Here is a 114,039-nt window from a genome sequence, read left to right as displayed (position 1 = left end):
TTGTTCCCCGCTCTCGGAGCACCGACCGCTCGAGGACTGAACTCGCACATGACAACACTGATGCACATACTCCGTCACCCGGTCACCCGGCGCCTGGGCGAGGCGATCCTCACCCTGGTCGGAGTGTCGATTCTGACGTTCATCATCTTGCGTGTCGTGCCCGGCGACCAGATCACCGCCGCCTACGGCACAGAGGCAGGCGCACTCTCCCCCGAGCAGATCGCCAAACTCCGGTCCTATTACGGCATCGACCAGCCACTCGTCGTGCAATATTTCACCTGGCTGGGCGGCGTGCTCACCGGAAACCTCGGCATCAACACCACCTCCCACCAGACAGTCGCGGCGATGACCGCCCAAGCCATGCCGAACACGTTCGAGCTCGCCATCATCTCGATCGTCATCGGCCTCGCGATCGGCATCCCCGGCGGAACGTACGCGGCGAACCGCCCGGGTGGGATCGCTGACAACATCACCCAGGCCGGCAGTCTCCTCGCCCTCTCGATCCCCACGTTCTTGCTCGCCACCGTGCTGGGGAGCTGGGTGGCCGAGGTGTGGGGCTGGTACCCGAACGGCGCCGGTTACGCCACGCTCTTCGAGGATCCACTACTGAACCTGCAGCAGATGCTCCTCCCCTGTCTCGTGCTCGGCGTCAGCATCGCCTCGCCCGTCCTGCAGACCACGCGAACAGCGATCCTGGAGATCCGCTCCGAGGACTACATCCGCACCGCCAGGGCCAAGGGGGTGCCGCCTCGGCGACTGCAGGTGCGGCATGTGCTGCGCAACGCGCTGATCCCCGTCGTGACGATGACCGGTCTGCAGTTCGGCTTCCTGCTGGGCGGCGCGCTCCTGGTCGAGCAGATCTTCGCCATCCCGGGCATCGGACGGCAGACCCTGCTCGGCCTGAACCAGAAGGAGTACGCCGTGGTGCAGAGCACGGTCCTCATCATCGCGACGATGTTCGTGCTGGTGAATCTGCTCACTGATCTGCTCTATCGTGTCGTCGACCCGAAGGTGCGTGTCCAATGAGCGCCGCCGCGGGAATGAACGTCGTACCCGAGGTCGCGATTGACGCGGGTCGTCGCTCGCGCGTGTGGCGCACCGCCTTCCGATCCGTCTCGGGCATCGTCGCGATCGTGCTGATGGTCATCGTCGTCGTGCTCTCCCTGCTCTCGGTGTTCGGCCTGCTCCCGCACGACCCGGCAGCACAGAACGTCTCTCAATCACTGGTGCCACCGAACTCCGAGCACTGGTTCGGGACGGATCAGTTCGGCCGCGACACCTTCTCGCGCATCTGCGCCGGTCTCGCGAGTTCCCTCGTCATCGCGATCGTCTCGGTCACGTTCGCCTTCCTGGCGGGCACCTTCCTCGGGGTGATCGCGGGCTTCTATCTCGGACTCGTCGACCGGGCCGTGGGCATCGTGAACAACGTGCTCTTCGCGTTCCCCTCACTGCTGCTGGCCCTGGCGCTCGCCGCGAGCCTGGAGCGGAGCTGGCTCACGGTCGCCATCGCCATCGCCATCGTGTACATGCCGATCTTCGCCCGCGTCGCACGGGGACCCGTGCTGAGCCTGCGGAGCGCCGAGTACGTCGTCGCGTCGACCGCGATCGGACGCAGTCGGATCTCGACGCTCATGGAGCACGTAATCCCGAACATGCGCGGCGTGCTCGTGGTGCAGGTGACGCTGTCGCTCTCCTGGGCGATCCTCACCGAGGCGTCGCTGAGCTTCCTCGGATTCGGCACGCCGCCGCCTGCTGCCTCGCTGGGCGGCATGGTCTACGAAGCGCAGACACTGTCGAGCATCGCCCCCTGGATGCTGCTCTTCCCCGGTGCCGCGCTCATCTGCGCAGTGATCGGTCTGAATTTGCTGGGTGACAGTCTGCGCACCGCCCTCGACCCGAAGACCGGAGGCCGCTGATGGCCGCACACGGCCCGGACGGGCAGGAAGGGCCCACGTCGATCGGGCTCACCGACGAGCAGACCGCGCTGAACGCCGAACTCGACAGTCTCGCCACCGAGAGGGTGCTCGACGACGAGCTGATGCTCGATGCGCTCAGCACGTCCGAGCTGGTCGCGATGATGAACGACCGGGATTCCGGGATCGCCGCGAGCGTGCGCCAGGCCGCTCCGGTCATCTCGGCCGCGATCCAGGAGGCATCCACGCGGATGCTCGCCGGCGGCCGTCTCATCTACGTCGGAGCGGGGACAAGCGGACGCCTCGGCGTCCTGGACGCCTCGGAGGTGCCGCCGACGTTCGGCACCAGCAGAGATGTGGTGGTCGGACTGATCGCGGGAGGACCGAGCGCGCTCGTCAGCTCGATCGAATCGGCGGAGGACAGCGAGGAGAGTGGCGCTGCGGACCTTGCGCAGCTCTCCCCCGGGCCGCTCGACACGGTCGTCGGCATCGCCTCGAGTGGTCGGACGCCGTACGTGATGGGGGCTCTGCGCCACGCATCAGCACACGGAGCGCTGACGGTGGGACTTGTCTGCAACACGGAGGCGCCGATATCGAACATGGTCGATTTCGGGATCGAGCTCGACGTCGGTCCCGAGATCGTCACGGGTTCTACTCGTCTCGGCGCCGGGACAGCGACCAAGATGGTGCTGAACATGTTCTCCACGATCACCATGATCGGTCTCGGCAAGACGTACAAGACGCTCATGGTCGACGTGAAGGCCTCGAACGCGAAGCTCGTGCACCGCGCCGTCCGCATCGTCATGCTCGCCACCGGAGCGGACAAGACGGTCGCCCGCACCGCGCTCGAGGCCGCCGACTGGAACGCGAAGCTCGCGATCGCCTGTATCGCCACCGGCTTGACCGTCGATGCCGCGCGGCGCGCTCTCGACGCGTCGAACGGCGTGCTGCGCAAGGTCATCAGGGATGCCGCCACACCCGCCCCGCAGGAAAGGACCCCCGCTAGATGCGCGTACTCGGAATGATCTCAGGCACGTCCCACGACGGCATCGACGTCGCAATTGTGAACTTCGCCCCGACGGACGGGGACGTCGCCGGTGGCGTGCATGCGCAGATCGAGCACAGCGCATCCACCCCGTACCCGACGGCGCTGCGCGAGCGACTCATCGCCGCGCTGCCTCCCGCCCGAGTCGGTGTCGACACGATCTGCGAGTTGGACGCCGAGATCGGGCAGGAGTTCGCCCGTGCCGTCGTCGCGGCCATCACCGCACATCGCGACGCGGGGTACGGCCCGGTCGACCTCATCTGCTCGCACGGGCAGACCGTGTTCCACTGGGTGGAGGGCGGGCTCGCCCGGGGCACGCTGCAGCTCGGGCAGCCTGCGTGGATTGCCGAATCGAGCGGGATGCCGGTGCTCTCCGACGTTCGTTCGGCCGACCTCGCCGCCGGCGGACAGGGAGCGCCGCTCGTGCCCATCCTCGATCGCATCCTGCTGCGCCCGTTCGTGGACCTCGGGCTGCGTGCCGCGGCCCTGAACCTCGGAGGCATCTCGAACGTGACGGTGATCGCCGAGGACGAGGATCCGATCGCGTGGGATATCGGACCCGCGAACGCGCTCATCGACGCCGTGGTGACGGACTCGGCGGAGACCCCAGACACCTTCGATGTCGACGGCACTCTGGCGTCGGCCGGCACCGTCGACCCCGCGCTGCTGGCGAGTCTGCTCGCCGAGCCTTACTACGCGCTGCCGGCGCCGAAGAGCTCGGGCAAGGAGCTGTTCCACCTCGCGTACGTGCGTGAGCATCTCTCCCGCCTTCGATCCGGCAACTCGGAACGGGCCGAGCTGAGTTTCGCCGACCTGGTCGCCACGCTCACCGAACTCACGGCGCGCACCGTCGCCGACGCGATCCGCGCCGCCGATGTAGGCGTGCTCGTCTCCTCCGGCGGAGGGGTGCGGAACCCGGTGCTGATGCGTCGGATCGCCGAGCTGCTGCCCGGTGTCCGGATGAGCACCACGGGCGATCTCGGAGTCGATTCGGACACCAAGGAAGCGGTCGCCTTCGCTCTCATCGGCTGGGCGACCGCTCACGGGCTGCCCGGCAACGTGCCGAGCTGCACGGGAGCCGCCGGCGAGCGCGTGCTCGGCCGGATCGAACCCGGCCCCGGCGGGACCATCCCGCGGGGAGAGGAGTTCACGAGCATGCCCGAGCTGAGTTTCGAGACGATCGGCCGGAGATCAGCATGACAGTCCAGAGCGCTGCGGAGCGCCTCCTCGAGCTCGGCGACGCCGGAACACATCCGGCGAGCGCGATCGTCGGCATCCAAACGCACCGGGGCACCGAGGTGGCGACTGCCGGCCGCGCCTCGCTCCAGGGACCCGGCACCGTCGACGTGCCCCTCTCCCGCGAACACCTCATCGATATCGCCTCGATCACCAAGGTCGCTTCGACAACCACGATCATCATGCGTCTCGTCGACGAGGGCGCGCTTCGTCTCTCCGACCGCGTCGGCGCCTTCCTCCCGGGGTTCACCAGTGGGGAGAAGGACCGGGTCACCCTCGCGGAACTCCTCACCCACACCTCAGGACTCCCCCCGTGGTGGCCGCTCTACATGGAGGCCCGCGATCGCGACAGCGCCATCGCGCACGTGCAGCGGCTGCCACTCGTCACATCGCCCGGCACCGCCCGCAGCTACTCCGACCTCGGCCTCATCCTCGCCGGCGCGGTCGTGGAGAGGGTGACGGAGTCGCCGCTGCAGGAGGCCTATCGCACGTTCGTTGCCGATCCGCTCAGACTCCGCAGCCGCTACGGCCCGATCCCGGCCGAGTCGGCGGCAGCCGCGGCCGACAGCGACGCCTATGAGTACGCGATGATCCGCTCCGGCCGCCCGTTCCCCGTGCCGTTCGCGGCGGAGAGCTTCGATGGCTGGCGGGATCACCCTGTCCGCGGTGAGGTCAATGACGGAAACACAGCCCACGCCATGAGCGGAGTGTCCGGGCACGCCGGCTTGTTCTCCACCGTCGACGACCTGCTCACACTCGGGTCCGCACTGCGTGGCGAAGAGTTCGTGTCGGAAGCGGTGCTGCGCGAGTTCAGCGCGCCGAGCCGGATCGAACCGAGCCAGGCGATCGGCTTCCGCCGGTATGCGCTTCCCGTGGGCGGGCAGCAGATCACTCTGCTCGGTCACACCGGCTTCACCGGAACCTGGTTCGCCTTCGGGCTCGATCGCGAGTTCGTCATCGCCGGTGCGGCGATGCGGTTGTACGGCACCGTCGGACGACTCCCGACGGCCGGAGACGACGCCTCCCTCGAGCTTCCCGACCTTGTCGGGAATGATCCGATCTACGAGGTGCTGTTCGATGCCGCCGTCGACACACTCGCCGACGGCCCCGCTCCCGCGACAAGCGAGGCGGCAGAACGATGACCGACGAGATGAACACCGCTGATCTCGACCCGCGATCCGCCCCGGAGCCGGTGCTCAGCATCCGCGGGCTGACCGTCGCGTTCTCCACCTCGCGGGGCGAGATCGAGGCGATCCGCAACGTGGATCTGGACGTCGCCGCCGGAGAGACCGTCGCCGTGGTCGGCGAGTCCGGCTCGGGAAAGTCGACGCTCGCGGCCTGCGTCAACCGCCTTCTCGCCGACAACGGCAGGATCGTCGCGGGCACCATCACCCTGAAAGAGCTCGACATCACCGCGATGAGCGAGAAGGCGATGACCGGCATCCGCGGTAACCGCATCGGTCTCGTGCCGCAGGATCCGATGACCAACCTGAACCCCGCGATGAAGATCGGCAAGCAGATCGTCGAGGCGCTGGAAGTGCATGGTCGCGCCAAGGGCGACGCGGCGAAGCGCGAGACGATCACGCTCCTCGAGCACGCGGGCATCGCCGACGCGACCAGCCGATTCGGCCAGTACCCCCATGAGTTCTCCGGGGGCATGCGCCAGCGCGTCCTCATCGCGACAGCACTCGCCTGCCGTCCCGAGCTGCTGCTAGCGGATGAGCCGACGTCTGCCCTCGACGTCACCGTGCAACGCCTCGTGCTCGACCAGATGGGTGAGCTGGCGACGGAGATGGGTACGGCGGTCCTGTTGATCACGCACGATCTCGCGCTCGCGGCGGAGCGTGCCGATCGGGTCGCGGTCATGTTTCGCGGGGAGATCGTGGAGACGGGGCTCGCCTCCGAACTCGTGGCCGACCCGCAGCACGAGTACACGAAGCGGCTGCTCGCCGCCGCTCCTGGCATAGCGAGTGCGAAGGTCGCGCCGGTGCTCCAGGAGGGCGGCGACCGTGCGCGTGGAGGAGCGGAAGGTGCGCCGCAACCACTGATCCAGGTGATCGACGCGGTCAAGAAATACCGGATCCGCGGCAGGTCGGAACCGTTCCTCGCGCTCGATGGTGTGAGTCTGACGGTCCCGAAGGGCCAGACGGTTGCGATCGTCGGCGAATCCGGCTCCGGCAAGTCGACGACGGCGCGCCTCGCGCTGAAGCTTGAGGATGCGGACGGCGGATCCGTCCGCTTCCGCGGCGAGGACATCTCGACGTTCTCGCGGAGGCGCTTGCTGGAGTTCCGGCGATCCGTGCAGCCGGTGTTCCAGAATCCGTACGCTTCGCTCGATCCGCGATACACGATCGAGCAGGTGATCGATGAGCCGTTGCGCGTCCACCGGATCGGCAATGCGGCGAGCCGGAAGAAGGCCGTCGTCGACCTGCTGGATCAGGTCGCACTCCCCCGGTCGTATGTCGACCGCTTCCCCCACGAGCTCTCCGGCGGGCAGCGCCAGCGGATCGCGATCGCCCGTGCCCTCGCCCTCGATCCCGAGCTCGTCGTCATGGACGAGGCCGTGAGCGCGCTCGATGTGCTGGTCCAGGAGCAGATCCTCGACCTCATGGTGTCGCTGCAGCGCGAGCGCGGGCTTTCCTATCTGTTCATCAGCCACGACCTCGCGGTCGTCCGGCTGGTCTCACACTACGTCTACGTGATGCACGCGGGAAAGGTCGTCGAGAGCGGCGAACCGGACGCGATCTTCGACGCACCACGGGAAACCTACACGCGTCAGCTCATCGCGGCGATACCCGGCTACTCGCTCGCGGGCCACTAGGACGGGATCGGCGTGACAGGAGAGAGGCAGAACAGGTTCCCCCGTGCTGAGGGAGATCGACTCGCCAGATGGGATTCCCGCACATGAATGGTTCCGACATGCTCTGGATCTCGGCGTCCGAGGTCTTCGAACGGGTCACCGTGCTCGACGCGGTCCGCGCCGTCCAACGGCATCTCCAAGGCGGAGCGGATCCTGCTGAGGACTTCGACCGCAGCGTTCTCCCCGTGTCCCACGGCCAGGTGCTCATCATGCCGAGCGACTCCGCGGAGTTCTTCGGCGTCAAGGTGGCGAGTGTCGCGCCGGCGAACCCGGGGAGGGGCAGGGAGCGCATCCAGGGCGTCTATCTGCTGATGGATGCGGAGACCCTCACGCCGAGCGCGCTGATCGACGGCGCCGCGTTGACGACCCTGCGCACCCCCGCGGTCTCCGCCGCCGCGGCGGATCTGCTCGCTCCGGCTGAGGTGGAGCACATGGTCGTGTTCGGTTCCGGTCCACAGGCCGAAGGACATGTCGCCGCGATGAAGGCGGTCCGGCCGATCGGGCGCGTGACGGTCGTGGCGAGGAACGCTGAGCGTGCGTCGGACTTCGCGAGGAAGCTGCGCGCAGAAGGAACCGAGGCCCGCACCGGGACGAGCGGCGATGTGCGCGAGGCGCAGCTCATCGTCTGCGCTACGACGGCACGCGACCCACTCTTCGACGGGGGCCTGGTGCCCTCGGACTCGTGCACTGTCGCCGTCGGCTCGCACGAGCCGGATGCCCGTGAGCTGGATGTCGCTCTCCTCGGTCGCGCTCAGGTCGTCGTCGAGGACGTCGCCACGGCGTTGCGCGAGGCGGGGGACGTGATGATCCCGGTGTCCTCGGGTTCTCTGGATCCGGCATCGCTCGTCCCTCTGCGTGACGTCGTCCTGGGCGCGCGCGAGGTGGACGTCCGCAGACCGCGCGTCTTCAAGAGCACCGGTATGGCATGGGAGGACCTCGTCGTCGCGGCGGCGCTCTTCCGGGCCGTGCGCTCGCAGGACGGTTCCACCTCGGCGTGACCGCTCTTCCGTCTGCCCTTGAGGTGTTGTGGACCGGATGGGCGGAACCTACGCTGTCGGCCTGCTGATCACGCTGGCGAGCGTCAGCGCCGTCACGGTGTCGCGCACGCCGGGAAGCGCGGCGATGTGCTCCCAGATCTCGCGCACCCGATCGATGGATCGCGCCTCGACACGGACGAGGAGGTCGAAGTCGCCGCTCAGCACGTCGCAGCTCACCACCTCGGGGATCAGCTGCAGTTCTCCCAGCACGTCGACCCCTCGCATCCTGTCCTGTCGGTAGACGTGCAGGATCGCCGAGACCGTACTTCCCTGCGCCGTCGAGCGCCCGCGCACGATGGTGTAGCTCCGGATGTGCCCATCCCGTTCGAGCCGTTCGATTCGCTGGCGGACGGCGTTTCTCGAGAGGGAGACGCGCTGCCCGATCTCGGCATGCGACATCCGGCTGTTGCGCGAGAGCTCAGCGAGGATCTTCTCATCGATGCGGTCAGTCGGTTTCGGGTCCACGACTGCTCAGTCCTCTCCGTCTCCTTCGGAGGAACGCCCTGCGGTCATGCGGAGGACACGCCCCTCCTCGGCGATCGCGAAGGCCGTCGCCAGCGACGAACCCGCCGATCGCGCGTGCGCGGCGAACCGCTCCCCCATCAATCGGTAGCCGTCGCCGTCGGGATGCAGGTTGTCGTAGAGAAGGTGCGCGTCGTGCTCCGTGAAGAGGTCACGTCCGTCCATGTAGAACAGCCGAGAGTCCGTCACGGATCTGTCGCCAATCGCCTTTTCGGTGAGTGCCCGGATCCTCCGCAGCGTCAGCACCCCGTCGTTCTCGTCGAGAGCTCTCGGCGTGCCGAAGCACAACTCCGTCGTCCCCTCCTCGATCACGACGGTGGGGCCCGGGATGTCCTCATGGATCGGGCAGGCGATCGGCGAGATGAACACGATCGGCGTGAGCGGGTGTCCCTCACGAATCGTGTCGAGGAAACCGTGGATGGCAGGGATCAATGCCCGCGCCCTCATCACGTCGCCGTTCACGATGTTGATCCCGATTTTGAGCGTGATGACGTCGGCAGCGGTGTCGCGGATGCTCCGGGCTGTGAACGGGTCGAGGAGCGCCTGCCCGTTGAATCCGAGGTTGACAACGTCCACTCCGAGCCCTGCGGCCGCGATGGCGGGCCAGGTCCCCCGGGGGCCGTCCGCGTTCGAGCCGTGACTGATCGAGCTGCCGTGATGCAGCCAGGTGATCTCGCCACGTGGACTGGCGGGCAGCAGGGGAGCCGACGCGCGCACGCCGCGGATCTCGACCCAGCTGTTGTGCGGCAGCCAGATCACGACACGACGCTCGGAGCCGCCCGAGGAACCGAGCTGAAGGGAGAAGCGCGAGGCCGCTCCAGGCTCCTCCGTGTGGCTCTTGTCTTCGCGCACCCACAGCCGATGTCCTTCGTCGAGGGCGACTCGATCGGTCTCGACGCCGCCGACCACGGCGACGAAGGTCGACAATCGCTCGGAGCTGTCGGTCCCCTCCGCGAGATTGCGCGTGATCATGACGTCGAATTCGATCACATCGGCGAATGTCATGAAGTCCAGGTGCACGCCCGTCGTCTGGTTCGCCACCCACTCCATCACCGGGGATCCGTACTGTGCGCGCGTCCAGGCGGGCAGCCTTCGGGGAGCGATTCCCTCCCGCGTATGCTCGATCTCGAGAGCGCCGAGCACTGCTCCCTCCACGGTGCCAAGCGGAACGGCGGACAGAGCGTGCGTTGGCATGGTGAGCCCTACTGAATCGGCGCTGAGCAGTGAGTGGTGGTCGATTCGCCTTCGCGAGCGAGCACACTGACCATGTGGGAACAGAAAGAGGATATCAGCCGCCCACGACGGCTACGATTCCCACGAGACGGAAAGAGGAGATCATGAGCAGAGAAGCCCTAGTGGCACCCGGCGCACCGGCCCCGGCAGGACCCTACAGCCAGGCCGTCCTGAGCAACGGGTTCCTCTTCACCGCCGGTGTGCTCCCGCGGGACGCGGCGACCGGAGAGGTCCCCGAGAGCGTGGGCGAGCAGACGCGACTCGTGCTGCACAACATCCAGGAGATCCTGCGGCACGCGGGTGCCGAGCTGCACGATGTGGTCAAGTGCACGGTGCACCTGCAGGATCCCAAGCGAGATGCCGCCGAGTTCAACGCCGTGTACGCCGAGTCCTTCGCGGCCCCGTACCCGGTGCGAACCACCGTCGGCTCCGAACTCAACAACGTCCTCGTCGAAATCGACGTGGTAGCGGCCCTTCCTGCGCGCTGATACTCATGACGACCCCCGTGCCTCCCTCGGGCAGCCACCAGGAACACATGAGCCTCCGCTCGGCCGGTGAGCGATACCGGGCGAGACTCCAGCAGCGCTCGCTCTCCAGCGTGCTGCAGCAGCGAGTGATCGACAAGGAGAGGGAGACCCTCTCCGTCGCGCTCGACCGGGTGCTCGAGGACAACTCCGCGATCGTCCTCGCGGGCATCGTCGTCGCGGCACGCCGCCGGTTCGTGATGGGCAGCGGCAAGTCCTTCGCGTACGCGACGCTTCTCGCGCGCGACCTCTCCGGCGGCCTGGCAGAGGTCTTCCTCGTCGACAACACCGTCATCCGCTCCGTCGAGGTCCTGCGGGAGACGAAGCCGACGGACGTTCTCGTGGCGTTCTCCCTCCGTCGCTATCGACGCGACACGATCGAGCTGTGCGAGCAGTTCATCGCGGCGGGCGGGACCGTCGTCGCCATCACCGATTCGGAGGACTCACCGGTCACCGCGCTGGCGGCGGCGTCCATCGTCGTCCCCACGGACAGTGTGTCCTATGCCGACTCCCCCACCGCCATCGCCGCCATCATCCACCTCGTCACCACGCTGGCCACCGCGAGCGCGAAGGGCGCCAAGCGCCGGCTGGCGGAGCGCGACCGCATCAGCAACGAGCTGGGCATCTACCTGCAGGACTGAGGACGCGGCCGTCTCGCCTCTCACGAACGCACGTGACAACTCACTCAACATACGTTCGAAATACTCGCGCCTGAGTGACAGGCGCCCCGTATTCACTGGGTAACCTAGGATGATACGCGGCGAATCCTCGCTCCATCCGAGGGCAGCCCGAGTACGGACGAAGGGGTACCCCATGACATCACCGCGGTTCTCCGACGATCCGGCAGCACCGGTGCAAGCGATCTTCGACACCTTCCAGCGGCGGGTCGACGACGGGCACACGCCCGCCAGCGCGTTCGTCCTCTTCAGCGCGGAGGGCATCGAGCTCGAGGGAGGGTTCGGCCAGCTCCAGCTGGGCGGCTCCGCACCCCAGGGGCGCACGGCGTTCCGCATTGCGTCCTGCACCAAGAGCTTCACGTGCGCGACCCTCCTCCTGCTGCGCGACCGGGGACTCCTCGATCTGGACACGCCGATCACGGCGTTCGTGCCCGAGTTCACGCCGAACACGCCGCCATCCGATCCGGTCACACCGACGGTCCGGATGCTCATGACGATGTCCGCCGGGCTCCCCACTGACGACCCGTGGGGTGATCGGCAGGAGGCCATGACGCGGGCGGAGCTCGGGGCGCTCCTCCGGGCCGGTGTCCCCACGGTCTCGATCCCCGGCACCGCCTTCGAGTACTCGAACCTCGGCTACGCGCTGCTCGGCCAGGTGATCGCCTCGGTCACCCAGCGGCCCTACATCGAGGTCGTCACGGAGGAACTGCTCCGGCCCCTCCGGCTCGACTCCACCGGGTTCCGCGCCCAGGACGCCGGCAGCGAACTGGCCCTCGGCTACCGACGGAGCGGTGACCGGTGGGTGGAGCTGCCGTTCTCCGATCCTGGCGTCTTCTCCCCCATGGGCGGCCTGTTCTCGACGCCGCACGATCTCGCCCGCTGGGCGGGCTGGCTCGCTTCCGCGTTCTCGCCCGCCGGCGCACAGGACGGGCCGCTCTCTCCGGCAAGCAGACGCGAGATGCAGCAGATACATCGATCGATCGCCGCAGACCCCGACGCACCCGAGACCTCGCACGGAGAGCAGGGATACGGGTTGGGGCTCTTCGTCGAGCGGGATCCCGTCTGGGGCACTCAGGCATACCACTCCGGGGGCTACCCCGGCTTCAGCACGCATATGCGGTGGAGCCACGAGGCGCAGATCGGCGTAGTGGGCTTCGAGAACGCGACGTACTCCGGTGCGAAGGTGCCGGTCGCCGAGGCGCTCGATCTGGCGGTCCGCCACCTCGGCCGCCGAGTCGTCGGCGCGGCACCCTGGCCGGAGACCGTCGCATTGCGGGAGGCGGCCGAATCCCTCGTGGTGGCCTGGGATGACAGCGTCGCCGACAGGATCTTCGCCGACAACGTGGCGCCGGACATCCCCTACGACGAACGTGTGGCGACGATCGCCTCCGCGATCGAGAGCGTGGGCGGCCTGGAGCCCGAGCACACCCGTGACGCTTCCGAGGCGCGGGGCGACTCCCCGGCTCACCTGGTGTGGCATATCCCCGGGCGCAACGGACGACTTCGGTGCGAGATCCGCCTCACGCCGACCACCCCGGCCGCCATCCAGACCTTCATCGTCACGGCGGTGTGACCCGTTCGGCTCCGGTCGCCGGAGCCGAACGGGCATCAGTGGAACAGCGTGTGCACGACGCTCTCGATGCCGTAGTCGTCGTCGACGATGTAGGCGGTGCGCCACTTGTCGAGGGTGGTGCACGGATGCGAGATGCCGAACGCCATGAGGTCGCCGACCCGCACAGGGACGGCGTCCGGGCTCATGCGGATCAGCGCATGCTGATCGTTGAGCCGGGTGACGCTCAGCCCCGTCAGCTCGCTGACGACGCCCTCCCTGCGGATCGCCAGCGGTACGGGCATCCCCTCGTCGTGGGAGACGTCACGCTTGCCGACACCGGCGATGGCCAGTCCCGGCTCGGGCAGCGACAGCACGACTCCCCAGACCTCCATCGCGGGAGTCAGCCGCGGCTTCCCCACCCGGGAGGGCACGTCCCCGTGGGACGCGGCATAGCTTCCGTGATCGTGAGCCAGATAGCATCCGCTGCGAAGCACGACGGTCGCCTCGGATGGCGACAGCGCGCCCCGCACGCGTTCGACCACTGCCGGGTAGAAGCGTGACCCGCCGAAGGTGGCGATGGCGGGAGCGACGACGAGCCCGCGGTCGATCAGTTCCCTGACCGCCACGACACCGGAGTCGAGGTAGTCGTTGATGGCGTCGTCGCGTTCCGTCCCCGACAGCTTTCCGAAGACGCCCTCGTACCCCTCTACGCCGATCAGGTCGAGAACGCGTGTCGCGGATGCCGCTGTCGCCACTTCGATCACCTCATCCACCGTCCTCGCGCCGGAGCGAAGGCCTCGGGCGCCGAGTTCGACCAGCACGGGCAGCGGCGGAAGGTCAGCGGCGACCTCCTCGAGGATGCGCTCGATGAGCGTGATCGCCTCGACCGAATCCACGAGCATGGTGATCTGGAACCCGGGATCGCTGCGCCGCATCTCGCTCATCGCGCGGAGCCCCGCCCGGTCGACGACCTCGTTCGCGATGAGGATGCGGCGCACACCGTGATCGAAGAACGCCGCGGCCTGCGCGACGGTCGCGACTGTCGCAAGCTCCGCTCCGTACTCCTGCTGCATCTGCCACAGCTCCGGGCTGAGGTGCGTCTTGCAGTGCGGCGCGAGGGTGACATCGTTGTCCGCGCAGAAGTCCCGCATCTCCGCGAGATTGTTGGTCAGGGCATCATGCTTGAGGACGAGCACCGGGAACTGCACGGCGCCGTCGAACACATTCTGTGTGGCATGATTCGGATCACTCATGGGTCTCCCTCGATGAAGCCGTCTCCATCGCGTGGAGCAATTTTACGCTGCCTATATTAGCGCGGCCGAGTCGTTGCATGCGGGAAAGACAGCAAAGAGAGCGGCATACGATAGCATTTTTGCAACCTAAACTGACGCAATCGACCGCAGGGTCGAGGAGAAGAGGACTGGCATGCGCGCGATGATCTCGGCTGACATGGAAGGTGCCACCGGCGTCACCTTCCCCCTCGACGTCGAGCCGCGCGGGGACGAGTGGCATCGGTTCCGCAAGCTGTTCACCGCCGATGCCAACGCGGTCGCGCTCGGCCTTCTCGAGGCGGGCGTCGACGACATCGTGATCAACGAGGCACACGCGTCGATGCGCAACATCCTGCTGGAGGAGCTCGACGAGCGGGTGCGTCTGCTGACGGGTCGTCACAAGCCGCTGGGGATGATGCAGGGCATCGAGGAAGCGGATGCCGTGGTCTTCCTCGGCTACCACGCCGGCGCCGGAGAGAAGGGAGTCCTCTCGCACACCTACCTCGGCAACTCCATCCTCGGCGTCTGGCTCGACGGCGAGCCGGCGAGCGAGGGCTACCTCAACGCGGCGCTGGCGAAGGAACACGGCGTGCCGGTCATCATGGTCACGGGCGACGACAAGGCATGTGAAGATGCGCTCCGCTACGCGCCGGACGCCGAACACGTCGCGGTCAAGGAGTACGTGAGCCGGTACACGGCGATCTGCCTTCCGCCGGCGCGGGCCTTCCAGCTGCAGCGAGACGCGGCCGGGCGGGCCGCGGCGCACGCAGGCCGCACCGATCCTCTGACTCGTGCGCACCGCATCGAGGTCGAGTTCGACGCCGTTCAGCTCGCGGACACCACCGCGAACATCCCCACGGTCGAGCAGACCGGCGATCGCCGGATCGCCTTCGATGCCCCGACGATGACGGATGCGATGAAGGCGTTCAAGATCGTCTCGACCGTCGCTGCAGCCGCCCGCGAGGTCTTCTACGACTGAGCCGGGCCTCGCGGTCGTCATCCTCAGGCCGATCGAAGCCGGCGACCCGCACGCCGTCCGGTGAATCCCTGCGTGGAGACCACCTCCACGCCGTTCACGTAGACGGCGTCGACACCGCGGGGACCACGCTCGGGATCCGCGTAGGTCGCACGGTCCTCGATGCCGGCGGGATCGAAGACCACAAGATCCGCGGCGTATCCTTCGGCGATCCGGCCGACGCCCGGAAGCCGGAAGGTCTCCGCCGGCAGCCCCGTCATGCGGTGCACCGCCTGCTCGAGTCCGAGCACTCCGCGCTCCCGCACGTAGCGGCTGAGCACCCGCGGGAAAGTCCCCCACTGCCGCGGATGCGGCTTGCCGGGAAGCCCCGGCGGCAGTCCATCTGAGCCGATGCTGGTGAACTCGTCGCGCATCGCCGCCTCGACGTCGGCCTCGCTCATCGCGAAGCAGATCATGCTCGCGCGCAGGCGCTCCGAGAGCAGGACGTGCACGAGGGCATCTGCCCCGTCCACCCCGAGCTCCCTCGCGGCCTCCTCCAGCGTCTGTCCCTCGAAGCGTCCGTCGTACGTGCTGGCGATGAGGATTCCCGAGTACCCACCGGCCTGCGCCACGTGGTTGTCCCAGTCGTCCATCGCGAGCTCTCTGCGTAGCGTGGCCACGATCTCTGGCCGTTCGAGCGCCGCAAGCAGCTCGTCGTTGGGGAGACCGGCCAGCCGCGCGGGCAGGCAGGAGGCGAGGCTCGTGCTCGACGCGGTGTAAGGGTAGACGTCGAAGCGCACGTCGACCCCGGACGCCCGTGCGTCGCGGGCGAGGGCGAGGGTCAGCGCCACTTCCCCCCAGTGCGCTTTGCCCATCGCCTTGTGGTGAGAGATCTGCACGCGCACGCCGGCATCGCGCCCCACGGTGATGGCCTCCTCGGCGGCGGCGATGCGATCGCCGCTCTCGCTCCGCACGTGGGACGCGTACAGGGCGGGACGGCCGACGAGCGAATGAGCAAGATCCACCAGCTCCACGGTTCCGGCGAAGCGGCCGGGAGGGTAGACCAAGCCGCTTGTGAATCCGACGGCCCCGGCATCCAGAGCGGACTCGAGCATTCGCCGCATCTCCGCCGCCTCCGCGGCGGTCGGTTCCCGGGCTTCGAAACCCATGGCTGCGATGCGCAGCGTGTTGTGCCCGACGAGGGGCGCATAGTTGGTGATGTATCCGGCTCGATCTGTGAGCGCGAGAAAGTCGACGAACGACTCCCCCTGCCACTCCTGCACGGGGAAGAAGCGCTCGAGGTAAGAACTGAGCGCCTCTCCCCGCTTTCTGGATCGGGGCGCGAGACTGAGTCCGCAGTTGCCCACGATCTCCGTCGTCACACCCTGCAGGATCTTCGAGACGTCCGCCTCGGCTCTGAGCGGCGCGTTGTCTGCGTGCGAGTGCGTGTCGATGAACCCCGGGGCGACGACGCGGCCGCCGAGGTCGCGCACCGGAACGCTCCCGTGCGAATCGCTCGCCGGATCGATCGAGACGATCTCCCCGCCGTCGATGGTCACGTCGGCGACATAGCCCTCCGCCCCGGTCCCGTCGATCACCAGGCCTCCGGCGAGCACCGAGCGCGTCATGACACCCCGCCCAGCCAGGCGTCGTGAACGAGTCTGGCCATCCGCGCGATGCACTCCTGCCCCTCGTTCGCAAGACCGTCCCCCGCCTCGTCGGCGTCGGTCATGAACGCCATTGTCACCGTGTCCTTGCCGGCGGTCAGCACCGCGACATCCGTGCAGATGCCGGGAAGCGAACCCGTCTTGTTGGCGATTCTGAGTCGGTCGGGAGCGTAGGCGTCCCATGGGAGGTATCGGGGAATCGTGCCTCGATAGATCTGCTCGGCGGCCACAGCCCGTGTCGCCGCAGCGCCGGGCAGCCGGTCCTCCGCCAGATCGCGGAGGTAGCGTCCGAACGCCGCCGGGGTCGCCCGGCCCATCGACCGCACCGGCGCACCCGACACGTATCCCGCGAACTTGTCCAGGTGGATCCCGTCTCCGATGACCCGGTCGATCACCTGATTGGCACCCTCGACGGTCAACGCGCGCAACAGGATGTTGGTGGCGGTGTTGTCCGACAGGCAGATCATCAGCCAGGCAGCATCCCGCAGAGAGATGTCACGCGGAAGATCAAGATGCTGCAGAATGCCGGAACCGTCCGCGAGGTCGCCCTCATCGATGTGGGCGATGTCGTCCCAGCTCGCCCCGCCCTCGTCAGCGAAGGCGTGGAACGCGGTGAGGAGCGGGAGCTTGCACGCGCTCGCCGTGGGAAAGTACTCGTCCTCGCGCCGGGCGACCGTGGCCCCCGTGCTCAGGTGCGACACGGAGTACCCAACCCGTCCGGCGAAGCCGCTCGCCTCGCGCTCCAGCTCGTCGGCCAGCGCGCCCATCGTCACACCTCCGTCAGGAACTTCTCGAGAATGGTCGCCCCGATCTCGAGCGCGGCGATGGGCATCCGCTCATCCACGCCGTGCATGCCTCCCTCGCGGCGCCCCTCCGGATCACGACCGAGAGGAGCGAAGCCGTACCCCGGGATCCCGAGCTTCGCGAAGGCCTTCGCATCCGTGCCCCCACCGAGCAGGTAGGGCAGCACGACCGCCTCGTCGTCGGCGGCGACGATGGCGTCGGCGATCGCCGAGAACCACTCGGAGTCGAAGGGCGCGGAGATCCCGGGCGCCTCGGCGATGAACTCCCGGGTGACACGCGGTCCGAGGAGATGATCGATCTCCTCGAGCATCTTCTCCTCCGTGCCCGGGATGCTCCGCACGTCGATCTCGGCCTCGGCCACTCCCGGGATGACGTTGACCTTGTAGCCGGCCTGCAGCACGGTCGGATTGAGCGAGCCCCGCGTGGGGACGTCGCTGCGCAGCACGGGCCCGAGGGCCACGAGCGCGGCCTCGACCCCCTCGTCGGTGGAGAGGTCGACGGCGATCCCGAGTTCTGCGGCGGTCTGCTCGATGAAGGCGCGACTGGTCGGGATGAGGGAGATCGGCCACCCGTGGTGCGCGAGACGACCCAGCGCGTCGATCAGATGCGTCACCGCGTTGTCGGCCCATCCTCTCGAGGCATGCCCGGACTCGCCTGTGGCCCGCAGCCGCATGTGCAGCGTTCCTCGTTCCGCCGTGCCGACGGGGTAGAACCAGTGGGTCTTGCCGTCGGCATCCTTCTCGCTCACCGGAGTTCCGCCGCCCTCGCTGATCGCCGCACCCACCCCGGCGAACCACTCGGGGTGCTCGGACACCAGCCACTGAGCACCGAAGGTGCCGCCCGCCTCCTCATCGGCCACGAAGGCGAACACCATGTCGCGCCTCGGACCTGTCCCCTTCTCCTTCCAGCGCAGAAGAGTGCTCAGGGTGCTCGCGACCATGTCCTTCATGTCCATCGCCCCGCGGCCCCAGATGTAGCCGTCCTTGATCACGCCGGCGAACGGATCGACCGACCACTGATCCGCTTCCGCCGGGACGACGTCCGTGTGCCCGTGCACGAGGAACGCGTCCAGGCCCGACTCCCGCCCCGGCACCCGCAGGAGCACGTTCGCGCGACCCGGTGCGGACTCCAGGACGACGGGCTCATACCCCACCGCTGTCAACCGCTCCACGATGTAGTCGGCCACCGCTCGTTCCCCGTTGGGGCCGCCCGGACCGTAGTTGCTGGAGTCGATCGCGATGAGCTGCGAGCAGAGCTCGACGACAGACGGGGAAATCGGGGAGCCCACAGCGATGGGTGAGAGGGCGTCGCTCATAGTCGGTTCTGTACCTTTCCTTCTTCACGGGGCTGCGAAGCTTTGGCAGCCCGCATGTTTCATGACCGGGGTGAGTCCATCGTGGGAACCACCGAGAGGAGTTCCCTGGTGTAGGAGTGCTGCGGGTTGAGCAGCACGTCTTCGACCGCGCCCGACTCGACGAGTCTGCCCTTATGCATCACGATCACCCGGTCGGCGATGTTCCATGCGAGCCCCAGGTCGTGCGTGATCACGAGCGCCCCGAGGCCGAGCTCGCGCTTGAGCTTGAGGAGGAGGGCAAGGATGTCGCCTCGCACGGACGCGTCCAGGGAGGCGACCGGCTCATCCGCCACAAGGAACTGCGGCCCGAGGGCCAGCGCCCCGGCGATCACGACACGTTGGCGCTGGCCGCCCGAGAGCTCCCGCGGAAGGGAGCCGAAGAACCGCTCCGGGGGCGTCAGCTCAGCCTGGGTGAGCGCCTGCGACGCGCGTTCGCGCTCTTCGCCCGGCAAGGAGTGGATGCGGATGCCCTCGGCGACGGATTCGTAGACGGAGTGCTTCGGGTTCAGAGCGTCGCTCGGATCCTGCAGGATCAGCTGGACGTGGCGCCGGTACTCCTTCAGCGCACGCGCCTCCTGCGCCAGGGGCTTTCCCCGGAAGAGCACTTCGCCGCTGTCCGGCGCCTGAAGCCCGAGCAGCGTGTGCGCAAGGGTCGTCTTGCCCGACCCTGACTGGCCGACGAGTGCGGTGATCTCCCCCGCGCGGCATTCCAAGGAGACGTCGTCGACGGCTTTGACCACGCCGTGCCTGCCGTGGAACGCGACATTCACGTTGCGCGCCGAGAGCAGCACCTCGCCGAGCTGCTCTCGCTCATCGGTCGCCACCGCCGCCGGAGCCGTTACCTCACCATGCCGGCTGACCGGGTTGAGACGACTCTCCGGATCCCCGATCAGGGGAAAGGCTGCGGCGAGCGCGCGGGTGTGCGGATGCTGCGGATCGGTCATGACGTCGTGCGCCGCGCCGAGCTCGACCACCTCGCCGGCATACATCACCGCGATCCTGGTGCAGACCTTCGCCAGCACGGAGAGGTCGTGGCTGATCATGACGAGCGAGATGCCGCGCTCGCGGATCAGGTCGGTGAGCACCGTCAGCACCTGGTCCTGCACCACCACGTCGAGTGCGGTCGTCGGCTCGTCGGCGATGATGAGCTGAGGTTCGCAGGCGAGCGCCATCGCGATCATGACCCGCTGCTTCTGCCCCCCGGAGAGCTCGTGCGGGAAGGATCGCAGCATGTGCGGCTGCAGATCGACCTGAGCGAGCAGGTCCGCCGCCCGTCGCTCGCGCAGCGCATCGGTGCCGTACTTGCCCTTGACGTGGATCGCGAGTGCCTCGGTGATCTGCCTGCCCACCCGCTGAACGGGATTCAACGAGTGCATCGCCCCCTGGAACACGATGGCAGCGTCACCCCAGCGCACCACTCGCAGCTCGCCCCAGCTGAGCGTGTTGACGTCCTTCTCTCCGAGGAGGACCTTGCCGCTCACCCGTGCATTGCGGGGAAGCAATCGGAGCACCGACATCGCGAGCGTGGATTTGCCCGAGCCCGATTCGCCGGCGATGCCCAGGCTTCCCCCTTCGGGCAGGACCAGGTTGATGTTCTTGACCGCGGCGACTGCACCCCGGCCCTCTTCCGATTGCGTCTCGTAGACGATCGACACGTCCTCGAAGGTCAGCGACGGCATCAGCGGCCTCTCAGATTCGGGTTGACAATGGACTCGATCGCACGGCCGACCAGGGTGAATGCGAGCACGACGATGACGATCGCGACACCGGGCGGGAACACCATCCACCAGTAGCCCGCGGTGGCGGCGCCACTGCTGAGGGCGGTCTGCAGCATCGCCCCCCACGACGTGTCGCCGCTGCCGATGCCGAGGAAGGACAGCGTCGCCTCGGCATTGATCGCGGAGCCGATGGCGAGGCTCGTGCTGGTGAGCACCAGCGGCATCACCCCAGGAAGCACGTGCTTCCCCAGGATGTGCGTGTGTCCTGCGCCCAGAGCGGTAGCACGCTTGACGTACCCTCTCGTCTCGATCGACAGGGTCTGCGAGCGCACCAGTCGCGCCGTGCCCGCCCACGAGGCCGCCCCGATCGCGATGATGAGTGTCAGCAGCCCTCTCTGCAGCACGCTCGCGAGCACGATGGCGAGGAGGAGGGAGGGGATGACCAGGAAGAAGTCAACGATGCGCATCAGAACGGATGAGCGCCACCCGACGAAGTGACCGGCCAGCAGCCCGAACACCGTGCCGATGAGCACCGACATGACCGTCGCGGCGATCCCGACGGTCAGCGAGACGCGCGCTCCCCACATCAGCATCACGAGCACAGACCTGCCCAGCGGGTCCGTCCCCAGCGGATGCTCCCACGACGGTGGTGCATTGAGGGCGTTGTGCACCTTGGTCGGGTCCAGGAGCGACTCGTTGGCGATCAACGGGGCGGCGACGGCGATGCCGATGAAGACGATGAGGACGATCAGGCCGAACATTCCGGTCCTGCTCCGGCGGAAGTCCGCCCAGAACTCCTGGAACCGCTGCCGCCTGCGGGCTCGGGTCAGTTTCTTCGCGCTGGCAAGGGGACGCTCGGCGGCGCTCTTCGCGTCGGTTGTTCGCTCTGTGATGGTCATGCGGACGTCACCCTCGGATCGATGGCACGGTAGACGAGGTCAGCGGCGAAGTTCATGAGGATGATGATCGAGGAGAACACCACGAACGTTCCTTGCAGTAGAGGGAGGTCAGGACCCGAGAGCGCCTGGAAGGTGAGGAACCCGAGTCCGGGCCAGGAGAAGACCGTCTCCACGGTGACAGCTCCGGCGATGAGACCGCCGATCTGCAGGAAGACGATCGTGATCGTCGGGAGCAGCGCGTTCGGCACCGCGTGCTTGCGACGGACGGCGTCCTCCGTCAGCCCCTTGGCCCGCGCGGTGGTCAGGTAGTCCGACGTCATCTCCTCGATGAGGGATGCCCGCATGATCAACGAGTACTGGGCGTAGCTGACGGCCACCATCGTCGCGACGGGGAGGGCCAGATGTCGTATCAGGTCCCACGCATAGGGGAGTCCGGTGAGATTCGCGCCCGGCGTCACCATTCCCCCCGCAGGGAGGACATGCAGCACGCCCGCGAAGATGAGGAGCAGGATCAGGCCGAACCAGAAGGTGGGCATGGACCAGAAGATGAGGGCGGTGCCGGTGCTCAGGGTGTCGAACCAGCTCCCCCGCCTCCACGCCGCCCGCTGCCCGAACCACAGGCCCAGCGCGATCGCGATCCCAGCGGAGGTGGTGGTCAGCAGAAGGGTCGGGAACAGGTAGTCCATGATGAGGTCGGAGACCGGCGCGCGATACGTGTAAGACTCGCCGAGGTCACCCTGGAACAGGTGCTGCATGTAGATGACGAACTGTGTCCAGAGCGGCTGATCGAGCCCGAACTCCTTTTTGAGCTGTTCGAGTTGCGGCCCGAGGACCGGCCTGCCCCTGGTCAGGCTGGCGACCGGGTCGCCGGGAAGGATCCGAAAGGCGAAGAAGCTCATCAGCACGACCAGGATCAGACTGATCGCCACGCCCACGAACTTGCTTGCGACGTAGCGCAGATAGGTCGATGACCTCATGGAGGTCTCCCCGCCGGCCACGCCGGGAGCTTCGGTCATCTGGATGAGTTCGGTTTCCGACATCGCGCTATCCCGTGACCCTTCCCGGCACCCGTCGGGCCCGACTGCTCTTGACTCTCCGCATCGCCACAACCTCCGTTAGCTTGGTCGAATCAGCAACCTTCATCGAGGGCGCCGTGTTCCGTGCTCTGCCCGCCCGGCCGTTCGTTCCCCCGGCACGAAGCCGAGGGAACGAGCGGTCAGTCGGGCGATTTCCTACTCGCGGTCCGCCGCTGTCTTCCGACGGCGGACGACCATGACGGCCACGCCGCCCGCGACGATCACCAGTGCGACGATCACGACGATCCACGCCCAGCTCATTCCGCCCTCTGCGGGGGAGGCGGGCGAGGCCCCGTCTTCCTGGCCCACCAGCGTGAGGTCGTGGAAGTCCTGGTAGGCGGTGAAATCGTTCTGGATCTTGGTTACGTGGGCGATCCGGTCCGTACGGTACGCCTGCAGAGCAGCCGGGTAGTAGAGGACGGCGACCACGGCCGCTTCGTAGTGGATGGTCAGCGCATCCTGCACCAGCTTCGTGCGCGTGTCCTGGTCGAGTTCAACGTGCTGCTTCTTGTACAGCTCATCGAACTCGGGGTCGCACCAGTTGTCGGCGCTACCGTTGCCGGCGCCGTCCGCGGCCGGAGCCCTCGTACCGCACGTGTTGATGTACAGCATGTAGTCGGGGTCGATCGGGTTACCCCAGCCGTTGAGGGTGAGGTCGTAATTGCCCGTGTGCCGCCCCTGGTCGCGCTGGTCGATGCTCTGCGGCATCAGCGTGACCTTGATGCCGATCTCCTTCAGCCACGGCTCGATGAACGAGGCGATCTGCGGTTCGGCTGCGCCGGAACCGTCGAAGGTCAGTCGCAGGTTGATCGGGTCGCCGTTCTTGTCCACTCGGTAGCCATCGGCGCCCTTCGTGTACCCGGCGCTGTCGAGCGCTTCGTTGGCGGCATCCGGCGAGTACGGGTCGACGATGTCCTCGTAGTCGCTGTAGTACGGCTTCGTCGGCGGGCCCAGGATCTCCGGTCCCGTCCATCCGTGCCCACCGAGCACCTTGTCGACCAACTGCTGCGTGTCGATGGCCTGGCGGATGGCCTTGCGCACCACCACGTCGTGAAGAACTTCAGCTCCGTCGCCCATCGGCGTTCCATCGAGAGTCGTCGATCCCACGTTCATGGAAAGGCCGAGGTAGCGCCCTCCTCCGGTTTCGACGGGCTCGATGTTCTCCGCACCGGTCAGTGAGTCGAACTGCGAGGCGGTGAGCCTGTTGGACCAGTCGATCTCTCCAGCCTTCAGGGCCAGGACCTCTGCGTCCTTGTTCTTGTAGCTGATGACCTCGATGCCGTCCAGCTTGGGAACTCCGCGCCAGTTGAGCGGGTTGGCCTTCATGTGCGCCGACACCCCACGGGAGTATGAGCTCATGACGAAGGGGCCCGATCCCACGACGTTCTCGATGTTCTCGTAGGTCTCCGGGCTCTCCATGTCGGCCCAGATGTGCTTCGGGGTGATGTAGAGCTTTCCGGGGTTGATCGCCTGAGGGGTTTCCGTGACGATCTCGACGGTGTCCTCGTCTATCGCAGTGACGGAGGCGACATTGTCAGCCAAGTTGCCATTGGCGATGGCGAGCTTGGGGTTGGTCATGATGGTGTTGTAGTTCCAGGCGACGTCCTCGGCCGTCAGGTCTTCACCATCCGACCACTTCAGGTCGGGGCGAAGCTCGTACGTCCAGGTGTTGCCGTCGACGGTCCACTTCTCCGCCAGGCCGGGGCCGTCTGCACCATCGGGAGCAGTCGGCATCACCAGCGATTCGTACTGGATCTGCGCCAGGTCGAAAGAAGCCTGGTTGAGCATCGTGAAGGGGTTCATCGTGTCGATGACGCCTCCACCTCCGACGGGGATACGTAGGATATTGTCCGAACTCTCCTGCGCCTGCGCAGAGACTCCGGCGGATGCACCTCCGCTGCAGAGTGCCACCACCAGCCCTGCACTTACTAGGGGAACAAGGCGTTTTGTGATTCGCATGAAATCTCCACTTCTACGGTGAACGGGATTTGAGCGTCGTCGCTTGAGCGCAAGCTTAGACTGCATATCTCTGTCGTGAGAGGTCCGCATGTCGAGACAGGACTGATGACTTCTCGACGGTGCACATTGCCACGACTCTTGGTCGGAACGGTATGGATGGATGGTGGATTCACACCGATGTCGACGGTGCTCGGGAACGGACGATCGTCATAGGCTCACGAATTCGTCCAGCCACGCGACGAGTCGTCGACCGTAGTCGACGCGGTGCGACGGCCGACCGGTGACCACGAACAGGTGCGAAGCGCCCGGGTAGACGACCATCTCGGTGGCCACCCCCTGCGTGCGCAACGAGACGAACCACCGCTCCGCCTGATCCATCGGGCAGCGTTTGTCCGCCTCGCCGTGGAGGATGAGCGTAGGGGTCGTCACGGCGCCGACCGAGAGGTAGGGCGATTGCGCCTTGAGTGTCTCCTGGTCCCCCCAGGGCGTGGCGTCGAGCTCGCAGAGGATCTCAGGTCCGCCCTCGTCCGAGGAGGTCACGCCCATCGTGTCGCAGATCAGGCCTCCGGCGATCGCCGCCGCGAAGCGATCCGTGTGCGACGTCAACCAGCAGGTCGAGTATCCGCCGTAGCTGTATCCAGCCACCGCAAGCCGCTGGGGGTCGACGATCCCCTCGGCGACCAGCGCGTCGATGGGCTCGAGGAAGTCTGCCTCGTCGCCGTGGCCCCATGCCCCGACGTTGCCGTTGAAGAACGCCTCGCCGTACCCGTCGCTGCCCACCGGATTGACGGTGAGGATGGTCCACCCCCGAGCAGCCAGCACCTGCTGGTAATAGTGAGATTGATCGAACGCCCCGTTCCAGGCGTTGTGCGGCCCACCGTGGATGTCGAGCAGCAGTGGACCCCGGTCGGGAGCGGACGGATGCCGGGTGACCCATCCGTGTACGGTCCGGCCGTTGCGGAGTGTGAACGCACGCTCTTGCGGCTCGATGAGCCGGATCTCGGCAGCGATGCCGGCGTTCTCTGTACTGCGTGCCAGTTCCTCACCGGTCGACACGTCGACGACGAGGACGACTCCGGGCGAGGTCGGCGTCACGCAGACGATCGCGACCCGGTCGCCGGCGACCGACATCCCGGCGATCACCTCCGTCGCGGATCCCCTCACATGCCGCACAACTCCTGCCTGGGAGATCGAGAACAGCTGCGTCGCACCGCCGTCCCGCGCGCAGAAGTAGATGATGTCCCCGTCGCCCTCCCAGGGCATCGCACCGGGATAGCCGGGAGAGCCGAGGACGAGGTTGCGGTCGAAGGTGGCCGTCAGGTTGTCGACTTCACGGCCGTCGCCATCCACTCGCAGCAGGTACTGAGGACCGGCGCCGGGATACTCACGCCCGACCACGATCATGCCGTCGCTTGATCGCGTCCACCACGCGGCCAGAGCGGCACCGTCCTTCAGCGCCAGGAGTTCGGGCGCGGCGGGCTCCGCGGCGCGTGCATCCAGTCGATATACGCCGCTGGTGGCCAAGCGATCGGCATCCGGTTGTCCGCCGCCGACGGTCAGGAGGGACTCTCCGTCGGGATGCCAGGAGACGCGCCTGGTGTTCCATTCGACTTCGGTGAGCGCACGGCATTCGAGGGTCGCGACGTCCAGGACGTGGACCTGCGAGCGTGCCATGCTCATCTCGCTGCCGTCGTTCTTGTACCCGAGGGTGCGCACGACGATCGGCGACGCGGTGTCACGCGAGTCGCCCGCCGGGTGCACCGGAGCGTTGAAGGCGATCCGCCCGCCATCCGGACTCCACACGGGAGTTCCGGCACCGTGAGGCAGTCGCGTCACGGCGACCGGCTCCCCGACGTCAGACATCCGCAGGATGTGGATCTGAGGAACGCCGTCGACCTCTCGGAGGAACGCGAGAAGCTCACCGTCGGGCGACCAGCGCGGAGACACATCCGTCGTGCCGTCCGTCAACGCCGACGATCGATTGCGGGAGACGTCCAGCATCCGCAGGGCGTGCTCGTGCTCGTCGGTGCGGGTGTTGACCGTGCGCACCGAGTAGACGACTCGCTGCCCGTCCGGTGACAGGACCGGATCAGAGGGGAGTTCGAAGAGGTCGAGGTCGTCGAGGGCGGGAGCACGCTTCATCAAGTGTCCTTACGTCGGTGCGGGGCTAGCGGAGCGGGTCGAACATCGGCATCAGGGGGTCCACCGGTCCGCCGGTGATCGCGGAGGCGAGGTAACGTCCGGTCAGCGGCCCGAGCGTGACGCCCCACATTCCGTGGCCTCCCGCGACGAAGACGCGCGGCGACCTGGTGGGGCCGATCAGCGGTAGGCCGTCGGGAGTGCAGGGGCGGGCTCCGAACCACTCCTCCCTGCGGTCCTCCCAGTCGATGCCGGTGAGCATCGGGCGGACAGCGCTGACGACGGAGGCGATGCGGCGGCGATCGAACGGTCGCTCGACCGAGCTCAATTCCATCACGCCGCTGATCCGGAATCGATCTCCCAGTGGAGTGCAGGCGACGTGCTGGCCGGGGAGGTCGATGGGGTGGGTGGGCATGATCTCGGGGACGACGCTGAAGCTGTAGCCCTTCCCGGGCTGCACCGGCTGGCGGACGCCGAACGGCCGCGCCAGCTCGCCGAGCCAAGTGCCATTCGCGATCACCACCGCATCCGCCGCCAGCGATTTCTCACCGGCACTCCGCACCTCTACGCCGCGCGCCCCGTCGCGGATCTCCGTGACGTCGAAGTCGCCGATGATCTCGCCACCACGTCCGCGGACGGCGCGGGCGAGAGAGTCCACGAATCGTGGCGGATCGATGTAGCGCTGTCCGTGCAGTCGGAGGCCGGTCGTGACCCGATCGCTGAGCACCGGTTCGATCGCTCGCAACTCGTCCCCATCGACGACGTCGTAGTCGGCTTCGCCGCCAGCCTTCACGACCGCGTCCAACGCCCGTGCCAGAGTGTCCCTCGCCCTGTCGGAGACGAAACCGTTGAGCAGCGGCTCGGCGACATGCGTGGGTTCGTCGACCGCGTCATCGGTGAGCTCGTCGAACGCGTCCATGCTCACCCGATTCATCTCGGTGAACACGGCCATCGCCGACCTCCAGGCCGAGGGCGCCGAGTGGATCGTGAATCCGGCGAGGAATCGGATGAGTCGCGGGTCGAAGAGTCTCGGGATGCTCAGGGCCGCTTCGCGCCGGAACATCGCGCTGGCTCCGTACCGGAGCATGGCGGGCTCAGGTAGCGGGACGGTCAGCGCGGGTGCCAGCCATCCGGCGTTGCCCCAGGACGCACCAGCCGCGACTCCGATTCGGTCGACGACGGTGACCTCCACTCCGCGTTCCTGGAGGAAATAGGCGGTCGAGAGACCGACGATCCCCGCTCCGACGATGGCGACTCGCTCTGGCTCCACAAGTTGAGGCTAGCGTAATATATGCGACGTATCCTCAAGGTGTACATGAGAAGGACGCGCGCCGAATGCCCAAACCTGCCGAGAAATCAAGCGATGATTTACTCACTCCACTCAGGATTCGTGTCAAGATACGTCTGTGAGCACGTTCTGAACCCGAGTTCCGATGGACCGGCATCCTTCTGTCCGCTACGACCAGGAGAGGCACCAGTAGAACCATGCGTGAGCTCGACGCGATCAATCGCCAGATCCTCTCGGAGCTCCGCGCCGACGCGCGGGTGAGCCTGGCCCGGCTCGGTGCGATGGTCCATCTCTCCCGCAATGCCGTGAGTCAGCGGATCAGGCGCCTCGAACGGGATGAGCACATCCTGGGGTACACGATCTCCGAGCGGCACCCCGGTGAACAGCCTCGTGTCAGCGCGACGCTGCTCATCGACCGTCATGACCGCGTGCGCGGTGTCGACGTCATCACCGCCATCGACGCGATTCCAGAAGTCGTCCTGAGTGACGTGGTCACGGGAGAACTCGATCTCATCGTGCGGGTCGAGGCCGCGGATCCCGAACGTCTACGCGAGGTCTGGACGATGATCGCGGCCCTCCCCGGGGTGCGGAACATCACCACGGCGATGTCGTTGCGCACGACGACGAACCGCAGGTTCTGATCCCAGGATCTTCCTGACGAGGGTCGGACGCCGGCGGTGCGAGAGGCGGAGTGTGTGGCTCCTCCGCGGACCGTTCGGCAGCGCGCACCCCGAGACACCGCCGAATCGGCATGCTCCTCGGTCGTTTCGGCCGTAGGGGGCGGTACAGCCGCGGAGTGATAGTGGGAGCATCATCCCGCTCACGAAGGAGTATGCAGAGATGCGCACGTACAACCTGGCACTCATCGGCTTCGGCGGCGTCAACCGTGCTCTCGCCCAGCTCATCGTCGAGGATCCGGCCCGCTTCGCGCCCCTGGGCTTCGGGCTCAAGGTCGTCGCGATCACCGATCTGCTGATGGGATCGCTCGTTCAGAGCGAAGGCATTGACCTGGGGACAGTGCTGTCCTTGCCCCGCGGCACGACGTTCGCGTCGTTCGCCGGTGGGTCCGCGACCGCCGACAATGAGCGCGTCATCCGGGACAGCCCCGCAGACGTCGTCGTCGAGGCTACGTTCACGGACCGGATCGACGGCGAGCCGGCAGCGTCTCACGTGCGTTGGGCATTGGAATCAGGAAAGAGCGTGACGACGACGAACAAGGGTCCGGTCGCGTTCCACGGCGAGGCGCTCACGAGGCTCGCCGCGGACAACGGCGCCCTGTTCGCTTACGAAGGGACCGTGCTCAGCGGGACCCCGGTGCTCGGGCTCGCACGCGATCAGCTCGTCGGCCTGTCGATCCGCGGCTTCCAGGGGGTGTTGAACGGCACCTCGAACTACGTGATCGGCCGCATGGAGGCCGGGCTCTCGCTGGAGAGCTCTGTCGCGGAAGCGCAGGCCGAAGGCTACGCGGAGGCCGATCCGACTGCAGACATCGGCGGATCCGATGTGCAGCTGAAGGTGGCGATCCTCGCGAACGAACTGCTCAGCGCCGGCATCTCGCCCGCCGATGTCGACACGACCGGGATCAGCGGCCTCACGGCGGACGACATCGTCGACGCCGCACGCGAGGGGAAACGCTACAAGCTCATCGGCTCCGCCCGTCGGACAGAGGACGGCCGGGTCGTCGCGGATGTCGTTCCGCAGGCGGTCGGGGCTGACCACCCGCTGGCCCATGTCCCCGGCGCAACCAACGCCGTCTCGTTCGAGACCGACCTGCTGGGAACGGTCACGATCACCGGCCCCGGAGCCGGTCGCATCGAGACGGCCTTCGCGCTGATCACCGACATCATCGCCATCCACTCACACGAGAAGGAGAAAATCGATGCCTGACGTACTCGCCGCCCCCACGCACGACGACCTGGTGGTCGTCGACAAGTTCACCGGCGCGGAGATCGCCACTCTCCCCTCGTTCACGGTCGAACAGGCCCTGGACGCGCTGGACGTCACCCAGTCGGCCACAGCGACCGCGGCCGCGCTCCCGCGTCACCGGCGTGCAACGATCCTGGAAGGCGCTGCGGCACTGCTGCGCGAGCGCTCGGAGAGCGTGTCGCAGCTCATCGTCTCGGAAGCAGGGAAGACCATCCGCCAGGCACGGAAAGAGGTCTCCCGCGCGGTCAACACGCTTCTCCTCTCCGCGGCGGAGGCGCGACGCAACGCCGGCGAGGTCATTCCCTTCGACTCCTTTCCCGGTGACGAGAACCGTCTGGGGTGGTACTCACGTGAGCCGCTCGGCCTGATCGTCGCCATAACCCCTTACAACGACGCGCTGAACCTCGTGGCACACAAGCTCGGTCCGGCTCTCGCTGGCGGCAACGCGGTGCTGTTGAAGCCCGCGCAGCAGACTCCCCTCACCGCGCAGCTCCTCGTCGATCTGCTCTACGAGTCGGGGCTCCCCGAGAACGTCGTCACGGTCGTGCGAGGAAACCGGCACGTGGCGCAGGCCCTGGTTCGGGCGAGGAATGTGCGCATGGTCTCGTTCACAGGCGGTTTCGCTACCGGTCAGGCCATCGCCGCCTCCGCCGGCATCAAGAAGCTCGCCATGGAACTCGGCGGCAACGCGCCCGTCCTCGTGTTCGAGGACGCTGATCTCGACCTCGCCATCGAGGCTGCGGTCTCGGGTTCCTTCTGGGCGGCGGGGCAGAACTGCATCGGCGCGCAACGCATCCTCGTGCAGCGATCCGTCTTCCCCGCCTTCCTGAAGGAGTTCGTCGCCGCGGCCGACAGTCTCCTCTCGGGGAATCCCCGACTCGACGCCACGGACGTCGGCCCGATGATCAGCGCGCAGGCGGCGGAGACCGCGTGCGCGAAAATCCAGGAAGCCGTCGCTGACGGAGCCACGCTGCTCACGGGCGGAGAGCGGAACGGCTCGGTGCTGACTCCCGCGGTCCTGACGGGCGTTCCGCGCACGTGCCGCCTCTGGCACGAGGAGGTCTTCGCCCCGATCGTCATCGTGGAGCCGTTCGACGATGAACGATCCGCGATCTTCGCCGCCAACGACAGCGACTACGCCCTGCAGGCCGGCGTCTTCACCAGCGACCTGAATCGCGCACTCCGGGTCGCAGACGCCATCGACGCCGGCGGTGTGATGATCAACGACTCGTCCGACTACCGACTCGACTCCATGCCGTTCGGCGGGAGCAAATACGGTTCGATGGGGCGCGAAGGCGTGCGATTCGCCTACGAGGAGATGACCCAGCCGAAGGTCGTGGCGATTTCACGATCGAGCACGAGGCAGTGATACACCTGGACCAGCCTCGCGCTCGGGATGACACGCAGAAAGCCGATCCGACAGCCAAGCCTGTGCCGACAGCCGGTTACCGGACAGCAAGACGGGAAAGGAAAATCATCTCTGACCAGCAGAAAAATGGCGGAGACGGAGGGATTTGAACCCTCGGTCCCCTTGCGAGGACTCCACCTTAGCAGGGTGGTGCACTAGGCCTGACTATGCGACGTCTCCAGGCATCCGGCACGAGGACGGATGCGCGTAGCAAGCATAACCGTTCGCGCGGCGAGGAGCGAACCCGCGACCGGACCCGCCGCAGCGAGGGTCAGCGGTGACCCTAGCTGACACGACGCTGACGGACCTCGCGGCGCCGGACGGCCTGGCAGAGTAGGGGTATGACTCTCGTCGCCGGCGTCGACAGCTCGACGCAGTCCTGCAAAGTCGTCATCTGCGACGCCGACACCGGGCGTGTCGTGCGCTCCGGCCGCGCCGCGCACCCCTCCGGAACCGAGGTGGATCCGCAGGCTTGGTGGGATGCCCTGCAGCAGGCGATCGCCGAAGCGGGAGGAATCGACGATGTCGCGGCGATCTCGGTCGGCGGCCAGCAGCACGGGTGCGTCGTGCTCGACGCCGAGGGCGCGGTCATCCGACCTGCGCTGCTGTGGAACGACACGCGCACCGCGGGAGACGCCGACAGACTGGTCCGGGAGCGCGGCGACGACGGCGCGCGATGGTGGGCGGAGGCCACCGGGCTGGTCCCGGTCGCCTCGTTCACGGTCAGCAAGCTCGCCTGGATCGCCCGCAACGAACCCGATAACGCGGCTCGCATCGCGGCCGTGTGTCTGCCTCACGACTGGCTCACGTGGCGTCTGGCGGGCAACGAGCCCGGCCGCGCCGACCTGAACGCGCTGACCACGGATCGCTCCGACGCTTCGGGAACCGGGTACTTCGACGCCGAGACGGGAACCTACCGCGAAGACATCGTCGAGGGGATTCTCGGACGCATGCCCGTCCTCCCTCGCGTTCTCGGCCCGGCTGAGCGGGCCGGGACGACGTCGTCCGGGGCCGTTCTCGGGCCGGGTGCCGGCGACAACGCCGCGGCCGCGCTCGGGATCGGCGCTCGCACCGGCGATCTGGTCGTGTCGGTGGGCACCTCCGGCACGGTCTTCGCGGTCTCCGACATCCCCACCCGCGATGCGAGCGGTCTGGTTGCCGGCTTCGCCGATGCGACGGGTCGGTATCTCCCCCTCGCCTGCACCCTGAACGCCTCTCTCGTGCTCGACGCCACCGCGAGGCTTCTGGGAGTCGACCACGTCGCGTTCGACGAACTCGCCTCCTCAGGGGCATCCGACGGGCTCCGCCTCGTGCCGTATCTCTCCGGTGAGCGCACGCCGAATCTTCCCGACGCGACCGGATCGCTCCTCGGGATCACCCTGGGGAATCTCACCCCGGCCGCGCTCGCGCGCGCTGCGGTCGAAGGCGTGGTCTGCTCGCTCGTCGACGCCTGTACGGCAGTCGAGCGTGCAGGGGTGCGGGGGTCGCGGGCCCTGTTCGTCGGCGGCGGTGCGCGATATCGTGCGCTTCAGGACGCCGCTCGCGCGACGTTCGCGCTACCCGTCGGCTTCCCCGAGCCCGCCGAGTACGTCGCGCTCGGCATGGCGCGCCAGGCGGCGAGCGTGCTCACCGGCAAGATGCCCGACTGGGCCACACATGCCGCGGTGTCGGCGGGAACGGGCGACACCGAGCCGTTGGCCGCCTATCGACGCGCGACCGCGACCCTGTGGGGCGACTCAGCCATCCGCTGAGGGACCTGGTCCGATCGTCGCTCGGCGACCTCAGCGGCCCACGTTGCCGTTCGAGCAGGTCTGCTGAGCGGCGGAGGTGCCGCGGATCGACGAGGGGAGCTCGGCCACGTCGTCCGACGGCGTCGCCGACGTCGTGGGCGTAGGCGCAGTGGTCTCGCCCGCTTCGGGCTCCTTGACGACCACGCCGTCGTTGCTCGTGTTCTCGTGCGTGATCCGCAGCTGCTTGTTGGCCGCGATGGCATCCCAGAGCTGCGTCGCCGCCGCCTGGTTCGGCACGACCTTGTTGCGGTCGTACGGGTCGTCGACGGTGGGGTACTGCACGAAGACGATGTCCTCGAACGGCACGTCCTTGACGGCCAGCGCGATCTGCGCGATCTTCATCGGATCGGCGAGCGACGTGGATGCCTCGACGTTGTTCAGTCCGGTGTCGGCGAGCTTGAGCATGGTGCCCACGTTGCCCAGCACCTCACCGCTGATGAGCTTGCGCACCAGGCTCGACATGTACTGCTGCTGGTTGCCGATGCGTCCCAGGTCGCTGCCGTCGCCGACGCCGTGCCGGGTGCGCAGGAACTGCAGAGCCTTCAGGCCCTTGATGGTGTGGTCGCCCGCAGCCATGTCCAACCCGGTGAAGCGGTCGCGGATCGGGTTCGCCAGGCACACGTCGACGCCGCCGATCGCATCCGTGATCTCGATCACGCCACCGAAGGTGACCTTCGCCGCGAACTCGATGTCCTCACCGGTGAGCTCCGAGATGGTCTTGGCGACGCAGTTCAGGCCGCCCTTCTCCCCGCCGTGGTCGTACGCCACGTTCAGCGGCTGCTTGCTCATCGCCGAGCGGGTGTTGCCATTGATGTCCGCGCACTCCGGGATCGGGATCATCAGGTCGCGCGGAAAGCTGACCGCCGTGATCCGGCGCGGCTCGGCCGACACGTGCACGAGCAGGTTCACGTCGTTGAGGGTGCCGCCGGCATCCTTGCCGGTGCAGCGCTCCTTGAACAGGTGCGCGTACTTGGGCTCGCAGGTGTCCACGCCCGTGAGCAGGATGTCGAAGCCGCCGTCGTACGCGGCGATGTCGGGCGGCAGTTCCTTCTGGTCCTCCAGCTCGACAGCATTCGCGCTCACGGTGCCGAGCAGACCGCCGAAGACGAATCCGGCCACGCCGATCCCGCTCACCAGGACGACCGCCATGGCGATGCCGATCAGTTTCAGCAGCTGACCCGTCGCTCCGGGGGAACGCAGCTGACCGTGACGTGCGACCGGGTTCCGGCGCTTGCTGGACTCGCTCACTCAGTGCCTTTCAGGACTTTCCGCGGAGGGTGTGGGATTCGAACCCACGAGACATCTCTGCCCACTGGTTTTCAAGACCAGCTCCATCGGCCGCTCGGACAACCCTCCTCACCCGGTTCACACCGGACGATCAGGCGTCGAGTCTATCCGGTTCCCTGAGGTCGCGAACACGCCGACATCCCATTTTCACGTGCCCACCTGGGCGGATCCTGGATTGGCTCCTCCCCGCGCCGCGTCCTGGCTCGCCGCGCCCGGTCACGCCGTCGGCAGGAGCGTGCGCAGAGCCGTGGCCAGCCCGCCGACCTCGACGTGCGTGGTCTCCTCACCGGCGGCCTCCTTCACCTCGTCAGGAGCCTGGCCCATCGCGACCGCGCGCCCTCCCCCGGCGAGCGCCCAGCCGAACATGCCGATGTCGTTGCGGCCGTCGCCGGCGACGAAGACGGTGTCGCCCGTCATGCCCAGGCGCTGGCGCACCCGCTCCAGAGCCGTGCCCTTGTCGACACCGTGCGGCGCGATGTCCAGCCAGGCGGTCCACCCGACGGCGTACGAGACCTCGTTCAGTCCCGCCTCAGCCACCAGCCGCTGGAAGTCCTGCTCGTCGTGCTGCGGCGAGACGACGACGATGCGTGAGACGGGCTGCTCGGCGAGCTCGTCGAACTCCACCTCGTAGCCCCCGTCGAGCGTCCAGTCGTCGACGGCGTCGGTGTACAGACGTTGTCCCGAGCCGAGCTCGACCATGTAGCGCGCCTCGGGCAGCCTGCCGCGCAGCAGCTCGAGCACCGGTGCAGGATCGAACACCTCGACGTGCCACCGCTGCCACTCGCCGTCCACGCGGCGCATGATGACCGCCCCGTTCGAGCACACCGCGTACTCGGCCGTCAGGCCGAGCTCCTCGATGTAACGACGCGTGCCGCCCCAGCTGCGCCCCGTGGCCAGCATCACCTCGTATCCGGCGTCGCGCACCTCGGCCACGGCCTCGCGCACCTGCGGGCTCAGCGTCTCGTCCTGCAGCAGGATCGTGCCGTCGATGTCCAGGCCGACGAGACCGCGGAAGCTCACTCGGCGCCCTGTGCGTCGATGGCGTTCTCCGACCATCCCCGCGGTCGCAGCACCTCGATGCCGCCCAGGTACGGTCGCAGCACTTCGGGCACCGTGACCGAGCCGTCCTGCTGCTGGTGCGTCTCGAGCAGCGCGACGATCCAGCGGGTGGTGGCGAGCGTACCGTTCAGCGTGGCGACGTTGCGCGTCTTCGCCTGAGCCCCATCCTCCGCCTCCGGCCGGTAGCGCACGTCGAGACGGCGGGCCTGGTACGTCGTGCAGTTCGAGGTCGAGGTGAGCTCGCGGAATGCACCCTGCGTGGGCACCCAGGCCTCGATGTCGAACTTGCGCGCAGCGCTGGAGCCCAGGTCGCCGGCGGCGACATCGATCACGCGGTACGACAGGCCGAGCGCTGTCAGCATCTCCTCCTGCAGCGCGACCAGGCGCTCGTGTTCGGCCTCGGCATCCTCGGGCGCGGTGTAGACGAACATCTCCAGCTTGTTGAACTGGTGCACGCGGATGATGCCGCGGGTGTCCTTGCCGTGCGACCCGGCCTCGCTGCGGTAGCAGGTGGACCAGCCCGCGTAGCGGAGGGCCCCGGCGGACAGGTCCACGATCTCGTCCTTGTGGTACCCCGCGAGCGGCACCTCGCTCGTGCCGACGAGGTACATGTCCTCCTTGTCGAGGTGGTACACCTCGTCGGCGTGTTCGCCGAGGAACCCGGTGCCCTGCATGATCTCGGGGCGCACGAGCGTCGGCACGATCATCGGCGTGAAGCCGTTCTGCAGCGCCTTGTCGAGGGCCAGGTTCATCAGCGCGATCTCGAGCCGTGCGCCGATGCCCTTGAGGAAGTAGAAGCGCGCGCCCGAGACCTTCGCGCCCCGCTCCATGTCGATGGCGTCGAGCAACTCACCGAGTTCGAGGTGGTCGCGCGGCTCGAAGTCGAAGCGGGGGACCTCACCCACGCGACGCAGCTCGACGAAGTCCTCCTCGCCGCCTGCGGGGACGCCGTCGATGACGACGTTCTCGATGCGGTTCAACGCGGATGCGGCCGTCTCGGCCGCCTCGTTGGCGGCCTGCTGAGCGGCCTTCACGCGGTCGGCGAGCTCCTTGGCCTGCGCGACGAGCGCGGCCTTCTCGTCCTTGGGCGCCTTGGCGACGGTCTTGCCGAAGGCGTTCTGCTCGGCGCGCAGCGACTCGAACAGGCTGAGTGCGTCACGTCGCGATCGGTCGGCCTCGATCGCCGCGTCGACGGTTTCGGGCGCGTTTCCGCGCGCGATCTGTGAGCGTCGGACGAGCTCGGGCTCGTCGCGGAGAAGGGCGAGATCGATCATTGTGCAAGTCTATCCAGCGGCCCTGACGCCTCCGTCGCCCCGATGCGCTCCCGCGGCGGGGTTCGGTCGTAGAGTGGCGGCATGTCGGCATCCGGGAGCGAGAGCGCGCACGCCGCTCTCGTGCTCAACCCGGTGAAGGTGGATGCCCGGCGCCTGCGCTCCTCGCTGACGTCCCTCTCGAAGCGGCATGGCTGGGCGCCGCCCCGCTTCTACGAGACGAGCATCGAGGATCCCGGCCAGGAGATCACGCGCAGAGCACTGGCCGAAGGCGCCTCTGCCGTGCTCGCGGCGGGGGGCGACGGCACCGTGCGCTCGGTGTCGGAGGCGATGGCCGGCACCGGCATCCCGTTCGCGGTCGTGCCCGGCGGCACCGGCAACCTCTTCGCGCGCAACCTCGGGCTGCCGTTGCTCGATCCCGATCGCGTCATTGAGTCGGTCTTCACCGGATTCACCCATCGGGTGGACATCGGCTGGGCCGCGCTCACCCGCGAGGACGGCACGCGGACCGAGCATGCCTTCGTCGTGCTCGCCGGGATGGGGCTGGATGCCGACATGATCGCCAACACGCGCCCGGATCTGAAGCGGAGCGTCGGCTGGGTGGCATATCTCGACGGGGCCGCGCGCTCGCTCCCCGGCGCCCGGCCGTTCCGCGTCGTGTATCAGCTGGACGATGGCCGGCTGCACTCCGCGAAGGTGCACAGCATGCTGTTCGCGAACTGCGGCGCGCTGCCCGCGGGCATCGCGCTGATGCCGGATGCCTCGCTCGACGACGGGACGATGGACATCGCGGTGATCCAGCCGACCGGCCCGCTCGGGTGGCTGGGCATCTGGCGGAAGGTGTGGTGGGACAACTCCGTGCTGCGCCGCACGCGCGCGGGCCGCCGAGTGCTGGATCGCCGCGGCAAGGAGAACTCCATCCGCTATCTGCGCGCCGGCAGCGCTGAGGCCGCGATGGTCGCGCCCACCTCGATCGAGCTCGACGGCGACGAACTCGGCACCGCGGTGCGCATCGTCTGCCGCATCGAGCAGGGCGGTCTCACGATCGCCCTGCCCGCTGGACACGACGTGTCACGATTCTGACCCGCGCCGCCCGGGTCAGCCGAGCACGTCCACGGTCCCGTCGAGCCCGCCGCCCTGCAGAGTGAGCGTGAAGGGCGAGTCGTCGTCCGCAGGCTCCTGATCGAGCACGACGACGGTCGTGCGCGGCGCGAAGTCCATCGTGCACACGCCGTCGATGTCGGCGAAGGTCACCGTCGCCCCGGCGCCGGACTGCTCGATCCTCTCGACCTGCGGCTGGCAGGAAGACGATCCCCACGTCAGCAGCACCAGGCCGCGGTCGTCGAACCAGCCGGCGGAGGGCCCCTGATCGCCGGTCGACAGTCCCGGTTCGAGGGCCCCGACGAAGCCGTCGAGGCTCTCGTCGTCGATCACGTCACCGTAGGTCACGCGCACCTCGACGTCCTGTGCGGCGTCGACTCCCTCCGGAACGCCGACGATCGCGGCCCTCGGTACGAGGTCGTCGGTGCAGGCCTCTGCGGCATCGCCAGGGGGGTCCGCCAGCGTCACGTCGACGTTCTGACCCTTCCCGGTCACCCCGTCGGCGACGGGACGGCAGCCGGCGCTCGATGATCCCCAGGTGACGACCGCGAAGGAGCGCCCTCCGTCGAGCCAGGCGACCTCGATGTCGCCGGCGCTGCGCTCGTCGGGCTGAGCCGGGCCGGATGCTCCGGACCCGGTCGCCGTGCTCGTCGGTGCCGGCGAGGAGGGAGCGGTCGAGCATCCGGCGGCGAGCATCACCGCACCGGCGAGCACGAGGATGGACGGGACCAGACGCGAAGGGCTCATACCTCCCAGTGTCCGCGACGGGGCATCCGTCTCAAAGCCGCGTCACTGCAGGGCGGAGGTGAGGCGGGCGAGGTTGTCGAGCACGGTGGAGCGCAGCGGCTGCTGCATCCACTCCTCGAGCGTGAGCTCGCGGCTGAGCGCACGGTACTCGTCCTCGACGACGCGCATCTCGTCGACGAACTCCTCGCCGCGCACGAGCATCGAGACCTCCATGTTCAGACCGAATGAGCGCATGTCCATGTTGCTCGAGCCGATCACCGCGACCTGGTCGTCGATCGTGAGGCTCTTGGTGTGCAGGATGTACGGCTTGGGATACATCCAGATGCGGATGCCGGCGCGCAGCAGCGCCTCGTAGTAGCTGCGCTGCGCGTGGTAGACCATCGCCTGATCGCCCTGCTCCGACACGAACAGCTCCACCTGCACGCCCCGGTCGACCGCAGCCGTGACGGCGAGCAGCAGCGCCTCGTCGGGCACGAAGTACGGACTGACGATCATGATCCGGTCCTTGGCCGCGTAGAGCAGACCGAGGAACAGGCGCAGGTTGTTCTCGACCTCGAACCCGGGCCCCGAGGGGACGATCTGGCAGTCCAGATCTCCGGTGCCCGACTCCACGCTGGTGATGTCGATGCCCTCGGGCACCCGGTCGGTCTCGGCGTAGTAGTCGCTGAGGAACACCGCGTTGAGGCTCGCGACGACGGGCCCGTCGACGCGCACCATCAGGTCGACCCAGTGCAGCCCCTGGCGGATGTTCTTGGGCAGGTTGTAGGAGGAGTCGGTGATGTTCTGCGAGCCGACGAAGCCGACGCGTCCGTCGACGACGAGCAGCTTGCGGTGATTGCGCAGGTCCGGACGCTGAATGCGGCCGCGCAGCGGCTGCACGGGGAGCATCAGGTGCCAGTCGGCGCCCATCCTCTCCAGCCGGCGGATGGTCTGGCGGTATCGCGGCTTCCAGCGGTTCGCCCAGTAGTCCAGCAGCACGCGCACCGGGATGCCCCGGGCGGCCGCCTGCTCCAGCGCGTGGAACAGGTTCTCCGTCGCCGCGTCGTACTGCATGATGTAGAACTCGATGTGCACGTAGCTCTCGGCACCGCGGATCGCATCCGCCATCTCGTCGAGCGACTCCTGGTAGTCGCTGATCAGGTGCGCCCCGTTGTCGCCGGCGAGGGGCAGCGCGCCCATCTGCTGGTTCATCATGACCAGTGGCGGGAACCAGTCCGGCGCGTCCGGACGCAGCGTGCCGAAGTTCAGGTGACTGCCCGTGTCGGCGATGTACTCGTTGATGCGCTCCTGCTTGCGCCGTCGTGCTCGGGGCAACTTGGGATTGCCGATCAGCAGGAACAGCAGCACTCCCACGACGGGGATGAAGAAGATCGCGAGCAGCCAGGCCATCGCCGAGGTCGGGCGCCGATTGCGGGGCACGACGATGATCGAGACGATGCGGACGGCGAGGTCGATGATGAGGTAGCCGAGCGCCAGCCACCACGGCCAGGATTCCAGCCCGAAGGTCACGATCGCACCCCCTCCCCGCCCGCGCGACGACGTCGCTCTGCATCAGAGTAGCCGCAGCGCACGACAAAGCCGGCAGTGCGGCCGAGCGCGAGCGTTCCGGCAGGGCCGGGAATCAGGATGCCCTGGGCGGGAGTCCCCGCGCCGCGCGCTCCTCCGCCTCGATCTGGGCGTGCACCCGGCGTTCGGTGCGGTCGAAGCGCATGATGCCGCGCAGCACCACGACGAAGACCACGCTCACGCCGATGGTCGGCAGGATGGACCATGCCGCAGCGACCCAGAAATTGTCCACGGCTCCATCGTACGCCGCCTTCCTGTCAGTCTCCCTCCACAATCGGCCGCCATCGACCTGCTCTGCACAGGTGCCGGGTTCTCACCGTCCGAGCGTCGCCGCGCACGGGCACACTCCCTCACATGAGCACGATCATCCACGCCACAGATCCCGCCGAGCTCCTCGGCCTCGTCCCGGCCCTGGCCGGCTTCACGCCGCGGCGCAGCATCGTGATGCTGCCGTTCCACGGCGCACGCACCTACGGCGCCATGCGCGTCGATCTGCCCTCTCCCGAATCCGACCCCGACGAGTTCGCCGAAGCCGCTCTGCACGCCCTCCTGCAGGTGAGCGAGATCGATGCGGCGGCCGTGGTCGTCTACACCGACGTTCCGCCGCAACGGGTGCCTGACGGCATCCTGCTTCCCCACCTGACCGTCGTCGAGACGCTGGTCGAGGTCCTCGCCCAGACAGGCCTGCGCGTGGTGGACGCGCTCTGCGTCACGCCCGACGGGTGGGGCGACTACCTCGACGAGGAACCGGTCGTCCTGCCCCTCGAAGACATTCCCTCGCCGACCGGCATCCCGGGCATCGGCGATGTCAGCGGTGACCAGACGGCGGGAGCAGAGCTGCCGGCCGCAGACCTCGTGCAGCGCGAGCGTGTCGGCCGTGCGCTGCGCGAGCTGGACGAGGTGCTCGACCGGCACCGGACCGGTCGCAGCAGGCCCGCCTCCGGCGAGAACCCGCTCACACTGGTGGTGGCCGACACTCTGCTCGATGACCTGCCGGCGTTCGCGGAGGACCTTCTCGACGCACCCCACGACGAGGACCCGTACGGGTGCGCCGCCCTGCTGTGGTGCCTGAACCGTCCGGTGCTGCGCGATGCGATCCTCGTGCAGTGGGCGACCGACGAGGAGTTCGGAAGCCGCGCGCTGGGCGCCCAGCTGGACTACGCCGATGCGGGTGCCGAGATCCCGCCCGCCGTGGGCGACGTGTTCCTCGGTCGAGGTCCGCGACCCGACTCCGACCGCCTGGGCTGCGCCCTGCAGGTGGTCCGGCGCGCGGCCGCGCTGGCGCCGCGCCATGCCAAGGCGCCGGCCCTCACCGCGGCCGCGTGGCTCGCCTGGGCGCTGGGGCGCTCGTCGCAGGCCGGGCAGTACGTCGATCAGGCGCTAGAGATCGATCCGGAATACGGGCTCGCGTCGCTCATCGCCGGCACGCTGTCGGCCGCCGTGCTGCCCGAATGGGCGCTGCGGCGGCCGTGACGCCTGCTACTTGACCAGCGGGAAGAGGATGGTCTCGCGGATGCCCAGACCCGTCACCGCCATGAGCAGACGATCGATGCCCATGCCTATGCCTCCCGAAGGCGGCATGCCGTGCTCGAGGGCGCGCAGGAACTCCTCATCGACGGGCATGGCCTCCACATCGCCGCGCGCGGCGAGCTTCGCCTGCTCGACGAAGCGCTCGCGCTGGATCACCGGGTCGACCAGCTCGGAGTACCCGGTGGCCAGCTCGAACCCGCGGACGTACAGGTCCCACTTCTCCACGACGCCATCGATCGAGCGGTGCTCGCGCACCAGCGGCGACGTGTCGACAGGGAAGTCCATCACGAAGGTGGGGCGCACGAGGTCGCCCTTCACGAAGTGCTCCCACAGCTCCTCGACGAGCTTTCCGTGGGTCGCGTGCGGCGGGATGTCCACCCCGTTCGCCTCGGCGAACGCGATCAGATCCTCCACCGCGTCCTGCGGCGTCACCGCGCGACCGCACGCCGCCGACAGCGAGTCGTACATCGAGATGCGGTCCCACTCGCCGCCGAGGTCGTACTCGGTGCCGTCGGCCCAGGTGACGGTGGTCGAGCCCGCGACCGCGAGGGCGGCGTTCTGCACGAGCTCCTGGGTGAGCTCGGCCATCTGGTTGTAGTCGCCGTAGGCCTGGTAGGCCTCGAGCATGGCGAACTCGGGCGAATGCGTGGAGTCGGCGCCCTCGTTGCGGAAGTTGCGGTTGATCTCGTACACCCGCTCGATGCCGCCCACGACCGCGCGCTTCAGGTACAGCTCGGGGGCGATCCGCAGGTACAGCTCGGTGTCGAACGCGTTGGAGTGCGTGATGAAGGGGCGGGCGGACGCGCCGCCGTGCTGCACCTGCAGCATGGGCGTCTCCACCTCGAGGTAGTCGTGGCTCGTGAACGTGGCGCGCAGACTGGCGTTCACCGCGGCGCGGGCACGCACCGTGACGCGGGCCTGGTCACGGACGATGAGATCGAGGAAGCGGCTGCGCACGCGCGACTCCTCGCTCAGCTCGCCGTACACGTTCGGCAGGGGCAGGATCGCCTTCGACGCGATCGCCCAGTCGTCGGCCATGATCGACAGCTCGCCGCGGCGGCTGGAGATGACCTCCCCGTGCACGAAGACGTGATCTCCGAGGTCGACGAGCTCCTTCCACGCCGCCAGCGACTCCTCGCCCACGTTCGCGAGCGAGACCATCGCCTGGATGCGCGAGCCGTCGCCGGCCTGCAGAGTGGCGAAGCAGAGCTTGCCCGTGTTGCGGCTGAAGACCACGCGGCCCGCGACGCCCACCGTCTCGCCGGTCTCGGCACCCGCTTCGAGCTCACCGTACTGCGCGCGCAGCGCCGGGATGGCGTGGGTCACCGGCACGCCGACGGGGAACGCCCCGCCCCCGGCATCCGCACGCCCCGCGATCAGCTTCTCGCGCTTGGCCAGACGAACCGCCTTCTGCTCGAAGACGTCGTTCTCCTCCTCGGTCCCCGACTCCGTCGAGGGGGCAGCGGCGGTGGTCGGCGCAGACGCGTCAGTCATGGGTGGGGGCTCCTTGCAGAAAGTCCTCACAGTCTACCGGCGAGTCCCCGCCGCGCCTGGGCGATGCGCGAGGGTCGGGTTAGCCTCGAACACATGCGATACGACCTCCGCACGCATCGGTCCCCCGTACGAGCGCGTCTTCTCATCATCCTCACCGTCGCGCTCGGCGCGCTCGCCGGGGCGCTGCCCGCAGCCGGCGCAGCAGCCGACGTCGACGACTTCTCCTACTCGTCCTGGGACTCCCGCTACGAGGTGTCACTCGACGCGAGCGGGCGCACGGTCGCGCACGTGACCGAGACCCTGGTGGCCGAGTTCCCCGACACGGATCAGAACAAGGGCATCATCCGCGGCTATCCGCAGCGGCTGAACGGTGCGGGGCTGGGCGTCGAGATCGTGTCGGTGCAGGATGCCGACGGCCGCGACGTGCCGTATGAGACCGAGACCGAGGACGGCATGCTGCTCGTGCTGACCGGGAACGACGACTACGCGCACGGGTCGACCACCTATGTCATCGAATCGACGATGCGCGATGTCATGATCCACGGCACCGAGACGGGCAACGACGAGTTCTACTGGAATCTGCTGCCGCTGAACAGCACGCAGGCCATCGGCCGGTTCGACGCCGCCGTCGTGTTCTCGCCCGAGCTGGCCGATGCACTCACCGGTGACGTCGCCTGCTATGCGGGCTTCGCCGGGGAGCGGAACCCCTGCACTTTCGCCGGTCCCGACGCCACGTCGCAGGGTGCAGCGTTCACGTTCTCCTCGGGCGACCGCGCTGCCGGCGACGGCGTCACCGTCGCGATCGGGTTCGAGGCCGGCACGGTGACGCAGCCCGCCGCGCGGATGCCTGACCCGGTCGCCGACTTCGGCCCCGCCCTCGTCGGACTCGGCTCGATCGGGATGGCCGCCGGCGTGTGGGCATCCTTCGCCGCGCTGGTGCGGCGGCGCCGGACGGCGACGGGGATCGTCGTCGCCCAGTTCGACGTGCCGGCCGACCTCCCCCCGCTGGCGGCGGCTCCGCTCGTCCCGGGGGCCCCGAACCCGGTCCCGGCGCAGATGGTGCATCTGGCCGTGCAGGGCGCCGTCCGGCTCGAGGAGGAACCGGATGCCAAGAAGCGGCCGGCTCTGCGCCTGCTGGACCGCGCCCGAGCCGCGGACCCGCTCGACGCGGCCGCGCTCACGTCGCTGTTCCCGCGGGATGCGACCGTGCGCGCCATTCCCCGGTCCAGCACGAAGTTCGCCAAGCGCATGGAGAAGCTCACCGCGAAGGGACGAGCGGAGGCGACAGGCCGCGGCTGGATGAGCACAGAGCGCAGCCGAGCGGCGATGACGTTCGGCTGGCTCTCCGTCGCGCTGCTGCTCGCGACCCTCGGCTTCGTGATCTGGTCGGCCACGAAGGACCGGGAGATGTTCGGCCTGTCGATCGTCACCATGATCCTCGCCTTCGTGGTCGTCGTGATCACCTCGTTCGTCGCCTTCGGGAAGCACAGCGTGCTGACGCACGAGGGTGCGCTGCGATACGAGCACCTGCTCGGGGTGAAGGAATTCATCCGCGTCGCCGAGGCCGACCGGCTGCGGATGCTGCAGTCTTACCAGGGCGCCGAACGGCGCAGCGACGGCACGGTCGACGTCGTGCACCTGTACGAGAAGCTTCTCCCCTACGCCATGCTGCTGGGCGAGGAGCAGAGCTGGTCGAAGGTCCTCGAGACGACGTACTCGTCGTCGGGCCGAAGCCCGGGCTGGATGGATGTCGCCGTCGGCACGTCGATCAGCTCACGACTGTCGACGTATTCCTCGTCCATGAACGCGGCGGCGACGTACACCCCGCCGAGCTCCTCGGGCGGATCGACAGGCGGCGGCTTCTCGGGTGGCGGAGGCGGCGGAGGGTTCTCCGGAGGTCGCTGACCTGGTTCGCACCCCGACCCACTCGCACCACCCACCCCGCGGATGTGGCGCACATCGCCGCATCCCCCCGCACGAAGCAACCATTCACGCCACATCTACGAGCCCGCCAGGCTCGCACCCCGCACCCACTCGCACCACCCACCACCCGCCGCGAGGATGTGGCGCACATCGCCGCATCCGACCGCGCGAAGCAACCATTCACGCCACATCGACGAGCCCGCCAGGCTCGCACCCCGCCCCACTCGCACCACCCACCCCGCCGATGTGGCGCACATCGTTGCATCCGACCGCGCGAAGCAACCATTCACGCCACATCGACGAGCCCGCCAAGCTCGCAGCCCGCGCGAAGCGACCATCCACGCCACGAACGGGGACGCCGGGGCGAGCGATCAGAGGCCGACGGGCGGGTCCAGGGGGCCGGATGCCTCGCGCAGAGCCTGCTCGACGGTCGACGAGACCAGCGCTGACAGATAACCGCCGGGGTTGTCGACCCCGACGTCCCGCAGCAGCGACGTCGCCTGGCCGACGATCGAGCGGGAGAACTCGGATGCCGTGGCGATCGCCTCGCCGTACGCCGGACGGTCGTCCTCGGCGATGACGACGGGTTCGCAGCCCATCTCCACCGCGAGCGCCTGCGCGATGGGCAGCACGGCTGCCGGCGCCGTGACCGCGGCGAAGGATGCCTGCAGCTGGCGCAGATCCATGGTGGTGCCCGTGAACGCGATCGCCGGGTGCACGGCCAGCGGGATCGCGCCGCGTTCGGCCGCGGGCCGCAACACCTCGACACCATGACTCGCATCGGTGTGCAGCACCAGCTGACCCATCTGCCATCCGCCGAGCTCCGCGATACCGCTGACGAGCCCTGGCAGCTCCTCATGCGGCACGGCGATCACGACCAGCTCGCTGCGGCGCACCACTTCCAGCGCGTCCAGCACGGGCACACCGGGCAGCACCGCACCGGCCCGTTCGTCGTCCGAACCCGAGGTGATGCCGGTCAGGGCGTGGCCCGCGCCGGCGAGCGCGGCGCCGACGACCGGGCCGACGCGTCCGGCTCCGATCACGCCGATTCCGAGACGCCCATCCCGGTTCATGCCCGCATCCTCGTCACGGGGCGGGTGGCGGAGGCGCGGACGGCCCCGCGGGCGGCGGGGCGGCCGGACGCGTGCTGGGCGCAGGAGCCGGAGGCGCGGTCGGCGCCGCGGAAGGAGAAGGCGGCCGCCAGGCCGGCGGTGCCGTAGGACCCGCCGGAGGCGCGGCGGGAGGCGCGGGCATGGTCGGTGCGGAAGCGAAGGGCGGTGCCGGCGCAGGCTGGGTGGCGGCGTGCTCGCCCCAGCGGTGGGAATGGTCGCGCGCTGCAGCGAGGGCTGCGGCGCTGCTCGCCTCGTCGAGCAGTGCGATCGCATCCGCGCGCTCGAGGCCCGAGAGCACGCCCGAGATCGGCCCCGTGATGGAGTGGATCTGCGCGTGCGCGACGCCCTGCATCCGGTCGATGGGCCCCTGGCCGATCGAGAGGCCCTGCAGGCGGGCGAGCGGGAACACCGCGAGCTTGCGCCAGAGCACGCCGCGCCGCATCAGCACGCCGTACTCGGTCAGTGCGTACCCGTGCCGTCTCCACGACAGGGGACGGCGCCACCAGGCACGCCGGGGGATGCTGCGGTACGGGTCGCCCTGGACGGGGCCGAGGATGCCGTGCTCCCAGACGAGGGGGATGTCGCTGCGCGGGGCATCCGGCAGCACCAGGGCGAGCACACGCTCGACGTCGGCGCGCTTGCCGACGGGCAGCACCGTGTTGAACTGCTGGGCGTTGCCGTTCTGCTGCTGGGCGGCGCTCTTGCCGCTCATCCGGTTGATCTTGATCGTCCACCATCCGAACGGACGCCACAGCAGCGACTGCGACACCTCGACGGCGAAGATGCGCCCGGGCGGCAGCGTCTCGGTGACCGTGGTCAGCAGTCCGTAGGTGATCCGCACACCGTCGGGGGTGGGGGCGATCGAGTAGCGCAGCGACTTGGAGATCTGCGTCCAGGTGATCGCGATCAAGGCGAGCAGCATGGGGATGCCGATGGCCAGCCCCGCACCGATCGAGATGAGACCGACCTCGGCATCGCCGTCCTGGACGGCGCCGATCAGGATGCCTCCCATCGACACGGCGAGAATGGCACCGAAGAACACCAGCCAGAGCACCGCGTGGATCAGCTGGGAGCCGACGAGCCGGCCTGTGGGAATCTTCACGACGCTCTCGGGTGCGACATCGGCGAGGTCGACGCCCATGATCAGGCCGGAGACACCTGCGTTCACCGAGCCCGCGAGCGGTGAGGTGCCGGTCGTCGGCGCGGGTGCTCCGGAGCGCCCCTGCTCGCGCGCCGCGCGGGCGCCGGATGCCAGGCGCAGGATGTCTGCGCGCACCGACTCGGCGCGCACGGTGGCGAGGTATTCCAGGGGCACGTTCGCGTCGGTGCCGGCGCCGACCACCTCGAGCTTGGCGAGGCCGATCAGGCGCGCGGGGAAGGGGCGGGTCAGGTTGACGCCCTGCACGCGATCGAGCGGAGCACGGCGGTGCGAGCGGAAGATCAAGCCCTTGCGCACCTCGACGTGGTCGCCGGTGATGCGGAACTGCTGGAAGCGCCACACGAACCAGAACGCCGCGATGAAGACGATCACCACGCCCAGCACGATCAGGAGGGCGACGACGACCATGTTGTTGGACACGACCCAGTCCACCGGGTCGCCGCCCCCGTAGTCGACGTAGTCGGCCTCCCGCGGTGCGAAGATCGCCACCAGCCAGTTGACGACCTTGTCGCGCCTGTTCGAGATCACGATTCCCGCGACGACGATCAGCGCCAGTCCGCCCTTGAACAGAGGCGTCAGCGGATGCATCCGGTGCCATTCGCCGTCGGCGAGCGACGACGAGCCGCCCTCGGGCAGCACCGTGGCCGGCTCGGCTGCGGGGGCGCCGTGCGGTGCGGGCGTGCTCACAGCCCGGTCCGGCGGGTCTCGGCGACCTCGATGAGAGTGTCGCGCAGCGCCTCGGCGGCGGCCTGGGTGAGTCCGGGAATCTGCACGCCGGTGGTCGCCGCGGCTGTGACCATCTTCAGCTGCGAGATGCCGAAGGTGCGGTCGAGCGGTCCCTGGGTGATGTCGACCAGCTGCATGCGCCCGTAGGGCACGGCCACGATCCGCTGCCAGAGGATGCCCTTGCGGAACACCACGTCGTCGGCGCGCAGCATGTATCCCAGCGCCTTCGCCTGCCTCGGGAGGATGACCAGTGTCAGGAGCGTGATCAGGGTGATCGCCCCGGCGGGGATCCACACCCAGGACTGGTCGAGCACGAGTCCCACGATGAGCGCGGCGGCCACCACGAACGCGATGAGGATCGCGTTCTGCACGAACTGCGAGACGACGTAGCGCGGGGAGATCTGGTGCCACGTCCCGTCGAGGGCGAGCGCGCCGCTGCTGCGCGGAGTGCGCAGCTCGCGGTAGGTGCCCTCGTCCAGCGCGGCCGCCGCCTCGGGTGCGGCCGGCGCCGATGCGGCCGGAGCCGGGGTCCCGGGAGCGGGTGGGGCGGGGGCGGCCGGCGGCGGCGTCGGCCGGCTCACGGCATCCGCGGCCTGCTGTTCGGCGGGAACGGGCACGGGCGGGGCCGGCGGGGCGATCGGCGGCACCGGGGGTACGGGCGCTCCGAATCCGTTCGGATCACGCGGCGGGGTCGTCGGGCTCTCGTTCATCAGGATCCTTCGGCAGAGTGCAGAACTGTTCGGCGGCCAGCGCGGCCCCGATCAGCACAAGCGCACCGACGATCAGGGCGATCATCGCCACTGTCGACCCTACCGGCGCGGGCACCGGTCGTGTGGAGAGGAACACGAGCAGTCCGATCGCGAATCCCGCCAGGATCGCTCCGAGCAGGCTGGATGCCCGGGCGAGGGTCGAAGCGCGCAGCGCCCGGAACGGGTCGATGCGCTTGCCCCCGCGCACGCTGCGACGAACCGGCCACGCCAGTGCGAGCACGGCCACGGCGAGCAGCACGAGCAGCACCGGCAGGAACACCGATGGCGTGAAGGTCGCGCGCCCGGTCATCGTGAGCACCTGATCGAACCCGTAGCCGGCTCCCGCCGAGAGCACGGCGAGCACGACCAGGGCGCCGATCGAGGTGCGTCTCACGGGTCCGCCCTCAGGGCGCGCACGAGGTCGTCGACGCGCCCGGCGCCGGGGAGCACGGCATCCGGGTCGACGCTCAGCCACGGTTCCAGCACGAACAACCGTTCCGCGGCGCGCGGATGCGGCACCATCAGGTGCTCCGCGTCGCTGCGGAAGTCGCCGTAGGCGATCAGGTCGAGATCGAGGGTGCGGTCCCCCCACCGCTCGCGGCGCACCCGCCCCTGCTCCTCCTCGACGGCGTGCAGCATGCCGAGCAGCACCTGCGGGGCGAGCCTGGTGGTCATGAGCGCGACGGCGTTCAGGTAGGGCGGGGCATCCGGGTCCGGTCCGTCGGCCTTCACAGCGACCGTCTCGACGGGCTCCGACATGACGAACCGGTCGACCAGCGGCAGCCGGCGCAGCCGCTCCGCGGCGGCTCGGAGCGTCTCGCCCCGGTCGCCTTCGTTCGACCCCAGGGCGATCACGGCCACCTGCGGATCGCGGCCGGGCCGCGGATCCGGCGGCTGGGGCAGGCGGAACCGGGTCATGCCCGCCACCGGTTCACGGTGACCGCCACGTCCGAGAAGGTCTGGATGATCGGCGCGTGCGGCTTGTGCACGGTCACGCGCACCGCGCGCACCCGCTCGTCCTCCAGCACCGCGTCGGCGATGCGCTGGGCGAGCGTCTCGATGAGATTCACCGGCTCCCCCGCGACGATCGCGGACACGCGCTCGGCGACTTCGCCGTAATGCACCGTGTCGGCGACGTCGTCCGAGGCGGCCGCCGCCTGCAGCGACAGCCCGAGTGCGAGATCGATGGTGAACTCCTGCCCGTCACGACGCTCGAAATCGAAGACGCCGTGTCGGCCGAACACCGTCAGGCCGGTCAGCACGATCTCGTCGAGCGCGTCCATCTCAGGCTCCGTCCCACGCGCGGGCGACGGCCAGCGCGTCTCGTGTGGCTGCCACGTCGTGCACCCGCACGGCCCAAGCCCCGGCGCGCGCGGCGAGCACGCTGGTGACGGCTGTCGCAAGATCGCGGCGACGCTCGTCGACGGTCTCATCGGCCGCGGCGGAGGTCAGGGCGTCGGCGAGGAAGCGCTTGCGCGACGTGCCCACGAGCACACGGTGTCCGAGTGCGACGACCTCCTCGAGCCCGCCGAGCACGTCCCAGTTCTGCCGCCCGCTCTTGGCGAACCCGACGCCGGGATCGACGATGATCCGCGCCGGTGCGATGCCGGCGACCGCGGCCGCCTCCACCCGCTCGCGCAGCTCGCCCGCCACCTCGCGTGCGACCCGCGCGTACTGTGCGCGGGCGTACATGTCGGACGAGGGGCCGCGCCAGTGACCGATCGCGATGTCGGCGTCGAGATCGGCCACCGCCGCCAGCATCCCCTCGTCGGCGAGGCCGCCGGAGACGTCGTTGACGATGCGCGCACCCGCGCGGACGGCGGCGGCGGCCGTGTCGGCGTTGAGCGTGTCGATCGAGGTCGGGATGCCCGCCGCGGTCAGTTCCTCGATGACCGGAAGCACCCGGCCCTGCTCGACCGCGGGGCTGACTCGCTCCGCCCCGGGACGAGTGGACTCCCCGCCCACGTCGATGACAGCAGCGCCCTGGGCCCGCAGCAGGTGCGCCCGGGCGAGGGCGGTGTCGGTCTCGGCGTACCGACCACCGTCGCTGAACGAATCGGGGGTGACGTTGAGGATGCCCCAGATGGCCGTCATCGCCCCGGCTCCTGCGCATGCGGTGCAGCGGCGCCGATGAGGGAGATGAGCTCGGCGCGCGCGGCCGGATCGCTGAGCTCGCCCCGCGCGGCGATGGTGAGGGTGGATGCCAGCGGCTGGCGGCCGCCGCGCATGGTGACGCAGCCGTGCGAGGCGTCGAGGACGACGAGCACACCGCGGGTGTCGAGGTTCTCGGCGATCGCATCCGCCACCTGCTCCCCCAGCCGCTCCTGCACCTGGGGACGGGCGGCGAGGGTCTCGACGACCTTGACGAGTGCGCCCAGGCCGACCACCTGCTCACCGGGGAGGTACGCGATGTGCGCCAGCCCTGCGAAGGGCAGCAGGTGGTGCTCGCACACAGAGCGGAAGCGGATGTCGCGCAGCAGCACGGCGCCCGAGGGCAGCGTGTCGGGCGCGGGCCCGTGCGAGACGCTGATCGTGCGCTCCAGGTGCACGGCGGGGTCCTCGCCCACGCCGGAGAAGAACTCGGCGTACAGCTCGCCCATGCGCGCGGGGGTCTGCCGGAGTCCCGGGCGCGCCGGATCCTCGCCGATCGCCTCGAGCAGCTCGCGGGTGAGCCGCTCGACCCGTGCCCTGTCGACGGTCACGTCACGCCGTCGCCGGGCGGGCCTGTCCGCCGGCGGCCTTCGGCCCGGCCGCGCGCGCGGTCGTGGACTCGGCGGGCGCCTGTGCGGCGGCCGCCTCGTCGCGGCGCACGGGCACCTCGATGGGAGGCAGAGCCGAGACCGGGCGCTCCTCGCTCGAGAGCCACTGGGGGCGCTCGGGGAGCTTGCGCACCTCGGTGAAGATCTCGGCGATCTGGTGGTGGTCGAGGGTCTCCTCTTCGAGCAGCGCCAGCGCGAGGCGGTCGAGGATGTCACGGTTCTCACTGATCACCTGGTAGGCCTCGTTGTGCGCCTGCTCGATCAGGGCGCGCACCTCGGTGTCGACGCGCTCGGCGATGCTCTCGGAGTACTCACGTCCACGGCCCATGTCGCGGCCGGCGAAGGGCTCGCCGCCCTCGGAGCCGAGCTTGACCGGTCCGAGTTGGGCCGTCATGCCGTATTCGATGACCATCTTGCGGGCGATGCTCGTCGCCTTCTCGATGTCGTTCGAGGCGCCGGTGGTCGGGTCGTGGAAGACGAGCTCCTCGGCGACGCGTCCGCCCATGGCGTAGGTGAGCTGATCCTGCAGCTCATTGCGGGTGACGGAGTACTTGTCGTCCAGCGGCAGCACCATGGTGTAGCCGAGCGCCTTGCCGCGGGGCAGGATCGTGATCTTGGTGACCGGATCGGTGTGGTTCATCGCCGCGGCGGCGAGCGCATGCCCGCCCTCGTGGTACGCGGTGATGAGCTTCTCGCGGTCCTTCATCACGCGCGTGCGGCGCTGCGGACCGGCGATGACGCGATCGATGGCCTCGTCGAGCGCGCGGTTGTCGATCAGCTGCGCGTTCGAGCGGGCGGTCAGCAGCGCGGCCTCGTTCAGCACGTTCGCGAGGTCGGCGCCGGTGAAGCCCGGCGTCTTGCGGGCCACGACCTCGAGCTCGACCGACTTCGACAGCGGCTTGCCCTTGGCGTGCACCTCGAGGATCTTCTGCCGGCCCTTCAGGTCGGGCGCATCGACGCCGATCTGGCGGTCGAAGCGGCCGGGGCGCAGCAGCGCCGGGTCGAGGATGTCGGGGCGGTTGGTCGCGGCGATGACGATGACGTTCGCGTTCGGGTCGAAGCCGTCCATCTCGACGAGCATCTGGTTCAGCGTCTGCTCGCGCTCGTCGTTTCCACCGCCCATGCCGGCGCCGCGGTGACGACCGACGGCGTCGATCTCGTCGATGAAGATGATCGCCGGGGCGTTCTCCTTGGCCTGGTTGAACAGGTCGCGCACACGGGATGCTCCGACGCCGACGAACATCTCGACGAAGTCCGACCCGGAGATGGAGTAGAAGGGCGCCCCTGCCTCGCCGGCGACGGCGCGGGCCAGGAGGGTCTTGCCGGTTCCGGGAGGGCCGTACAGGAGCACGCCCTTGGGGATGCGGGCGCCGATCGCCTGGAACTTGGCGGGATCCTGCAGGAACTCCTTGATCTCGTGGAGCTCCTCGATGGCCTCGTCGGCGCCGGCGACGTCGGCGAAGGTGACGGTGGGGGTCTCCTTGCTGACCAGCTTGGCCTTGGACTTGCCGAACTGCATGACCTTGCTGCCGCCGCCCTGCATCGAGGAGAGCAGCCACCAGAAGAGCAGGCCCAGCAGCACCAGCGGCAGAAGAAGGGAGAGGAATCCGTCGAACCACGTGGCACGCGGCACGACGTCCTTGTATCCGTCCTTGAGCGTGGCCTTGTCGATCGCCTCGACGACCTGGTCGCCCCGAGCCTCGACGTAGTAGAACTGCACGTTCTTGGCGCCCTCGAACTCCTTCGAGAGCGTGAGGTCCACGCGCTGGTCGCCGTCGGTGTTGACCGCCTGCGTCACCGTCTTGCCGTCGAGCAGCTCGAGGCCCTGCTGCACGGTGATCTGCTTGGGCGCCGACAGGTTCGAGATCAGCAGGAAGCCGGCGAACAGCAGCACACCGATCAGCGCGACGTAGATCAGCGGATTCCGGGAGACCTTCTTGACATCCATGATGCGTTCAGCGTACCGCCCGGGCCCTAGCGGGCCGCTGTGCGTTCACCCACGGCGTACGCCGCGGGACGGCTGCCGGCGTGCTGCGCCGAACGCTCCTCAGCTGTAGACGTGCGGGGCGAGCACGGCGACGTCGCGCAGGTTTCGGTAGCGCTCGGCGTAGTCGAGTCCGTAGCCGACGACGAATTCGACGGGGATGTCGAACCCGACGTACTTGCAGTCGATCTCCACCTTCGCCGCCTCGGGCTTGCGCAGCAGGGCGAGCACCTCGATCGACTCCGCGCCGCGGGACTCGAAGTTCTCCAGCAGCCAGCTCAGCGTCAGACCGGAGTCGATGATGTCCTCGACGATGAGCACGTGCTTGCCGTTCAGGTCGGTGTCGAGGTCCTTGCGGATCTGCACCACGCCGCTGGACTTTGTGCTCGCGCCGTAGCTGGACACCGCCATCCAGTCCATCGGCGCATGGAACGGCAGCGAGCGCGCGAAGTCGGCCATCACCATCACCGCGCCCTTGAGCACGCCCACGAGGATCAGGTCCTTGCCCTCGTAGTCGGATGCCACGCGCGCGGCGAGCTCATCGAGCTTGGCGTGGATCTCCTCCTCCGTGACGAGGATCTGGGCGAGGTCTGCTGAGATGTCCGCTGCGCGCATAGGTCGATTTTAGGTCGTGGCGCCTTGGCATCCGCACTACTGTGAGCCGTGAAGCGGGTGGATGCCCGCGGGGAAGGAACACATGAACCTCGACGAGATCCTCAAGCAGGTGCCGATCGACGACATCGCGGAGAAGTTCGGCGTGAGTCAGGATGTCGCCCGCCAGGCGGTGCAGGAGGGCGGTGCAGCCCTGCTCGGCGGCCTGGCGAAGAACGCCGAGACCCCGGAGGGGTCGTCGGCGATCGAGCAGGCGTTGAACCGGCACGACGGCTTCAGCGGGGCGTCGAAGGTCGACGACGTGGACCAGGCCGACGGCGGGAAGATCGTCAAGCACGTCTTCGGCGACAAGCAGCAGGACGTCATCGACCGCCTCACGACGTCGGAGAAGACGGCCGGCGGCATCGACTTCGGCAAGCTGCTGCCGATCCTCGCGCCCATCGTCATGGGCCTCATCGCGAAGGCGACCAAGGGCAAGGGCACCGGGGACGGCGGCGGGGGCATCGGCGACATCCTGGGCGGCCTGCTCGGCGGCGGTCAGCAGAGCCCGTCGTCGGGCGGCGGGCTGGGTGACATCCTCGGCGGCCTCGGCGGCATGTTCGGGGGCTCGTCGGGGTCGTCGTCGCAGGGCGGCAACGTGATCGGCGACGTCCTGGGCGGGCTGTTCGGAAAGAAGTAGCGTTCGGCGGCCTCCCAGGAGGCGCGGCCGGCACCGGTGCGGCGCCGCTCAGCGGGCGGCGAAGACGATGCGCCCGCCGGCGCGCCGTGCCGTGCATCCGGGCAGATCGATGGGCCCCTGGCCGGACCAGTCCGTGGCGAGGCGTGCCACCTCGAGCGTCTGCACGCGGCTGAGCACCGCACCGAACTCGCTGTCGACGACCAGCCGGATGATCCGGTTGCGCAGCGCGGCCGGGTTGGCCGCGAGAGCGGCGACACTGACCGAGATGCCCGCCTCGGCGTGCTCGACGATGTCCTCGATGGTCTCGTGGATCATCTCCTCGAAGGCTTCGGCATCCTCGCGCAACTGCTCCGCCGTGCGTGCGAGCGCCTCGGCGATGCCGGGCCCGAGCTCGTCCTCCAGCACCGGCAGCACGCGCTCGCGCGCCCGGACGCGGACGAATCGCGGGTCGACGTTGTGTGGGTCGTCCCAGACGTCGAGATCGGATGCCGCGCAGCACGCGCGCGTGGTCGCGCGCCGCACCGACAGCATCGGCCGAAGCCACAGCATCCCGTCGTCGTCCTCGCGTGCCGGGGCCATCCCCTGCAGGCTCGCCGCGCCCGATCCGCGGGCCAGGCCGAGCAGCACGGTCTCTGCCTGATCGTCGAGGGTGTGCCCGAGCAGCACGACCCGTGCTCCGATCTCGTGCGCGCAGCTGCGCAGCGCCGCGTAGCGGGCATCCCGGGCGGCGGCTTCCAGTCCGTCCGGATGCTGCCGGTCGACGTCGACGGTCAGCACCCGGGCATCCGCCCCCAGTGCGCGGGCCTGCCCGGCGGCGCGTTGCGCGACAGCATCCGAACCGTCCTGCAGGCGGTGGTCGACCACGGCGGCCGTCAGCGCGATGCCGAGCTTGGCGGCTTCGAAGACCGCGGCCGCGGTGAGGGCGAGGGAATCGGCGCCGCCCGAGAGCGCGACGAGCACCGCGCGTTCCGCGTGGGGTGCGAGGGCTGCGCGCACGACGCGGCGGACTTCGGCGACGGCGGGATCGAGCGACGGCATCCCTCCACCGTACGGCCAGCGCCTCGCCGCCGGCGAGCCGCGAGTAGGCTGATCTGCGGCATCCAACCCCACACATCTCCCGAGGAGCATACGAATGGCACATGACGCCGTCATCGAGATCCCGCGCGGCAGCCGCGTGAAGTACGAGGTCGACCACGAGACCGGTCGGGTCCACCTCGACCGGGTGCTCTACACGACCTTCGGCTACCCGGCCGACTACGGCTATTTCGATGACACGCTGGGTGAGGACGGCGACCCGCTGGACGTGCTGGTGCTGCTTGACCACGCGATCTACCCCGGCGTCGTCGTGAATGTGCGTCCGGTGGCCGTGCTGAAGATGAGCGACGAGGCCGGTGGCGACGACAAGCTCGTGGCCGTGCTCTCGAAGGACCCGCGCTGGTCGCACATCCAGGATGTCGACGATCTGGCCGAGTACACGAAGAAGGAGATCGCGCACTTCTTCGAGCACTACAAGGACCTCGAGCCCAACAAGTGGGTCAAGGTCGACGAGTGGGGGAACGCGGCCGAGGCGCAGCGCATCCTCGACGAGGCGATCGAGCGCTTCGGGGCCGAGAGCCACTGAGCCCGCCCGCGCTCCGCGCAGACGACGAGACCCCCGGCGGGCGCCGGGGGTCTCGTCGTAGGAGGATGCGGGTTACAGCGCCCCGCGGGCCGACAGGAACGAGTACGGGTTCGTGCGGCCGCCGTTGATGTACACCTCGAAGTGCAGGTGGCATCCCAGCGAGTTGCCGGTGTTGCCGGAGTAGCCGATGACCTGGCCGGCGCTGACGTGCTGGCCGTAGCGGACGGCGAAGCGGGACTGGTGCGCGTAGCCGGTGGCGATGCCGCCGCCGTGCTGGATGCGGATGAAGTTGCCGAAGCCGCCGTTGTAGCCGGCGAAGTCGACCCGCCCCGACGCGGCCGCGAAGATCGGCGCGCCGCATCCGGCGGCGAAGTCGAGGCCGCCGTGCAGGCGGGATCCGCACTTGCCGCCGCTGCACGTGACCGGGCGCCAGCCGTAGTACGAGGAGATGAAGCCGCCGTGAGGCCGGCGCCAGGAACCGGATCCGGAGCCGCCTCCCCCACCGCCGCCGCCGCCACCGTTGTTCTGGTGGTTCTTTGCGGCCTCCGCGGCTTCGCGCTTGCGGCGCTCCTCTTCTTCGCGGCGGCGCTTGGCCTCGGCCTCTTTGCGCTTGCGCTCGCCCTCTTTGTAGCCGGCGACGGTCGCGGCCGTCTTGTCCTTGAGGGCGGAGAGCTGCGCCTGCAGCGTGGTGAGGTTGTCCTGCTTCTCCTGCAACGCGGCCTGAGCGGCATCGGATGCCTGCTGCGCGCGGATCATCTTCTCTTCCGCGATCTTCTGCAGGCGGTCGCGCTCGTCGCGTGCGGTCTTGGCCTGGTTGCTGAGCGACTGCGCCGAGTCTCGCGCGGCGGCGGCCTTGTCGGCGACCGTCTTGTTGTACTCCAGCAGCTGATCCATGCTGCCCAGACGCGAGAGCAGGTCGTCGGCGCTGCCAGAAGAGTCGGCGAGGAACAGCTCGAGGGCGGCCTGGTCTCCGCCGGTGCGGTACAGCTGGGTGGCGACCTGGCCGGCCTTCACCGAGCTCTCGTCGGCGATCTTGGCCTGCTCGTCGGCCTGGCTCTGCAGGTCTTCGGCGGCCTGGGCCTGCTCGAAGAACGCCTGCTGGGCCTCGTAGAACTCGTCGCCGGCGGCGCGTGCGGCGGCCTCGGCAGCCGCGGCGCGCTGCGTGAGCGACTGGATCAGGCCTTCGATGCGCTTGATCTCGGCGCCCTTGGCCGACTCGCTGGCCTTGGCCCGCTGCACGTCGTCCCAGCTGGGGTAGTCGGCGGCGTGGGCGGCCTGCGTGCCGTTCGCGACGCCGAAGGCGGTGAGGGCGATGGCGCTGAGCGCGCCCACGGTGATCGCACCGCGCCGGGTCACCTGCGAGGAGGGCCACAGGGCGCGTCGTTCGGCGGGCGTGGGTGCACAGCCGCAGTCTTCGGATGCCGCGGCCGCATACGCCTGGAAGTCGTCGTTCACGCGGCCCCTTCCGCCGGTTTCACAGATGCCACACTAACAACATTCGTCACATTCGCAACAGGTTCTCAGCTTCGGCGCGGGTCTCGGTGCGGGCCGCTTGGACCCAGGCAGAGGCAGGAGACGAGACCATCGTCCTCTCGAAACGCCCGGGGTGTGCGCAGACGCGCCCTCGATTTCGTTTTTGCTCGGTGGTTCCCTTATGCTTGAGCGTCGGCAGGGAACGCCCCCAAGGCAGACCTTCGGCCCCATCGTTTAGCGGCCTAGGACGCCGCCCTTTCACGGCGGTAGCACGGGTTCGAATCCCGTTGGGGTCACTCTTCCGATACAATTGAAAAGTTATGGCCCTGTAGCGCAGTTGGTTAGCGTGCCGCCCTGTCACGGCGGAGGTCGCGGGTTCAAGTCCCGTCAGGGTCGCTCCTAGCGATGAGCCTTCTTTCGAGGAGGCTCTTCGTCTAAGACGCGGCAGATCACGATGTGCCGCGAGGCTCTGTAGCTCAGTTGGTAGAGCGTTCGACTGAAAATCGAAAGGTCACCGGATCGATGCCGGTCGGAGCCACACGGATCATCATTACAGTGATCCCAGAAACCCTCGCCTAGCTTCTACATGGCGGGGGTTTTGCTTTGCCCTGGTGAAGGGCGGTTTCCTCGGCGAAGCGGGAGGGCCGCCGGTCGTTGAGCGAGCGGAGCCGGGCGAAACGCCTCCCGCACGGCGCTTGTGCCGGTCTTGTCTCGGTAGCGGTCCCCACACCGACGCAGCGTCAGCAGCCCGCCGATCACCGCCAAAATAGGCACCTTAATCGGGTGCACCGGGACACGGCGGACAATAGCCCTCGTAGCCTGGCGGTCTTCCGGACGGTAAGACGAGCCAGCCTCACGTGTTTCTACAACCGGGTGACGCAAGACTCTACGAGGGCCTCCGCTCGGCGGACCCAGTCCCTCTGCTCGAGTAGCACCAGGCCACAGCGTCGCTCACCCAGAGCAGGGGATGCTCGTGCGGTGCTGCATGCTGACACCGGAAGCCGACGGAGCCCTCACGCCGCAGGATCTCAGCGATCAGCCGACAGTCAGCCTGCTCCACTGACTCGTCACGTTCGATGACCATTTGGTCGATGGGAATGACACACGTGTAGCCGTCCCACTCTGGTCGGCCGGCACCCGTCACGAGAGCGACACCGGACAGGTCCTTGACCTCGAGACGGAGGTTTCTGGCCAGCGCTGGCCAGGAGGCGACAACACCCTTGGCCACGTCAGACTGCCAACGGCGCTGAAGGAGAGTGTCGAGATGACGTGCCGCCAGAATCCGCCGGAGCACGATGACGGCGATCATGCCTGCGAGCATCCAGTTGATCAGCTGGCCGACGAACGGGATCGCGCTCATCATCGCGAGCACGAGCAGGGTGGGAAGCAGCCACCAGCCGCGTCGCCACAGCAGCGGCCACTCCGCCGCCCAGTACGCGCGTTCGAGGCGCCACGACCAGGTCATCATCACTCGCCGCCTCGCGGCTTGCCGGTCGGCTTCATCTCCTTGGCACGGAGCGAGAACGCGACACGAGGGCGACCACCGGTCTCCTTCACGTAGGCGTGACCGACAGACCGTCGAAGAAGACGGGACGGAACGGAAGGGCGTTTGCCTCTGGCGGTGCCGTCGGCTCCGCGATGCTCGCGATCTTGACCGTGACTTCGTTCTGTCCCTTGCGCTACGGTCAGGCAGTCGCGGATCCGCGCCCTGAGCTCTCCGCGCTTGCCAAGTGGCAGGGGGTGTCGCCGAGCGCGCTCCGCCACCGATACAACGAGCAGCATGTGCAGGCGGTGCGAGAACTACTCAAGGCGGACCCCCTGATCGATATCGTACTCGAGCCGTTCCTCTCAGTCATCGACAGCGACTTCGGAGGAATCACTCCTGCCCTCGACGAGCAGCTGAAGCTGCGCAGGCGGATGCGTTCCATCGTCTCTGAGGAATTCACTGCCCTGTTCGGCAAGAACGCATCGAAGCAGCTCGGATTCGTCAGAACCCCGCGGATGAACGGATCACGCGACCAATCGATGATCTGGCGTCGTTCATGTCGGTAGCGCTGAAGCGTCGCGACCCGAAGCTGCTTCCGGTGTTCGACGAGTGGCACCGACGGTTCGAGGCCCGCGCAGTCAAGCCCGAAGACGTCAAGGCAACAGCCACGCGAGTTCGGCGGTCGACGAAGTGACCCGAGCTGTGAGGACTTTCCATACTCGTTCAAGGCCGGCCTCCGGCCGCTAGCGCCGCCTGCGGTGCGTCCGGTCCTCGCTCCGCTACGGTCCGGGCGCTCCTCGGCAGCGCAGGGCGGAGTCCCATATCGACTACACTCGCCACCAACCCCTTCGACCCCGCGAGGCGCATTGATCAACGAAGTCAACTCCCGAACCGCAGAAGAGGAGCTCCAGCAGGGCGACGTACTGGAGTTGGCTACAGGAGAGGGCACCCCCTGGAACCGCCATCTCCTGGTCGTCACCGCTGACTGTGACCTCGCCTATAACAAGCACTCAGGTCGGATAACTTGCATCCCGCTTCTCAGCCCGAACGAGTACCTGCTCGAGATCTACTTCCCTGAACAACACGGGATATTGCAGAAGGCCCACGTTGAAGCGTTCAAAGCGGCATTGAGCGAGGCTGGGCTACGCCCTCCAAGCAATGAACGACTCGTCGCTTGGTGCAATGAAGTCGACGACCCGACCGAAGTGTCGCTTGCCTACGAAGTGCCACCCCCCACAACAGAGCTGCTGCAAGATGCATGCGAAGGAATCCGCATCGCCGCTCGGCGGTGGACAACTGTCCAGAACGCGACAACGGATCTGGTTCGATCGCAGAATCTGATCCAAACGGGGCGTAAGCCCGACAGCCTGCTCAAAGAGGCGAAGAAGGCGATCAAGCAGCGCTTTACCCAGCCCCGTGGCGACTCTCTGTTCCTAAACGCGATCGCTCCCGGCTATGAAGAAGGCTATTTCGCGTACCTACGGCACATAGAACAGGTCTGGGAGCAATCCATCACGCTTGGTCCATCTCGCGCTGCCAGCGGGTACCGGCGAATCGGCGCGCTTTCTGAACGCTTTTCCCATGCGGTCGTCCAGCGATTCGCCTTGGTTTTCATGCCTATTGGGTTACCCGACGAGTATGAGGAAACGCGAAATGCCTATGCCGAACGACTAGAGGAACAACTCCATTGAAACCGCTAATCACGTCACCACGAGCGCTCCGTCTTGTCGCGTCGGCCATCGACGAGGCAGCGCTTGACGCCACACCGCGCATTTTCGTTGCACACTACGACGAGTCGGACGTTCTCTTGACCACCGATGACGACCGCGACACACCGTTGGTGATGATCTGGCGAGAGTCCCACACGCAGGACAACCTTGTTCCGGACGCATTGATCAAGCACCGGCGCGAAGTTATCAGCCGAATGGCCTCTTACGCCGAACGAACCACGATGTCCCAGGTATCGCTCCCCAAGGCGTGGCATCAGTACAAGCATGACAACCTTATTTCTTTTTTCGCCGTTCCCGGTCACGGTGGTGGTGGGCACCGATGGATTACGGAACGAATCAACCAGGGGCCCGGTCTCACCGTGTTCTGGCGAAGTGATGATTCAACCCCGCCCATAAGACTCGAACAACTGCAGCAAGAGATCCCACGCTTCCCTAAGTCTGTGATCCAAGACTGGGAACAGGCGATTTCCGATCTCCAGGACCACCTGTCGAAGCGGCGTGGCGAGGTCGACGCTGAGGTGTTTCTCCCCCGTGTCCAGACGAGCGAACAACAGGACGTATCGCTCGCGGGCTGGCTCAGGGCAACGAGTCCAGACCAGCGGTCGTTTATCGACGCCTCAACCACTCGATCAATCAGACTCCGCGGCCCTGCTGGATCCGGGAAGACGCTCGCCCTCACTCTGAAAGCCGCGCGGGAGATCGTGCAGGCACGAGCACGCGGCGAAGAAATTCGCGTTCTGATCACAACACACAGCTGGGCACTTGCAAACCAGATCTCTGGAAATATTGACATGCTAGGGCTCGGCCCGTTGCCTGAGCTCGACATCGTTCCTCTACTCGCACTTGCGGAAGAGATCCTTCCCATCACCGCTGATGGCCCCTCCCACTACTCTGTAGTGGGAGAGGACAGCGATTCAGGCAAACAAGCGCAGCTCGACGAAATCCGTGGGGTGATCGAAGATTTCCTCGCCACCGATTGGGTGACTTACCGCTCCGGCGCCTCGAAAACCATTCTCAACGGGCTTGAATCGTCCGATGATGGCGAGCGGCTTGCCTTTGCTTGGGATCTGCTGACCGAGTTCGGATCGGTTATTGGCGCCGCCGGGATATTCCCGTCACACGGCGCCGAAGCACGATATGCACAGACGCCGCGCTCCGCCTGGATGATGCCGATCGAAGGACGGCAGGATTTCCGGATCATCTTCGCTCTGTACACCGCGTACATGCAGAGCTTGGAGGATCGCTCGCTCGTAACCACTGACCAGGTGATGGCTGACTTTCTAGGCCATCTCACCAGCCATTCTTGGAATCGCAGACGCAAATCTGTCGGTTACGACCTTGTCTTCGTTGATGAGTTTCATCTCTTCAGCCCACTCGAACGGCAGGTGCTGCATTACCTGCCGTCGGATGCACACAATTATCCCCGCATCTTCATGGCGCTCGATCCACGGCAGTCGCCAGCAGCGAAATATATCGGCGCTGCGGCCGACGACGTCAGGTCTGGGGAATATGGGAGGGACGACGATTCACTTGCAGACTCGACCGATCTGGAACTTACAACCGTCCACCGATTCACACCGCAGGTCCTCAATCTCGTAAAGCACATCCACCACGGTTTCCCGACCTACGCGTTCGGCGACGAGTGGCTCGTCGATTTTGCGACGATCGAATCGTCCCAGAAGGACGGTGAGGTGCCGATTGTTCGGAACGCAAGCACTGAAGAGGCGGAAGAGTATGACATCATCAGAGCCGTCCACGACGTCTACGGTCGTGGCCGTATGGCGATTGCAATCGTCGATGACCGCCTGAGCGCACCGTATCGCAAGCTTGCTTCAGCCCTCAGCGCCAACGAGAAGTTTCATGTTCGAGCGATCACATCACGCGAGGACGTCGACGGCTTCGGCTACCGCAGCAAGGGCATCGTGATCGGTTCGGCCGAGAACTTGGCTGGGCTGCAGTTCGAAACCGTCCTTGTCGTCGGACTTCCGGCGATACCCGAGAACGCAGCATCCCCCGAACGTCGGAGGCTGCTTTCTTTGCTGTATCTTGCCGTCACGCGTGCAGAGCGTGAGGTCCGTATTTTCACGAATGACTCGAACGGCGGCATTCCGGTCATCCTGGTGCGAGCGATAGAGGAAGGCACGCTCAGGGGAGAGGAAGGTGCCAGAGTGTGAGCACAGTGTGCGTGCCGGTCCCTGCCGGTTGCTTCACTGAATCCACCCAAAACCACCTGCGTCCAACCACGACGCATCCCGCGTACTGACGCGCCAAACGGGCACCACTGAGCACCCACCAACCCACCGAATCCAACTGAAGATCGAAAGGTCACCGGATCGATGCCGGTCGGAGCCACACGGATCATCATTACAGTGATCCCAGAAACCCTCGCCTAGCTTCTACATGGCGGGGGTTTTGCTTTGCCCTGGTGAAGAGCAGCTTCTGGGCCGTTCGCCCATGGCCGACACTCGGGCCGCAGAGCCGGATGCGGCCGACGCGTGGTTCGAAGTGTCCTTGTGGCCGAGCTCGCGACCGAGCTCGGCGGGGGTGATGACGTCGTGCGATGCGCTCATGAGGTCATCAGGCACGATGCCCTCGTTGACCGCATTCCCTCGGATTGACCGCAAAGTTCTGCGGTGCATGATGGGGCCGTCGTCAGTGAAGGGTCTCGCCTCGTTTGAGCATCTCGACGTACTGGGCAACGCGCGCAGCGCGCGAGGCTGGCCGCTTGAGGTTGGCCACGCGGAAGGCCATCGAGAATCGGTTCTGCGCCGATTGGGATGCGAATGCTCTGGCGATCTCGGGGTCGGCGTCCAAAGCTTCCTGCAGCTCCACGGGAAGTTCACCGTCGCGCTGCCGATACGCGCTGTCCCATCGTCCGTCCGCCTTCGCGCGGTCGATCTCGCGCTGACCTTCGGGACGCATCCGACCTTCCTCGATCAGTCGAGTCACGTGACCGATGTTGACCTTTGACCACATGCTTCGCGGGCGCCGTGGCGTGAAAGTCTGCAAGAAGTAGTCGGCATCGACCGATTGTGATTGCCCATCGATCCACCCAAAGCACAGTGCGACATCGAGTGCCTCGGCGTACGTGATCCCCGGTCGGCTCGTTGCCTTCTTGCGCAGTCGTAGTCTGACCCCGTTCGGGTCGGGGTCCGAGTTCAACCAGGCTTCCCACTCCGCAACGGTGTTTGCCTGCAACTCGGGCTTGTTCGCGCGGTTGGCCATGATGGGAGGATAGCCCGGGCACCGTCGCCCCGGTCGCAGAATCCCTGCGACCGGGGCGAGGTGTCAGGCGCTCACTTGCGCAAGCGCCGTCAGGCCGCGGGCCTCACCACCACTCGAGGTCGATGGGTGTCAGCAACTCATTGCCATCGGCGTGCACGATGAGATTCTGCTCGACACCAATGCTGCCGACGCCATCCACCTTCAGGAAGTACTCGACCGAGATCACCTGACCCTCCCAGAGCGCTTCGTCACCCTTGTTGAGGCTGTCCTCGAGCAGTTGCGTTGTCGCCCAGAGGTTCGGCGGTTCCCAGTACAGGCCCAGACCATGGCCTGCCACGGGCGGAATGAACTCGAAGTCCGTGCCGAATCCGATGTCGTCCCGCAACGTGCTGGCAACTGTGGCGATCTCACTCAACGTCGTGCCCGGGCGGAACGTCTCGAACATCGTCTGCACGAGACCGTTCACCGCAGAGATCGCCTCTCGTTGGCGCGCGCTGGATCTGCCGGCGACGATGGTGCGACCTGGATCGAGCCAGTAGCCTTGCCACATCGGCCCGTACAGCCAGGTGCGCACAAGGTCGCCGTCGCGGATCTCGATATCCCGTGCTGAACCCGTCAGCGGATCTTCACCGAGCCGGCTGTCGCCGTTGCCACTGGATACCGGCGCGGCGTGCTGCACTCCCCCGAGTCGGATCAGCTCGGCGATACCGGCCGCAGCGACCTCCGTCTGCTTCGTGCCCGGCTTGCGAGCAGCTTCAAGCTGCTTGGTCATGGCCGCCGTAGCGATCTGACCTGCCTCGCGGTAGCAGTCGAGCTCGCGGGCACTCTTGTGCAAGCGCACGGCCAGCACGAGGTCGTCCTGCTCGACGAACTCGATACCGGGACACAGCCGCTCGACGATTCGGGCGTACATGACCGGAAGCACACTCTCACCGACCATGGCGACCCGCTCGCCGGGTACTCGCGCGTTCAGAGTCGCGGCGACCAGCGCAGGGATGTTGTATTCGACCTGGCGTTCCTGGTAGACGATCCGGTCGGTTGCGAGGAACTCCTCTGAGTAGTAGTTCGTATCGATGATCAGCTCCGGCGGCTGCCCCACCGAGAGAAGGGCGGCCGCGAAGCCGGTTCCGGTCATTCCCGAGGACGGCATGAACGTGGCACCGGTGTTCACGGAATAGAAGTTGGTCAGGTAGAGCAGGTCGCCGTGAGCCTCGTAGGTCCCAGCGCCGCGCCCCCAGACGATGGCGTGTTGAAACCCTCGACGCACCATCTCCGCTTCCACGCGCGCCCAGCGCTCGTGGTATTCGTCTAAAGGAAAATACATGGTGTAGTACAAGTCCCTTCCGAGCACAGAGCGCTCATCGGTTGATGTCGGATAGCAGAAGTCAGAAACACTCCTCAGTGCACCGGACCGTGGGTCACGATCGGATCGTCGGCGGGATGTGGCTCGATCCCGTGAGGCGGCGGGATCGCGGCCACCAGCTTCCTGGTGTACGAGTGCTGCGGCGAGTCGAGCACGGTGTCGGTCCCGCCATGCTCGACGACCGTGCCGTTCCTGAGCACGACCAGGCGATCCGCCATCTGCCGGGCGACCGCCAGGTCATGAGTGATGAACAGCATCCCGGTGCCCGACTCCTTGCGGATACTTCGGAGCAGTTCCAGGATCTGGGCCTGGACGGAGACATCGAGTGCCGCGACCGGCTCGTCGCAGATGAGCAGTCGCGGCCGCATCGCGAGTGCACGGGCGATCGAGACCCGCTGACGCTGGCCACCCGAGAGTGCAGAGGGATATCGGTCGGCGAGCGCCGACGGGAGGGAGACTCTGTCGAGGAGTTCGCGGATCTCAGCGTCGACACCCACGGAGTCACCCCGGTGCACGATGGCCTCGCGAATCGCCGTTCGCACAGTATGCGAACGGTTGAGCGAGGCGAACGGGTCTTGGAAGACCGTCTGCACACTCCGCCGCACGCGGTGCAGCTCAGCGCGACTCAGACGACGGTAGTCCGAGATGTCGACTCCGTCGAGGACGATGAGACCGGCATCCGAACGGGAGAGACCGACGATTGATCGGGCGATGGTGGTCTTGCCGGAGCCCGACTCTCCGATGAGACCCACGGACTCTCCGGCTCCGATCGTGAGGTCGACGCCGGCGAGCGCAAGCGACGAGATGGAACGACCGACCAGCCGCTGCGTCGTGAAGCGCTTCGTCAGGCCTTCGATGCGCAGGAGCTCCTCTGACGCCACGTACGCGGGCCGGGGAGCGGGTCGGGCCGATGTCAGTACGGCGTCGCGCAGCTCGGTGCGAATCGTGTCGATCCGGATGCACCTCGAGAGCCGCCCGACGCCGATGGGCACGAGCTGTGGTCGGCCGCTGCGGCAGGCATCGGTCGCCCAGCTGCAGCGGTCGGAGAACGGACATCTCTCTGCCACCGCATCCGCGGCCGGCACCGTGCCAGGGATTCCGGCGAGTTCGTCGGTGTAGCTCTCAGCAAGCGGGTCCGCCACCATCAGCCCCGCGGTATAGGGGTGCCCGACGTCTTCGAGTAGGCGCGAAGACGAACCGCTCTCGACGATCGACCCCGCGTACATGACGTGGATGGTGTCGCACATGTCGAACGCGATGCGAAGATCGTGCGTGATGAGCAGCAGCGCCATGCCGCGGCTGGACTGGAACGAGGCCAGCAGGCGCAGCACGTCGTCCTGCGTGCTCGAGTCCAGCGCGGTCGTCGGCTCGTCGGCGATGAGCAGCTCCGGATCGGAGGCGAGCGCCGCAGCCATCGCGACCCGCTGACGCATCCCGCCCGACAGCTCGAAAGGCCGTTTGCGTGCAACTGCACCGTCGATGCCGACCTCGTCCAGTCGCCTTTCGACTTCAGCCCTCACCTCCGCCGGGCGGCGCCTGACCGTGGGATCGAAGGACTCGGCGATCGTCGTTCCGACGGTCTGGAGTGGGTTGAGGATGGTGAAGGGGTCCTGCAGCAGGAGGCTCATCCGTCGCCCGCGGATGCTGCGGAGCCGGCGCTGTGTCGAGCGGTCGATCCTCTGACCGTCGAACCACACGGCGCCCTCTGCGGAAGTGCCATGCGGGAGGAGCTTCGTGATGCCCTTGACCAGCATCGATTTGCCACTCCCCGACTCTCCGACGATGGCAGCCGTGTCGCCGGCGCCGAGCGAGAGCGTCACGTCGGACACGAGCGTACGCCGCTCGCTCCCCATACCCGCGAAGACACTGAACGACTCGACATCGAGCAGCCGGCGGGCCGGCTGCGACGGGGATGAGTTCATCGTCCTGCCTTCCTGGAGAAGCGGTCATAGAGCCAGTCCCCGACGATCGTCACGCTGGCGGCCACCGCGATGATCACGAGTGCGGTTCCCACCGACATCATCGGATTCACGAAGAGCTGCCTCTGCCCGTCGGCGATGATCGTGCCCCAGTCCAATCCGCCCGCATCGACACCCAGGCCGAGGAACGCGAGCGCGGAGAATCCGACGAGCGCCGTCGCGAACTCCAGCATCAGGGTGGCGAGGACCGTCGGGATGATGTTCGGCAGGATGTGACGAGCGATGATGCCCGCCGGCCGGACACCGAGCGTGCGCGCCGCATCGACGTACTGCAGGCGCGTCTCGACGAGAGTCACGCTGCGGAAGATCCGCACGTCGCCGGGGAAGGTCAGGAAGATCAGCACCGCCACCGTCACCCAGTAACTGCCGCTGACGATGCCGACGACGACGATCGCGATCAGCAGGGCGGGCAGCGAGTAGAAGATGTCCGCCGTCCGCGCGATGACACTGTCCGTCCAGCGGCCGTGATAACCGGCGATCATGCCGAAGAACAGCCCGAGCACGACAGCTCCGAGAGCGACGCATACCGGACCGATGATGGCGTTGCCCGTGCCCGCCACGACGCGCGAGAACACGTCGCGCCCGAGCTGGTCAGTCCCGAACCAGTGCTCGAAGCTGGGCGGCTGCACGTTGAGCAGCGGGTTCTGCGCATGCGGGTCATGGGGTGCCAGCCACTCACCCAGAACCGCCCACGAGACGATCACGAGAAGGACGAGCGCCGCCACGCAGACGAGGAGCGGGGGCATGCGGCGCCGAAGGCGCGTGTCCCCGGGAGCGGTGACCGTATCGGATGCAGTCATGGATCACCCTTTCGCCGTGTACATCGTGCGAGGGTCGATCCACATGCCGACGAGATCGACCAGGAGGTTCACAGCGACGACGAGCACGGCGAACACGAGGGCGATTCCCTGAACGACGGGGACGTCGACCGCTTGGACGGACCGGACCATGAGGCTGCCCAGTCCGTCGATGGAGAACACCTGCTCGACGAGCACGGTACCGCTGACGAGCGCGATGACGATGAGCCCGGTTATCGTCACGAGCGGCAACGCCACGTTGCGCAGGGCGTAACGCAGAAGGATCCTCGCCGGGGACAGACCCCGGGAGCGCGCGAAGGTGATGTAGTCCTGTTCCATCACGGTCAGAGTGACCGCGCGTGTCTGTCGCGCGATGATCGCCACGAGGGAGACCGCGAGGGCGAGAGCGGGCAGCGCGAGATGACGCAGTCGGTCACCGAACGCGCCGGTCCCGGCGCCATACACCGGGAACCAGCCGAGAAGCACGCCGAACACGTAGAGCAGAACGATTCCCGTCACGAAGACCGGCGCGCTCAGCCCGAAGAGCGACAGCATCGTCACCAGGCGGTCGGCGATCGTACCGCGACGGATGCCGGCGAGCATTCCCATGAGCACGCCGGCTGTCACGATGATGACGATCGCGAAGGTGATCAGCCCCAGAGTGAGCGGAAGCCGGTCCACGATCATGCCGGACACCGACTGTCCCGAGCGGATCGAGGATCCCAGATCGCCCTGGAGCGCGCTGATGAGCCAGTCACCATAGCGTGCCGTCCACGGGTCGTCGAGCCGGTACTCGAGGCGGATCGCGTCGATCTGCTCCGGCGTACCGGGGCGACCGCCGAGAATGGTCGCGATCATCCCATCCGTCGACAGCGATTGAAGACTGAACACGAGAATGCTCACGACGACGAGCAGCACGACGGCGAACGCCAGTCGCTTCAGCGCGAATACGAACCCACTCATCACCCCTGCCCCAGTTCTTTCAGAAAGTCGTGCCTGCCGTCATGTCGTAAGAAGACTAAGTGCGTCGATTGCGACAGACACCGGACAGACGCCAAGCGCTTCAACTCTCCGACTCGACAACTGTCGGAAACAGTCGGGTCACTGCTCACGCTGCCGCTCTGCCGGCGCGGGGATCTCGCGCAGGAGCCGCGCGATCTTGATCCCGAGGTGGAGCAGAAGACGATCGTCACCGCTCGCCAGCGAGCATCCGGTGATCTCCTCGATGCGGGCCAGGCGATAGTAGAGCGTCGCGCGGTGCACGTGCAGCGCGCTCGCCGACTTCTGCACGTTGCCCGCCGACCCGAGGAAGCACTCGAGAGTATCGAGGAGCATGTTGTCACCCGCTCCCGCCTCGAGCAGGGCCCGAAGGCCGGCGGGAATGGCGGATGCGTTGAGTTCGTCCGGGGGAAGGGCGACGAGAGTCTGATAGACGCCGAGAGCATCCCACTCGACGATCTCCCCGAACTCCGGAATCGCGTCGCGGATCCGCAGGGCATGTTGCGCGCGCCGGAACGACAGATGAGCGTTCGAGACATCGACCACGGGACCGATGCCGACACCGACGTCGATATCTTGGTCGAGTGACTCGGACACCTCCGCGCTGATCTTCCGCGCCACCTCGAGAGGGTCGATCACCGTCGTCTGACTCGGCGGGTGGGCGATGAGGGCATACCCGAGGCCATCGTTCCGGCTCATGACGATGCCGCGTATCGGCCATGGGCGGTTCAGGCCACGGCGAAGAGCGCTTTCAACCGTGATCCGGTCCGCCACGGACTGCCGCCGGCGCCCGCGCGCCGATGCGGCGACGAGAAGCACGCGGCACTGCTCGGAGGCCTCGATCGTCCCCTGCCGGGCGAGCTCGCTCGCGCCGGCGCTGCGCTCCGTCGCGCTGGAGCTGATGAGGCTCTCGAAGAGCTCCCGCTCCCGGGCGCGCCGGCGATCGTCCTTGAGGCGTCCGCGATAGAGCGCCTCGCCCGCCCGGGCAGCAGTCCGCACGCACTCCTCGAGCTGCTGCTCGGTCAGGGACTCATCGTCGTCGATCAGCCAGAGAAATCCGAGGTGAGCATTCTGGAATCGGATGGGCACGCCCAGACGGGCAAGGAGCGCCATGCCTTTATGGGCGGGAACTCGGAACGGCCGGGTCTTCGAGACGATTCCCGGGCCGAAGACGTACTTCTCCGCCTCCGGGCTTGCCCGCAGCTGCATGATCGAGTGGACGCGATGCTCATCGACGGGACCTTGGTGCGCGCTGTGCGCCAGCAAGCGCAGTTTGGGGTCGTCGATCGTCACTGCCCGGCCGAGCAGCGCTGCCAGCTCGTCGACCAGCGGCTGCAGGTCAGACACGGCGGCGCACCCCCGGGCGCTTCGCCTCACCGCCGGCCGCCGGCCACCTCATGGCAACTCGACCATGTCCACGGCTGCCCTCGCGCAGAGCTGGAGAAAGGTCTGGAAGGTGTGCGTCTGCGGCTCGTTCGGAAGGTTGACGATGCCTCGGCGGGTGACCATTGTCAGGAACGCTGAGACGGCCACCCCGGACTCCGGCTCGAAAAGTGTGCCGGACAGGTAGCCGTAGAACCCGCCCCGATGGCCCCAGAAGGTGCGTCCCCCCCAGGTGTGCCCCTCGACTCCGCGGGCCGAGACGTGCTGGGTGTACCAGTGCGGGAAGTCGGTGTGCGCGTCGACGGGGTTGGTGGTGAAGTCCTCGTGGCTGAGCCCGATCGCATTGCCGGGCGAGAGCATCGCCCGCGACCAGGTCAGCATGTCGGGCAGGGACGAGATGATGTTGCCGGCAGCCGCGGCGACGCTGAAGTCGGCCAGGGAAGCAGTATCGACCAGATCGTCCTCGGCGGCGCCCTCCGGCAGGAAGTAGCCGTGGGCCATTCGGTCGCTCGGCAGCACCTGGCCGGCGGCGACCATGGTGTCCGTCATCCCCAAGGGCTCGAGTACCCGTGCCGACAGGACGTTCTCGAACGGCTCACCCGTGACGACCTCGCAAAGCCGGGCGAGCACGACGATGTCGGTGTTGCTGTACTCGTACTTCGAGCCGGCGACGAAACGGCGACCCTGGAGCTTCGTGAGCGACATGAGCTCGTCGAACGAGAACGTGGGCATCGGGAAGGGCAGCAGGTCATAGCTCGCCGCGAAGTCGCCGATGCCGCTCGTGTGGTTGATGAAGTGATCGATCGTCGCGTGATCGTCGACCGTGGGGATGTCCGGGATGTACTTCGAGATGCGATCGTCCAGCATGAAGTGGCCCTCGCGCGCGAGCGAGAGCACGCACGCCGCCGCGAACATCCGCGACTGGCTGCCGATCGGGTGCAGCTCGGCACCGGAGAGCTCTCGCCCACCCGCCCGATCGACCGAACCCGCTGCGATCACCACGGGGCGCTCCGCACCGGGGAGGTCGATCATCGCGGCGGCGCCGAGCACGCCGAAGGGAAGCATGTCCTCGGCGGCTCTCTGCAGCACGTCCGACATGGTGTCGATCCGCGCGGCCAGTCGCTCCGCGCCCGCGGCTTCGGCCGTCGGGCGACGTGTCGCGCTGGTCCTCACCGTCGAGCCCATGTCCTTGATCGTACGGTCAATGTGCCGGTCCCCGGTATGGTGCCTCGACGCTCTTGCGAACGAGCTCACCGAGAAGCTCGACGAGCGCCATCGATGCGGTTCCCGAGAAGCCGTCCAGCAGGAACTTCGTCGAACAGTCGACGGCCTCGACGCCGCCTGCATCCAGACAGGCCTGCAGCACCCGCTGTTCCATCTGGGGCGTGTGCATCAGCTCAGGGCGACCGAGATCGGCCGCGAGGACGGCCTCGATCGCATAGGCACCCCAGTTGGAGCACGTCGCCGGGAAGAGGATGTCGACGCCGACGGTGCAGCAGATGGCCGCGCCGTGCGGCGCGACCGCGGCCACTTCCTCCGACAGGTTTGCGAACCCGATCTCATTGCCGCCGTCGCCGACGCCGATCGACAGCACCCCGCGCTCCCGCGCCTGCGTGACGAGGCCGGAGATGTCGGTGAAGCCCCACATGGCACCGCCGTCGGTGGCGGGCTGGCCCGTAATGCCGTGGAGGTGCCCGTTCTCGCCGGGGCCGACCTTCTCGATGCTGATGATGGCCTTCGGGTCGTACTCGTCGAGCACGTCGGTGATCCACGTGTCGACATCGGCACCGTCGGGGATCGCGGCGATGCTGGCACCGAGGCCGACGCCCTTCGCGTGTTCGAACGGGTGGATCATCAAGCCCGCAGCCTGGCTCGAGGCGACGATCGGATCGACATGTCGCGCCTCGCAGACGAACACGGGAACGGCCCCCAGCCCTCGGAAGAGTGCGTGGGCGAGATGGGCGCCCCCGGGAGGACCGTCGTTCTCGCCCTTCGGCATGGCCGGGGGATATCCCGAACCGGTCAGGATGAAGACGACGTCTCCGGGGCCGATGCGCTCTCGAAGGGCTCGGGCTGCAGCACCGCTGATCGAGCTCTCACCGAGCTGGCGCAGCGAGGCCTCGTGCAGGGGGCGGATGACGTCGCGGGGAAACGAGCTGCTGCGCAGCTCGATGGTCACCAGGCGATCAGCGTTCTCGCCTACATAGTCGGTCATGGTCGTCCAATCGTCAGGAGGCGGGCTGCGGCTGGGGCGACTCGACGGCGTTCATCGCCGTCGTCGCGCAGAGCTGCAGGAATGTCTGGAAGTTGTACGCCTGGGTCTCGTCCGGGATGTGGATGATGCCGCGACGTGTGGTCATCGTCATGAAGGAGGCGAAGGAGATTCCCGACTCGGGGTCGAAGAAGGTGGCCGAGAGATACCCGTAGAAGCCGCCGCGATGGCCCCAGAACGTTCGGCCCGCCCAACGGATGCCCTCGATGCCGCGGTCGCCGAGCCCTTGCGAGAACCAGTGCGGCGGCGTCGATCCCGCGTCGATCGGGTCCACGACGAAGTCGGCCACGGACAGACCGGTGGGGTTCTCCGGTGACTGCATCGCCGTCGTCCATCGCAGCATGTCGGGCAACGAGGACACGATGTTCCCCGAGGCGGATGCGACGCTGAAGTCCTTCAACGCCGTCGTATCGATGGGAGGACCGACGTAACCGTTCTCGGGGACGTAGTATCCGCGCGCCATTCGCTCGCGCGGGAGCGGCTGTCCCGCTGCCGCGAAGGTGTCGTGCATGCCCAGGGGCTCGAAGATCCGCTGCCGGAGCAGCTGCTCGAAGGGAGTTCCCGTGACGAGTTCGCACATGCGGGCGAGGACGACGATATCGGTGTTGCAGTACTCGTAGCGGCTTCCCGCCTCGAAGCGCTTGCCCTGCACCCGTGCGAGCGTCATGAGCTCGTCGAAGGTGAAGCTGGGCATGGGGTGTGGCAGCTCCAGGTAGCCCGCTACGAAGTCTCCGATCCCGCTCGTGTGCATGAGGAACTGCTCGATCGTCGCGCTGTCGTCGACGATCGGGAGTCCCGGCAGGTAGCGCGAGATCGGGTCGGTCAGCCGGATCGCCCCTTCCCGCGCGAGAAGCAGCACGCAGGCGGCGGTGAAGGTCTTCGACTGGCTGCCGATCGGGTAGAGCTCGCTGCCGGTCAACGGCCGGTCGCCGTCTGCGGAGACGGGACCGCTCGCAACCGTGATCGGTTCCGGGATGCCGGGGATGACGAGCTGAGCGGCAACACCGAGGATGTCGTAGTTGAGCAGGTCCTCCGCAGTGCGGGCGAGGGTGTGGTGAATGGCATCCGCGGTAACGGATACGAGGTGGGAGCTCATCTGATGTCCTTGGTCGTGCGGGCGTGGATGGTGCGCGGCTGCATGCTCGCCGTCCTTCGGGTCAGCCAGCGGCACGGACGGTCTCGATCCAGGCGCCGCTCGCCATCTGGATGAAGTCCGGATCCTGAGTGAAGGTGACCCCCGGCGCCGTCGCGAAGACGTAGTCGGGCTGGGCGAGCGGCACGTACGGCACCTCGTCGGTGAAGATCCGGATCAGCTCGGCCACGCCCTCCCATCGCGTCGCCGGCTCGGAGGTCTGGACCTTGGCGAACGCGGCTGTCGCTGCGTCGTTGTCGAAGTTCGCCGGGTTGAAAGGGTCTTCGGGATTCGTCGCGATCCCGTACCACGAGCTCGGGTCGGGTACCGTGGCCGCGAGACGGAAGAACGCGATGGCCGGATCGTTGCCTGCGACCATGTCGCCGCCGAACTCGCCGAACGTGCGATTCTTGACCGTCAACTCGATACCGATCTCTCCGAGGTTCTGAGTCAGGCTCTGAGCCACGATGTCTCCGGCCGGCGACCATGAGACGAACTCGGCGCTGAAGCCGTCGGGGTGGGCCGAAAGGGCGAGTTCTTCACGAGCCCGCTCGAGATTGAAGTCATACCGCGCACTGTCGGCGATGACTGCGTCCAGGGCGCCCGACTCAGGCTCGATCGAGGCGACGACCTCGGGCGCGATGACGCCCGGACTCAGCACCGCGAAATCTCCGTAGTTGGCGGCCAGCAGGCCCGCGGCATCCGTCGCATAGGCCACCGCACGTCGCACATGCACGTCGTCGAACGGCGCCTTCGACGTGTCCATCGTGATGCAATCGACCCAGAGCGCGGCAGAGGAATGTGCCACGACACCCTCTATCGACTCCCACTGCGGCGCCGACTTGATGTCATCGACCTGGATGCCGTCGAGCTCACCCGAACGCATGGCCAGCTGGGCTGCGTTGTCGTCGGCGATGGCCACGACGTTCAGCGTCTCGATGGCCGGGGGCTCACCGGTGAACTCAGGATTGCGCGCCAGCGTAAGACTGTCGGCGGTGTACGTGTCGACGACGTACGGGCCGGTTCCGATCGGCGGCGCCTCGGACGTACCGAGCGCAGCTCCCGCCTCGGTGCCGTACTTCGCCTGGTGGACGAAGGAGATGAGCGCGAGAGAACCGCGCAGGCCGGGAGCGGGGTGCGCCATCGTGACCGTGACCTGGTGCGGACCTGTGGCGGCGACGCCGGCGATGCTCGCGACCTCGGCCGCCGTATGCGTGTCGGGTTGCCGAAGGCGCTCGATCGACCAGACGACGTCCTCAGCGGTCAGGGGCGCTCCGTCTGAGAAGATCGCGTCGTCGCGAAGGTCATAGACGAGGGTGAGCTCATCGGGCTGACTCACCGCCTCGGCAAGCACGGAAGTGAAGGTGCCGTCGAGGTTGGGGATCTCGAGCGGCTGGTTCACGGCACCCGCGATCGCCATGATCTGAGGGTCGTAGTTCTGGGCGACGTCGAGAGTCATCGGGATCTCTCGGACACCGAGGTCGAAGGTCGCGATCGACGAGCCCATCGACGTGTCTGAGTCGGGCGACGCAGAGCTGCAGCTCGACAGGAGGAGGGCAAGGGCGACGCCGCCCGCGAGGACGGTGATGCCGAACTTTGTGCTGCGCATCGGAACTCCTTGGGTAGGACGTGCATTCATCATCGCCAACCGCGTGCCCTGATCCGAGCGTTGTTCGTCGGAACTCACCCCCGAGCGGTCTCGACAAATGCCGAAACAGGTCCGAGGACGGTCCGCGGGGGCTCAACGCTATGATTCGGCTATGCGCTCCCGAATCACTCCGATGCTGCTGGCGGCCCCGCTTGCGGCCGTCCTCCTCCTGAGCGCTTGCGCGGCCGTGGAGAACGGGTCGGGGCAACCGTCGGCATCCGCTTCACCCGACGCGGCGTCGACGACGACCGCGACCGAACCCATCACCGGCGCGCCGGGAGATCCGCTGACCGCTGAGCAGGCGAAGCAGCTCAACGGTCAGCGCGGAACGTTGCGCCCGTATGAGACCAGCGATGGCTCATTCATCATCGTCGACATGCAGCAGCCGTTGCCGGAGCTGGTGCGGCAAGAGGTCGCGCAGGCGATCGGCGCTGTGGGCAACGACACCGGAAGCTCTGGCTCTGAGATGCTCGCCCAGTCGGCGGCCACCGGCAAGACGATCGTGCTGATCCGGCGGCTTCAGACCTCGAATGATGCCGGCCAGAACATCACGACGTGGGCCTCGATGTCCGAAGCACGTGCTTTCCCCTTCGGTGTACAGGGCGACTCGGCGGAGTCGGTCATATCCCGCATCCAGCCGTGGGTGGATGCACAGAACAACCCGGCGCAGTTCGAGATCATCGTCGTCGACGACTGACCGACGCAGCAGAGGATCCGCGGCCCTCGGCATCCGCCGCAGAAGCACTCGCTGCACCGTCCTGGCGACGTCGGCGCGGCGACGTCACGCACCGGCCATCAGGGCATCCGCGAGCCATTCGCCCAGCTCGTCGAGACGGCTGCGCTCGCCGTCCGGCCGCGGGCGCGAGGCGTCCCGCAGCTCCTCGTCGGGATGCTGCGTGCCGTTGATCGTCGCGACCAGCGCGAGATAGCGCGCGTGGGTGGCACGATACTGCGGATGTTCAAGGGCGTCGGTGGTCAGCGAACGCAGCCGACGGTAGCCGGCGGCCAATCTCTGACGCAGGCCATCGTCGGCTTCCATCCCCGCGGCGCGCGCGCTCTGCTCGACGAACTGCGCGGCGAGACGCGCGACGTGCGGGTCGTCGGCGGCCAGACCCGCGTCGTGTGCCGCGGTCAGCTTCGGCATGAGATGCTCGCCAGCGGATGCGATGAACTGCTGCACGGCAGGATCGCCCATCCGCTCAACGGGCTCGCCCAGGTACGTGTCGTGCAGGTACGCGCGCACCTGTTCGCGGAAGCCGGAGTCCTGCAACAGATCAGCCAGCGTGAGCCACGCGTCGAGCTGGCGCGGCGACGGGTCCGCGGGCAGCTCGGGCCGGTCGGCGACGATGCGCTCCCGCACACCGGCGGGCATCCGGTCGGTCACCTCCGCCCAGAAGTCATCGACGAGCCGCTCGCGCTCGGCATCGGTGAGACCGACCAGCTTCTGCAGCAGGCGGAGCCGCTCCTCCCCTCCTCTGGTGCTCACGAGTGCGCGGAGCACGGCTCGACGCCGCTGCAGGGCGGATGCCTGCCCTTCGACGGTCTCGAGATGCTCGGCCAGCAGGTCCTGCAGCGATGCGTTCCCCTGCACCAGGAGCCGGATGCGATCGAGCCCCGTGTCAAGGTCGCGGAGGGTGCGCACGAACTCGAGCCTCGCCACCGCTGCGACATCGTAGAGGCGGTGGCCGGCATCCGTCGTCCGGGTCGGCGGGACGATCTCCTCGTCCGCGTAGTACCGGATCGCGCTGACGCTCAGACCGGTGCGGCGCGCGACCTCGCCGATGCCGTAGAGGTTCTCTGCTGTGCTGTTCATACCCTCGAGCATGCTGTCTCAAGCGGCTTGAGATGCAAGTCTCATCCTGTCGAGCGGACGATCTTCAGCGGCCGCGACTATTCTGTGTCGATGTCACGTGCCCTCTCTTTGGTGGTCCTCGGCATCGCAGGCACGATCGCGTTGAGCGGGTGCGGTGCGGTTCGGGGAACGCCCGACCGCGAGGACACCTTCGCGACGTCCTACGGCGAATGCACCGCCCAGTGGTGGATCGCCCCGAGCACGGCGGACACCCCTCAGGAGGCGTCGGAGATCGCGTCAGCCGCCCTCGCAGATGCACGTGTCACGGCCGAGAGCAGTTCTGAGTGGCAGCAGTTGCTGGTCGACACTCAATCAGAAGGCGCAGAGATTCCGGAAGACCGCCTCGAAGGCCAGGCGCACGTCGAAGTCGTTCGCGAGCACGTGCGCGACGAACTCGATGCCGGCGGATATCCCGACGTCGATCGTGTGATCGAGGTCTGGTCCGACCTTCGCTGCTCATGATGCGACCTCCCGCGACCCCTTCCCCGCCACTCACCCATGGCACACTGACCACATGCCCCAGGACGCACTCGATCCCCGTCAGGAACGCCGCCTGCCCGAGGCGCTGAACGAGTTCCAGCAGGCGGAAGGGCATCCGCAGTTCCGGGTCGACGTCGAGCGCATCCGCTTCTCCCCCTTCTACTCACGCCTGTCGGCGGTCACGCAGGTCATCTCGCAGGCGGGCGCCGGCCTGGCCGTGCACAACCGGCTCACCCACTCGGTCAAGGTCGCCGCCGTCGCCCGCGCGATCGCCACCCACCTGTCCACGCGCGATGACGAGGCGAGTCGCGTCGTCGCCGAACTCGGCGGCGCGCACCCGGTCGTGGTGCAGGCGGCTGCCGCGGCGCACGACCTCGGGCATCCGCCCTTCGGCCACCTCGGCGAGCAGACGCTCGACCGTCTCGCCCGGTCCCGGTTCGGCCTGAGCGAAGGCTTCGAGGGCAATGCCCAGACCTACCGCATCCTCACCCGCCTCGACGAGCACGACCGGCCGGGCGTCGGCCTGAATCTCACCGCGGCGGTGCGCGCCGCCGTGCTGAAGTATCCGTGGCGGCGCGGCGAGGGCGGCGCCCGCCGCGGCGGCGCGAGCAAGTTCAGCTACTACGCGGTGGATGAGCGGGATGCCCGGCAGGCGCTCTCCGCCTACCCGCTCATCGAGCGCGGTCAGCAGAGCGTCGAGTGCTCGATCATGGACATCTCCGACGACATCGCCTACTCGCTGCACGATCTCGACGACTTCTACCGCGCCGGTCTGCTGAACCCCGCCACGCTCTCGGCCGAGTTCCGCACCTGGCGCCGCGGGCTCGCCCAGCTGCGCGCCGCCGACGAGCAGACCCTCGCCGCCGACACGAGGACACCCGGCCACTCCCTGGAGCTGCTCTGGCGCCGGCTGCAGAGCAAGGATGCCTGGATCGCCGATCCGGATGCCTTCAGCGAAGCCGTCGCGAAGGTCTCGAGCGCCGTGATCGACGAGCTCGTCGCCGAACCCTTCGACGGCTCGCTCGCCAGCGAGCGCGGCCTCGCCCGCTTCACCACCGCCTGGATCGCACGGCTGCAGTCGTCGATCGAGGTGCACCGGCATCCCGACGTCCGCTCCGGCCACGTCGCCCTCAACCGCCAGAGCTGGCACGAGGTGGCGGTGCTGAAGTTCCTGCACGAGCGGTTCATCCTCGAACGTCCCGACCTCGCCGTCTATCAGCGCGGCCAGGCAAGCGTCCTGGAGCGCCTCGTCGGCGGCTTCGCCGCCTGGCTCGACGATCCGCGCGACGCCCGCCGCGCCCCGCGCCGCCTGATCGACCTCGTCGAGCTCGCCACCGACGACTACCGTCGCCTGCGAACGGATGCCCCCGAACGCGTGGAGGCGCGCACGGACACCGACCTGGAGTCCCTCGCGCGCGGGCGCGGCATCATCGACTACGTCGCCTCGCTCACCGACACCCAGGCGCTCTCGCTCGACGCCCTGCTCGCCGGTCGCACCGAGCGGCTCTGGGACGCCGGTCAGGGACTGTGATGCCCGCGCGCGAGCGGGTGGGTGAGGCATCCACGCGCCTGGCGAACGGCCCCGACCGCTGTTGCGCGTGCAAGAGTGGATGCCGACCGCATCCGCCGTTCGGACAGGAGGTCCCATGCGCGCCGTCGTCTACGAGCAGTTCAGCACCGATCTCGACACGCTGGAGGTGCGCGAGCTTCCCGAGCCGAAGCTGCCGCCGGCATCGGTCCTCGTCGAGGTGCGCGCGGCAGGGGTGAACCCGGTCGACTGGAAGCTCATGGCCGGGTACCTCGATGCGATCCTGCCGACGCACTTCCCGGTCATCCCCGGCTGGGACGTCGCGGGGGTGGTCGTCGCTGTCGGCATGGACACCCCCGAGTTCCAGATCGGCGACGAGGTCATGGCCTATGCCCGCAAGGACTCGGTGAACGCGGGCACCTTCGCCGAGCGCGTGGCGGTCCCGGTCACCGCGGTCGCGCGCAAGCCGGCATCCCTCTCCTGGGAGCAGGCCGGCGCCCTGCCTCTCGCCGGCGGCACGGCGCTACGCGCCATCGATGCCCTCGGTGAGCTGCACGCCCGCACCGTCCTGATCCATGCAGCCGCCGGAGGCGTGGGAAGTCTCGCCGTGCAGATCGCGATCGCCCGCGGCGCCCGCGTGATCGGCACGGCATCCGAGCACAACCATGACTACCTGCGCAGCCTCGGCGCGCACCCGGTCACCTACGGCGACGGGCTCGCCGATCGCGTGCACGCCTTGGCCGACGGACCCGTCGACGCCGTCGCGGACTTCGCCGGAGGTGTGCTGCCGGTCACCCTCGAGGTGCTCGCCCCCGACGGCGTCCACGTGTCGGTCGCCGACTCGTCGGTGACCGAGCACGGGGGTCGACACATCTGGGTGCGCCCAGACGGAGCCGAGACCGAGAGGCTCGCCCGCCTCGCCGACGAGGGCGGACTGCGCGTGGAGGTCGCCGAGACGTTCCCTCTGGAGCGGACGGCCGACGCCTTCCGCGCCAGCCGGCGCGGACACACGCGCGGCAAGCTCGTCATCATCCCGTGAGCATCGGCTCATAACAGAGCGCCCCTCCGCCGTCAACGGCTGGATATCGTCGCGCGCCGACACCCACACTGATGACCGGGGGAGCAGGGCGCTCAGGAGGGTGCGATGACCACGGAACTGCAGGACCGATTCACACTGTGCCAAGTCTCACCGGACGACTGGGTGATCTTCGACATGTCGCTCAACGATGACGTGCACCGTCTCGTCGCCTGCGTCAGCGAGCACGACGGTTTCGTGCAGGTGCGCTGGTTCCGAAACCTTCCCCTGCCCGAGCAGTTCGCCACACGCGACGAGGCGCTGGGCATGCTGCTGGCCCTCGACCTGACCGCCGCGGCCCGCCCGGCCGCCCTCGCCTCGGCATCCTGAGCCCCAGCGGGCCCGGGCGGGCCCGCTGCGTCGTCAGAGCACGTCGTCGCGGACGGTGCCGTCGACCGGCCTGCGGTTGCGGCGCGCGAGCATGAGGATCAGGCCGACGACGAACGCGACCGCGCCGGCGCCCATCAGGATGTAGCCGATCATGTCGAGGTTCGCCCACTCCACGTCGACGTTGATCGCGAAGGCGAGGATCGCGCCGATGACGAACAGAACGATTCCGGTGCCGATGGTCATCACTTGCTCCCTTCCGTATGGCCGGCCGAGCGGCCCGCCGTGTCATCCAGCGTGGCGGGCGCACGCGACGGAGCATATGGGGTTGACAACGCTGCGAGCCGCTCCGGCACGGCTGCCGCTCCGTCAGGCGGCGAGCGCACCCCGGCGCACCGGCGATCGAAGCACCAGCACGACCACGATCGCGACCATGATCGCGGCCGTCAGGGTCACCGAGAACGGGAGCAGCGGGTCGACGAGCACCAACAGGGCGCCCAGCGGCACGACCGTGTTGACCACACGGCCGGCATTCTCGCGGATGGCCACGAACCAGATGCCGATCAGGAACAGGGCGATCGGCACGCTCGCCGTGAACGACACGGCGAGGGGGTCGAGATCGGTGTCGCCGGTGAGAGCGTCGATCTGCACCTCGACACCGGCGGAGAAGGCCGCCGCCGCCGCGAACACGAAATAGTGGGTGTAGCCGTACCGCAACGAGTGCCAGAGCGTCGAGATCGCCCGGTGATGCGGCGGCCAGAAGTAGATCCACCACATCGCCGCCGCCGAGACCAGCGCGACAGCGGCGACCCCGATCAGCGGCCCGATGGAGTCGACCTTCTCCCGGGCGCCGATGATGGCCGTCGCCGAGGCGAGCAGACTCTCACCCAGCACGATCAGGGTGAACAGGCTGTACCGCTCGGTGATGTGGTGCGGATGCCACGGCGTCTGCACGCGCAGTTCGGCGACCACCGGCACCGCGATCTCCGCCAGCGCGAGCGCCGCGAAGACCACCGGCTTCGCCGCATCGGGCACGAACAGGAATCCGACCCAGAGCACCTGCGCCGCCGAGATTCCGATCGCGTAGCGCAGGGCGGTGCCGCGCGTGCCGGGCGCGGCCCGCGACGCCCGCAGCCACTGCAGCACCATCGCCACCCGCATCACGATGTACGCGATGACGAGCACGGTGAAATCCGGGTGGTGCTCGTCGAAAGCGGGGCCGATGCCGGCGGCCAGCACGAGCACGCCGCTCATCTGCACGATCGTGAGCACCCGGTACAGCCAGTCGTCGCAGCCGAACGAGGTGGCGAACCAGGTGAAGTTCATCCAGGCCCACCAGATGCCGAAGAACACCATCGCATAGGAGATGAGTCCGTGCACAGCGTGCCCGGCGGACAGGGCGTGATGCAGCTCGCTGGATCCGATGCTCACCGCGATGACGAAGACGAGGTCGAAGAACAGCTCCAGCGAGCTGGCGACGCGATGCGGCTCCGCCGGATCGCGCGGGCGCATCCGATCGAGTCTGAAGCGCATCCCCCGCACGTTCTGATCCACCGGCCCAGAATAGCGGGAGCGACCCGCGCGGTCACCGGTCGATGACGCGCGTCGTGAGAGCGCCCCGTCAGAGCTCGCCGGGCCGCATGGCCTCGGCATCGATCGCCTTCAGCACACGCAGTGCGGCCGTGTCGACGGGCGGCTCGTCCGGGGCATCCGCGCTCGGACGCCGCCGCGGCGCGTACACGACCAGCGCGTGGAACAGGAAGCGCGCGAAGAAGGCGACCACCAGCGAGATCGCGGTAGCCACCACCGCGGAGATGTGCCACGTCTCGACCATGAGCGCCATCACCGGGATGCGCAGGGCCGCCTCGACGCTGTTGAACGAGACGGATGCCGCGAAGCGCACCCACAGACGCGACGCGTCGTGGCGCTCCTCGCGGAACACGAACAGCTCCTGCAGGACGAAGTTGCCGATGATCGTCGCCCCCGCGCCGATGATCGCAGCCGGCACGTACGGCATGCCCAGGTGGGTGAGCAGCCACATGAGGCCGATGTTCGCGACCGCGCCGAATCCGCCGATCAGCGCGAACAGGCCCATCTTGCCGAACCGCAGCCGCGCCAGGTGAGCCAGGAAGGTCGTTCCCTGGCGCAGACTCGCCTTCGAGGTGCCGTGCCGCCGTTCGCCGAACGCCATCGGCACCTCGGCGATGCGCAGGTCGTGCCGCTCGCCCCCGCGCACGAGGATCTCGAGCAGGATCTTGAACCCCTGCGGGCGCAGCCGGTCCACGTCGATGCGGGTGCGATCGACGAGGAAGAACCCGGTCATGGGATCGGTGCTTCGCCACAGCCGGCGCAGGAACATCGCCTTGGTGACGGCGGTGGCCGCCTTCGAGACGCCGAAGCGCACCGCCGTGCCCAGGCCCGCGGAATCGCCGCCGCCGATGTAGCGGGATGCGGCGACGATATCGGCCCCGCCCTCCTCGTAGCGGGCCAGCAGGGCCGGCAGCAGTTCGGGCGGATGCTGCAGGTCGCCGTCCATGACGATGCAGACGTCGCCGTTCGCCTCGGCGAGCCCGAGAGCGACGGCACCGCCCAGCCCCGCCGTGTTGTGGTCGCGGTGGATGCCCCGCACGCGAAGCGGGGCGGACGCCGAGACCCGCGCGATCTCGGCCATCGTGTCGTCGGTGCTGTCGTCGACGAAGAGCATCTCCGCGTCGCGGCCGGCGAGCGCGGCGGCCGTGCGCGAGACGAGCTCGGCCACGTTGCCGCGCTCGTTGAACGTCGGGACGATCACCGTGACGGATGCGCTCACCGGCTCACCTCCCCCGGAACGATGCGACGCGCGTTCAATCGTGCCATCTTTCACTGTGCGCCGAGTCCGCCGGTGCGCCGCCGCCGGGGATACTAAGGTGGCACGGGCCAGGCAAAGAGGTCGACGACGACGATGAGGACTCTATGAATCTGCTCAGACAACCGGCGAGCTGGTGGCGCGAGAACCGCCTCGCTCTCCTCGCGAGCATCACCACGATGTTCATCCTGCTGTTCACGATCGGCGGTGCGGTCGGGGTCGCGAACGCGGCGACCAAGCCCGCTTCCACCGACGACGGCGTGAAGGGCGAGACCTTCACGATCGCGACCGACACCACCTGGGCGCCCTTCGAGTTCCAGCGCGACGGCGAGCTGCGCGGCATCGACATCGACCTGATCAACGCGGTCGCCGAGGACCAGGGCTTCGACGTCAAGATCGACGTGCTCGGCTTCGACGGGGCACTGGCGGCCGTGACCGCGGGCCAGGCGGATGCCGTCATGGCCGGCATGTCCATCACCGCCGAGCGCGAGAAGACCTTCGACTTCTCCAACCCCTACTTCGACTCGGGCATCCAGATGGCCGTCGCGAAGGACGACACCAGCATCCAGGGCTACGAGGACCTGCAGGGCAAGACGGTCTCCGCCAAGACGGGCACCGAGGGCTACGCCTTCGCCGAGAAGCTCGGCAAGGAGAACGGCTTCACCGTCACCGGCTTCCAGGACGCCGCTGACGCCTACAACGACGTCACCACCGGCAACTCCGCCGCGGTCTTCGACGACTACCCGATCCTCGCCTACGGCATCGCCACGGGGAACGTCGATCTGAAGACGGTCACCGAGCAGGAGAAGGCGTCCAGTTACGGCATGGCCGTCAAGAAGGGCGACAACGAGGCCCTGCGCAAGGCGTTCAACGAAGGTCTGAAGAACCTCATCGAGAACGGCACCTACCAGGAGATCCTCGACGACTACCTGGGTGACGCCGCTCCCGACGCCGCCACCATCGGGGCGGGCAAGGCCGCGCTGGGCAACGAGACCCTCGACCCGGGCAAGCCGGGTGAGCTGCCGGAGAACCCCGCGTTCACGACCGATGTCGAGAAGACCGGCGACACCTTCACGATCGCGACCGACACCACCTTCGCGCCGTTCATCTACCAGCTGGGAGGTGAGAACGTCGGCATCGACATGGACCTGCTGCGCGCCATCGCCTCCAACCAGGGCTTCGAGGTGGACATCAAGCCGCTCGGCTTCGACGCCGCCCTGGCCGCGGTGACGGCCGGGCAGGCCGACGGCGTGATCGCCGGCATGAGCATCACCGACGAGCGCAAGAAGGTCTTCGACTTCTCGGACCCCTACTACCAGTCGGGCGTGCAGATGGCGGTCGCGAAGGACAGCGACATCACCTCGTACGAGGATCTGGAGGGCAAGACCGTCGCCGTCAAGACCGGCACGGTCGGCTACGACTTCGCCGAGCAGCTCGGTGAGGAGATCGGGTTCACGGTCAACGCGTTCCAGGACTCGGCCGACATGTACAACGACGTCGCGACGGGCAACTCCGCGGCGACCTTCGAGGACGCGCCGGTGCTGCAGTTCGGCATCGCATCGGGCAACGTGCCGCTCAAGATCGTCACCGACCCCGAGCCCGGTGCCGACTACGGCTTCGCCGTGCTCAAGGGCCAGAACGCCGAGCTGCTGCAGATGTTCAACGACGGGCTGAAGAACGCCAAGGAGTCCGGCGCCTACCAGCAGATCGTCGACCGCTACCTGGCGATCGACGACGCCGAGGCCACCGACGACTCCTTCTGGGCGCTGCTGCAGACCTCGATCGGGCCGCTCACGCAGGGTCTGCTGCTCACGCTGCTGGCCACGGCGCTGGCGATCCTGTTCGCGATGATCCTGGGCATCCTGTTCGGCATCCTGAAACTGTCAGCCAATCCCTTCCTGCGCATCCTGGCCGGCGCGTACGTGAACATCTTCCGCGGCACCCCGGTGCTCGTGCAGGCGTTCTTCTTCTACTTCGGGGTGCCGGCCGTCACCGGACAGCCGCTGGACGCGCTGACCGCCGGCGTGATCACGCTCTCGCTCAACGCCGGTGCGTACATCACCGAGATCGTGCGCGGCGGCGTGCAGTCGGTCGACCCGGGCCAGATGGAGGCATCGCGCTCCCTGGGCCTGGGCTGGGGCGCCTCGATGCGCCGCGTGGTGATGCCGCAGGCGTTCAAGATCATGACGCCGAACCTCATCAACCAGTTCATCATCACGCTCAAGGACACCTCGCTGCTGTCGGTGCTCGGCTTCGCGGAGCTGACCTACCAGGGCCGCATCGTGATCGCGTCGACCTTCCGCTCGTTCGAGATCTGGATCATCGTCGGCGCGCTGTACTTCATCGTGATCTGGCTGCTCACGATGCTTTCCAACTGGGTCGACCGGAAGTTCAACAAGTAGGGGATGACCATGACGAACAGCGAACCGACCTACACCCGCCCCGTCGCCACGACGTCGGGACCTCCGATCGAGGTGCGCGAGCTGCACAAGTCCTTCGGGAAGAACCACGTGCTCACCGGCATCGACCTGACCGTCACCAACGGCGAGGTCATCGCGGTGATCGGCCCGTCCGGCTCGGGCAAATCCACACTGCTGCGCTGCCTGAACCGTCTCGAGGAGGTCACCAGCGGCGAGGTGCTGATCCTCGGCGAGAACATCGCCACGGCGAAGGGGAAGAACCTGGATGCCGTGCGCCAGCGCGTGGGCATGGTGTTCCAGCACTTCAACCTGTTCCCGCACATGACCGCGGTGGAGAACGTGGCGCTCGCGCCGATCGAGCTGAGGATGCTCAGCAAGACCGAGGCGCGGAAACGCGCCGTCGAGCTGCTCACCCGGGTCGGGCTGGCGGACAAGGCGGATGCCCGGCCGGCATCCCTCTCCGGCGGCCAGAAGCAGCGCGTCGCGATCGCGCGCGCGCTGGCCATGAGTCCCGGGATCATGCTCTTCGACGAGGCGACCAGCGCGCTGGACCCGGAGATGGTGGGCGAGGTGCTGCAGGTGATCCGCGACCTCGCGGCATCGGGCATGACGATGGTGCTGGTCACCCACGAGATGGGCTTCGCCCGCGAGGTCGCCGACCGCGTCGTGTTCATGGCCGACGGCAAGGTCGTCGAGTCCGGTCCGCCCGCCGACATCTTCGACAATCCGCAGGAGGCCCGCACGCAGGACTTCCTCTCGAAGGTGCTCTGAGGCACCGCGGCGGCGCCGGGCATCCGGAGCGGTCGTAGGCTGGAGACATGACCGCTCCTGCCTCCGACACCATCACCATGTTCGGCGCCGCCTGGTGCATCGACTGCCGTCGCACCAAGAAGCAGCTCGACGAACTCGGCGTCGAATACACGTACGTCGACCTGGTCGCAGACCCCGCCGCCGCGGATGTGGCGAAGGAGATCTCCGGGCGCACCAACATCCCGGTGGTCGTCTACCCGGATGCCAGCCACCACGTGGAGCCCTCGAACGCCGATGTCGAGGCCAAGCTGCGCGAGCTCTCCCTGATCTGACCGCGCGGTCGCCCGACCGTGGAACCGGGTCCCGAGAGCATCTAGGCTGGGTGCCACCCCGGAGGAGACGACGATGACTCAGGATGCCCCCGTGCAGACGGCGAAGAAGGATGCCGCAGCATCCGCTCCCCCTGCGCTGACGGACGACGAGCGCGAAGCGCTCGACGTCGACATCGCCCTGCTGCAGCAGGGCTCGCGCACCTGGTCGAGCCTCACCGTCGCGCAGCGCGTGACGCTGCTGCGTGCGCTGCGCGCGAGCGTGGCGGCGACGATCGAGGACTGGGCGACGACCGCCGCCGACTCCAAGGGGCTGCGCGGCAACCATCCGCTGCGCGGCGAGGAGTGGCTGAGCGGCCCGTACTCGGTGCTCGGCGCCCTCGACGCCTACGCCGACACGCTGACCCGGCTCGCCGAGGGGCGCAGCGCGCTCAGCGGCGTCGGCATCGGCCGGGCACCCGGCGGGCGGACCCGCATCGATGCCTTCCCGCTGACCGGGATCGACAGGTTTCTGCTCTCGGGCTTCAGCGGCGAGGTGTGGCTGCAGCCGGGCATCACCCCGCGCACCGCGCGGAGCACTGCCGGCCTGGCACAGCTGACTCCTGCGGCATCCGGTGGCGTCGGCCTGGTGCTGGGGGCCGGGAACATCACCTCGATCCCCGTGCTCGATGTCATCTACGAGCTGCTGGCGCACAACCGCGTGGCTCTGCTGAAGGTCAACCCCACGCAGGACCCGATGGTGCCCGTGTACGAGCGCGCGCTCGCGCCGCTCATCGAGCCGGGCTTGCTGCGCATCGTGCGCGGCGGACCGGCCGTCGGCGCCTACCTGACCGGCCATCGCGATCTCGTGCACGTGCACATCACGGGCTCCGCCGCGACGTTCGACGCCATCGTCTGGGGCTCCGGACCGGCCGCCGCACGACGGCGCCGCGAGAACCGCCCGCAGCTGAAGAAGCCGATCACCGCAGAGCTCGGCGGGGTGTCGCCGATCATCGTCGTGCCGGGCGAGTGGACCGATGCCGACATCACCTACCAGGCCGAGCACATCGCCACCATGCGCCTGCAGAACTGCGGGCACAACTGCATCGCCGGGCAGGTGGTGATCCTGTCGTCCGACTGGCCGCAGGCCGCGCAGTTCCGCGCCGCTCTGCGTCGCGCCTACGCGGGTGCCCCGGAGCGACCGATCTGGTACCCGGGCTCGCCCGACCGCATGCGGCGGGCGGGCGAGGACTACCCGGATGCCCTGGTGCTCGCCGACCGGCTGCTGGTCGAGGTCGGCGATGGACAGGACGCCACGGCCCTGCAGACCACGGAGTACTTCGCCCCGGTGCTGGGTGTGGTCGAGGTGGCGGGCACCGGACAGGCCTTCCTCGACGCCGCCGTGGCGCACGCCAACGACCAGCTGCAGGGCACGCTCGGTGGCAACGTGATCATCGATCCGGTCACCGAGCGATCGCTGGGCAGCGGCTTCGAACGCGCGATCGCCGCACTGCGCTACGGGTCGATCGCGATCAACGGCTGGACGGCGTTCGGCTTCATCACACCCACGCTCACCTGGGGCGCGTTTCCGGGCAGCACCGTCGACGATGTCGGCAGCGGGATCGGCGTGGTGCACAACGCGCTGCTGGTCGACGGGGTCGAGCGCTCCGTGGTGCGCGGGCCGTTCCGCCCGTTCCCCCGCTCGCTGCCGTTGGTCAACGGCGGTGGCCGGTTCACGATCCTTCCCAAGCCGCCCTGGTTCGTCTCCTCGCGCACCGGCGCCGCCGTCAGCGCCGGGCTGACCCGCTTCCGCGCCCGTGGCGGGGTGCTCGGCCTGATCCGCACGCTCCTGCAGGCGCTGCGCGCCTGATCGCTCGGAACCGAGCGGGGTTCAGCGCTGCGCGAAGCGGTCGGTCGCGGCGCGCAGCGCGCGGGCGATACCGGGCTCGGCCGCCGAGTGCCCGGCGTCGTCGACGACCACCAGCTGGGCCTCGGGCCACGCGGTGTGCAGATCCCAGGCCGTCATCATCGGCGTGCAGACGTCGTAGCGCCCCTGCACGATCACCGCGGGGATGTCGCGGATGACGCCGACACCGTCGATGAGCTGCCCCTCCTCCAGCCAGCCCCTGTTGAGGAAGTAGTGGTTCTCGATGCGCGCGAACGCCGTCGCGTGCGTGGCATCCGTCGCCCCGGCGACGAGCTTCGGGTCGGGTCGCAGCGTGACGGTCGACGCCTCCCACTTCGTCCACGCGACCGCGGCGGGCACGTGCACCTCGGGATCGGTGTCGAAGAGACGCCGATGATACGCCTCGATCATCCGGCTCCGCTCGACGGGCGGGATGACCGCCTCGTAGTCCGCCCACAGGTCGGGGAACAGGGCCGCGGCGCCGCCCTCGTAGAACCACTCCAGCTCGTGGCGGCGCAGCGTGAAGATGCCTCGAAGCACGAGCTCGCTGACGGCATCCGGATGCGACTGCGCGTACGCCAGGGCGAGCGTGCTCCCCCACGAGCCCCCGAACACCTGCCACTTCTGGATGCCGAGGTTCTTGCGCAGCAGTTCCATGTCGGCCACCAGGTGCCAGGTGGTGTTGAAGCGCAGGTCGGCGGCCGGGTCGCTGGCATGCGGAGTGCTGCGCCCGCATCCGCGCTGGTCGAAGAGCACGATGCGGTAGATCTCCGGGTCGAAGAAGCGCCGCTGCCAGGGCGAGGTGCCGCCTCCGGGGCCTCCGTGCAGGAACACGACGGGCTTGCCGTCGGGATTCCCGCTCTGCTCCCAGTAGATGCGGTTGCCGTCGCCGACGAGCAGATCGCCCGTATCGTACGGCTCTATCGGCGGATACAGTCCGTCCGGTTCCATGTGCTCTCCTCCCCCGAGGACCCGCAGTTCGGGCCTTCTCACCGTATCCCGGAAGGGATATGCGGCGAGGGAGAACCGCCCGGGCTTACAGTTTCACGCCGGCTGCGAAGGTGTCGCAGACGCCGAGACCGTTCTTGTAGCCGTTGGCGAACCAGAACTGGCGCTGTTTGCTCGTGCCGTGGGTGAAGCTCTCGGGGCTCACGAATCCGCCCGACTGCTGCTGGATGTGGTCGTCGCCGACGGTGTAGGCGGCGTTCACCGCATCGGCCAGCTGCGCCTCGGTGGGGGTCTCGATGTACCGGACGCCGTTGTCGTCCTCCAGCTCGGCGACGTCGCCGAGCCACGCTCCCGCATAACAGTCGGCCTGCAGCTCGATGCGAACGCCGTTGCTGGAAGGCCCCGTGCCGTTGTTCGGATGCTCGTCCATCACGCCCGTGATGTTCTGGATGTGGTGCCCCCACTCGTGCCCGACGATGTACAGCTGGGCGAGTTCTCCGGCCGAGGCGCCGAACTGCTGCCGCATGAGCTGGAAGAAGTCCGGGTCGATGTACACGCCCTGCTCCGGCGGGCAGTAGAACGGGCCGACGGCGTTGGACGCGGTGCCGCACTGGGTGGCGGTCTGACCGTCGACGACCGTCATCGTCGGAGCGGCGTAGCCGTCGACGTGCTGCTCCCAGTAGTCGTTGAGCACGACCTCGGCGCCCGCCATGCGGCAGTCGTCGTTCGCGTTGGCGTCCTCACCCGTCTTGCACTCGGCGAGCGTGTTCTCGCCGCTCGACGCCGGCGGGTTCTCGCCGCCCGGCGCTCCCCCGACCAGCCCGGTGAGATCCGGCCCGCCCAGCATCGCCACGACCAGGGCGACGAGACCGAGCACGCCCACGCCGCCGCCGGCGATGGCGGCGGTGCGTCCTCGGCGACGGGTGGTGTTGCCGGAGATGTCGGCATCCGGGTTGAAGGTCATGCAGAAAAGGTACCCCGCGCGCCGGCCGTGCGCATCGACGTAGGCTCGGATCATGGCGACGACGATCACGATCACGGGAGCCGGCGGACAGATCGGATACGCCCTGCTGTTCCGCATCGCGGCAGGGGACATGCTCGGGGCGGATGAGCCGGTGCGCCTGCGACTGCTCGAGATCCCGCAGGGACTCGGCGCGGCCGAGGGCGCCGCACTCGAGCTGCAGGACGGCGCGTTCCCGCTCCTCGAACACGTGGAGGTCACCGATGACGCCGCCACCGGTTTCGAGGGCGCGAACATCGCCCTGCTCGTCGGGGCCCGCCCGCGCGGGCCGGGCATGGAGCGGGCCGACCTCCTGGCCGCGAACGCCGGCATCTTCGGGCCCCAGGGCGCGGCGATCGCGGCGCGAGCCGCCTCTGACATCCGCGTGACCGTCGTCGGCAACCCCGCGAACACGAACGCCCTGATCGCCGCATCCGCCGCCGAGGGAGTCCCCGCGGAGCGGTTCACGGCACTGACGCGCCTCGACGAGAACCGGGCGCGCGCGCAGCTCGCACAGACACTCGGGGCGTCGGTCTCGGACATCCGCCGCGTGCCGATCTGGGGCAACCACTCCGCGACGCAGTTCCCCGACACCTCTCATGCGACTGTGGCCGGCGCTCCTGTCGGTGCGCTGCTCGTCGACCGCGTGGGCGACGTGCGCCGCTGGCAGGAGGACACGTTCATCCCGCGTGTGGCCAAGCGTGGGGCCGAGATCATCGAGGTGCGCGGGTCGTCCTCCGTGGCCTCCGCGGCGAGCGCCACGATCGACCACGTGCGCGACTGGGTGCAGGGCACCGACGACTGGACCAGCGCCGGAGTGATCTCGCACGGCGAGTACGGTGTGCCCGAGGGGCTGATCTCGTCGTTCCCCGTGCGGTCCGTGGCCGGTCGGTGGAGCATCGTCGAGGGGCTCGAGATCGACGACTGGGCGCGGGCGCGGGTGGATGCGTCGGTGGCCGAGCTGGTCGAGGAGCGCGAGGCGGTGCGGGCGCTCGGGATGCTGTGAGCGCCGGCGCCCTCGAGGGCGCATTCCGCCCGGCGACTCGGGCAGAATGGAACCGGAGGTAGGACCATGAGCGAGGCGAAGAATCCCCCGGAGATCGGTGCGCAGGCGACGCCGCTCACCAGCCCGCTGCATCTTCCTCACGCCGCGGCCACCTGCCCGACCTGTCTGGCGAACGACGCGCACGACTGGTGGTCGGCACGGCCAGAGGGCACCCGACTGGTGGGCCTCGTGGTGGCGCGCGAGGGGATGCCGTCGGTCACGCAGCAGCGTGAGGACCTGACCCGATTCGGCGTGCCGATCGAGGGATTCCGGCATCCGGCACCCGAGATCCTCGAGAGCTGGGGCGATCGCCTGGCGCGCCTGATCGACACGCTGCGCAGCGGAGACGTGCTCGTGGTGGCCAACGTGCACGCGCTGGGTCGTGACCGCGACGAGGAGACCCGCACCGTCGCCGAGCTGCGCCGGCGCGGCATCATGGTGAAGGTGCTCGGGCACCAAGCCCGGCACCTCACCGACGCCGGCTGAGCGGCTCAGCCGCCCAGGCGCTGCCCGATCCTCATCTGACGCTCGCGCGAGCGGTCGTCGGTCACCTCGATGCTGCGCGCCGTGGCCCTGAGGTTCTGCGCCGCGCGGTCGGACATCTCCGCGCCCGTGCGCAGCCGATCTCCGGCGGCGTCGACGAGCGCGCTGAGACGTGACGCGAGGACGTTCCCTGCGGGCACCCTCCCGAACATCGCGCCGGAGACGCGTGCGCCCCCGATGGCCGTCGACTGCGCGTCGATCGCGTCGGAGACCGCGAAGAGCTCACCGCCCGCCGCCACGATCGACTGCGGGTCCGCCTCGACCTCGCCGCTCGTCAGGCCCAGCTCGGACAGCGGCGTACGGGTCATCTGCGCGCTCAGCCAGAGCGCCTCGTCGTCGTCCAGCGTCCCCCAGTCCAGGCCGCCGGCGTTGTCGGAACTGTAGTGCTCGGCACCGGATTCGTAGGTGGTGACGATCTTGCCGTCGACCAGGGCGATGCCCTCGGCCATGTTCGGCAGATCGGTGCGGGAGACCTCGTCCCCGTCGCGCGTGGCGAGCACCAGGGCACCGGGGGCGTCGCGTCCCCACGAGGTGGAGTAGATGAACTGGCCGTTGTCGGCGACGACGACGCCCTGGGCCTCCGGCGGCGTGATGATCGGATGCCGGGTCGCCGCTGCGAGCCCGCCCTCGTCGCCCAGCCTGTTCTCGTCGATCTCGTACAGCCGGCCAGGGCCCTCGCTCTTCTTGGTGAAGTCGCCGACGTACACCGTGTTCGGATCGCCCTCCTTCACCGCCACGTAGGCGCTCGCGCCCCGAGGCAGCTCGTGCGGTCCCTCGATCGGCTGGATGACCTCGGACGGCTGCAGGTCGCCGTCCTGCTCGATCGGGTGGCCGCGCCTCATGAGATCGGCCTTGGAGTAGACGAAGAGCTGAGGCGGATCGCCGTCCTTGCCGGCGGAGGTGACGTACACCTTGTCACCGCTGATCGCGACGCCGCCTGCGTGGATCGGGGTGGAGTAGTCGCTGTCGCCGCCGCCGAGATAGACGTGCGCGCTCTCCTCGCCCGTCGCGTTGTCGATCACCGAGATGGCGGACGGCCCGCTCCCCTTGCCGTCGTCGTTGTCCTTGTCGTAGTACACCTGCAGCAGGTTGTCGGTGTCGTCGTCGTAGGCGAGGCCCTGCGGCACCAGGTTGCGTGAATCGCCGGTGGCGTAGGTGTTCGGGATCAGCGGTCCCAGGTCGCGTCCGTCCTCGGTCAGCCAGTCCTCGGTGTCGCGGCGTCCGTCTTCGATCCATTCGCGCATGTCGTCGTCGAGCGCGTCGAGGTCGACCGGATCCTCTGTGGTGAAAGATGCCAGCGCCATCAGGTCCTGCCCGTACCCCTCTCGGAGCGCACGGAACTGGATGTTGATGAGGTTGCGGAACAGCTTCTCCATGGGCTCCGGCAATCCTGCCGGGCGCCTCTGCCACATCCACAGGATCTCGTCGGCGACCTCGCGCATGGCTTCGTAGGTCTTCGCGCCGCTCTCGATGAGCGTGCCGAGCAGGCCGATGCGTGCCCGCATGACGACGAGGCCGCCGCTCAGGCCGCCGATGCGGCCTTGGAAGGCGACCGCCGCGTCTCCGCTCCAGTGCGGTCGGCGGGCGGCCGTTCCCAGGGAATCCCACGCGTCGTCGAGTCCGTCGAGCACCTCGGCGAGGACGGCTCCCGCGGAGCGCAGGCCCGCCGGGTCACCGGAGACGAGCTCGGCGTGAACGGCCTCGGGATCCGTCATGGGTTCTCCTGGTCTGTGGCACGGGCGCGCCGCGGCGTCGCGCCCGGGAAGACGAGACCGGCCGCCGCACCCGATTGCTCGGGTGCGGCGGCCGGCGACGTGCAACCGCCGTCTCTGGCGGTGCGGGAGCTGGTTACCAGCGCCCCTCGTTCTTCTTCTCGTTGGCGTGACCGTCGGCAGAGTCCTGGATGACCTGCTTTCCGATCTCGGCGAGAAGCTGCTTCATCTCGGTCAGGGCAGCGTTCCACTGCGCCTTCGCGCGGGTGTAGGCCTCGGAGGCGGAACCCGTCCAGTCAGCCTGCAGCGGCTTGAGGGCGTTCTCCATCTCGGTCAGCTTGGTCTCGATGTTGTTCGCACCCGAGCCGAGGTCGGTACCCGCCATCTCGACGGTACCGAAATCCATCTTGTATCCACCGGTCATGATCTCTCTCCCCTCCGGTCTCAGCCGAGACGGCCCATGAACTTGTTCTGCGCCTGTGCCGACGTGTCGTCGGTGGCGGAGTATGCCGACTGCGAGTCGATCAGGTTCTGCTCGAACTGGTCGAGCGCGTTCGTGATCTTTCGCGACTTGTCCTGCCAAGCCTGGAACGTCTGCTGGAAGGCAGACGAGCCCTGGCCCTGCCATGCCGCGCCGATTCCGGACAGCTTGCCCTGGATCGCGTTCAGCTCGGCGACGATGGACGCCTTCGACTGGTTGACGATGCTGGCGCCACGCTGAAGGGCACCATCCGCTGCGGAGACTCCTCCGGTCACGGTCACCTCCTGGATCTGAGGGCTGGTCTGCCCTGAATGCTTTCAGCCCTGAGGGCCGTGACGCCGATGCCCGGCGACAAGTAACACCTTACGGATTCGGGATGGGGATGCCTATGGGTAGCTCTGCCCACGCAGACGTCCCCATGCCCTCACGCCGCTCGGCTAGAGCTGCGACGACGGCGCGAAGGCGAGCTGCATGATCTGCAGGCCGCGCTCGCGCGTGACCACCTTGGCCCGGCCGGGGACCGCCAGGGACGCCTTGACGTTGCCGATCAGCTGGCCCTCGTCGGGGCTTCCCGACAACAGGATCCCGGGGGAGGCGAGGTCCCGCAGGGTCTGCATCACCGGCTCGAAGGTGGCGCGTGAGGCGCCACCGGAGCGACGGGTCAGCGTGAGGTGCAGCCCGACGTCGGTCGCCTGGGCGAGCAGCGGCTGCAGCACCCCGATCGGGTTGCCGGACTGCGTGTTCACGAGGTCGTAGTCGTCGACGAGGATGAAGACCTCGGCACCGGTCCACCAGGATCTGTCGCGCAGCTGCTGGGGCGTGACGTCGGGACCGGGGAGGCGGCTGCGCAGATACTCGGTGAGACCCGCGAGCTCCTCGGTCGCCTGCTGAGCGGTCGTGTAATAGCCGGCGAGGTAGTCGTCGGGGATCTCCGACAGCAGCGCACGACGGTAGTCGACGACGAAGAACTGCGCCTCTTTCGGCGACATGGTGCGCATGATCTCCCGGGAGAAGCCGCGCAGGAAGCTCGACTTGCCCGACTGGCTGTCGCCGAACAGGAACAGGTGCGGGTTGCGCCTGACATCGAAGGCGGTGGGCGCGAGCTCCGCCTCGTCGACGCCGAGCAGCACCTGCTTCTCGAGCGGCGTCCCCGCCGCGCGGGAGCGCAGCTCCGAGAGCTCGAGCATCTCGGGGAGCAGGCGCAGCTTCGGTCCCCGCGGGCCCTTCCAGGCCGCGTTCACACGATCGATCAGATCCTCGACGCCCTCGCTCAGCGTGTTCGGATCGCCCGACCCGTCCACGCGCGGCAGAGCCGTGAGCATGTGGTGCTTCGAGGGCGCGAGGCCGCGGCCCGGTCGCCCCTGCGGCACGTTGACGGCCACCTTGCGGTCGATCTCGGAGTCGCTGGTGTCGCCGAGGCGCAGCTCCAGCTTCGAGCCGAACGTGTCGCGGATCGCGGTGCGGAAGTCCATCCAGCGCGTGGTCGTGACGATCAGGTGCACACCGAACGTGAGCGCCCGGCCGGCCAGAGACTGGATCTCGAACTCCATCTCGTCGAACTCGGCCCGGATGGTCGGCCAGCCGTCGATGACCAGGAACACGTCGCCGTATCCGTCATCCGCCCTGCCCTGGGCGCGCAGGCGCCGGTACGTCTCGATCGAGTCGATGCCGTTGGCGGTGAAGTACCGCTCGCGGGCGTTCACGATCCCCACGACCTCCTGGAACATCCGCCGGAGCACGTCGGGCTGGTTCCGGCCGGCGACTCCCGCGACGTGCGCCATCTTGCCGAACGGCACGAAGGTGCCACCGCCGAAGTCCATCACGTAGAACTGCACCTCGACGGGCGTGTGCGTCAGGGCGATGCCGGTCAGCACGCTGCGCGCCAGGGTGCTCTTGCCGCTGCGGGCACCGCCGACGATCGCCAGGTGGCCGCCGGCGCCGAGCAGGCTCATGACCAGGCTGTCGCGGCGCTGCTCGAGCGGACGGTCCACGATGCCCAGCGGGAGGGTGAGCGGCCCCGCCTGGCGCCACCGAGGCGAGATCAGCCCGAGCTGCGGGTCCTCGACGAGGTCGCCGAGCAGCTCGTCGAAGGTGGGCGGAACGTCGAGCGGCGGCAGCCACACCTGGTGCGCGGGCATGCTCCGTCCCTTCATCAGGGACACCGCGATGTCGAAGGTCACGCGCTTCTCTGCGGGTTCGCTGCTCTGCACCTCGAGCGCGGGCGCCGGCTCGTCGGGCGTCTCCTGCAGCACGACCGGCGCCGCCGTGAACGTCCTGGCCTCGATGGCGCGGATCGGCTGGTCGAGCTCGGGGGCGTCGGGCGACGCTCCTGAGCGGCGCCGACGCGTCTTCGGCGGGGCGGAGACGTATGCGGCGCGGAACTGCGTCAGCGTCTCGGCATCCGACTTCAGGATGCCGTGACCGCCGCCGCCGGGAAGGGTGAAGGCGTCGGGAACCCCGATGACCGCGCGCGAATCCGCACCCGAGAACGTCTTCAGGCCGATTCGGTACGACAGGTGCGAGTCGAGTCCTCGCAGTTTGCCCTCCTCCAGGCGCTGCGTCGACAGCAGCAGGTGCACCTGAAGGGAGCGGCCGAGACGACCGATCGCGACGAACAGCTCGGTGAAGTCGGGTTTGGCCGCCAGCAGCTCCGAGAACTCGTCGGCGACGATGAGCAGCGCGGGCAGCGGTTTGAGGTCGGTGCGCCCGCCCTTGCGGGCGGCCTCGTAGTCGGTGACGTTGGCGAAGTTGCCGGCGTCGCGCAGCAGTTCCTGCCGCCGGGTCATCTCGCCCTGGATGGCGTCCTGCATGCGGTCGACCAGCGTCAGGTCGTCGCCGAGGTTCGTGATCACGGCCGAGACGTGCGGCATGTCGGCCATGCCCGCGAACGTCGCCCCGCCCTTGAAGTCGATCAGCACGAAGTTCAGCGCCTCGGAGGAGTGCGTCATCGCGAGCGAGAGCACCAGGGTGCGCAGCACCTCGGACTTTCCCGAACCGGTGGCGCCGATGAGCATGCCGTGCGGGCCCATGCCCTGCTGGGCGGATTCCTTGATGTCGAGGATCATCGGCTGTCCCGTGGCGGTCAGTCCGATGGGCACGCGGAGCCTGTCGCGAGCGGAGCGCGGCTTCCAGGCGACTTCCGGGTCGAAGTCGCGCACGTCGGGCAGCCCCAGCAGATCGGTCAGCTCCGCCGAGATCGTACGGGGTCCGCCGCCGCCCGCCTCGTCGTCCTCGACCGACTCGACGAGCCCGGTGAGGCGACGCGCCACGGCCTCGGCCGACGCGATGCCCAGGAAGTCCGGGGTGCCGTGCACGGCGCCCGCGCCGCGACGGGCGACGATGAGCTGGGAGCCCTCGTCGGCCTTGTCGTCGATGACCAGGCGGATCGTGTACGGGTCGGCGAGCTCGCCCCACTCGCGGGGGATGTCGATGACGGTGACGCCGTCGACGCCGCCCTCTTCGCGCAGCGGATGCCCGGGGGGCAGCTCCGCGCCGTCGGTGATCACGACGAGGTGCGGGACCGCGCCGCCGCCCTGGCCGCTGACCGGACCGCGCGAGCGGGTGTCGACGACGAGCCCTTCGATGTCGGACCAGGACGTGCCGATGCGGCGAGCGCCGCCGACGGCATCGGTGACGGTGTCGGACTGGGCGTGCGGGAGCCACTTCATCCACTCCCAGTAGGGAAGATCGGCGTGCGTGGCGATCACCGCGACCTGCAGGTCCTCAGGGGCGGCGAACGTGGCCAGGTGCGCGACGACGGCGCGCACGAGCCCTCGCGCACGCACGGTCTCGCCGGCGACCTCGAGTCGCGCACAGGTGCCGATGTCGAGCGCGAACGGCAGGTCGGGCACCTGGTCGTGGGTGAGCACGAAGCGGTGAGCCGCCGACGCACTGACGGGGTCGAGCTGCGCCAGAGCCGGGATGGGCGCCTCGTCGAGGGTCATGGCCAGGGGCTGGGTGGCCGTGCCCACGCGCGCCATGAGGAAGCCCCGGTCGCTGACCGCACGCTCCCACACCCGGGAGCCCTCCTCGACGATGAACGGCAGCGTCTCGGGCATCGGGAGCATCCACTCCTCGTACCTGCGCTGGCGGGAGGCGACCTCGCGCACGGCATCCCGCGTCTCGGCGAGGTAAGCGAGGTACTCGCGGCGGGTGTTCTCGACGTTCGTCGAGTGCTGCGACTTCTGGCGCCACATCTGCCCGCCCACCATGGACAGCGCCATGAACAGGAACATCCCGCCCATGATGTAGGTGCGCGTGGAGTCGCCGCCCTGCGAGAGCGAGAGCACCGCCACCGAGCCGAGGCTGCCGACCATCGGCAGGGCCATCATCAACGTGTTCGAGGTGCCCTCGGGTTTGGGGAGCTCGGGGGCCTGCTGCAGGGTGAGTTGCCCGCCTGCCGGGGGTTTCGGTGCACGGCGGATGCTGGTGTTGCTCACGACTGGCCCTCCTCGAGTCGGATACTATTGTGGCAGGATGCGGGCATGAGCGTGCCGGGGATCGTCGAGGGGCTGGGAATGTCAGCGAAGACAATTCGGCTCACCGTCGCAGACGCCCACAGCCGTCACGATCTCGTCGTCCCCGCCGACTCCACCGTCGCCGAGCTGCTCACCGTCGGCGGCGTCGACCTGGAGCGGTACGTCAGCACGACCACCTCCGGCGCGGCGATCGACCTCGACAGCGAGGTGTCGGTGACTCCCGGCGACGGGGGCGTGATCTGGCTGTTCGACCGCGCGGCCCCTGCGCCGGCGCGCGCCTCGCGCAGCGGGCGGACGACGGAGGGCACCGGGCTGGGCCGCCCTCGCTGGACGGCGCTCGCACTGCTGCTCGTGATCGCCGTCGCCCTGGTGGTGTGCACCGTCGTCGCTCCATCGCCGCTGACGATCTCGGTCTCCGTCACGGTGCTGCTGGCGGGCGCCGTGGCGCTGCTCGCGCAGCCCGTGCGCGATCGGACCACCTATGTCGCGTTCTTCGCCCCGGTGCTCGCATCCGCCGCCGGGGCGCTCGCCCTCTCGGGTTTCGGAGACGCGGGCGCGATGATGGCCACCGGGGCGGTCGCGGGGGCGACGGCGGCGTGCGTCCGCCACGCCGCCGCGCGCGTGCACGGGCGCATCGCGGCCGGAACCACCGGGGTGATCGCGGCACTCTGGTCGGTCTTCGCGGTACTCAACGCCGCGGCGTTCATCGCCGACGTGTCCGCGACGGCCGTCGCCGCGCTGCAGGTCGCGTGCGCCGCCCCGATCTTCCACTACATGCGCGGCGCCGCGCTCGACGTCGACGCCGGGGACCTGATCGACACGCCGTTCGTGATCCGCGACGCCCAGGGCATCCGCGCGCGTCCGGCGGCGGAGCCGTCGCCGGTGCACGCCGACCAGGCCGCGCACCAGTTCCTGCTGGCGCGCCGGCGCTCGGAGGCCGGGACGGTGACGGCGTGCGCACTGGCCCTGCTGTCGTCGCTGTACGCGCTGCTCACCCTCGGAGGTCCGAGCGTGGAGATGTGGTGCGTGCTCGGCGGAACACTGGGGATCGGATGCTATCTCCTGCTGACCTCGCGCAGCCTGCGCGACGGGCTCGCGCGCGGCGCCGCGATGGTCGCCGGCGCCGTGATCGCCGTCTCGGCCGCCACCGCGCTGCTGACGGCGCTGCCGCTCAGCCCGCTGCTGATCACCCTCGTGCTGGTGGTGTCCGGCGGGATCGTCGGATGCCTGGCCGTGCCGCTGGCGCGCGACTGGCGTTCGTTGGGCTGGTCGCGCACGGGCGACATCTTCGAAGCCATCCTCCTCGCGCTCTCCCCCGCCGCGCTCGTGTACGGCTCGGGGATCGCCGGACAGATCCTGGAGGTCTTCTCGTGACTCTCACTCCGCCGGCACCGGCTCCGCTCCGCTCACCGTCCACGCTGTCGCACGGCGCTGTCGCGAGGCGCCTTCGTGCCTCGGCAGGGCAGCGCGCCGGTGCGTACCTCATCGATGTCGCGATCGTGACACTGATCGGCGCGGTCGTCTGGCTGCTCACAGGGTCGCTTCCGCTGCTGGCCGTGACCGTGGTCGAGCTATGGGTCATCGGCTGGGTCTGGGAGGGGCACACCGGCGCGACGCCCGGGAACCTGGCCTGCGGCATCCGAACCGTGCGACGCGACGCCGGTGTCACGGTCGGCGCCGCGCGGCTCCTCCCGCGCAGCCTGGTGATGGGTCTCGCACACGTGCTGCCGGTGCTGCTGCCGGTGGGCCTCGCCGCCTCCGGTGCGCTCGACGGCCTGTCGGGGGCGCGGGTGATCGACGTCCGCAAGGCCCGGCAGGACCCCGCCGCCCTCGCCATCGCCCCGATGCTCGACGCACGCGTGATCGGCACCGGCGCAGGAGAGGCGCCCGGTGCGGTGGGCGTCATCACGGCCACTCCTCTCACCCGACCCGATGCGTCGGTCGAGCCCGCTCCCGCTCCCGCTGCCGCTCCTGTTCAGCCCGGACCGTCGGGTGCGGGAACGGTACCCGTCTTCGAGCTGGCCGACGGCACCGTGATCCAGGCGACGGGCCTCGGGTTCATCGGCCGGGCCCCTCGGGCGCCGGAGTCGATCCCGGATGCGATCCTCGTGCGCGTCCCCGACGGCGCGCGGTCGCTGTCGCGCACGCACGCGTCGTTCGGCGTCGAGGACGAGCAGCTGTGGGTGCAGGATCTGGGCTCGGCGAACGGCGCATCGGTGCGTCATCTCGGCGGAGGCGTCACAGAACTCACGCCGCAGACGCCGTACTTCCTGGTCCCGGGCGACGTCCTGGTGCTCGGCGGCGACGCCGAGCTCGTGCACCGCCGCGTCGTCGGTCGCGGAGCCGCTCCCGCGGCGGCCCCGGCACCGGTCGTGTCCGCACCGCGCTCCGAGCCCGCAGCGCTCGCTCCCTCCACCGAAGCGCCGGCTCCCTCCGCCGAAGCGCTCGCTCCCTCCGCCGAAGCGCCGGCACCGGCGCCCGAGGTGCTCGGCGCACGCGAGCCCGATGCGCCCACCCCGAGCCCGGTCGTCTCCGCGTCGGCCGTGGCCGTGCCGGAGGAGCCTGCTGCTCCTCCCCAGGCCGCCGTGGCGCTGCGCTTCCAAGACGGAACGACCGTGCCGATCCATGGGACCGGCTACATCGGACGCGCCCCCGCCCTGCCTGCCGGGGAACGCGCCGACGCGGCACTCATCACGGTTCCCGACGGCGACCGCTCCGTGTCGCGCACACACGGCCGGTTCGGCGTCATCGGCGATCAGACCTGGTTCGAGGATCTCGGGTCGGGTAACGGCTCCTCGATGCGCACGAGCGACGGACGATCGGGACCGATGACACCGCACCAGCGGTTCGGTCTGGTGCCCGGCATGACTCTTCAGCTCGGAGACTGCATCGTGTACGTGGTCGCGGGCTGAGCCGGGCCTCAGCCGGCCCCGCAGACAGCAGACCGCCCACCCGCAGAGCGAGTGGGCGGTCTGACGGAAGGTCCTTCTACCAGCCGAGCTCTTCCCGGCCGTCGGACTCGGCCCGGCCGGCCGCGGCGGCGGCTCCCAGGTCGGGGGTCGTCTCGTCCTCGTCGTCGACCTCGAACGCGAGCAGATCCTGACCGCGCCTGCGGTTCTTCTTGCCGCTTCCGCCCGCGCCACCGTGGGCTCCGGCGCCACCGGCGACCATCCCGCGAGCGCCGCCCGCGCCGGACTGCGCGACAGCGGCTCCCCCGGCTCCGGTTCCGGACGCCGCACCCGGTGCGCCGCCGAGACCCGCGGGGCCGCCGATGCCACCGACTCCACCGACCCGGCTGAGTCCGGCTGCGAGACCGGCGCCGCCGACCCGGCCGGCGACACCGCCCGCGACACCACCGGCGACGCCACTGCCGGCTCCTCCGCCTCCAGCGCCACCACCGGGACCTCCGCCGGGCGGGTTCACACCGCCACCGGGGGGCAGATTCCCGCCGCCACCGGGACCAGGAGTGTTCCCGTCGACACCGCCGTCGACGCGCGGGTCCTCATAGTAGAACGGCGGATCGACGATCGGCGGGCGGAAGACCGGCGGATCGATGACGTGCACCGGAGGCTTCGGCGGATCGTACTGAGGGTTGTTCGTTCCGGGATCCTGGACACCGGGGCCGGTGTAGCGGCCGTCGTTCCCGCCGCCCGTGCCGTTGCCCGATCCGGTTCCGTCACCACCGTTGAGGCCGGGATTGTCCACCGTCGGGTTGCCGCCCGTGCCGGGGTCTTCCGGCTCCTCCTGCTTCGGCTTCTCCGGCTCGAACTCCGTCGTCGGCATCCCGTCGATGATCTCCTGCAGACGCTTGTCGAGGGCGTCGTTGAGCTTGCGCGCCTCTTCCTCGCGATCCGCCTCGGCCTGATCGAGGTAGTGCTGCTTCGCCTGCTCGGGTGTCATCGTGACACCCGGCGAGACCTGCACGGGACTGTTCGTGTCGGTGGCCATCTTGATCGTGCTCCGCTGGTCGGACGTGAGCTGCACGCCGGGCAGCGCCGCCGCACCGCCCGATGTGTCGTCCATGGCCTGGTTCGCGGCATTGACGGCGATGGTCAGCTTCGACTGGTACTCGCCGAACGCGTCGAGCGCCGTGCGCAGCTTGCGGAGCCTGTCCTCGATCTTCTCCCCGAGGTTGCCCTCGAAGCCGGTCACGCCCGCCGCCTTGTTCATGTTGGCCGCAGCGGTGCCGACGACGGCGTCGACCGAGGTGCGCTGCGCGGTCTGGATGGTGCGCTGCGCGATGACCATGAAGTTCGTGCGGTTGATCTGCAGACGGCCGAGCCGTTCGACGTTCTGTCCCATGCTTCCTCCTGGTCAGATGGCGATCGGCTTCATCGGCGTGAGGGGTCCCACGGCGCGATAGAGCAGGTCCTGGTAGCCGGCCTTCTGGTTGTCGTCCAGAAGCTTGGTGTCCTTGATCGCCTGCAACAGGTTCGCGCGGGCTTCTTCCACCTGCTTGTGCAGTTCCTGCAGCCACAGGCCGCCGGCCCGGTACTTCGCCTTCAGCGCCGCAGTGAGTTCCACGGACTTGCCGTCGGCCGTCCACAGAAGACTCGTCTGCCCTTCCTCGAGTGAAGCGACCGTCTCGAGGCAGGTGTTGAGCTTGTCGATGCACTCGAGGACGAGTTTCACCTGCAGGTCTGCCGAGTCCTCGTCGAGCTGCATGATCTGGATCATGCGCCACCCCCTCCCATGTTGCTGTCCGCGACGATCCTAGCCCGGCCGCGCCGCCTTCTCCATGGGGAGCATTCCCCATGGAGAAGGCTGCCTCACTGCTGCGGCGCGCAGGCGAGGATGGCTTCCTGCGCCGTGGCGATCGCGAGCTCGCGCTCCGACCCGGTCACGTCGGCCCCGCGCGCGGCCTCCTGAAGCGCCTCATCCGAGAGATCGGAATCATAGAAGTACTGCCCCACGCACGGATAGAACTCGGGCAGATCGTCGTACTGCGTGATGCCGCCGTCGTGAAGAAGCTGCTTCGCACCCTCACCGATGGCCTCGGGCGAGGGGCGTCCCTCGCTCTCGCCGTCGGTGGGCTCGTCCGAGGGCTGCTCGCTGGTGATCGAGGTCGGGAAGTCGGTGGGAAGGCTCTGACCGACGGCGGTCGCCACGCTCACAACGAAGACCACGGTGAAGACGATGGCGCCGATGACGCCGCCCACGACCGAGAGGATGATGCCCACGATCGACGGCCACTTCGCCGTGTTCTTCTTGAACACCGCGATCATCGAGACCACGAACGCCGCGAGCAGCAGAACCAGCCCGATGGGGAACGTGACCACCGTCGGGATGCAGGCCAGGATCGTGCCCAGCACCGCCAGGCCCAGCCCCACGAAACCGAGAGTCGGAGCCGCCTTCGGCCCCGCAGGTGCAACCGCGGGTGCGTAACCCGGGGCCGCGTACGCGGGAGCATCCGCACCCGCCGGCGCACCGGTCATCGCGTCCGGCGCAGACGGCGCCGAACCCGCGGCCGTGGCGTCACCGTCGGCGTACCGCTCCGTCCACTGCTCACCGTCCCACCAGCGCTGGCGCCCGGAACCGTCGTCATACCACCCAGCCGGAGTGCTCATCCGTATCCTCCTCGTCGTCACGGCCTGCAGGCGCCGGCGGCCCCCACCGCCTTGGAATGCGCCCCCTACGTGTATATCAGGTGCGTCGGTGACGCTCCCGGATGCGCGGTCACGCGATCAGGGCGTCGGGCTCCTGCGCCACGAAGGCCTCGAGAAGCTCAAGGTCGCGGGGCGTCACGATCCGGGCGCCGATCGCGTGCTCCACGAGACGGGAGCGCTGCGAGGCGAGCAGCTCACCGCCGGCTCCACGTTCCAGACCGCGGATGCCGAGGCGCGCGAACTTGTCGCACAGACTGCCCAGGCGTCGCTCGAGCTTCGCGGTCGACCATCCCAGTCGCGCCGCCACCTCGTCGGTCGAGGTCAGCTGCGCGGACCCCGCCGCTCCCTGCCGCAGCAGCGGTTCGGCGAGCGCGGTGAGCAGGATGCGCTGCACCGGTGAGAGCAGCGCGGCGACGTCATCCGCATCGCCCGAGCCGTTCCAGGATGTCGAGACCTCGTAGAACGGCGATTCCGCCTTCAACGAGAACTCGTACGTCGTCTCGCCGGCGGTGAACATCACCGTCGTCGCCCCGAACACCAGAGGCATGTCGTCGCCCGGCGCCAGCCACGACTGCGCCAGCCCGTCGGCCGAGGACACCGATGCGGCCAGACCCGAGCCGACATTGGCGAGCCACCAGATGCCGTCGCGCTGGGCGATCTCGAGGAAGCGCCGGTGCACGTAGGGATTGTCGTCGATCGAGAGCTCGGTCCCGCGGCCGACGACGAACGCGGCACCCGCGGGGATCCGCTCACGCCTGTCGCCGAAGTCCAGCATCAGGGCGCCGCTCTGCTCGGCGGCCCCGGTCGCGTTCTGCTCGCGGTCGGCCATGATCAGGCCGCGTGCCGCGGCCAGGCGCCGCCGGGGAACGCCATGGTCGAGCCGAGCTCGTTGGTCACGTTCATCATGAACGTCGATGCCGCCTCGTTCGCGGTCAGGATGATGTTGATGAGGTCGATCACGTCGATGATGAAGAACCCGACCTCGGCGATGATCGTGGCCACGCCACCCGGTGCGCCGACGACCGACACGATCTCGGCGATGCCGAGTCCGACACCGATCGCCGTGGTGATCGCCGCGATGGAGAACGACACCCAGAAGTCGACGATCGCGTCGGCGAAGGTGTTCAGCTCGCCGTCGATCATCACGCACTTGTTGTAGAGGTCCTCCGCCGCCGGCTGCTGCAGGTCGACCCGGGCGATGTACGCGTTGTGCGCGGCTCCCTCCCAGTGCCCGGTGCTGGGCAGCGCCGAGCTGACGATCGTCGAGGTGGCCTGCGTCGCGGGAGCGCCCACGCTGCTCACCCAGCTCAGGCCGGCCTGGCGCAGAGTGGTCGGACTGCCCACGTAGGCGAAGACGTCGGCCGTCTTCTGGATGGCCTCGTTGACCTTCTCGAACATCTTGCGGATCAGGTCGTTGATCTTGTCGATCAGGTCGCCGATGAAGGGGATGTGGCTGGCGAGCTCGAGAAGCCCGTTGATGAGGTCCACGACCGAGCTCGCCGTGTCGACGAACTCCTGGAACTTGGACTTCGACTTCTCCACGTCGGGAGCGTTGTCCCGGCCGCTGCCCGAGCCGGAGCCGTTCCTGGACGAGTTCCGGTTCGCGTTGGGGCCGTCGAAAGCGCTCGGCGGGCGGTTGGGAGAACCGGAGGAGGGGCCGTGCGGGACGCCGGGGATCCTGGGTCGTGCCATGATGTCGTCTACTTTCCGTCGGAAGATCTGAGATCAGCTGTTGAGCCGGGTCTGCCAGGAAGGCGCCTGTGCGGGTTGCTCCGGTGCGGGCGTGCCGTCGATATCGACGATCGCGGGGCCGCCCTCGAAGACGCCGGGAACCGGCTGAGCCTCGAACTCGGTCTCCGGGAGGGTCTGCGGCTGGCCGTTCTCTCCGTCGGGCTGGGACTGGCCGTCCTCGCCGTCGGTCTGAGACTGGCCGTCCTCGCCGTCGGGCTGAGACTGCTGGCCGTCCTCTCCGCCGTCGGTCTGGGACTGGCCGTCATCGCCGTCGGGCTGCGAGGCGACGTCCTCGCCGTCGTCCGCGCCCGTCGTCTGGCCGCCGTCGACGTCGCCACCGGCGTCGCCGTCAGCGTCGCCACCGACATCGCCGTCCACGTTCGGGTCGGGCTGGACCTCGAAGTCGTCGTCGACCTGGAAATTCGTGCTGCTCGTCCCGTCGCCGGCCGCCTGATCGCGCAGCTCCGCCGCCTTGTCACGCAGGTCCGCGGCCTTGTCACGCAGCTCCGCAGCATCCTCACGGGCATCGGCGACCTCTTCGGCCGCGTCGTCCTGCTTGGCCTCGAGCTTCTCGATCTGCTCCCGGATCTCGGCGGCCTCCGCACGCTGCGCGGCCGCCTCCGCACGCAATGCCGCCGACTCAGTGCGGGTCTGCAGAGCGGCCTCGGGCTCACCGGCCTGCATCTGCTGCTCGGCCTTCAGGTCGAGCTCCGTGGCACGACGCTCGGTGTCGGTGGCACTCCGGTCGAGTTCGGCCGCGCGCTCCTCGAGCGCGTCGATCTGCTTCTCGAGCGCATCGACCTGCTCCTGGGCCTTCTCGGCGTGCTTGTCCGCCTGATCGGCCTGCTTGTCCAACGCGTCGGCGCGGGCGTCGAGCCGGTCGGCGCGCGCATCCAGCCGCGCGTCCTCGGCCGCTTCGCCCGTGTCGCCGTCGATCGATCCGTCCACCTGGGGCTGCTCGACGCCCCCGCCGCCTCCGCCGACGCTGCCGCCGCCGGCACTGCCCGATCCGCCACCGGACCCGCCACTGCTGCCCCCGGTGTCCCCGCCGCCACCCGGATCCTTGTAGTCGGTGTTGACGTCTTGCGTCTGCCGACCCTTGGACTCCACGTCGCGCTGGTCGTATGCCTCGGCCGTCAGCTTCAGCGACTCGGCGAAGCCTTCGTGCGCTTCGGGTGCGGTGTTCAGCAGCGCCACCATGGTCGCCTGGAAGGTCTTGTACGCACTCGCGGCCTGGCCACCGATGAACGAGAACGCGGCGGTGTCGATGTCGAGTCCGTCCGCCGCCGAAGCGACGGAGCCGTACGATCCGGCGGCCGAACTCCACAGACCGGCGTCCCTGCGCAGATAGGTCGTGTCGACGTCGACGGAGCCCTCCGGACCGAACGACGCGGCGGCCGGCATCGGAGGCGGCGTCGGCAGCACCGACTCGCCCTCCGCATCCGGAAGCACCGACGGGGACGCCTGCTGGACGCCGCCGCCGTCGGCGCTGCCATCGAAGGGGTTGATCGCGCTGATCACGTCGCCGCCCGCACGGACGATCTCGTCGAGCGGCGTGGCCGCGTCGAGGAGGTTCCCCGTCGCGCCCAGGATGTCGCCCTCCATGACGTTCTTGCCGAAGTCGACGATCTCGTCGACGGGGTTGACGGCGTCGATGACGTCGTCAAGACCCGGAATGCTGGGAAAGCCCATGTCTCAAAACTCCCTGTCTCAGCGGATCGCGCCCATGCGGCGCATCAGCTCACGAGGGTTGTGCCCGAGCTTGGCGATCTGCTCGATCGCCGGGAAACCCTCGTACTTGTTCTCTCGCTCGCGCGCGGCCATCGCCATCACGCCGTTCATCGCGCTCACGATCTCGCGCTCGATCACGACGTCGTTGGTGTTTCGCACCCAGCGCTCGTCGAGCTTCACCGCGGTGATGGTGTCGCCCTCGCGGGTGACCGTGACCGTCTTGGACGAGTTCACCCCGTCGCGCGCCTGGCGGGCGCGCTGCGCGCGGTGCGCCAAGAAGTCCTGCTGCTCGGCATCCGCGGCGTCGTACATCGCACGCAGCTGCTCGCGGCCCTCGATGCCCCAGTCCGCGCTGGGGTCGCCGAGCTGCACGGGCGCCGGCCGGGGCACGGAGACCTCGGCATCCGCGGCGGCCTGCTCGGCGTTCTCGGCGTAGGCCTTCATCCACTGTCCGGCGCGCTGCTCGAGCGCGTTCCGGTAGCACGTGCTGACCGTGAACGCGAGGGCGTCCTCGCCGATCCTGTCGCGCCAGTCCTCGTCGAGGGCGAGCGACTCGACGGCGCCGTTGCGCGCCAGAGTCAGCGTGACCGCCTTCTTCTCGTCCTGCACGGTAACGGGGGTGAGCTCGCCCGACGCGCTGGCCAGCGCGCGCAGCTCGCGCTGCAGCTCTGCCGCGGTCTCCTGCAGCTCCGCCATCAGCCGATTGGCATCCGCCATATCCAGATTCACGATGGGCTCCCTCTCTCCTGGGCCGTTGAGGCAATCCTACGGAGAGGCGCAAGAGCGCCATAGGGGGAGGACTCCCCATCCTGTGCCCCGCGTGCGAGCGCGGCTCGAGCGCCGCGGATCAGTCCCGCAGGCGCCGCGCGCGGGCGCGGGCGAGCAGCAGCACGATCGTGGAGACCATCGCCCCGGCGCCCAGCGTCCAGCCCACGATCGTGCGCGCGGGCTGCAGCGGGTCGGCCACGGGGTCGATCGGGATGGTCCGGCTCTCCGGCGGCGCGGACGAGGGAGCGGGATGCACGGCAGACGGCGGGCCGGGAAGGGCGCCGTCATCGACGAGTGCGAGCGCCGCGGCCGGCCGGACCTCGCCCCAGCCGACGGTGTCGCTGCGCTCGGCGGGCGAGACCCGCATCGCGGACTGCGTCAGCCGGAACGCCCACTGGTCAGGGGACTCGTCGGGAAAACGGGCGGCCACGAGGGCGGCGGCACCGGAGACCACGGCCGTGGCGTAGCTCGACGATGCGGAGTCGCCGTTGAAGACGCAGTCGCCGCCCGAGATGTACGCCGAGGGCATGGACTGGCCGGGGGCCGCGATGTCGACGTGCTCACCGGCGTATGAGGAGCCCGGATCCCAGTCGCCGTTCTTCAGCACGCCCGACACGGCGATCGCGCCGTCGAGCTCCCCGGGGTAGAAGTGCGCCGGATCGGGCCGATCGGCATTCGCCGTGTTGCGGTTCCCCGCGCTGGCGATCACGAGCGAGCCCCGCGCGTGAGCGTAGGCGACGGCACTGCGGTACTGCGGGAGGGCGCGGTCGTCCGAGAGCGAGACGTTGATGATCTGGGCGCCGTGGTCGGCCGCCCAGCGGATCCCCGCTGAGACGGAACCTGCAGACGGGGGTGTGAGATCGCGCGAGGACTGACCGTCTTCGGGAGCGGACTCGAAGACCCGGACCGGCATGATCTTCGCCTCGGGGGCGATGCCGACGACCCCTGAGCCCTCGACCCTGCGCGCGGCGATGAGCCCGGCGATCGCCGTCCCGTGCCCGAAGAGGTCGTCGTCGGCCCGGGCCGATCCGTCGCCGAACGTGCTGCGACCGGGCACCAGGGCCCCGGACAGATGCACGTTGCCCGCTTCGACGCCCGAGTCCACGACGGCCACTGTCACGCCGCGGCCGCGGCTGAGGGTCCAGGCCTCGGCGAGGCCGAGCCGCTCGATGAGGTAGCTGGGCCCCGGGGTGAGGACGCGCTTGTTCGGTGTGCACTGCTGCCCGGCCGCGTCGACGGCCGGAGCCGCCGTCGCGGGTGGTGTCGCAGGCACGGATGCGGCGGCCGTGCTCGCGCCACCCGTCGCCAGCAGGGTGAGGATGCCGATGGTCGCCGCCGCGCCGCGCAGACCGGTCCGTGCCATCACTCCTCCAGCCTCGGTGCCGTCCTCTGCGCGATCTCGCGGCTCAATGCCGGCCCCTGCTCGAGCAATTGGGTCCACGCCGCGGGAACCGTCACCGACTGGGTGGTCTTGTAACCGAGCAGCTCGAGATCCGTGGCCGATGCGACCGGGAAGTACACCCCGGCCTCGGAGACGAATCCGTAGGTGGCGCCCTCGCCCGAGTTCCGAGCGGTGATCGCGGCGCCCGACCCGGGTGTCACCCGGGTGCCCGGCTCGATGTCGTCGGGGACGGAGGCGACCGAGACGGCGGGGCCTTCGGCTCCGGGCGCCATCTGCAGGCACACGGACGACGCGTCCTCGACCTCGACGGGGACACGTGTCGGCCAGTCCGCCGGCACGGCATCCGAGTTCACGTTCTTCAGATCGGTCGCCTCGGCGACCGTCATCGTCACGGGATCGACGCCGACGTACGCGGTCATCAGCGTGCGGGCGAACGGCGTGGCCGGCACCAGCTTCCCGCGCCCGTCGACGATGTACTCGGCCACGACGTTCCCGTCGGACTGGGTCCGCACGACCTGCCCCACGATCAGGCCGGCGGCTCCGGCGTCGGATCCCAGCGAGCTGCCCAGGTTGACCGCCAGCGGGGTCGCGGGCATCACGAGGTTCAGCCACAGCGCCGAGACCGTCGGCACGGCGCTGATGTCGTCGATGCCGAGGAACACGCTGGCGATGACGGGGACGTTGTCGGACGCCACGGCGTAGCGACGATCCCCCTGGATGTACCAGTACCCACCGTCGTCGTCCTTGACGAGCGCGGCCTGATCCGCCGAGCCCGGCGCGTCGTCGAGCAGCCGCGTCGAGAGCTCGAGCGGCTGCGAGGCGGCGACGCAGCTCAGCCAGGCGCCGGTGTACTGGCGGTCGGGGGCGGGAAGCTGATCCGGAGCGCCGTCGATGCCCACGGGCGAGGGGTCGCGGTCGATGCCGTCGAGCTTCGACGCCGGCACCGAGGTGACCTTCGTGGTGCCCACGAGCAGCCGTGCGCTGGCGAGGTTCTTGACGGGGTACAGCGTGTCGGCCAGGGCGACGTACCGGGTCCCCTCGCCGCTGACGACGATGATCGAGCCGTCGCCCCAGCCCTTGGGCAGGTTGCCGGTGAACGTGCCGATCAGCAGGGAGACGATGACGGTCAGGATGCCGAGGGCGACGCTGACGACCACGCCGCGCAGCGGCTTGCCGGGTGGCAGCTCGCGCCCGCCGGGCGCGCCGCTGGTGAAGGCGGTCTGCAGCCGGCGGCGGTTGAAGGCCTGTGCCTGGAGCAGCTCAGCTTTGGATGCCATGGATCAGAACCAGCCTCCGGCGATGATGGCCAGGGGCAGCAGCAGGGCGATCGTGGCCCATTCCGCGAAGTCGGCGAAGCGCGTCAGCCCCAGGCGCGCCTTGGTGCTCAGCAGCACGACGACGATGACGCACACGGCCGCCACCGCCAGTGCGATGACCAGTCCACCGATCCAGTCGGGGTGGGTGAGGATGGCGGTGACCACGCCGAGCACGACGCCCGAGAGCACCCCCGCGGCGACCGCGACGATGTCGAAGCGCGAGTACACCTGCCTGGCGCCCAGGAACATTCCGCCGTAGGTGACCGCGGCCAGCACGAGGCCCCACACGCCGGAGCCCACCACGGGAGCCGTCGCGACGAGCACGACGAGGCAGACCGCGATGCGCAGCGACACCTGGTAGCGGTGCGCGCGGACGTAGAGCTTCGCGACCTGCTGGGGCGCGATGTGCGTCGGCGCGTCGTACACCTCCGAGTCGTCGCGGGCGGAGACCACGCGCAGCGGAACGGAGGCCAGCGCGATCCACGGCGCCCCCAGCCCCGCGATGCCGGCGAGCGCCATCGCCGCCGCCATGGTTCCCGCGACGGGAGCCGACAACCAGGTGGTGACCGCGCCGATCACGAGCAGCACGCCGCCCACCGCGACGGGGATCAGCCCGTACTCGCGCAGACGCTTGAGCGCCAGCATCGTCACCACGCCGAACACGAGCGTCGCGCCGGCGCCGAAGACCAGCGGCATCCCCCATCCGCCGTCCGACGGCAGCACGGTGTAGCCGGCGACCCCCGCGTACACCGAGGAGACCAGCGCCAGCGCCATGGCCGCCTGCTCCGGAGCGCGGGTGCGATCCATCACCAGCGCACAGGTCATCAGCACGACTGCGGCCGCACCGATCCCGGCGGCCGTGACGACCGTGCGGGTGTCGACCCACGACCACACCGCCGGCACGAGGCCCAGCAGGAGGAGGACGGATGCCACGACCGTGGCGGTCGTCACCGAGTTCTGCGCCGACCAGGCCGGCGCGTTCTCCTCGACGACGTCGGCGACCGCCTCGACGAGGTCGTCATAGCGCTTGGACTGTGCGGCGGTCGCGCCCTGCTCCAGCACGAGGAAGTCGCCGTCGTGCACGCCCTGAGCGGACAGCGTGCGGTCGCCGTCGAGGGCGGTCCCGTCGGCCTGCACCAGGCGGAAGCCCGATGATGCGGACACGCTGTCGAGCACGCGCAGCCGCCGGGTGAGGGAGGGAAGCACCTCGGCGACCGGGACCCCGCCGGGCACTCCGACGTCGATGCGCTGGGATTCCCACTGCACCGAGAGGCGCATGAGCTGCGTCGGCGCGACAGTCGTCGTCTGAGGCGACATGGCTTACCCGCTTTCCTTCAACACGCGCGCTTCACACTATCGCGTGGCCCGCATCCCCTCGACATCACACGCTAGGCGTCGGCGTCGTCGTCACCGGCGGGCGGCGCGTCCAGCAGAGCGAGGTCGTCGCGCGTCACGAGACGGCTCGACACCGCGTGCTCGACGAGGCGCGCGCGCCGGTTGGTGGCCAGCTTGCCCTGGCCCCCGCGCATGCCCTGCACACCGACGCGATCGAACTTGTCGCAGACGTTGTCGAGCTTGCGGTTGAATCTCGTGCTCGTCCAGCCGAGCCGCTCGGCCGCCTTGGCGGAGCTGGGGATCTCGCTGGTCCCCGTGCCCTCACGGCGCAGCACCGGCTCGGCGAGGGCCAGGATCAGCAGCTTCTGACTCTCGGTGAGCGGCACGTTGCCGATCGTCGATTCGCCGTCGTCGGCGCCGTCGCGCGGAGCGATGCGGAAGGCGGGCCCCTTGGCGTGGATCGTCAGCTCGTAGGTGGTCGGACCGGCGGTGAAGACCACGGTCGTCTGCTCGAACACGATCGGCAGCCGCGCACCCGGCGCCAGCCAGGCGTTCACCCCACCGGACGAGTCCGTGACCGTCGCCGTCAGACGCGCACCCACGTTGGCGAGCCACCACAGGCCCTCGGCGTGCGAGATCTCCAGGAAGTGCCGGTGCAGGAACAGGTTGTCATCGAGTTCCAGGTCGCCCTGCCGACCGACGTAGAACGGCTCCTTCGGATCGAGGGAGAAGT

At 68.5% G+C, this 114,039-nt stretch carries 99 protein-coding genes and 5 tRNA genes (1 of these 104 running past the window's edge); 39 read left to right on the top strand and 65 right to left on the bottom strand.

The genetic code is table 11. The features are described from left to right. The first annotated feature begins 48 nt into the window (after positions 1–48). From ACFWHT_RS02495 to ACFWHT_RS02465, 7 genes are all read left to right on the top strand, one after another. On the top strand, positions 49–1,026 hold the full coding sequence (locus tag ACFWHT_RS02495; protein WP_378825150.1) for an ABC transporter permease: 978 nt from the start codon (positions 49–51) through the stop codon (positions 1,024–1,026). After that, positions 1,023–1,916, top strand: a complete 894-nt coding sequence (locus ACFWHT_RS02490) for an ABC transporter permease (protein WP_378825148.1) — start codon at positions 1,023–1,025, stop codon at positions 1,914–1,916. The genes ACFWHT_RS02495 and ACFWHT_RS02490 overlap by 4 nt, the downstream gene beginning before the upstream one ends. Continuing rightward, on the top strand, positions 1,916–2,938 hold the full coding sequence (murQ, locus tag ACFWHT_RS02485) for an N-acetylmuramic acid 6-phosphate etherase (protein ID WP_378825147.1): 1,023 nt from the start codon (positions 1,916–1,918) through the stop codon (positions 2,936–2,938). Before ACFWHT_RS02490 ends, murQ begins: the two co-directional genes overlap by 1 nt. Then, positions 2,920–4,158: an anhydro-N-acetylmuramic acid kinase gene (locus ACFWHT_RS02480; RefSeq protein ID WP_378825146.1), complete on the top strand. Its 1,239-nt coding sequence runs from the start codon at positions 2,920–2,922 to the stop codon at positions 4,156–4,158. The genes murQ and ACFWHT_RS02480 overlap by 19 nt, the downstream gene beginning before the upstream one ends. Continuing rightward, a complete protein-coding gene (locus tag ACFWHT_RS02475) occupies positions 4,155–5,336 on the top strand; it encodes a serine hydrolase domain-containing protein (protein WP_378825145.1) in 1,182 nt (393 codons plus the stop codon). Before ACFWHT_RS02480 ends, ACFWHT_RS02475 begins: the two co-directional genes overlap by 4 nt. Further along, positions 5,333–7,015, top strand: coding sequence for a dipeptide ABC transporter ATP-binding protein (locus ACFWHT_RS02470; RefSeq protein ID WP_378825143.1), 1,683 nt, complete (start codon positions 5,333–5,335; stop codon positions 7,013–7,015). The genes ACFWHT_RS02475 and ACFWHT_RS02470 overlap by 4 nt, the downstream gene beginning before the upstream one ends. 83 nt (positions 7,016–7,098) lie before the next feature. Further along, the gene (locus ACFWHT_RS02465; RefSeq protein WP_378825141.1) at positions 7,099–8,052 is read left to right on the top strand and encodes an ornithine cyclodeaminase family protein; all 954 of its coding nucleotides are present in this window, start codon (positions 7,099–7,101) and stop codon (positions 8,050–8,052) included. A gap of 48 nt (positions 8,053–8,100) precedes the next feature. Here ACFWHT_RS02465 and ACFWHT_RS02460 read toward each other — a convergent pair whose 3' ends face one another. Then, a complete protein-coding gene (locus tag ACFWHT_RS02460) occupies positions 8,101–8,556 on the bottom strand; it encodes an Lrp/AsnC family transcriptional regulator (protein ID WP_378825139.1) in 456 nt (151 codons plus the stop codon). A gap of 6 nt (positions 8,557–8,562) precedes the next feature. Continuing rightward, complete coding sequence (locus ACFWHT_RS02455) at positions 8,563–9,807, bottom strand: GDSL-type esterase/lipase family protein (protein WP_378825137.1); 1,245 nt, start codon at positions 9,805–9,807, stop codon at positions 8,563–8,565. Positions 9,808–9,950: 143 nt separating this feature from the next. Between ACFWHT_RS02455 and ACFWHT_RS02450 the strand changes: the two genes are divergently transcribed. The 3 genes from ACFWHT_RS02450 (at position 9,951) to ACFWHT_RS02440 (ending at position 12,620) form a co-directional block, all read left to right on the top strand. After that, positions 9,951–10,334 carry a RidA family protein gene (locus tag ACFWHT_RS02450; protein ID WP_378825135.1) on the top strand — a complete coding sequence of 128 codons (384 nt, stop codon included), beginning with the start codon at positions 9,951–9,953 and terminating at the stop codon, positions 10,332–10,334. A 47-nt stretch (positions 10,335–10,381) separates the two neighbouring features. Next, entirely contained in the window at positions 10,382–11,011 is a 630-nt protein-coding gene (locus ACFWHT_RS02445) for a MurR/RpiR family transcriptional regulator (protein ID WP_378825132.1), read from the top strand. A 172-nt stretch (positions 11,012–11,183) separates the two neighbouring features. After that, the gene (locus ACFWHT_RS02440; RefSeq protein ID WP_378825131.1) at positions 11,184–12,620 is read left to right on the top strand and encodes a serine hydrolase domain-containing protein; all 1,437 of its coding nucleotides are present in this window, start codon (positions 11,184–11,186) and stop codon (positions 12,618–12,620) included. Positions 12,621–12,655: 35 nt separating this feature from the next. On the opposite strand, the gene ACFWHT_RS02435 is transcribed toward ACFWHT_RS02440, so the two are convergent. After that, a complete protein-coding gene (locus ACFWHT_RS02435; RefSeq protein WP_378825129.1) occupies positions 12,656–13,852 on the bottom strand; it encodes an alanine racemase in 1,197 nt (398 codons plus the stop codon). Positions 13,853–14,024: 172 nt separating this feature from the next. On the opposite strand from ACFWHT_RS02435, the gene ACFWHT_RS02430 reads away from it, so the two are divergent. Then, positions 14,025–14,849: a M55 family metallopeptidase gene (locus ACFWHT_RS02430; RefSeq protein ID WP_378825127.1), complete on the top strand. Its 825-nt coding sequence runs from the start codon at positions 14,025–14,027 to the stop codon at positions 14,847–14,849. Positions 14,850–14,872: 23 nt separating this feature from the next. Here ACFWHT_RS02430 and ACFWHT_RS02425 read toward each other — a convergent pair whose 3' ends face one another. From ACFWHT_RS02425 to ACFWHT_RS02385, 9 genes are all read right to left on the bottom strand, one after another. Further along, positions 14,873–16,453 carry an amidohydrolase family protein gene (locus tag ACFWHT_RS02425; protein ID WP_378825126.1) on the bottom strand — a complete coding sequence of 527 codons (1,581 nt, stop codon included), beginning with the start codon at positions 16,451–16,453 and terminating at the stop codon, positions 14,873–14,875. Continuing rightward, positions 16,450–17,259, bottom strand: a complete 810-nt coding sequence (locus tag ACFWHT_RS02420; RefSeq protein WP_378825124.1) for a serine hydrolase — start codon at positions 17,257–17,259, stop codon at positions 16,450–16,452. Before ACFWHT_RS02420 ends, ACFWHT_RS02425 begins: the two co-directional genes overlap by 4 nt. Before the next feature lie 2 nt (positions 17,260–17,261). After that, entirely contained in the window at positions 17,262–18,611 is a 1,350-nt protein-coding gene (locus ACFWHT_RS02415) for a M20/M25/M40 family metallo-hydrolase (RefSeq protein ID WP_378825122.1), read from the bottom strand. Positions 18,612–18,670: 59 nt separating this feature from the next. Then, the gene (locus ACFWHT_RS02410) at positions 18,671–20,329 is read right to left on the bottom strand and encodes an ABC transporter ATP-binding protein (RefSeq protein WP_378825120.1); all 1,659 of its coding nucleotides are present in this window, start codon (positions 20,327–20,329) and stop codon (positions 18,671–18,673) included. Then, complete coding sequence (locus ACFWHT_RS02405) at positions 20,329–21,267, bottom strand: ABC transporter permease (RefSeq protein ID WP_378825117.1); 939 nt, start codon at positions 21,265–21,267, stop codon at positions 20,329–20,331. The genes ACFWHT_RS02410 and ACFWHT_RS02405 overlap by 1 nt, the downstream gene beginning before the upstream one ends. Further along, positions 21,264–22,244: an ABC transporter permease gene (locus ACFWHT_RS02400; protein WP_378825115.1), complete on the bottom strand. Its 981-nt coding sequence runs from the start codon at positions 22,242–22,244 to the stop codon at positions 21,264–21,266. Before ACFWHT_RS02400 ends, ACFWHT_RS02405 begins: the two co-directional genes overlap by 4 nt. A 255-nt stretch (positions 22,245–22,499) precedes the next feature. After that, complete coding sequence (locus tag ACFWHT_RS02395; protein ID WP_378825113.1) at positions 22,500–24,146, bottom strand: ABC transporter substrate-binding protein; 1,647 nt, start codon at positions 24,144–24,146, stop codon at positions 22,500–22,502. Between the two features lie 363 nt (positions 24,147–24,509). After that, positions 24,510–26,444: a S9 family peptidase gene (locus ACFWHT_RS02390; RefSeq protein ID WP_378825112.1), complete on the bottom strand. Its 1,935-nt coding sequence runs from the start codon at positions 26,442–26,444 to the stop codon at positions 24,510–24,512. 25 nt (positions 26,445–26,469) lie between these two features. After that, entirely contained in the window at positions 26,470–27,711 is a 1,242-nt protein-coding gene (locus ACFWHT_RS02385; RefSeq protein ID WP_378825110.1) for an NAD(P)/FAD-dependent oxidoreductase, read from the bottom strand. 215 nt (positions 27,712–27,926) lie between these two features. Here ACFWHT_RS02385 and ACFWHT_RS02380 point away from each other — a divergent pair, with 215 nt between their 5' ends. The 3 genes from ACFWHT_RS02380 to ACFWHT_RS02370 all read left to right on the top strand — a co-directional run bounded on the left by ACFWHT_RS02380 (position 27,927) and on the right by ACFWHT_RS02370 (position 31,024). Further along, complete coding sequence (locus ACFWHT_RS02380) at positions 27,927–28,370, top strand: Lrp/AsnC family transcriptional regulator (protein WP_378825108.1); 444 nt, start codon at positions 27,927–27,929, stop codon at positions 28,368–28,370. Positions 28,371–28,569: 199 nt separating this feature from the next. Then, positions 28,570–29,616, top strand: a complete 1,047-nt coding sequence (locus tag ACFWHT_RS02375; protein ID WP_378825106.1) for a homoserine dehydrogenase — start codon at positions 28,570–28,572, stop codon at positions 29,614–29,616. Continuing rightward, complete coding sequence (locus ACFWHT_RS02370; RefSeq protein WP_378825104.1) at positions 29,609–31,024, top strand: aldehyde dehydrogenase family protein; 1,416 nt, start codon at positions 29,609–29,611, stop codon at positions 31,022–31,024. Before ACFWHT_RS02375 ends, ACFWHT_RS02370 begins: the two co-directional genes overlap by 8 nt. Before the next feature lie 127 nt (positions 31,025–31,151). On the opposite strand, the gene ACFWHT_RS02365 is transcribed toward ACFWHT_RS02370, so the two are convergent. After that, a tRNA-Ser gene (locus ACFWHT_RS02365) sits at positions 31,152–31,243 on the bottom strand. Between the two features lie 161 nt (positions 31,244–31,404). On the opposite strand from ACFWHT_RS02365, the gene ACFWHT_RS02360 reads away from it, so the two are divergent. After that, complete coding sequence (locus ACFWHT_RS02360; RefSeq protein WP_378825102.1) at positions 31,405–32,814, top strand: xylulokinase; 1,410 nt, start codon at positions 31,405–31,407, stop codon at positions 32,812–32,814. A gap of 30 nt (positions 32,815–32,844) precedes the next feature. Here the strand turns inward: ACFWHT_RS02360 and ACFWHT_RS02355 are convergent, their stop codons facing one another. The 4 genes from ACFWHT_RS02355 to serS form a co-directional block, all read right to left on the bottom strand. Next, entirely contained in the window at positions 32,845–34,101 is a 1,257-nt protein-coding gene (locus ACFWHT_RS02355) for an LCP family protein (protein ID WP_378825100.1), read from the bottom strand. Between the two features lie 23 nt (positions 34,102–34,124). Then, positions 34,125–34,209: transfer RNA gene (locus tag ACFWHT_RS02350), tRNA-Ser, on the bottom strand. Between the two features lie 147 nt (positions 34,210–34,356). After that, complete coding sequence (locus ACFWHT_RS02345) at positions 34,357–35,160, bottom strand: HAD family hydrolase (RefSeq protein ID WP_378825098.1); 804 nt, start codon at positions 35,158–35,160, stop codon at positions 34,357–34,359. Continuing rightward, a complete protein-coding gene (gene serS / locus ACFWHT_RS02340; protein ID WP_378825096.1) occupies positions 35,157–36,473 on the bottom strand; it encodes a serine--tRNA ligase in 1,317 nt (438 codons plus the stop codon). Before serS ends, ACFWHT_RS02345 begins: the two co-directional genes overlap by 4 nt. A gap of 81 nt (positions 36,474–36,554) precedes the next feature. Between serS and ACFWHT_RS02335 the strand changes: the two genes are divergently transcribed. Beyond that, entirely contained in the window at positions 36,555–37,553 is a 999-nt protein-coding gene (locus tag ACFWHT_RS02335; RefSeq protein ID WP_378825093.1) for a diacylglycerol/lipid kinase family protein, read from the top strand. Between the two features lie 15 nt (positions 37,554–37,568). Here ACFWHT_RS02335 and ACFWHT_RS02330 read toward each other — a convergent pair whose 3' ends face one another. From ACFWHT_RS02330 to ACFWHT_RS02320, 3 genes are all read right to left on the bottom strand, one after another. After that, entirely contained in the window at positions 37,569–38,318 is a 750-nt protein-coding gene (locus ACFWHT_RS02330; RefSeq protein ID WP_378825091.1) for a hypothetical protein, read from the bottom strand. 42 nt (positions 38,319–38,360) lie between these two features. Continuing rightward, positions 38,361–39,830 carry a cardiolipin synthase gene (cls, locus tag ACFWHT_RS02325; protein ID WP_378827864.1) on the bottom strand — a complete coding sequence of 490 codons (1,470 nt, stop codon included), beginning with the start codon at positions 39,828–39,830 and terminating at the stop codon, positions 38,361–38,363. Positions 39,831–39,939: 109 nt separating this feature from the next. Continuing rightward, positions 39,940–40,116, bottom strand: a complete 177-nt coding sequence (locus ACFWHT_RS02320; RefSeq protein WP_378825090.1) for a hypothetical protein — start codon at positions 40,114–40,116, stop codon at positions 39,940–39,942. A 122-nt stretch (positions 40,117–40,238) separates the two neighbouring features. Between ACFWHT_RS02320 and ACFWHT_RS02315 the strand changes: the two genes are divergently transcribed. Next, positions 40,239–41,357, top strand: a complete 1,119-nt coding sequence (locus ACFWHT_RS02315) for a DUF4192 family protein (protein ID WP_378825088.1) — start codon at positions 40,239–40,241, stop codon at positions 41,355–41,357. 6 nt (positions 41,358–41,363) lie between these two features. Here ACFWHT_RS02315 and lysS read toward each other — a convergent pair whose 3' ends face one another. Next, positions 41,364–42,908 carry a lysine--tRNA ligase gene (gene lysS, locus ACFWHT_RS02310; protein ID WP_378825087.1) on the bottom strand — a complete coding sequence of 515 codons (1,545 nt, stop codon included), beginning with the start codon at positions 42,906–42,908 and terminating at the stop codon, positions 41,364–41,366. A 93-nt stretch (positions 42,909–43,001) separates the two neighbouring features. On the opposite strand from lysS, the gene ACFWHT_RS02305 reads away from it, so the two are divergent. Then, positions 43,002–44,813, top strand: coding sequence for a DUF2207 domain-containing protein (locus ACFWHT_RS02305; RefSeq protein ID WP_378825085.1), 1,812 nt, complete (start codon positions 43,002–43,004; stop codon positions 44,811–44,813). Positions 44,814–45,202: 389 nt separating this feature from the next. Here the strand turns inward: ACFWHT_RS02305 and ACFWHT_RS02300 are convergent, their stop codons facing one another. From ACFWHT_RS02300 to hpt, 10 genes are all read right to left on the bottom strand, one after another. Next, positions 45,203–45,904, bottom strand: a complete 702-nt coding sequence (locus ACFWHT_RS02300; protein WP_378825083.1) for a DUF2520 domain-containing protein — start codon at positions 45,902–45,904, stop codon at positions 45,203–45,205. Positions 45,905–45,917: 13 nt separating this feature from the next. Beyond that, positions 45,918–47,789, bottom strand: a complete 1,872-nt coding sequence (locus ACFWHT_RS02295; protein ID WP_378825081.1) for a PH domain-containing protein — start codon at positions 47,787–47,789, stop codon at positions 45,918–45,920. Then, positions 47,786–48,538, bottom strand: coding sequence for a PH domain-containing protein (locus ACFWHT_RS02290; protein ID WP_378825079.1), 753 nt, complete (start codon positions 48,536–48,538; stop codon positions 47,786–47,788). Before ACFWHT_RS02290 ends, ACFWHT_RS02295 begins: the two co-directional genes overlap by 4 nt. Continuing rightward, a complete protein-coding gene (locus tag ACFWHT_RS02285) occupies positions 48,507–48,971 on the bottom strand; it encodes a DUF3180 domain-containing protein (RefSeq protein ID WP_378825077.1) in 465 nt (154 codons plus the stop codon). The genes ACFWHT_RS02290 and ACFWHT_RS02285 overlap by 32 nt, the downstream gene beginning before the upstream one ends. Then, positions 48,968–49,495 carry a 2-amino-4-hydroxy-6-hydroxymethyldihydropteridine diphosphokinase gene (gene folK / locus ACFWHT_RS02280; RefSeq protein ID WP_378827863.1) on the bottom strand — a complete coding sequence of 176 codons (528 nt, stop codon included), beginning with the start codon at positions 49,493–49,495 and terminating at the stop codon, positions 48,968–48,970. Before folK ends, ACFWHT_RS02285 begins: the two co-directional genes overlap by 4 nt. Further along, the gene (gene folB / locus ACFWHT_RS02275) at positions 49,492–49,860 is read right to left on the bottom strand and encodes a dihydroneopterin aldolase (protein ID WP_378825076.1); all 369 of its coding nucleotides are present in this window, start codon (positions 49,858–49,860) and stop codon (positions 49,492–49,494) included. The genes folK and folB overlap by 4 nt, the downstream gene beginning before the upstream one ends. Before the next feature lies 1 nt (position 49,861). Then, positions 49,862–50,671, bottom strand: a complete 810-nt coding sequence (gene folP / locus ACFWHT_RS02270) for a dihydropteroate synthase (protein WP_378825074.1) — start codon at positions 50,669–50,671, stop codon at positions 49,862–49,864. After that, positions 50,668–51,279, bottom strand: a complete 612-nt coding sequence (folE, locus tag ACFWHT_RS02265; RefSeq protein ID WP_378825072.1) for a GTP cyclohydrolase I — start codon at positions 51,277–51,279, stop codon at positions 50,668–50,670. Before folE ends, folP begins: the two co-directional genes overlap by 4 nt. A 1-nt stretch (position 51,280) precedes the next feature. Continuing rightward, on the bottom strand, positions 51,281–53,284 hold the full coding sequence (ftsH, locus tag ACFWHT_RS02260; protein WP_378825070.1) for an ATP-dependent zinc metalloprotease FtsH: 2,004 nt from the start codon (positions 53,282–53,284) through the stop codon (positions 51,281–51,283). 99 nt (positions 53,285–53,383) lie between these two features. Continuing rightward, on the bottom strand, positions 53,384–53,935 hold the full coding sequence (gene hpt, locus ACFWHT_RS02255; RefSeq protein WP_378825068.1) for a hypoxanthine phosphoribosyltransferase: 552 nt from the start codon (positions 53,933–53,935) through the stop codon (positions 53,384–53,386). 82 nt (positions 53,936–54,017) lie between these two features. On the opposite strand from hpt, the gene ACFWHT_RS02250 reads away from it, so the two are divergent. Further along, complete coding sequence (locus ACFWHT_RS02250; protein WP_378825065.1) at positions 54,018–54,611, top strand: DUF937 domain-containing protein; 594 nt, start codon at positions 54,018–54,020, stop codon at positions 54,609–54,611. 48 nt (positions 54,612–54,659) lie between these two features. Here ACFWHT_RS02250 and tilS read toward each other — a convergent pair whose 3' ends face one another. Continuing rightward, positions 54,660–55,649 (bottom strand): tRNA lysidine(34) synthetase TilS, encoded by a 990-nt coding sequence (gene tilS / locus ACFWHT_RS02245; RefSeq protein WP_378825063.1) that lies wholly within the window; start codon positions 55,647–55,649, stop codon positions 54,660–54,662. A 94-nt stretch (positions 55,650–55,743) separates the two neighbouring features. Between tilS and ppa the strand changes: the two genes are divergently transcribed. Further along, positions 55,744–56,232, top strand: a complete 489-nt coding sequence (gene ppa / locus ACFWHT_RS02240) for an inorganic diphosphatase (protein ID WP_378825061.1) — start codon at positions 55,744–55,746, stop codon at positions 56,230–56,232. A 72-nt stretch (positions 56,233–56,304) separates the two neighbouring features. Here ppa and ACFWHT_RS02235 read toward each other — a convergent pair whose 3' ends face one another. Further along, complete coding sequence (locus ACFWHT_RS02235; protein WP_378825060.1) at positions 56,305–57,687, bottom strand: peptidoglycan DD-metalloendopeptidase family protein; 1,383 nt, start codon at positions 57,685–57,687, stop codon at positions 56,305–56,307. 241 nt (positions 57,688–57,928) lie between these two features. Here ACFWHT_RS02235 and ACFWHT_RS02230 point away from each other — a divergent pair. The 3 genes from ACFWHT_RS02230 (at position 57,929) to ACFWHT_RS02220 (ending at position 58,243) form a co-directional block, all read left to right on the top strand. Continuing rightward, positions 57,929–58,001 (top strand) — tRNA-Glu (locus ACFWHT_RS02230). 26 nt (positions 58,002–58,027) lie between these two features. Then, positions 58,028–58,101: transfer RNA gene (locus tag ACFWHT_RS02225), tRNA-Asp, on the top strand. Positions 58,102–58,170: 69 nt separating this feature from the next. Next, positions 58,171–58,243: transfer RNA gene (locus tag ACFWHT_RS02220), tRNA-Phe, on the top strand. 348 nt (positions 58,244–58,591) lie between these two features. On the opposite strand, the gene ACFWHT_RS02215 is transcribed toward ACFWHT_RS02220, so the two are convergent. After that, complete coding sequence (locus ACFWHT_RS02215; protein WP_378825058.1) at positions 58,592–59,173, bottom strand: hypothetical protein; 582 nt, start codon at positions 59,171–59,173, stop codon at positions 58,592–58,594. Positions 59,174–59,343: 170 nt separating this feature from the next. On the opposite strand from ACFWHT_RS02215, the gene ACFWHT_RS02210 reads away from it, so the two are divergent. The 3 genes from ACFWHT_RS02210 (at position 59,344) to ACFWHT_RS02200 (ending at position 63,095) form a co-directional block, all read left to right on the top strand. Next, a complete protein-coding gene (locus tag ACFWHT_RS02210) occupies positions 59,344–59,757 on the top strand; it encodes a hypothetical protein (protein WP_378825057.1) in 414 nt (137 codons plus the stop codon). A 300-nt stretch (positions 59,758–60,057) separates the two neighbouring features. Next, entirely contained in the window at positions 60,058–60,882 is an 825-nt protein-coding gene (locus ACFWHT_RS02205; protein WP_378825055.1) for a hypothetical protein, read from the top strand. Between the two features lie 116 nt (positions 60,883–60,998). Further along, positions 60,999–63,095, top strand: a complete 2,097-nt coding sequence (locus tag ACFWHT_RS02200; protein ID WP_378825054.1) for a hypothetical protein — start codon at positions 60,999–61,001, stop codon at positions 63,093–63,095. A 478-nt stretch (positions 63,096–63,573) separates the two neighbouring features. Here the strand turns inward: ACFWHT_RS02200 and ACFWHT_RS02195 are convergent, their stop codons facing one another. From ACFWHT_RS02195 to ACFWHT_RS02150, 10 genes are all read right to left on the bottom strand, one after another. Next, positions 63,574–64,146: a YdeI family protein gene (locus tag ACFWHT_RS02195; RefSeq protein ID WP_378825052.1), complete on the bottom strand. Its 573-nt coding sequence runs from the start codon at positions 64,144–64,146 to the stop codon at positions 63,574–63,576. Between the two features lie 103 nt (positions 64,147–64,249). Then, positions 64,250–65,482 (bottom strand): M24 family metallopeptidase, encoded by a 1,233-nt coding sequence (locus tag ACFWHT_RS02190; RefSeq protein WP_378825049.1) that lies wholly within the window; start codon positions 65,480–65,482, stop codon positions 64,250–64,252. Positions 65,483–65,544: 62 nt separating this feature from the next. Further along, the gene (gene nikE, locus ACFWHT_RS02185) at positions 65,545–67,431 is read right to left on the bottom strand and encodes a nickel ABC transporter ATP-binding protein NikE (protein WP_378825048.1); all 1,887 of its coding nucleotides are present in this window, start codon (positions 67,429–67,431) and stop codon (positions 65,545–65,547) included. Further along, entirely contained in the window at positions 67,428–68,288 is an 861-nt protein-coding gene (locus tag ACFWHT_RS02180) for an ABC transporter permease (RefSeq protein ID WP_378825046.1), read from the bottom strand. Before ACFWHT_RS02180 ends, nikE begins: the two co-directional genes overlap by 4 nt. A 3-nt stretch (positions 68,289–68,291) precedes the next feature. Next, entirely contained in the window at positions 68,292–69,248 is a 957-nt protein-coding gene (locus ACFWHT_RS02175; RefSeq protein WP_378825045.1) for an ABC transporter permease, read from the bottom strand. 138 nt (positions 69,249–69,386) lie between these two features. Continuing rightward, a complete protein-coding gene (locus ACFWHT_RS02170; protein WP_378825044.1) occupies positions 69,387–70,631 on the bottom strand; it encodes a PucR family transcriptional regulator in 1,245 nt (414 codons plus the stop codon). A 48-nt stretch (positions 70,632–70,679) separates the two neighbouring features. After that, a complete protein-coding gene (locus ACFWHT_RS02165) occupies positions 70,680–71,852 on the bottom strand; it encodes a serine hydrolase domain-containing protein (protein WP_378825042.1) in 1,173 nt (390 codons plus the stop codon). 16 nt (positions 71,853–71,868) lie between these two features. After that, the gene (locus tag ACFWHT_RS02160) at positions 71,869–72,882 is read right to left on the bottom strand and encodes a glutamate cyclase domain-containing protein (RefSeq protein WP_378825039.1); all 1,014 of its coding nucleotides are present in this window, start codon (positions 72,880–72,882) and stop codon (positions 71,869–71,871) included. 13 nt (positions 72,883–72,895) lie between these two features. Further along, positions 72,896–74,035 (bottom strand): serine hydrolase domain-containing protein, encoded by a 1,140-nt coding sequence (locus tag ACFWHT_RS02155; RefSeq protein ID WP_378825037.1) that lies wholly within the window; start codon positions 74,033–74,035, stop codon positions 72,896–72,898. A 61-nt stretch (positions 74,036–74,096) separates the two neighbouring features. Then, the gene (locus ACFWHT_RS02150) at positions 74,097–75,680 is read right to left on the bottom strand and encodes an ABC transporter substrate-binding protein (RefSeq protein ID WP_378825036.1); all 1,584 of its coding nucleotides are present in this window, start codon (positions 75,678–75,680) and stop codon (positions 74,097–74,099) included. Positions 75,681–75,831: 151 nt separating this feature from the next. Between ACFWHT_RS02150 and ACFWHT_RS02145 the strand changes: the two genes are divergently transcribed. Then, positions 75,832–76,416, top strand: a complete 585-nt coding sequence (locus ACFWHT_RS02145) for a hypothetical protein (RefSeq protein ID WP_378825034.1) — start codon at positions 75,832–75,834, stop codon at positions 76,414–76,416. Between the two features lie 84 nt (positions 76,417–76,500). Here ACFWHT_RS02145 and ACFWHT_RS02140 read toward each other — a convergent pair whose 3' ends face one another. Continuing rightward, positions 76,501–77,532 (bottom strand): MerR family transcriptional regulator, encoded by a 1,032-nt coding sequence (locus tag ACFWHT_RS02140; RefSeq protein ID WP_378825033.1) that lies wholly within the window; start codon positions 77,530–77,532, stop codon positions 76,501–76,503. 90 nt (positions 77,533–77,622) lie between these two features. Between ACFWHT_RS02140 and ACFWHT_RS02135 the strand changes: the two genes are divergently transcribed. From ACFWHT_RS02135 to ACFWHT_RS02120, 4 genes are all read left to right on the top strand, one after another. Next, complete coding sequence (locus tag ACFWHT_RS02135) at positions 77,623–78,033, top strand: hypothetical protein (protein WP_378825031.1); 411 nt, start codon at positions 77,623–77,625, stop codon at positions 78,031–78,033. A gap of 52 nt (positions 78,034–78,085) precedes the next feature. Then, entirely contained in the window at positions 78,086–79,582 is a 1,497-nt protein-coding gene (locus ACFWHT_RS02130; protein WP_378825028.1) for a deoxyguanosinetriphosphate triphosphohydrolase family protein, read from the top strand. 115 nt (positions 79,583–79,697) lie between these two features. Then, on the top strand, positions 79,698–80,618 hold the full coding sequence (locus ACFWHT_RS02125; protein ID WP_378825026.1) for an NADP-dependent oxidoreductase: 921 nt from the start codon (positions 79,698–79,700) through the stop codon (positions 80,616–80,618). A gap of 105 nt (positions 80,619–80,723) precedes the next feature. Continuing rightward, a complete protein-coding gene (locus ACFWHT_RS02120) occupies positions 80,724–80,984 on the top strand; it encodes a hypothetical protein (protein ID WP_378825025.1) in 261 nt (86 codons plus the stop codon). Positions 80,985–81,017: 33 nt separating this feature from the next. Here the strand turns inward: ACFWHT_RS02120 and ACFWHT_RS02115 are convergent, their stop codons facing one another. From ACFWHT_RS02115 to ACFWHT_RS02105, 3 genes are all read right to left on the bottom strand, one after another. Continuing rightward, positions 81,018–81,227, bottom strand: a complete 210-nt coding sequence (locus ACFWHT_RS02115) for a DUF6458 family protein (protein WP_378825023.1) — start codon at positions 81,225–81,227, stop codon at positions 81,018–81,020. Positions 81,228–81,350: 123 nt separating this feature from the next. Further along, positions 81,351–82,493, bottom strand: coding sequence for a low temperature requirement protein A (locus ACFWHT_RS02110; protein WP_378827861.1), 1,143 nt, complete (start codon positions 82,491–82,493; stop codon positions 81,351–81,353). A 109-nt stretch (positions 82,494–82,602) separates the two neighbouring features. Continuing rightward, positions 82,603–83,790, bottom strand: coding sequence for a glycosyltransferase (locus ACFWHT_RS02105; protein ID WP_378825021.1), 1,188 nt, complete (start codon positions 83,788–83,790; stop codon positions 82,603–82,605). Between the two features lie 143 nt (positions 83,791–83,933). Here ACFWHT_RS02105 and ACFWHT_RS02100 point away from each other — a divergent pair, with 143 nt between their 5' ends. The 4 genes from ACFWHT_RS02100 to ACFWHT_RS02085 all read left to right on the top strand — a co-directional run bounded on the left by ACFWHT_RS02100 (position 83,934) and on the right by ACFWHT_RS02085 (position 89,174). Further along, positions 83,934–86,228, top strand: coding sequence for an ABC transporter substrate-binding protein/permease (locus tag ACFWHT_RS02100; protein ID WP_378825019.1), 2,295 nt, complete (start codon positions 83,934–83,936; stop codon positions 86,226–86,228). A gap of 9 nt (positions 86,229–86,237) precedes the next feature. Then, positions 86,238–87,017, top strand: coding sequence for an amino acid ABC transporter ATP-binding protein (locus ACFWHT_RS02095; protein WP_378825017.1), 780 nt, complete (start codon positions 86,238–86,240; stop codon positions 87,015–87,017). Between the two features lie 47 nt (positions 87,018–87,064). Next, positions 87,065–87,328, top strand: a complete 264-nt coding sequence (locus tag ACFWHT_RS02090) for a glutaredoxin family protein (RefSeq protein WP_378825015.1) — start codon at positions 87,065–87,067, stop codon at positions 87,326–87,328. Positions 87,329–87,401: 73 nt separating this feature from the next. Further along, positions 87,402–89,174 (top strand): aldehyde dehydrogenase family protein, encoded by a 1,773-nt coding sequence (locus ACFWHT_RS02085; RefSeq protein ID WP_378825013.1) that lies wholly within the window; start codon positions 87,402–87,404, stop codon positions 89,172–89,174. Between the two features lie 21 nt (positions 89,175–89,195). Here the strand turns inward: ACFWHT_RS02085 and pip are convergent, their stop codons facing one another. Together pip and ACFWHT_RS02075 are read right to left on the bottom strand one after the other, a co-directional pair. Continuing rightward, a complete protein-coding gene (pip, locus tag ACFWHT_RS02080) occupies positions 89,196–90,161 on the bottom strand; it encodes a prolyl aminopeptidase (RefSeq protein ID WP_378825011.1) in 966 nt (321 codons plus the stop codon). 85 nt (positions 90,162–90,246) lie between these two features. Continuing rightward, positions 90,247–91,122 (bottom strand): neutral zinc metallopeptidase, encoded by an 876-nt coding sequence (locus tag ACFWHT_RS02075; RefSeq protein ID WP_378825009.1) that lies wholly within the window; start codon positions 91,120–91,122, stop codon positions 90,247–90,249. Between the two features lie 52 nt (positions 91,123–91,174). Between ACFWHT_RS02075 and ACFWHT_RS02070 the strand changes: the two genes are divergently transcribed. Next, positions 91,175–92,164: a malate dehydrogenase gene (locus tag ACFWHT_RS02070; RefSeq protein WP_378825007.1), complete on the top strand. Its 990-nt coding sequence runs from the start codon at positions 91,175–91,177 to the stop codon at positions 92,162–92,164. Between the two features lie 66 nt (positions 92,165–92,230). Further along, on the top strand, positions 92,231–92,689 hold the full coding sequence (locus ACFWHT_RS02065) for a recombinase family protein (RefSeq protein ID WP_378825005.1): 459 nt from the start codon (positions 92,231–92,233) through the stop codon (positions 92,687–92,689). A gap of 5 nt (positions 92,690–92,694) precedes the next feature. Here ACFWHT_RS02065 and ACFWHT_RS02060 read toward each other — a convergent pair whose 3' ends face one another. The 4 genes from ACFWHT_RS02060 to eccCa all read right to left on the bottom strand — a co-directional run bounded on the left by ACFWHT_RS02060 (position 92,695) and on the right by eccCa (position 99,378). Further along, on the bottom strand, positions 92,695–94,461 hold the full coding sequence (locus ACFWHT_RS02060; protein WP_378825003.1) for a WXG100 family type VII secretion target: 1,767 nt from the start codon (positions 94,459–94,461) through the stop codon (positions 92,695–92,697). A 133-nt stretch (positions 94,462–94,594) separates the two neighbouring features. Next, on the bottom strand, positions 94,595–94,864 hold the full coding sequence (locus ACFWHT_RS02055; protein WP_378825001.1) for a WXG100 family type VII secretion target: 270 nt from the start codon (positions 94,862–94,864) through the stop codon (positions 94,595–94,597). 38 nt (positions 94,865–94,902) lie between these two features. Then, on the bottom strand, positions 94,903–95,214 hold the full coding sequence (locus ACFWHT_RS02050; protein WP_378825000.1) for a WXG100 family type VII secretion target: 312 nt from the start codon (positions 95,212–95,214) through the stop codon (positions 94,903–94,905). Between the two features lie 162 nt (positions 95,215–95,376). Next, the gene (eccCa, locus tag ACFWHT_RS02045; protein WP_378824997.1) at positions 95,377–99,378 is read right to left on the bottom strand and encodes a type VII secretion protein EccCa; all 4,002 of its coding nucleotides are present in this window, start codon (positions 99,376–99,378) and stop codon (positions 95,377–95,379) included. A gap of 45 nt (positions 99,379–99,423) precedes the next feature. On the opposite strand from eccCa, the gene ACFWHT_RS02040 reads away from it, so the two are divergent. After that, on the top strand, positions 99,424–100,791 hold the full coding sequence (locus ACFWHT_RS02040; RefSeq protein ID WP_378824995.1) for a hypothetical protein: 1,368 nt from the start codon (positions 99,424–99,426) through the stop codon (positions 100,789–100,791). Next, positions 100,788–102,329 carry an FHA domain-containing protein gene (locus ACFWHT_RS02035; protein WP_378824993.1) on the top strand — a complete coding sequence of 514 codons (1,542 nt, stop codon included), beginning with the start codon at positions 100,788–100,790 and terminating at the stop codon, positions 102,327–102,329. The genes ACFWHT_RS02040 and ACFWHT_RS02035 overlap by 4 nt, the downstream gene beginning before the upstream one ends. Positions 102,330–102,405: 76 nt before the next feature. On the opposite strand, the gene ACFWHT_RS02030 is transcribed toward ACFWHT_RS02035, so the two are convergent. The 11 genes from ACFWHT_RS02030 to ACFWHT_RS01980 form a co-directional block, all read right to left on the bottom strand. After that, the gene (locus tag ACFWHT_RS02030) at positions 102,406–103,719 is read right to left on the bottom strand and encodes a hypothetical protein (protein WP_378824992.1); all 1,314 of its coding nucleotides are present in this window, start codon (positions 103,717–103,719) and stop codon (positions 102,406–102,408) included. A 12-nt stretch (positions 103,720–103,731) separates the two neighbouring features. After that, entirely contained in the window at positions 103,732–104,094 is a 363-nt protein-coding gene (locus ACFWHT_RS02025) for a hypothetical protein (RefSeq protein ID WP_378824990.1), read from the bottom strand. Between the two features lie 92 nt (positions 104,095–104,186). Further along, positions 104,187–104,984: a DUF2510 domain-containing protein gene (locus tag ACFWHT_RS02020; protein WP_378824988.1), complete on the bottom strand. Its 798-nt coding sequence runs from the start codon at positions 104,982–104,984 to the stop codon at positions 104,187–104,189. Between the two features lie 109 nt (positions 104,985–105,093). After that, positions 105,094–105,852, bottom strand: coding sequence for a hypothetical protein (locus tag ACFWHT_RS02015; RefSeq protein WP_378824987.1), 759 nt, complete (start codon positions 105,850–105,852; stop codon positions 105,094–105,096). A gap of 2 nt (positions 105,853–105,854) precedes the next feature. After that, positions 105,855–106,715, bottom strand: coding sequence for a hypothetical protein (locus tag ACFWHT_RS02010; RefSeq protein ID WP_378824985.1), 861 nt, complete (start codon positions 106,713–106,715; stop codon positions 105,855–105,857). Positions 106,716–106,748: 33 nt separating this feature from the next. Continuing rightward, entirely contained in the window at positions 106,749–108,446 is a 1,698-nt protein-coding gene (locus tag ACFWHT_RS02005) for a type VII secretion target (protein ID WP_378824983.1), read from the bottom strand. Positions 108,447–108,464: 18 nt separating this feature from the next. Continuing rightward, positions 108,465–109,214 (bottom strand): hypothetical protein, encoded by a 750-nt coding sequence (locus ACFWHT_RS02000; protein ID WP_378824981.1) that lies wholly within the window; start codon positions 109,212–109,214, stop codon positions 108,465–108,467. 118 nt (positions 109,215–109,332) lie between these two features. After that, on the bottom strand, positions 109,333–110,616 hold the full coding sequence (locus ACFWHT_RS01995; RefSeq protein WP_378824980.1) for a S8 family serine peptidase: 1,284 nt from the start codon (positions 110,614–110,616) through the stop codon (positions 109,333–109,335). Continuing rightward, positions 110,616–111,932, bottom strand: coding sequence for a type VII secretion protein EccB (eccB, locus tag ACFWHT_RS01990; RefSeq protein ID WP_378824979.1), 1,317 nt, complete (start codon positions 111,930–111,932; stop codon positions 110,616–110,618). The genes ACFWHT_RS01995 and eccB overlap by 1 nt, the downstream gene beginning before the upstream one ends. 3 nt (positions 111,933–111,935) lie before the next feature. Beyond that, on the bottom strand, positions 111,936–113,288 hold the full coding sequence (gene eccD, locus ACFWHT_RS01985; RefSeq protein WP_378824977.1) for a type VII secretion integral membrane protein EccD: 1,353 nt from the start codon (positions 113,286–113,288) through the stop codon (positions 111,936–111,938). Between the two features lie 71 nt (positions 113,289–113,359). Beyond that, a protein-coding gene (locus tag ACFWHT_RS01980; RefSeq protein ID WP_378827859.1) for a hypothetical protein crosses the window boundary here: on the bottom strand, positions 113,360–114,039 show its 3' portion. The gene runs 34 nt beyond the window's last position; the window shows 680 of its 714 coding nt (coding positions 35–714); its start codon lies beyond the right edge, outside the window; it ends in the stop codon at positions 113,360–113,362.

It is taken from the genome of Microbacterium sp. NPDC058342 (genome assembly GCF_042723935.1).
In the GTDB taxonomy this organism is placed as follows: Bacteria; Actinomycetota; Actinomycetes; order Actinomycetales; family Microbacteriaceae; genus Microbacterium.
The sequence above is the reverse complement of the archived record's forward strand: the minus strand, read 5'-3'. Positions and strand labels throughout refer to the sequence as shown.

Excerpts from the sequence above, each read along its gene's own strand:
- ACFWHT_RS02125 (WP_378825026.1), top strand. The coding sequence starts at position 79,698 with ATGCGCGCCGTCGTCTACGAGCAGTTCAGCACCGATCTCGACACGCTG.
- ACFWHT_RS02420 (WP_378825124.1), bottom strand. The coding sequence starts at position 17,259 with ATGGGCGCGCTGGCCGACGAGCTGGAGCGCGAGGCGAGCGGCTTCGCC.
- ACFWHT_RS02015 (WP_378824987.1), bottom strand. The coding sequence starts at position 105,852 with ATGGCCGACCGCGAGCAGAACGCGACCGGGGCCGCCGAGCAGAGCGGC.
- ACFWHT_RS02140 (WP_378825033.1), bottom strand. The coding sequence starts at position 77,532 with ATGAACAGCACAGCAGAGAACCTCTACGGCATCGGCGAGGTCGCGCGC.
- ACFWHT_RS02490 (WP_378825148.1), top strand. The coding sequence starts at position 1,023 with ATGAGCGCCGCCGCGGGAATGAACGTCGTACCCGAGGTCGCGATTGAC.
- folB (WP_378825076.1), bottom strand. The coding sequence starts at position 49,860 with ATGGACGCGCTCGACGAGATCGTGCTGACCGGCCTGACGGTGTTCGGC.
- ACFWHT_RS02010 (WP_378824985.1), bottom strand. The coding sequence starts at position 106,715 with ATGGCACGACCCAGGATCCCCGGCGTCCCGCACGGCCCCTCCTCCGGT.
- ACFWHT_RS02075 (WP_378825009.1), bottom strand. The coding sequence starts at position 91,122 with ATGACCTTCAACCCGGATGCCGACATCTCCGGCAACACCACCCGTCGC.
- ACFWHT_RS02330 (WP_378825091.1), bottom strand. The coding sequence starts at position 38,318 with ATGAGCCCTTCGCGTCTGGTCCCGTCCATCCTCGTGCTCGCCGGTGCG.
- ACFWHT_RS02435 (WP_378825129.1), bottom strand. The coding sequence starts at position 13,852 with ATGAGTGATCCGAATCATGCCACACAGAATGTGTTCGACGGCGCCGTG.
- ACFWHT_RS02425 (WP_378825126.1), bottom strand. The coding sequence starts at position 16,453 with ATGACGCGCTCGGTGCTCGCCGGAGGCCTGGTGATCGACGGGACCGGG.
- ACFWHT_RS02025 (WP_378824990.1), bottom strand. The coding sequence starts at position 104,094 with ATGATCCAGATCATGCAGCTCGACGAGGACTCGGCAGACCTGCAGGTG.
- ACFWHT_RS02390 (WP_378825112.1), bottom strand. The coding sequence starts at position 26,444 with ATGAAGCGTGCTCCCGCCCTCGACGACCTCGACCTCTTCGAACTCCCC.
- ACFWHT_RS02305 (WP_378825085.1), top strand. The coding sequence starts at position 43,002 with ATGCGATACGACCTCCGCACGCATCGGTCCCCCGTACGAGCGCGTCTT.
- ACFWHT_RS02160 (WP_378825039.1), bottom strand. The coding sequence starts at position 72,882 with ATGACCGACTATGTAGGCGAGAACGCTGATCGCCTGGTGACCATCGAG.
- serS (WP_378825096.1), bottom strand. The coding sequence starts at position 36,473 with ATGATCGATCTCGCCCTTCTCCGCGACGAGCCCGAGCTCGTCCGACGC.
- ACFWHT_RS02480 (WP_378825146.1), top strand. The coding sequence starts at position 2,920 with ATGCGCGTACTCGGAATGATCTCAGGCACGTCCCACGACGGCATCGAC.
- ACFWHT_RS02110 (WP_378827861.1), bottom strand. The coding sequence starts at position 82,493 with ATGCGCCCGCGCGATCCGGCGGAGCCGCATCGCGTCGCCAGCTCGCTG.
- ACFWHT_RS02445 (WP_378825132.1), top strand. The coding sequence starts at position 10,382 with ATGAGCCTCCGCTCGGCCGGTGAGCGATACCGGGCGAGACTCCAGCAG.
- ACFWHT_RS02135 (WP_378825031.1), top strand. The coding sequence starts at position 77,623 with ATGTCACGTGCCCTCTCTTTGGTGGTCCTCGGCATCGCAGGCACGATC.
- ACFWHT_RS02195 (WP_378825052.1), bottom strand. The coding sequence starts at position 64,146 with ATGGCCAACCGCGCGAACAAGCCCGAGTTGCAGGCAAACACCGTTGCG.
- ACFWHT_RS02400 (WP_378825115.1), bottom strand. The coding sequence starts at position 22,244 with ATGAGGTCATCGACCTATCTGCGCTACGTCGCAAGCAAGTTCGTGGGC.
- ACFWHT_RS02120 (WP_378825025.1), top strand. The coding sequence starts at position 80,724 with ATGACCACGGAACTGCAGGACCGATTCACACTGTGCCAAGTCTCACCG.
- ACFWHT_RS02470 (WP_378825143.1), top strand. The coding sequence starts at position 5,333 with ATGACCGACGAGATGAACACCGCTGATCTCGACCCGCGATCCGCCCCG.
- ACFWHT_RS02175 (WP_378825045.1), bottom strand. The coding sequence starts at position 69,248 with ATGAGTGGGTTCGTATTCGCGCTGAAGCGACTGGCGTTCGCCGTCGTG.
- ACFWHT_RS02085 (WP_378825013.1), top strand. The coding sequence starts at position 87,402 with ATGACTCAGGATGCCCCCGTGCAGACGGCGAAGAAGGATGCCGCAGCA.
- ACFWHT_RS02300 (WP_378825083.1), bottom strand. The coding sequence starts at position 45,904 with ATGAACCGGGATGGGCGTCTCGGAATCGGCGTGATCGGAGCCGGACGC.
- ACFWHT_RS02405 (WP_378825117.1), bottom strand. The coding sequence starts at position 21,267 with ATGACCATCACAGAGCGAACAACCGACGCGAAGAGCGCCGCCGAGCGT.
- lysS (WP_378825087.1), bottom strand. The coding sequence starts at position 42,908 with ATGACTGACGCGTCTGCGCCGACCACCGCCGCTGCCCCCTCGACGGAG.
- ACFWHT_RS02395 (WP_378825113.1), bottom strand. The coding sequence starts at position 24,146 with ATGAACCCCTTCACGATGCTCAACCAGGCTTCTTTCGACCTGGCGCAG.
- eccB (WP_378824979.1), bottom strand. The coding sequence starts at position 111,932 with ATGGCATCCAAAGCTGAGCTGCTCCAGGCACAGGCCTTCAACCGCCGC.
- ACFWHT_RS02250 (WP_378825065.1), top strand. The coding sequence starts at position 54,018 with ATGAACCTCGACGAGATCCTCAAGCAGGTGCCGATCGACGACATCGCG.
- ACFWHT_RS02335 (WP_378825093.1), top strand. The coding sequence starts at position 36,555 with ATGTCGGCATCCGGGAGCGAGAGCGCGCACGCCGCTCTCGTGCTCAAC.
- ACFWHT_RS02130 (WP_378825028.1), top strand. The coding sequence starts at position 78,086 with ATGCCCCAGGACGCACTCGATCCCCGTCAGGAACGCCGCCTGCCCGAG.
- ACFWHT_RS02070 (WP_378825007.1), top strand. The coding sequence starts at position 91,175 with ATGGCGACGACGATCACGATCACGGGAGCCGGCGGACAGATCGGATAC.
- ACFWHT_RS02475 (WP_378825145.1), top strand. The coding sequence starts at position 4,155 with ATGACAGTCCAGAGCGCTGCGGAGCGCCTCCTCGAGCTCGGCGACGCC.
- ACFWHT_RS02455 (WP_378825137.1), bottom strand. The coding sequence starts at position 9,807 with ATGCCAACGCACGCTCTGTCCGCCGTTCCGCTTGGCACCGTGGAGGGA.
- ACFWHT_RS02430 (WP_378825127.1), top strand. The coding sequence starts at position 14,025 with ATGCGCGCGATGATCTCGGCTGACATGGAAGGTGCCACCGGCGTCACC.
- ACFWHT_RS02465 (WP_378825141.1), top strand. The coding sequence starts at position 7,099 with ATGAATGGTTCCGACATGCTCTGGATCTCGGCGTCCGAGGTCTTCGAA.
- nikE (WP_378825048.1), bottom strand. The coding sequence starts at position 67,431 with ATGAACTCATCCCCGTCGCAGCCGGCCCGCCGGCTGCTCGATGTCGAG.
- hpt (WP_378825068.1), bottom strand. The coding sequence starts at position 53,935 with ATGCGCGCAGCGGACATCTCAGCAGACCTCGCCCAGATCCTCGTCACG.
- ACFWHT_RS02370 (WP_378825104.1), top strand. The coding sequence starts at position 29,609 with ATGCCTGACGTACTCGCCGCCCCCACGCACGACGACCTGGTGGTCGTC.
- ACFWHT_RS02155 (WP_378825037.1), bottom strand. The coding sequence starts at position 74,035 with ATGAGCTCCCACCTCGTATCCGTTACCGCGGATGCCATTCACCACACC.
- ACFWHT_RS01995 (WP_378824980.1), bottom strand. The coding sequence starts at position 110,616 with ATGGCACGGACCGGTCTGCGCGGCGCGGCGGCGACCATCGGCATCCTC.
- ACFWHT_RS02450 (WP_378825135.1), top strand. The coding sequence starts at position 9,951 with ATGAGCAGAGAAGCCCTAGTGGCACCCGGCGCACCGGCCCCGGCAGGA.
- ACFWHT_RS02165 (WP_378825042.1), bottom strand. The coding sequence starts at position 71,852 with ATGGGCTCGACGGTGAGGACCAGCGCGACACGTCGCCCGACGGCCGAA.
- ACFWHT_RS02440 (WP_378825131.1), top strand. The coding sequence starts at position 11,184 with ATGACATCACCGCGGTTCTCCGACGATCCGGCAGCACCGGTGCAAGCG.
- eccD (WP_378824977.1), bottom strand. The coding sequence starts at position 113,288 with ATGTCGCCTCAGACGACGACTGTCGCGCCGACGCAGCTCATGCGCCTC.
- ACFWHT_RS02415 (WP_378825122.1), bottom strand. The coding sequence starts at position 18,611 with ATGAGCGACGCCCTCTCACCCATCGCTGTGGGCTCCCCGATTTCCCCG.
- ACFWHT_RS02360 (WP_378825102.1), top strand. The coding sequence starts at position 31,405 with ATGACTCTCGTCGCCGGCGTCGACAGCTCGACGCAGTCCTGCAAAGTC.
- ACFWHT_RS02060 (WP_378825003.1), bottom strand. The coding sequence starts at position 94,461 with ATGACGGATCCCGAGGCCGTTCACGCCGAGCTCGTCTCCGGTGACCCG.
- ACFWHT_RS02020 (WP_378824988.1), bottom strand. The coding sequence starts at position 104,984 with ATGAGCACTCCGGCTGGGTGGTATGACGACGGTTCCGGGCGCCAGCGC.
- ACFWHT_RS02290 (WP_378825079.1), bottom strand. The coding sequence starts at position 48,538 with ATGAACGAGAGCCCGACGACCCCGCCGCGTGATCCGAACGGATTCGGA.
- folP (WP_378825074.1), bottom strand. The coding sequence starts at position 50,671 with ATGACGGCCATCTGGGGCATCCTCAACGTCACCCCCGATTCGTTCAGC.
- ACFWHT_RS02380 (WP_378825108.1), top strand. The coding sequence starts at position 27,927 with ATGCGTGAGCTCGACGCGATCAATCGCCAGATCCTCTCGGAGCTCCGC.
- folK (WP_378827863.1), bottom strand. The coding sequence starts at position 49,495 with ATGACCCGGTTCCGCCTGCCCCAGCCGCCGGATCCGCGGCCCGGCCGC.
- ACFWHT_RS02210 (WP_378825057.1), top strand. The coding sequence starts at position 59,344 with ATGCTCGCGATCTTGACCGTGACTTCGTTCTGTCCCTTGCGCTACGGT.
- pip (WP_378825011.1), bottom strand. The coding sequence starts at position 90,161 with ATGGAACCGGACGGACTGTATCCGCCGATAGAGCCGTACGATACGGGC.
- ACFWHT_RS02375 (WP_378825106.1), top strand. The coding sequence starts at position 28,570 with ATGCGCACGTACAACCTGGCACTCATCGGCTTCGGCGGCGTCAACCGT.
- ACFWHT_RS02090 (WP_378825015.1), top strand. The coding sequence starts at position 87,065 with ATGACCGCTCCTGCCTCCGACACCATCACCATGTTCGGCGCCGCCTGG.
- murQ (WP_378825147.1), top strand. The coding sequence starts at position 1,916 with ATGGCCGCACACGGCCCGGACGGGCAGGAAGGGCCCACGTCGATCGGG.
- ACFWHT_RS02180 (WP_378825046.1), bottom strand. The coding sequence starts at position 68,288 with ATGACTGCATCCGATACGGTCACCGCTCCCGGGGACACGCGCCTTCGG.
- ACFWHT_RS02030 (WP_378824992.1), bottom strand. The coding sequence starts at position 103,719 with ATGGGACAGAACGTCGAACGGCTCGGCCGTCTGCAGATCAACCGCACG.
- tilS (WP_378825063.1), bottom strand. The coding sequence starts at position 55,649 with ATGCCGTCGCTCGATCCCGCCGTCGCCGAAGTCCGCCGCGTCGTGCGC.
- ACFWHT_RS02005 (WP_378824983.1), bottom strand. The coding sequence starts at position 108,446 with ATGGGCTTTCCCAGCATTCCGGGTCTTGACGACGTCATCGACGCCGTC.
- ftsH (WP_378825070.1), bottom strand. The coding sequence starts at position 53,284 with ATGGATGTCAAGAAGGTCTCCCGGAATCCGCTGATCTACGTCGCGCTG.
- ACFWHT_RS02095 (WP_378825017.1), top strand. The coding sequence starts at position 86,238 with ATGACGAACAGCGAACCGACCTACACCCGCCCCGTCGCCACGACGTCG.
- ACFWHT_RS02145 (WP_378825034.1), top strand. The coding sequence starts at position 75,832 with ATGCGCTCCCGAATCACTCCGATGCTGCTGGCGGCCCCGCTTGCGGCC.
- ACFWHT_RS02055 (WP_378825001.1), bottom strand. The coding sequence starts at position 94,864 with ATGGATTTCGGTACCGTCGAGATGGCGGGTACCGACCTCGGCTCGGGT.
- ppa (WP_378825061.1), top strand. The coding sequence starts at position 55,744 with ATGGCACATGACGCCGTCATCGAGATCCCGCGCGGCAGCCGCGTGAAG.
- ACFWHT_RS02495 (WP_378825150.1), top strand. The coding sequence starts at position 49 with ATGACAACACTGATGCACATACTCCGTCACCCGGTCACCCGGCGCCTG.
- ACFWHT_RS02040 (WP_378824995.1), top strand. The coding sequence starts at position 99,424 with ATGAGCGTGCCGGGGATCGTCGAGGGGCTGGGAATGTCAGCGAAGACA.
- ACFWHT_RS02150 (WP_378825036.1), bottom strand. The coding sequence starts at position 75,680 with ATGCGCAGCACAAAGTTCGGCATCACCGTCCTCGCGGGCGGCGTCGCC.
- ACFWHT_RS02215 (WP_378825058.1), bottom strand. The coding sequence starts at position 59,173 with ATGATGACCTGGTCGTGGCGCCTCGAACGCGCGTACTGGGCGGCGGAG.
- ACFWHT_RS02315 (WP_378825088.1), top strand. The coding sequence starts at position 40,239 with ATGAGCACGATCATCCACGCCACAGATCCCGCCGAGCTCCTCGGCCTC.
- ACFWHT_RS02115 (WP_378825023.1), bottom strand. The coding sequence starts at position 81,227 with ATGACCATCGGCACCGGAATCGTTCTGTTCGTCATCGGCGCGATCCTC.
- ACFWHT_RS02410 (WP_378825120.1), bottom strand. The coding sequence starts at position 20,329 with ATGCCGTCGCTGACCTTCGAGGACGTGTCGATCGTCTACGAGACGCAA.
- ACFWHT_RS02065 (WP_378825005.1), top strand. The coding sequence starts at position 92,231 with ATGAGCGAGGCGAAGAATCCCCCGGAGATCGGTGCGCAGGCGACGCCG.
- ACFWHT_RS02100 (WP_378825019.1), top strand. The coding sequence starts at position 83,934 with ATGAATCTGCTCAGACAACCGGCGAGCTGGTGGCGCGAGAACCGCCTC.